Here is a 115,343-nt window from a genome sequence, read left to right on the forward strand (position 1 = left end):
CGTAAAGCTGGAATACGCTTCCGCATCCAATATTTTTTTGCACGAATGCAGGGGTAACAAGGTGAACAGAGAGAAACCCGCGATAAGCAAATTTCTGGAAGATTTTATGTTAAGGTTCATATCAAATATGATTTTAAATATGCAGTTTATAAAGACAGATTAACTCCCACAACAAAGGACTTAGCCTTCGGATAAGCACTGAAATCCACAGCTGGGGTGATCGCATTGTTGATCACACTCACTTCCGGATCGTAACCTGAGTATTTGGTAAATACATGCAGATTGTAGGCTGTAACATAGATCCGTGCGTTAGCAATCTTTGCTTTATTCAGTAGCTTTTTAGGCAATGTATAACCGAGACTAATAGTATTGATCCGTAAAAATGAGCCGTTTTCAATCACCCGATCAAACAGTCTGCCCGTAGAATATCCGGTGTATGAAGCGACTGTTTTTCCCTGGTTCAACGCAGCAAGCTGCTCCGGATTGTTCATGATATTGTTGCCCGCAGCGTCGATTGTCGTAAATCTATCGGCCATAAACCCAAAAGTATTGTAGTAGTCGTTATTGACCATATTGGCGAGGGTATTCGCGTTGTATACATCATTTCCCACTACAAAGTTCAAAAACACACTGAGGTCTATTCCTTTATAACTGAATGTGTTCGCGATTCCACCCGTATAACGTGGGTTGGCATTTCCGATGTAGGTACGGTCATAATCGTTGATAATGCCATCAGGGGCGCCATTCGGCCCGCTAATATCTTTAAATTTTTGAAATCCGGGCTGCACCGTCACATTATCTTTTACAACTCCTGTTTTAAGTGAATAGGTATTATTTGAAGCATTGAAATCAAAATCATCAACAGTATATAAGCCATCAGCAAGATAACCATACATAATTCCGACAGGTCTCCCCACTTCAAGAATATAGTCATTGGACGTCGTATAACTGTTGGTCACCATGGTTTTTTCATCATTGCTCAATCCAAGTACTTTTGTCTTCGGAAATGCAATATTGACATTGGTACTCCAATTGAAATTATTGTTTTTAACATTAACTGTATTTAAGGTAAATTCTAAGCCTTTACTGGATGTGGTACCGATATTTTGAAATTGTGTTGTGTAGCCGGAGCTCGCTGGTATACGCGTATTGAACAATAGGTCTTTCGATCGGTTGTTGTACCATTCGGTCGTCAAGGTTAGCCTTTGATTGAACAAGCCGAAATCAAGCCCTATATTTGTTGCCTGGTTCGCCTCCCATTTGAGCTTTGGATTGGGCAAATTGCTTTGATAAGCTGTCGGTGTCATCTGACGGTTTAGCGGATAGAAACCTGAATTAAAAATTCCTAAGAAAGCGTAGTTTGCAATTCGGTTGTTACCTGATTTCCCGTAGCTGACGCGCAATTTGAGATCCGATACTGCAGGGACAGCTTTCATAAAACGCTCGTTCACAATACGCCATGCTCCCGCTACCGAAGGAAAATATCCCCATCTGCTTTCGGGAGCAAATTTGGACGAACCATCAGCGCGTAAGGTTGCCGTCAGTAGATATTTGTCTTTAAATCCATAATTTAATCGACCGAAAAAAGACAGCAACATATCTTCTTCTGCATGCGAGGTCGGAAAATTAGCGACCGTCCCCATCGATAGGTCGTTCCATCCATGATTGACTTGCGGGAAATTGATCGCACCGCTACCAAAGCTCTCCATATAATTACGGATATATTCTTGGCCTAAGGTGAAGTCTACCTTATGATGATCAAGATAGGTGTCGCTATAGCTCAATGTATTGCTATAGTTGAAGCGATTGGTCTGTATATCATTAATGCTCCCAAAAGGACCTCCTGCCCGAATTGCAGTAACGGAGCGAGAATCCGTAAATTGTTTACTCTTGTTGCCGTTCTCCGTATAACTGACCAACCCCCGGTAGATCAGTTTTTTCGTAATGTTATACTGCAAGGTAGCACTCGCATTCAGGGTCTTGATCAGTTGTTCCCGTCGTTGTGACTCCAAGGCTATTATTGGACTTTGAAAAGTCGGTGCTTCAGGTGCTGGATCATAGGGATCCCGTTCAGCATCGATGAGGTCAGCATCCGAATCATTGCGTCCATTAACAGGCCGATATCTAAGTACAGTCTGCAGAAAACTTAATCTTGTATTTCCACCTTCATTGGTTCCCAATCCTGTAATTTTCTGATTTGAATAGTTTACAATGGCATTTAAGGTAACCTTATCACCTAATTTATGATTCAAGGTGAGTTTAGCAATATTTTTCAAAGCTCCGCTGTTGATCATAATTCCTTTATCATCGTTGCGGGAATAGAACACATTAAACTTCGTATCTTTGCTACCACCGTTCATACTCAATTTGTGATACTGGCTGACGGGCGATCCGCCAAAGATTTCATCCTGCCAATTTATACCCGGTTTATTTCCATAGTAGTATTGCAGCGAATCATAAGTCCCGTAACGGTTGAGAAATAAGTCTTTCTTGACCTGGTCGGTTCCGGTACGTTCCCATTGCAGCTTCAGGTACTCATAGGAATTCAATAAAGGAAGATTAGCGTTAAATTTTTTCACGCCCACGTAGCCATCATAATTAATTCTCATCTTACCGGCTTTGGTAACTTTGGTCGTTACCAACACGACGCCATTTGCTCCACGAGCACCATAAATTGCTGTTGCAGAAGCATCTTTTAAAACATCAATAGACTCAATATCCATCGGATCCAAAAATGCCAGACCGTCTGTTTGTGGGACACCATCGACTACATACAAAGGTTCATTGCTTTGCGTGATTGAAGTACCACCACGAATTTTTATCGAAGGATTCTGCCCCGGAGTACCGTCATTGGTACTTACCTGAACTCCCGAAAGGCGTCCTTGCAACGCTTGCGCTACGTTTTGAACAGGCACCTTTGCGAGCTCCTCCCCTTTTACAGAAGAAACCGCACCGGTCAAATCTTTCCTTTTTTGCGTACCGTAGCCGATCACCACGACCTCATCCAGACTATTATCCTCCGTTTGAAGGGAAATGTTTAGCGTTGTCCGGTTATCGATTTGTCTTTCCTGGGTTTTATATCCAACATAGGTAAAGACCAATACACCATTGGCTGGAGCAGCAATTGAAAACCTGCCATCTTCTTTCGATGCCGTATTTCGCTTCGAGCCTTTTTCCAAAATAGTAACACCGACCAATGCCTTGCCACTTTCATCCTGGACCCGTCCTTTAATGGTTATCGTTTGCTGTGCATAAGTGCCCAGACAGCCAAACAATAATACCCAAATCAACCAAAATTGCTTCATTGTATAAATTAGGTTTTTAATTAATTTAATTGTGTTTATAAGTAGTTTGTCGTTTGCCAGCGTAATCATCATAATCAGTAGGTGGATATATCTTTGGCAATACCGCTAGGACAAACTTAGCATTCCACGGTCTGAATCGATTTCAATAATGATAAAAAAGCTTACAGTTTTGATAAATAGAAACCTAACCAGCTTAGTATCAACTTAAATAAATCTCAAAAAAATCATTCAGCGCAAGTTATCCTGCAAGGCATCCCAGGGGCTTGTTTATCATTTTTGAAAGTATCCGCAACAAATGAGAAAGTCTAAAATCCCGTCGGTAGCTACTTTTATGATTGACTTACATTTATAAAAAAATCATGATGAAAGGATTTTGCACCTTTATTATTACACTAGCGCTTAGCAGCAGTACGACCGTTTATGCGCAACAGACGAAAGCTCCAAGTTGGTTTCAACATTCCGTGGAAGTTATTGGTCAACAGCTGAACAAAGCAACTCAACGATATACTCCCGGTCAAAATCCTCGTTCGGTCAATCCGGATGGATCTGTCCGTTTGGCGAATTACAAAGATTGGACGACAGGTTTCTTTCCAGGATCACTGTGGTATGCTTATGAACTCACCCAGGATTCGAAATTGGCAAACCAAGCCAAACGGTTTACATTAGCGCTCGATTCTATCCGTTACATCACCAATACCCATGACCTTGGATTTATGCTGTTTTGTTCCTATGGAAATGCCTATCGCATTACAAAAGACAAAACATACCTCCCCGTATTGGAAGATGGAGCCAAAAATTTGGCTGCGCGATTCAATCCCAAAGTGGGAGCCATCCGTTCGTGGGACTTTGCATGGCTTCATTATCCCGTTATCATCGACAACATGATGAATCTGGAATATCTTTATTGGGGAGCTGGACAATTTCATAAACCCACATACGCCAGCATCGCCGATACCCATGCCCTGACCACCTTAAAAAATCATTACAGACCTAACCACAGTAGTTACCATGTGGTGGATTACGATGCCACAACGGGTCATGTTATTAGCAAAAAGACCCATCAGGGGCTAACAGATGAGTCATCATGGGCCCGTGGGCAAGCTTGGGGTTTATACGGTTATGCCATGTGTTACCGCTTTAGCAATAAAACAGAATTTTTAAAACAGGCCGAAGATATCGCAGCATTTATCATGAATCACCCCACATTACAAGTCGATAAAATACCGGCTTGGGATCTCGATGTACATAACGCTTACGACCTGGACGAAGACGGCAGAGCTCCGCGCGATGCCTCTGCAGCCGCTGTCATCGCATGTGGTCTTCTCGAATTGAGTACTGAAGTCAAAAATGGAGCGAAATATTTCGACTATGCCGAAGACCTCCTAAAAACACTCTCCTCCGAAAAATACCTCGCAAAACCTGGCGACAACCAATTTTTCCTCCTTAAACATAGCGTGGGAGCATTTCTCTACAATTCAGAAATTGATACCCCTTTAGATTATGCCGACTACTATTATTTAGAAGCAATGAAACGTTATGCTGAACTTAAAAAACTAAAATAACCCCTAAAATAAACGCTAAATTATGTAACACATGAAAAATCAATTCCTACATTTAAAAAGATTGGGCAGTATGGCGCTCATCTTGCTCATTGGCAGCTCTTGTTCTAAGTCGGTGGTCACACTGGAAGAACCTCCAGCGAGATTAAAGCTTAGCACAAATCTTGCTCCGGCTTCCGACTCTACGACACTTCTGGTGGATGTCAATTATGAATCAGGAACCAAAAACTCTGGCATCCCCGACCTAACCACGACACATGCCAGCGCTGACAGTGCCGAATATGTAGTTAGCTCAGGCCGAACTGGGGATTATGCCATAGCCCATAAAGTCGTTGTTGGTGATAGCAGCTACTTTTCGGACAATCATTGGCGCAGTGAGGCTGCGACCTCCCAGTTATTTGATGATGGAAAATATTACAATGGCGACGAACGCCGATTTGAAACCAGTTTTCTGTTAAAAGATTGGGTACCTTACACCACAGCTTGGGCTGCAAATGGTGCCATTATCTTTCAGGGCAAGCAAAACGGTGGTGGAAATCCCGCCTGGTATCTCAATGTAAAGCGGAATACAATCACTTTCCGCCTTCCATATGCCAATATTGAACCAAAGATTATAAACGATTTTCGCCCATATATCAACCAATGGATCGATATCCGTATTGATGCAAAGATGACCACCGACACAACAGGTTACTATAAAGTCTATTGTAGACTGCAGGGTGAGTCGGCTTATACACTAAAATGGGAGATTAATAATATCGCCACGTTTAATCAAGCTGTAACTGGTCCTACCCCATCGGGATACCTCAAATGGGGACTTTACTTACCGGCATCACAGCCCAACAGTACACCTCCCGAAGTTCCCACCCGCATTATTTATCACGATGATATAAAGATATATCGTTTGCATTAGCACGCGTAAAATAAAAAAAGCCGCTTTGGACCATTCGACACAAAGCGGCTTTTTCTTTAGGAATCCGACCTATCTTCCCCTTGCCTTTCCAAATACTCCGAAGGCATACAACCATAAAATTGCTTAAATGTTGTAGAAAAATAAGATGGTGTATTGAATCCACATTTATACGCAATTTCCGATAAAGTATACTTCCTTTCCTGCAGCAGTTCCACAGCCTTCTTTAAGCGTATTCGTTTTATCATTGCGGTCACGGTATCACCAGTGATGGCTTTGATCTTCAAATATAGATTTGTGCGGCTCATTCCCAATTGTTGACTGAGTATTTCGACAGAAAAATTATACTCATCCAGATTAGATTCGACGATCGCTATTGCTTTTTCCAAAAACTCCTGATCCAAGTGATTGAACGTCAGTTTCTCTGGTTCTATTTCCCCTGTGTTTTTATAATATTCCCTTAAACGGTCGCGTGTACGCAACATTGATCTCACTTTTGCGTCCAACAAGGCGATAGAAAAAGGCTTTAAAATATAATCATCGGCCCCCATTTCAAAGCCCTTAAGCTGCTGCGAAATCTCCGATTTTGCCGTAAGTAGTATGATCGGTATATGACTTGTCTGAATATTCTGTTTAATTTTTTTACAAAAATGCAATCCATCCATTTCGGGCATCATGACATCACTGATAATTGCATCGGGATGTCGGTCGGCCAATAGCGCCAATGCCTCCTTACCATCAAATGCCGTTATGACGGTATAATTTTGTCCAAAATATTCCGCTAAGTAAGTCACAATTTCACGGTTGTCGTCGACAATCATCAATACTTCTTTGTCCTTTGTTTCTGTTGCTATGGCAGGAACATCCAGCTCCGATCTGTCCTCCTCTTCTGTTGAGCTATGGTGAGTTTGATCCCGATTTGTTTCCTGCGTATCGACATCCTGTATATCCTGTGCGTAGCATTCGTCGGCCAAGGGTAAGCTGATGATAAACACACTGCCCTTTCCCAATTCGCTACTGACTTTGATCTCCCCGTGATGCAAATCGACCAGACTTTTGGTGAAAGCCAAACCAACACCTGAGCCCAAATTCATTTCCTTCTGATCGATCTGATAGAAACTTTCAAATATTTTGTGCAGATGTTCATTCGCCATTCCTCTCCCCGTATCTTTCACCCGGATAATAACCTGTACGTCATCTGCTTCCAGCTCGACGCGAACGGAATCTCCAGCAGCCGAATATTTGAACGCATTAGACAATAGGTTATAGAGCATACTCTCTACCGCAATACGATCGATATAACAGACCAAAGAATCAAGAGCTGTGTCAAATGTAAAGTCAATATGTTGTTTAGCCGATAGCGGAGTAAAAGAATGGCAAACCTGTGCCGTCAAAGCAACGACATCCAATTTGGCCACCTGTAGTTTTCGCGTTCCCAGTTCTGTTTTCCGAAAATCGAGCAATTGATTCACCATATCAAAAAGCCTTTTTGTATTGCGCATAATCAGCTCATGACTTTGTCTCATCTTCCTATCCAGCGTCGGTCGTGCAAGTATTTCTTCCAAGGGTGCCATAATCAAGGAAAGTGGTGTCCTAAGTTCGTGAGAAACATTGGTAAAGAAATCCATTTTCACCTTGTTCAGGTAATTGTTTTTTTCCCGTTGTATCCGTTCCAATTTAAGCTGATGCTTAGCCTGTACCCGTTCAATAAGGATACGATAGATAATATAACCCGCTGCTGCCACCGCAATTGTGACGAATAAGTAAAACCAACTTGTTTTGTACCAGATTGGTTTTATTATAATTTCTAAGGAGCGCTCCGGGCTCTGCTCCCCCTGCGAGCCGGTGGCTTTCACGTGAAAGACATATTTACCAGCCGGTAGATTGGCGTAGCTGGCCTTCGGAATATTTTCAGCTTGCTGCCATTCCAGATCATACCCCTCTAGCTTATAGTTATATTTAGTACTATTCGGAGCTATAAAATTGAATGTATTGAAGAAAATTGTAAATTGTTTCTGTTCATGACTAAATTCCAACGTATGAACAGCATCGAGCTGCTGAACCAAAATATTGCTCCCATCTCCGACTGAAATTGTTTTATTAAACAACTCCAGGCCTGTAAACGCTATTCTTAACTTTAAAGGTGCATGACTGATGGATTTAGGATAGAAATAGGTAATACCATTAATTCCTCCAAACAACATCATCCCCGTTTTGGCCCTACAGGCCGCATTCAAATTGAGCTGTGTATTTTGTAGAGTATGCAGGCCATCGAAGTAAACACGCTGTCTTGCATCAGTATTATATTTGATCAAGCCACTACTAAGTCCCAGCCAAAGGTCTCCCCCTTCATCAGGGAGTATACTATTAATGGTCCCTTTTGCAAAGTCCGGTCTGGCTTTATAGTTGATGAAGGAATGTTTTACTTCATCAAAAAGATTTAGACCATCCCGGGTACCGATCCAAATCCGTCCTTTTTTATCTTCAGCGATACAGTTAACCACGTCATTGCTCAGTGTGCTATTAGCGAGCTGTTCGAACCTATTGCTCACCAGATTATAGCGATTCACTCCGTTATTGGTACCAATCCAAAGCCTCTTTTTACTGTCTTCCATCAGAAAGTTAATTTCTGTCGAACTCAATTGAACCCCAGATTTATCCGCCTTAAATTCATTAAATTCAGCACTGTTCTCGTCAAATAGATCAAGGCCGGTCTTCGTTCCAACCCAAATTTTACCGCTATGATCCTTCAGCAGTGCATAGACCATATCACCCGAGATACTTTGAGAATTATTCGGACTGTGTTTAAACACACGGCAGTAGCCGGTTTTTGGATCCAGTATATTGAGACCACTATTATGCGTACCCAATAGAATTTTACCATCGGTACCAAATTCTATCGCTTTGATATTATTGGAACTAATGGATCCCCCGGTTTCTTGATATGCAAAATGGCGAATGACATTTTCTTTCGGTTGCCAGTAATCGACACCTTTGTCATTTGTTCCAATCCAAAAGTTTCCAGTTTTATCCTCTTTAATGACATTCACTACCTTATCGTTCAATACCGCATTACCGGTATTCTGAGAAAGTAGATTAAAGCTAATGTGATCGTTATGAAAATAATTCAAGCCTCCATAATACGTACCCAGCCACATGCCTCCCTGTCTGTCGCGGAAGATACAACGTACAGAGTTTTGGCTTAATGTTAGGGGTGAATTGGCATGATGATAATAATTTTCAAAATTGCCGATTCCATCAAAAATGGACAGTCCCCCAAAAGTTCCGATCCACAGTTTTCCACTTACATCTTTCGTTATACCACGGATATTATTATCTGCAATACTATGGCCGTTCATAGGAATTCGGAGAAAATTCAGGAATTGAAGATTTCGGGTATCTAATCGCAAGAGTCCTTTGCCCTCGGTTCCGATCCATAGGAAAGGGCCATCGCTATAAAAATAATTCACCCAAAGATTTCCGAATGGAGTTGCCAGAGGTCTTGTCTTTCCCGATTGCACGTCATAAAAGAAGAGACCATTTTCAGTACCGAGCAGCAATTCTTTACCCACCATCGCAATGCTGTATATTCCTTTGGCTCCATAGGCATGCACATTGGGTTTTAACGCTTTGAACAGGTCATTTTTAGGATCATATCGATAAATTTCGCCTGTGTTGGTGGAGGCCCAGATATCTCCCGACTTATCCTGGATGATGTTGGTAACATACCATTCGCCAGGCTCGGGATTTAGGGTATAATTCTTAAAACTATTTGTATTCGAATTGTACACACTAACACCTCCATTGCCTCCTACCCAGAGCTTTCCGCTGCGATCTACAAATAAAGAAAATATATAATATGAGCCTATACTTGACTTATCGTCTTTTGATGGTTTATAGATGGTGAAAGTTTTGCCGTCGTAACGATTGAGCCCATCCTGCGTACCGACCCAAATAAACCCAAGTGTATCTTGTGTAATAGCAAATACTGTACTCTGTGACAAGCCCTTATCGACAGAAATATTAATAAATGATTTTGAGGTAGATTGAGCATGAACTCCAATACTCAACAAAAACAAGCCTAATAAGTACAATAATTGTCTTATATATTTCTTTGTGAACATAAATCGTAGCTTGGAAAATATCATTATTTAAATCAACCCTATATCATCCGATACCCCTATATGGTTCATTGATACTATGAAAGTTTTTGGTTTATTCGAAAACAAATATCGACAAAATATTATCAGAAAGGAATGAAAACAGGATAAGTTTATCCGAATTACTTATCTTAAGGCTTGGCACTTTATTTCCCTGAATTGTAACTTCAGCCAATATCGGCGTACCCAGTTTATTTTTTGTCGAAGGCTTGCCTTTGTTTTACACCAAATGCAAAATAAGTTGGAATAGGTGCCCTATCAGACAAAGGTCGATGGTGGTGTGTCAATAACCATGGACCCTATCAGCTGTTTATAAAGAACAGACAATTTGAAGGGAGCCATGATGATGACTCCCGCAACGGAAAGTAGTGTTGTATTCCCTATTTATTCAGCGCCTTTTCTATCCAGGATTTGGCAGCCTCAGTCTTGTTCTCGGGGAAGACAGCACGATCGGATAAGTTTCCTGCTTTATCAAAAACCAGATAGCTCGGAATAGCATAGTCAAACTGTTTGATAATTGCTGCAAATTGTTTTTTATAGAGGTAATAATGATCGCCTTCCAGCAGATTTGTAAACTCCTGGAATTTTTTGCGATCGGAGCTTTCATCCGTCACATACACAAATACCACATCATCGCGATCGCTATACTGTTTCTTTACCTTTTCCATTTCAGGAAAAGATGCAATGCAGGGACCACACCAGGTCGCCCACAAATCGACCAGCACCACTTTCCCCCGATAGGGTTTGATCAACTCTTCAATAACCTCCTCTTTGTCGACTGCGAAAGGAAACATCGAGACCTTTGAATTAGATTGCTGTTTTAGGAGCACATTTTGTTCATCCTGATAAAGAAGATATTCGCCCAGGTCTTTAATTGTAAAACTATTTGTTATATCGTATTTATCTTGTGGACTTAACAGATAACCCTTGTTCATCTTTTGAACAAAGGCACTTGCTGTTGTCATCTCATAAAACAGGTTGCCCTGCCCTTTAAATATAGGATCAAAGCGCTGCTGCAACTGTGTTCTGAAGGCTCTAGGCCCAACCGCTGTAATATCTGGAAGATGTAATAGCGTATCTTGTAGGATAGCAGCCTGAACATTCGAATACACAGAATAATAGAGACTCATCGTATCCTGATACCTGGGGTTAAGGATATCGCTGTAAAACGAAATATCCCGTGTTGGTACCATCGGAAACTTGGTAGAATCCAGTCCAGCATTTTTATTGTGCTCATACACAGTAGCTGCATAATTTAAAAGAAAGCTTGGTACCTGAAAACCTTCAACGAGTCGGGTATAGTATTCCCTGAGGAATCCCGAAGTTGTATCTGCGATCAGTTTCTTTGTCATCTCTTCCGTCTGGCCCAAAAGATATCTTTTAAAATCATTGGCTGATTTAAATGGTGTTTTTATATTTTTTTTATCGCTTGGATAAGTAAACAAGCCCATCAGCAATTTTTCCTGCTTTGCCGAATTGTCAAAAATCTCCTTAAACGGCCCCTGATAATGTAAACCGCTGTTTTCACCATTCTGAATATCAACGGTTAACGTGCCTACCTGTTTTGGTACTAGCATAAAAGCAAGGTATTGTCCATTTAGCCGCATATAGACCGCAGAAGGTCCAAAGGAATAGGCTGATGCCATTAATGTAGAATCATTTACTTGTTTAAATGGCAATGGTTTATCCTGTTGGAAGGGATTGCTCATAAACGGAATAGGCAGATCGAGATCTTTCACATTCTTATCGCCCCTAACCTTAACGACCAAGGTTACAAAACCACTTGAAAGCGAAGGGCTTTGTGCAAAAGTACAGCTCAGTGACAGGATGCACAAGAAAAAGACACAGCTCATCTTTTTTAGCATAGCTCAGGATTTATATAGTTTACCGGGTTATTTACCCTCTAATTTAAATAATATTTTAAATTAAAAGCAATCCATCCAAGCTAACGGCGTCGTGAAATCGGTAATGCAAGCCCGAGAGTTACTCGAGTACCTCTGGCTGATCGATCTTATCCACCAGCTCACGCATCCAATTATTGAAATCCACCTCCGAAGGGATATCGAATTTCTTACGCAGCCTATTTTTACGGACCTGCACCGCCCGTATTGTCACAAAGGTATATTCCGAAATATTTTTTGTCGAAAAGTTGAGAAAGGCCATTGCGCAAAACTCCAATTCGGTACTTCTAAGATTTGCGTCAAGTGTTTTTAAAGCTTGAATAAACTCGGGGTACAAATCGGTAAACAAGATCAAAAATTCGGGATTATTACTTTTGGCCAGATCGACCAGGTTATTGAATTTATTTTCTCCAATCTGTTCGGTCAGCGCTCTATTTGTATTCTCCGTTTCCTGTAAGGCCCCTTCTTTCTCGGCCAGGACCTTTCGGTTGTGTCTAGAGCGTCTTATAAAAAATGTAATTGCGATAACGAGCAACACGAAGGCCATGATTGAAAAGGCTACTGATTTTGAAACCTTTGTAGCAGACTCTACATCTTTTGATTTCAAGATCTGGTTGAGCACAATATCCAATACTTGTTTATTTTCGTTCTCTAGCGAATCATTGAGCTGATTATAATGAATATTATATTCACTGGCTTTATTGGCGCCCAACTTGTAGTATTGATAATACTCCGCTAGAAACTTGTATTGGTTTCGCATGGCATTTCGATCGCCAACTGCCTGCATGTTGGCCAGGCTTTTATAAAAATAAGGCAATGCTTCTTTAATATTCCCTTTCTCTTGCTCTAAGTTGCCCAGGTAAGTATATGTATTAAAGTATATGGGAATTTTATTCTGCTCAATCAATTCCAGCGACTTTTCAAGATAAAATTTTGCTTTTGCAAAATCCCCTTTCTTGGTATACAATGTCCCAAGATCATCATAAACGCCTAAACCGATCATCGCTGAATCTTTTCCATGCAACTTGGGTAATATATCCAACTGAAATTGGCTATATTTCAATACAGAATCCGCCTGTCCCAGCCAATCATATGCTGTACTTAAATTTCCGTATGCATGTAAATAGGATTTTATTTGTATTTCACCCTTCAAGCTACCGGTAGATGCTATTTGGAGATGAAATTCTCGAATCGCTTGGCGCAATAACCTTAGTCCCAAATACACCCGTCCTTTTAAGCGATGCGTTTCGGATTGCAAGGAGTTCTCTTTCTTGTAATAATCTGTCGTTTGAATCTGTTGGAGGTGGCTAAATGCCTCCTTAAACAATCCAATATTCGAAAGTGCGTCTGCTGCCCAAAAATGAGCTTTTGCTTTTCCTTCATCATAACCATATTCAATGGACAAATCAAGAGCTTTCATAGCTGATTCCAGTTGGGGAGCCATTTTTGCTGCCACATGGAGCTCTTTCGTTTGGTTTAAGATGGAATCAATCTCTTTTTCTTTGCTACCATTGGCTATTGTTTTCAGTGCAAATAACAATAAAATCAAAGAGAGGATTCGTTTTTTCATAGGGTAGATTGTCTATTAAGATTTTTTTTTATAAGTATCATCTGAGCCCTACTAAAGCCAGCATGACAGGTTATTCAAACATAAGAATTTTCACAGAAAGGTCTTTCTGCAAGCGACAAAAAAAGACTAGTCTCACGACTAGTCTTTGATTTTACGAAACAACAAATTTTAAGTTTGATCTAAAATTAAGTTTTATTTAGAATAATTCCAAATAAATTTCAATAAATATGATATCCATTTTATCTTTATCCCCGATTACAATCGGTAGGAAACCGTCGCCACAAAATTTCTGCGCTGCTGTGGATTGACAGACCAGTAGCCAATGTAATACTGCTTGTTGTTTATATTATTGAGGTTAAAATTGACCCTGAATTTGTTAAACGAGTAGTATACGCTGCCATTTAAAAGCGCATAGCTCGGGAGCTCAAACACTCCGGTTACGCTATTGTCGATGACTTTGTATTTGCCAGCATAGTTACCGCCTAGGCCAAAGCCCAGATTTTTGAGTTTACCGTTCTGAATCTGGTACGATCCCCAGAGATTACCCAGTGTACTCGGTCCCTGTCCACCCGGAGCACGTCCCTTTTCGTTGTAGAAATCATTTCCGTTTCCGGAGATGATGGCAATATGGTTGTAACTGAATCCTGCTTTGACCGAAAAACCAGCGTACGGTATTGCTTCGACGTCAAAATCAAATCCCTTACTCTCGACCTTTCCACCCTGTATGGAACCTGTGGGAGTGCTATACACCCGATTGGCAACCCTAATATCATACAGGGCCAGTGTTGTCCACAGTCTATCCTTGATCAGACTCGCCTTGGTGCCGAGTTCCCATTGGTTGGCCCGCTCCGGCTTGAAGGACTGTACTCCGGTCTTGACATTATTGGCATCGTATACGATACTGGGCGCAACATTGTAGAATGCATTCATATAATTGGCAAAGAGCGAGACGCGGTCTTTTACCACCTGATAGACCAAGCCCAATTTTGGCGAAAGTGCCCATTGGCTATAATTATCGTCTGCATTGGAAACCTCCCCTTTTGAATCAAAGTAATCGGCACGCAAACTCGCCATCAGCGAAAGGCGGTCGGTCAGATCCAATAAGTCCGAGGCATATACACTGAACGAACTGCTTTTGATATGCGAAGGGTCGCCCGCGTCGGTCCCCGCCAGTAGCTGGTCTATCGCCTGCCTGTTCATCGGAACCGTCGTCAGCTCCTTGCCATTGCCATCCAGTGGCCCCTTGATCAGTCCCTGCGGATTTACCCGACGTCCCAGTGCCCAGCCCGAACCATGATCCTTTACATCGCGGGAAAAATAGTCGACCCCGACCAAAAGCCTGTTTCTCAGACCGGCCAGCTTAAAGTCGCCGTTAAAATTCTGCTGTATATCAAAGGTTCGGGTCTTCTGGTTTTCATTGTGGAAGTACTGGTCAAAAAAGCTATCACCGGGCTGATTTCCCCAGATATAGCTGTAAATCCCATCAGACTTCACATTGCTCATGGAGACTACAGTCTGTGAATTCCATTGCTCATTGATCTTGTACAGCACCTCGCCCTGCACATTGGACCGTGGATTTTTAATGGACAGATCGTTGCTTGTAAAGGAAAGTTTTGGATTGAGGTTGAGTTCGGCAATATTTTTAAAGGTCAACGGAGCAACACGGTCCGAGTGGAAGAAAACCGGCGCAACAGCCCGTTTCATATCGAGTAGCTCGGCCATCAGGTTGACCGTCAGCCTGTCATTGACCTTATAGGTCAGTGAGGGCGCAAAGTAGAACGAGTTTTTAAAACCCGCATCCTGAAAACTATGCTCGCGGTGGAAAGCCGAATTGATCCGGAGTACGATCGTCTTATTTTTATTTAGCGGTGAGTTGAGATCTAAGGTTGCGCGATGCAGGTCGTTGCTGCCATAGTTGTAGGCCACTTCACCACCAAAATCAAAATAAGGTTTTTTGGTGATGGTATTGATCACACCACCGTAACCGTAAAAACTAGCGCCAAAAAGCGTTCCCGAAGGCCCTTTGAGCACCTGTATTTCCTCTACACCGGCCGGGTCCAGGATACCGCTCGACAAGCCCGGAAGCCCATTGACCAAATTGCTCTGGGCCTCAAAACCCCGTAGCGAAAAATAAGCGCCACCATCGCCACCCCGTCCTGTCGATTCCCAGGTACGGCTTATACCCGATACATTGCGCAGCAAAGCGTCATCAAAATTGGTAATGGCCTGCTGCTTCATTACTTCATGAGAGACTGTACTGTACACCTGTGGGTTTTCGAGATTGCTCAGCGGCATTTTGGCGACAGAGCTTACCGTACGGTTGGATTTGAATGCAGATACGAGTACCTCCTGCAACTGCGCGTAGTTTTCATTGAGGACAAAATCAAGCACGGTCGGCTTATTGCCTTCAACGGTTACTGTTTTTTCAATTGAGTTTAAACCCGTAAAACTCGTGACAAGCTGATAGCTCCCCGGTTTTAGGCGTTCAAATTTGTAGTGACCATTTTTATCTGTCTGTGTCTGTCTGTTCGTTCCCTTAATGGTTAGGTTGACCGATTCCGCTGGATTGCCATCCAAAGTCGTAATCTTTCCAAAGATACTGGCTGTCTGTGCATTGGCGACACCGGTAAGCGATAACATCGCTACAGCAATATGTATAGATTTCATTCCATAAAAAATTTATGGAGCCGAATATACTACTATTTGATGTTTAATTAAAACTAATTAGACTAATTATAAATAATAATTTAGTTAACTGCTAGCCTGAAGGTTAAATAATACAGTGCGCAACTCGCTTTATTGGCCTATCGATTGGCGACCGCAAAATTTCATGCTTAATTCACGACCCCAAAACCTGATAAGAAAAAGCATTTTTGTCAAAAATAACTCACCACATAGGTACAAATTATTTTAGCATACCGTAACGGCACCTCATAGGGTTCGGTTCTCCACATTTGTGCAGATCGGCCGAGGTTCAAAAAAGGCAACCGATAAAATCAGCCACCTTAGTATTAGAATTGAATAATAATTGTCCTTAAAATTCGGTCATATCAATAAAAACTGACTGTATTCTTATGAAAGTTTATTGTAAACATTATTTGCTTGTCGCTTTAAAGAATAGCATCTCCTCATCCTGCTCTACATGATCAAATTTTTGCACTCGTAGCGAAAATAATCCCTTTCAATCGCTTGATCTAACCAGATACCCCGCGATCCCCTTATAGTGCCCATTAATATCATTTCAGGGTAATAATAAAATGTAAAAACTGTGCTTTCGTTCGTTAAAACTTACTTTTGGATTCAAAAAGTCAATAAAAGAATTCAAATGAAAAAGCGCTATAAATTCATCACACTAGCTTCTCTCTCTTTTCTTACCAACAGTTGCAACATGTTTGACATCCACCCTTATTCAGGAAAAATCGATGGAAGAAAACATATTAATGCAGATAATATCGCCAAAATCGAACATGATTATGCTAATCAGGATACCATCCGCTACGCTTTTATCAGTGATTCGCAGCGCTGGCACGATGAACTTGACGATTTTGTAAAAATAGTCAATAAAAGAAATGACATTGATTTTATTGTACACGGCGGCGATATTAGCGATTTTGGACTTACCAAGGAATTTTTGTGGCAGCGTGATATTTTGGAAAAGCTGAAACAGCCTTATGTCGCCCTTTTGGGGAATCACGATTGTCTCGCCAATGGCGAAGAGATCTTCGAACAAGTGTTTGGCACAGTCAATTATAGTTTTATTGCTGGTAAAACAAAATTCTTATGTTTAAATACCAATGCGCTGGAATCAGATTACTCCAATCCCGTTCCCGACTTTTCATTTATCGAGCAAGAGCGTCAAAAAGATACCACACGTTTTGAACAAACAGTTGTCGTCATGCATGCCAGACCCACATCCGATCAGTTCAACAACAATGTAGCTTCGGTCTTCCAATACAGTATAAAACAATTCCCCAATCTCCTTTATTGTACCAATGGCCACGATCATATCTATCAAGAAGAAGATATTTTTAAGGATGGTATCATCTATTACGGTACTCCCAATATCGGTAAACGTCAATTTCTAATTTTTACAATCACTAAGGACCACTATACCCATGAACTTGTTTCTTACTAAATCAAAAATACGTTCTTTCGCGCTTGTTACCCTTTTCTTTTCAGTTCACGATATGGCTCAGGCCGCCAAAAACCAATATCTCCCACGAACAAGCTTGGCTGGCAACAAAACGGAGACCCTCCAGGAGAATAGCATCACAACGGACAGCATCAAAACGGGAAACATGAGCACTAAAGAACTAAAAAAAGCTGCCTTTAGCCTTGTTCCATCAAGTTATATGCTTCAATACGCAGGGTCCATAGGACTGCTTTCTACCGGAACAGGCTGGGATTATGGCCGACACAAGCAGTGGTCGACAGATTTCCTGCTTGGCTATGTACCAAAATATGATACAGACCGGGCAAAACTTACCTTAACGCTGCGTCAATCGTATACCCCTTGGGAAATTAAACTCAGTGAACAGTTTACTTATCATCCCTTGCGTACCGGCGCTTATCTCAATACGACCTTGGGTAAACAATTTTGGTATAAAGAACCCGACAAATACCCGAATAGCTATTATCGGTTTTCGACCAGGCTACGCATCAATATCTTTGTAGGACAGGACTTCAGTTATAAAATCAAATCCAACAGTTCTTATTTTGAAGGCATAAAATTCTATTATGATCTTCATACCAGCGATCTTTACCTCGTTAGCGGCGTACAGAACAAGTATCTTAAATTTGATGATTACATTGGACTGGCCCTAGGTGTCAAGCTACAGATTAGGCGAAAATAATGCACAAAAAAGGCTAGATCGATATCGATCTAGCCTTTCTGTTAAAATACAATCAACGCACTAACTTACTTAAGGTATCATTTAAACAAAAGCTACGGTCAAAACGTTTTAGAATTTACAGTCTGTACGGTTAATACCCCCTCTTTTAAACCTTTGCATTTCGCCTTTATCTGAATCTTTCCCGATTTTTCGCCTGCCTGCACAATCAAGGTAAGCTGTCCATTGAATAAATGCATCTGCGGTTTATGAAAAGCCTCCAGATTGGTTGGATCACCGTTAGCCAAGGCTTTAAATGTACCATCGCCAACTACGTCAAATTGGATCAGCTCTGCAGCCCTTGGACAGAGGTTCCCCGCTTTGTCCACTGCTTTGACACGGATGTAGGCTAATGCACGGCCATCAGCAGAAATGGAATCATGAACTGCATCCATTTCAATCCTGGAGGGTTTTCCAGCCGTCCGTATTATTTTTTCGGCCGCTGGTTTTCCAGATTCATCGTAAGCCACTACTTTGACTTCTCCGGGTTCGTATACTGTATTCATCCACATTAGGCGGTAACGCTCCTGTAAAGAAGCCTTACTCTTGCGCTGTATTCCCTGACTTTTCCCATTGATAAAAAGTTCGGCACTTGGATAATCTGTATACACGAAGACAGGGGTTTCTTGTCCCACACGCTCAGGCCATGTCCAATGTGGAAGTATATGCAGGGTATGCTCATTTCTATTCCATAAACTTCGGTACAGATAATAACGGTCTTTGGGAATGCTCGCCAGATCAATAATACCGAACATGGAACTATGGTTGGGCCAGGCATCTGTATCGTAAGGGGAAGGTTCGCCAAGATAATCAAAGCCGGTCCAGACAAATTGTCCCATGGTCCAATGATGATCTTCCGCCAGGGCAAAATCCTCATCCGGCAGGTTGGACCAAGAGCAATGTTCCATATCGTAAGAAGACGACTGATGATCGGAATACAACATATCACCTTTTTTTAGCACCGGAAATTTATAAACGCCCCTTGAGCTCACTGTTGATGCCGTTTCCGAACCCAACACTAGATTTTGGGGTAATTTGGCATACGCCTCTTCGTAACGGTGCGCACGATAGTTTAGCCCCGGAACATCCAACAGACTAGCAAAACCATTTTCCAGCACACAGCTTACCTGATCCATACCGCAGGTCACTGGTCGGGACGGATCCTCACGATGGCATATTTCCTGTAAAAACGAAGCTACTTTATAGCCTTCAGCACTGCATTGTGTGGGCACTTCATTTCCAATGCTCCACATCACGACAGATGGGTTATTTCTAAAATGACGGATCATGTTTACCATATCCCGTTCGGCCCAATCCGCAAAAAATCGATGATATCCATTTTTACATTTAGCAATATCCCATTCGTCAAAAGGTTCAATCATCAGCATAAAGCCCAATTCGTCACATAGGGCAACCAATTCCGGAGCTGGCATATTATGTGCCGTACGAATGGCATCGCAGCCCATATCTTTGAGTAATTCCAATTGATAACGAAGAGCCGAAACATTAATTGCAGCCCCCAATGGTCCAAGATCGTGATGATTACATACCCCCTGAAACTTTCGGACCTTTCCATTTAACATAAATCCCCGGTCGGCAATAATACGTACCTCCCGAATCCCAAAACGGGTTTCAAAACTGTCTGTCAATTTGCCTTCTACAAATACTTGTGTGGAGGCCCGATATAGATTTGGATGTTCGGGGCTCCAGAGGGCAGGGTTTATCACTTCAAGATTTTGTACGAAAGGCTTGCCATAATTTAGTTTTTGTTGGTTTTCTTTCTGCGCAACCACCTGTCCAGTTGCATCCAAAATCGCAGTTACCATACGTACCAACTTGCCATCAGCATTCTTCAAACTGGTTTCAAGCTTAACTGAGGCTAAACTGTCCGACACAAAAGGCGTCGTGATATACGTGCCCCAAACAGGTACATGGATCTTCTCCGTCACGATTACATGCACATTGCGATAAAGTCCTGCACCGGGATACCAGCGTGATGACTGCGCTTTATTTTCCAACCGTACAGCAACCGTATTATTCATCCCGTCCTGATGTAGAAATTCGGTCACATCACAATGAAAAGCATTGTAACCGTAGGGCCAAAAGCAGGCTTCCTTTCCATTGACATAGACCCGGGCTTCGCTCATTGCACCATCAAATTTCAGTACCACGCGTTTATTGACGGGATTGAATTGTGGAATATCAAATTTGGTACGATACCACCCCACCCCCACATAAGGCAAACCGCCAGTCCGGCCCGTTTTTACCGTTGCCTTTTTCTCTCCATTTTGTGTCACTGCAACATCCTGCAGATCGTGTGACCGGTCAAAAGGCCCGAAAATAGCCCAATCATGCGGTACAGTGACATTTTTCCAGGTATTATCATCCAATGCTACTGATTCCCCGTGAACAACCTCACCCTGAAAAAAACGCCAGTTTTTCTCCAACAAGAAGGATTGGCGGGTAGACTGTCCGTGCGAATTGCCCGGAACAAGTAAGAATAAAAGAAACAAAAAGTAAGTCGTACGCAGTAATCTCATCATCAAATCATGTGTTTATAGTCTACAGTTCAATTTTTTCATTGTCATTCAGCGGCTTAAATATACCTTATTTAAAAGCATTCAATGCTTTTGTTGGGCGCCCATTATTGTCAAATGCACCCAGGGTATAACCATTCCAGCCACCATACGCCAAAGGCTCCCAATAGAATATACCCAGTACTTTCTGATCGGGCACGCTATTAACCAAGTTGAAAAGATCCTTTAACCATATTTCAGCACTATCTGCTTCATCCCAGCTCATCCCCACCTCACAGATCATCACTTCTGAATTGTATCGGGCAACCATATCTTTGATGTTGCTGATGCAGGCCGCATTGCGCTCTTCCCAGTTTTCTGGGGTCGGATAAAGTGACATGCCAATTACATCCCATTTCCCACCGTTATTTTTCAGACCGTCGAACATCCAACGAAACAAGACATTGTCAAATCCATTATGCAGGTGTACGATCACTTTTGCTGCCGGAAACACCGCTTTTACCGCATCATAGCCGGCATTATTCAATGTGGCATAATTAGCCATACTGACAGAGGCTTTTCCATCTTCCCAAAGCATTCCATTGCCCGTTTCATTACCGACCTGCACCCATTCAGGTGAGATACCGCTATCTTTTAGCAATTGAAGGACCTCCGTTGTATGATCACTAACAGCCTTCTTTAAACCATCAAACGATAAGCTCTTCCATGCGGCAGGCTTTGTTTGCTGTCCCGGATCCGCCCAGGTGTCACTGTAATGAAAATCCACCATAATGCGCATGCCCAGATGATGCGCCCGACGAGCTTTGACCAGTACATCATTCTTGTTGCACCAGCCTTGCTGAGGATCTACCCAAACACGCAATCGTACCGCATCCATCCCCAGTCCACGCAAGATTTTCAGCCCATCCACTGCGCTGCCTCCTGCATTAAAAAATTGCATACCTGAGGCTTCCATTTCAGTAATCCAGCTCACGTCCGCACCTTTTGCCAAATGTGTTGTGGGTACATCCACCTTAAGATTATCTTTGTCGTTGCAGCTAGACAAGCCCAAACACAAGCCTACCAAGGCCAAGATTATTTTTATTTTTTTCATCCGATTATTTCGTTTAAGAACCCGTCTCGATCTATTTTATTCCACATGATATTTGAATTGTTTTGGATCGCTTAGATCAAGAATCAATGTATGTGTACCGATCTTATCATAAGCGAAGCCAGTTCCATCGGCCGTATACAAGGCACAGTTTCCATCGCCCTCTGCTGCGCCAAAAAACCAAGTCCAGCTGCCATTGATCAATACCTTAATTCCCCATTGTTCAGCTGCTGTTGTCGTGATGGTTGCTTTCCAAACCTTCGCCGTCTGGTCATATACCATTGGCGTTGCTGTTGCACTCCAACCATTAAAATCGCCCGTTACCGTCATGGATTCTACGGAAGTCTCTTTCCAGGCCAATTTATTGAGATCGGCTGTCAAGTATAGGTACCCACCTCTACTCGTCCAGCAATTCCAGCGATCAGCTCCGCTATACAAGATGTATTGGCTACCATCCAGGGGATAAGAACCATAGATGAGCGGTGCACTCGCGCTTTCCGCATTGGTCAAATAGAAGTTGTACCATTGGTCGAGACGCACAAAACCATCGTAAAAACCATCTTCCTTTCTCGAACACAGTTTCCATGGAAACTGCGTAAACTCTTTATTCGATAGATAGAGATAGGCAGCATCCTCGACGGGCTGGTAAGCTGTAACAGTCAGGGCGATCACATTGCTGTAGAGCCAATCTGTATTGGTTCCCAATCGTGAAGCAATACGGACATAAAACACGTTCTTTTCATCGGGCAAAAATCCCATTCCCGTGACAAGGTTATTCAATTGTTCATGCGTATAGCTGAGCGAGCTTGCTACCTGCTCGATACTTTTGGTGACAGCAGAAAAAGATGGATCAGCAGCAATTTCTATTTTATTTTTTAAAGCCGACTGCGCCATTGGTTCATCGCTAGCCAAAATCGCCTCATCCCAGACAAGCTGCAGGGCCACGGCCTTGCGGTCAGTAGATTTTAGGACCAGTTCTGTTGTACTGCTGTACAACACTGCAGGTTTTATCCCACTGACAGCCGGTGTTCCCCCCTCCTTTTTACAGGCAACGAAAAGCAACACCAGGATATAGAGTGTCAATTGTTTCATAGGTATCATTATCTTTAAAAGTCCATATGGGAATACCTGGATACTCTCCGCAGCATGTGTGCTCAAATAGCAGTATATCCCCATAGATTTAGTTATTAATGCCAGCCACCGCTAGTAGCCAGGATTTTGGATCAAATTCGGGTTAGCACTCATATCGGTAGTTGGAATCGGATACAGATTGAATTTCGCATCCACAGAGCGGCCGTTCATGTCACCGCCTTTCCATTGCCAGAGGTAATTGCTACCGGTAAATTTCCCAAATCGAATCAGGTCAGTACGACGCGTACACTCCCAAAACAGTTCACGACCGCGTTCTGCAAGGATAAAATCCAGCGTCAGCTGCGCCTGGTCTATGGCTCCGGCCGAACTACCATACCCCCGCTGACGGATACTGTTGACCAACCTGATCGCTTCCTGTACACTTCCTCCGCCACCGCGCAGTACAGCCTCAGCATACATTAGATACACGTCGGCCAAGCGGATCATCGGGAAATCAGTACTTACCAAACCTTCATCTGTGGTATAGGTACCATTATCTTTCAAATTTGTAAACTTAACAAGCCCATATCCCTGGCTCGAGGCAGCGGGATCTTCGACATCCAGGGACTGGCCATTTTTCCAAAAATCACCTCTTTTGTCTTCCACCTGAAAGAGTGCTACAAATTCGCGAAGTGTACGAAAACTATTCCAGCCGGAAAGCACACCGTAATCCGATGATTTCATGCTTCCAACAATAGGGCCGTTGACAAGATACGTTGTCGCACCCCATGTCGTTGTATGCGCTACATCGGCCTCTATCGGAAAAATAATTTCATTGGTCCGTTTATCATTATCAGCATTAAATACCTGCTTATAGTTCGCATTTAAGGAATATCCAGCATCAATCACTTTTTTAGCATAGTTCAGGCATTCGGCATTACGTGCTGTGCCCGTATAAACTTGAGCATTCAGATAATTCTTGGCCAATAGGGACCAGGCAGCAGCACGGCTTACCCGGCCATACTCATTTTGACGTGCTTCCGGTAAGATCGTTTCGACCTCTGTCAATTCTTTTTCAATAAATGCAAAGAGATCAGCTCGTGTCATCCGTGGTGGAAAAAATGCAGCTACCGGGTCCTTTTCAGTCACAAAAGGAACGTTCCCATAAAGGTCCATTGCATGACTATAGGCCAATGCACGCAGAAAACGCGCTTCGGCTGCAAACTCTAAAATTTGTGCCTGCTCGGCCGAATTAAAAGTCGCCAGCTTCTCTGTTGTTGCATTCCGTAGAAATTCATTACAGATAGCTACCGTATAATAGATCCGATAATACATGGCATTCACCCAGGTATCGGAAGCTCCCCAGGTCATATACTGGATATCGGTCATATTGTCGCCTCCGGCCCATGTATAGATCACCTCATCAGTCGGTACCTCCTGCAAGTTAAAATACACCCGAAGGTACCCCCAAGAAGCCGTGCTGCCCGCCATATCCGGATCGGCATCACCACGTCCATTGCCCGCAACGGCAAATGAGGCATACAATTTAGCAAGCACAGCCCGGTAACCATCCACAGAGGTGTATACCGACTCCGAAGTCGTTTCTACAGTAGGATACTGGTTTAAGTCTTTTGTACAGGATTGCAGTAATGCGATTATACCCAACAATCCAAAACAATATCTTTTTATATTTTTCATCGCTATATAAGTTTTCTTTTTTGAGGCAGCCATTAAAAATCCATATTGAGACTCAAGGAGAAAGTTCTTGAGCGTGGGTAGAACGAACTGTCGAAGCCACTCGGAACCTCAGGGTCCATACCGCTATATTTGCTCACAATAAAAACATTCTGAGCTACCGCACCCACACGTAGATTGGAGATCTTACCCACCTGACCAAAATTATAGTTCACTGACAGGTTTTCCATCCGAAGGAAAGATGCATTTTCGACGTAATAATCCGAATAATACTGTCTGGTCTGGAATTGGGTATTCAAGTAATCCCGATGTAAGTTATTGATCGACGCATCGACATATTGAACTGTCTCCCAAGCACTAAGGTTCATTTTGGTATTATTGAATACGTAGTTACCCAAATTTGCACGTAGCGTCGTTGCTGCTGTCCATTTTTTGTAGGTTAACTGCGTATTGAAACCGAAGAGCCATTTTGCTGCCGGCGATTGATAGCGGTATAAGTCTTTTTCGTTGATCGCTCCATCACCATTCAGATCCGCATATACACCTTCCAGCGGCTTGCCAGCCTCATTGTACAACTGTTTGTAGACATAAAACATGTAAGGCTGATACCCCGTTGTCAGAATCTGGATACCACGACCACTGACATTCGGTCCCACATAAGTTCCCACGGCATTGGCATCCTGCACCAAAGCTATATTGGTTACTTTTGTATGCTGATTAGTCGCATTGAAATTGACTTCCCAGCGCAAATTATCCTTTTGTATGGGTACGGTATTCAGTTGAAATTCGAAGCCACTGCTTTCGACATTACCTACGTTAATGGTCGCATTCTGGTCAAAATTGGTTCCCGCGGCTACAGGCACATTAGCCAATAGATCATGCGTTTTTCTTGTGTAATATTCTATTGCACCAGACACCCTGTTTTTCCACAAAGCGAAATCGAGGCCGTAGTTAAATGCTTTGGTCGTTTCCCAGCGTAAGTCCCTATTGTAAACCGATGGTCTATACACCAGATGGTACTGATCGCCGAAACGATACTGTGCATAGGCTGTTCCCAAATTGTATACCGGCAAATATTCGTAATTTCCGATTCCCTCCTGCTGTCCTGTAACACCGTAACTCGCACGGAGCTTTAGATCGTCCAGGAAAGATATTCCTTTCATGAAAGACTCCTGCGAAAGACGCCAGGCCAAGGCGACTGACGGAAATGTTCCCCAGCGGTTTTCGGGACTGAATCGGGAAGTTCCATCCTTACGGACCGTAGCGGTCAATAAATAACGGCTATCGTAATTGTAGTTGATCCGTCCGTACCAGGAAACCAGGGTATGTCGTTCGTCAGATGCAATAGCAGTCGAACGTATATCACCAGCTTCGTTATAGTATACTATAGGTGGCCGTCGGGCACTCCAATATTGATAATCGTGGCCTGCTGTCACGTCAATTGTACTTTTAATTTCCGGGAAGAACTTGTTATAGTTTAGATAGCCTGTAAACAATTTATTTTTAAGCGTCTGTTCATAACGGTCAAAAGCACCTCCAATCGTAAAATTATTGGCCGCACTTGCCGGAATAAGATTCGATCCATTTCCTTTGGCATAGTCATATCCGAGTGTTACGTGCGCTTTCAATTCAGGCAACAGATGGAATTTATAATCGAGGTCAAGATTACCCACGGCTCTATTGACTGTACTACGGTGTTTTTCCTGCTTGAGCAATCCAAGTGGATTGAGGTTTGCACCTGTTGCCGGAAGACCGGCATTATCCAAACTCTCGTAATAGCCACCATACGCATCTGCCCCAGAATAAATCGGTTGCGTTGGATTAAAAGCTACAGCAGACCATATCGCATCGGTATTGGCAAAACCGTTGTTGTTATGGGCACCTTTAACATTTAAATTTACGGTCAGGTGTTTATTAAAAAAAGTGGGATTTAACACCAAAGCCCCCGTCACGCGCTCCGTTTTGTCGGTACGCAAAGTCCCCTGCTGATTATAATAGCCCACCGATGTACGAAAAGGCAAGGTCTTACCGATCTTTCCCTGTAGACTTAAGTTATTATCCGTCCCGATGGCATCCTGAAAAACCTCAGACAGCCAATCTGTTGAGGCATTGCCCAATAATGCCTTTTGGGCAGTGCTCCCTTTGGTATTGATGAGCGAGGCAAACTCGTCGCGCGACATCATATCGGCAACCCCCATAGCCTGCTGCATGGACACGATTGAAGAGAAAGAAAGCCGTAAAGCATCTCCTTTACCCTTCTTTGTTGTTATCAATAATACCCCGTTTGACGCTCGGGATCCATATATTGCTGTCGATGATGCATCTTTGAGCACTGTCATGCTTTCGATATCATTCGGGTTGATCAGACTGAGAAAATTGCCACTATTGCCGCTAATACCACCAGTCTCTAGCGGTACCCCGTCCAATACGATCAATGGATCGTTGCTGGCACTTAAGGAGGCTCCCCCACGGATACGTATCGTACTCCCAGAAGAAGGTGAACCGCTGTTGGACATCACCTGTACACCAGCTGTTTTTCCATTGATCAGCTGTTCGGGAGAGCCGACAAGTCCACTGTTAAAATCCTTGCTTCCGACCGTATTAACGGCACCGGTTAGATCCTTTTTTGTCGTACTACCATAACCTACGATGACGAGCTCTTCCAGCACATTTCCCGCAGGCACCATACTGACATCCACGGATGTTCTCCCTACAACCGTCAAGGTTTGGCTACTGTAGCCTACAACAGAGAATAGAAGCTGGGATTTACCCTTGGGCAATGAGATACGGTACGAGCCATCACTCGCTGTTGAAGTGCCCACCGTAGTTCCGGCCACCAGTACTGTTACACCTGCCATCACCTGTCCATGCTCGTTGCGGACCACCCCACGGACATCCTGTTGTTGCATCGACCTGATCCACTTGCTTTCCCCTTTCGTTGCAGCATAAAGCTGCGTTTCCCCAAGACAGGATAGCAAGGACAAGCCCAATAAACTTGTTTTAAATGCAAAACCCTTCATTGTTTAAAATTTAGATGTGTTTATAATTGTTTTCTTTCCCTTTATTATATTCTTTGTACTCCTTATCGCTTTGTTAAGCCTTCCCCTAAAAAAACGCAGCCGTTTTTTTCAGGTCGTCGTCCTGCTACAAACCTTGATCCTTACAGCCTGACGGATTATTATCCATGCCCTAATAATCGGTGGTATTAAGCAGCTTTATCGTTATTCGAGCCATATCGCAGCTATAGATAGTGCCACCCCTTCCATCTTTTCGCCTGAAACGATTAGTTTTTCGATATCCCTTTTGTCAAATTGAACCGGAACCGTGGGCTTAAAAAACCGTTCGAGAAATACAGGATAAGGAGCAGGTAGCAAAGCCGTAGGCACGAGCTTTAAGTCGGCTAGATCCATACGGACCACTGTTTCGCCGGATGCCCCAATAGCTATGTTTTCCACATAGGTATACCCTTTTTTTGTCACAAAACCAGCATTCAGTAGCGGATTCCCGCCCTCATGTTTCAAGAGTATACAGAGCTTTGTGGCAGCAGCAATACCCGCAGGACGTTCAGCAATTGTCGATTTGATATCTTTTACCCAAAAATACTGTACCCCCGAATCCTTGGCATGAAAAGTATAGGTCCAAAAAGGAACTTTACTGAGATCATGATGCTCCCGTTGCGCAGTCATGTAAGCCGTTTCTGGAATAGCGAAAGTTTCCAAAGAAGAGACTTTGGACAAGGACTCAAAAAGCCCTATAGATGCGCGCTGTTCATATAAGCCAACCGTCCAATAACTATTGACGCGATAATTCCATTCCAGTGGGGCTCCAGTCTGATTGTCTGGGTAAGTAATTTTTTCACCACCCACAAACACAGTAGCTGTATATTTCAATTCATGGCCCACTAATAAGGATGCCGGGATGTCCGCTTCATAGGTACGGTTATCTTTGGAGAACAACTTGATGTAGGGATTATGATCTTTCCAAAACGAAACCTGATCCGTTTGTAGAATAATTGAATCGGGCTTTTTTTCAAAAACATAACGGAACTGCAATTTAGTAGACCGGCCTTTTTCCAATATTTCGGGCTGCTGGTGTATCAATAAAGGCTGCTTCAGCGCTTCAGTTTTTGGCGCGTAATATTCGCCCAAATGGCCATTTTTCCAGGGCGAGGAAGCTAGCCAGCTATTTTTCAGCTGGAGATTCTTACGTTTTAACAGATATACTCCAGGCTCAACGCTGAAACTTGTTTTAGCGACTGAAATATCTTCATCGCTGTTGTTTTTCCCTAACAGTGACCGGACGGTAAAAAGGTCGCCTAGATCAGGGATCCGAATATCGATCATCTGTGACCGGTACAGGATATGTACCACCTCACGATCGAGCGATGGCTTTGCAAAAGGATCAGCGATTTTTTCTGCATCCGGCATAACCTCCAAACGCCATAGACCATCTTCCAGACGATCTAAAAAATAAGCACCAGATCCGCCATACTCCACCACAGGTGATGAACCATGACCGGCAATATGTTGCAATTTCGTTGGATTTAAAGGGCTTACTGTCGTATTATTGGTGTAAAAATACTTATCCTGCGCATTCATCACGGAGAGATCCTGCTCATAACTGACGCTAAAATCGCCAAATAGGGTGTCTTGAGGATACTGTTCAAACTTTTTATTTCTCGGTATCGTATAAGCTACCTCCGCAGCGATCATGGTACTCAGTGCTTTTGCTGGGGTATAAGCCAAATTGAGATAATGTGTCTGATATTCGGTATTGTAGGCTGCAATATCCATCGGATCGTAAGCAAACTGAGTGACCCACTGAAATCCCGCCGAACGAAATGTGCGGCTCATCGCGGGATGCATATAGCTGTAGAGATTATCAGCAGGATCATATTCGTAAACCGCTTTCGCTTTGTTGGCGAAGCCTTTCAAGTTTGAAAAAGGGATATCGTACTGATCAATGTAAGGAAGAAAATTCCCCTGACGCTCCCGTCCAGCAACCAGTCCCACAGGATACCATTGATAAGTTGTCCCTTGGATATCAGCATCAAAATAAGCCTTAACATGTTCCATATTATGACTTACATTGTAGAAAATTGGTTTTTTATTACCACTTTTCTTCATGGCCTTCACCATTCGACCGATATAGTCCGACGTTGTCTGAATGGCACCTGTATGACAAGGTTCATTATTTATTTCAAAGCCAATGATATAAGGGTCCGTCTGATAAGTATTTCCGGTATACGGGTTGACATGATGAAGTAATTGGGTAATGTATTTTTCCTGTGCAGCTATCGCCTGTGGATTAGCATGAACCGCACACTTATCATAATGATACGTAAATGCATCTGTATTTATATTTCTCTCTGGATAACCATTACCAAAATTGGTCATTCCCGTAATCAGGATCCTAATTCCTCTTTCCTGAAGTTTAAAAAACAGATAGTCCAATAGATCAAGGTGTTCATTGTTGATCAGGTTACCATTTTTATCGGAGATTTCTACATCCCAGATATGGATACGATAAGCATTATATCCCAAACGGGCGAAGTGGTAAACGTCGCGATCAATAGCCTGCTTTCGATCGAAGCCTTTATTGTGCAAAGCCCGAAAGGCATGGGCAAAAGGAACGGTATAATTGACGCCATAAAATGAAGCTTCAGCTTTGGAGTCGGACCAGCGCATGACACCTTCACGGTCGACAAAAACTGTAGGGACCTTTTTAATAGCCTTAGATTGAGCGTAAGAATTGACATAGCCCAAAAGAGCAAAGCAGCATAAAATAATTACACGCATGGATTGTATCGATTTATAATTTTTTGGTTATTACTCTTACAAACCTATTAAACGTGATTATTTTTTAAGGCCACATATCGGACAAAGAACAACACAAATTGGACAACCTCAACCACCCAAAACAACAAACAACACTAACAATCAACTGCTTACAAATAACCCTCCATATATACCTTTGGTGACATCCCAAATTCCGATTGAAAGCATTTTGAGAAATAAGAAGCATTGGAGAATCCGACCATATACATCACCTCGGAAACGGTAAACTTTTTTTGCTGTAATAACAGCGCTGCTTTTTTGATACGAATGCTGCGTATATACTCCACCGGTGTATAACCTGTTAGTTGCTTAATTTTACGATGGAGTTGTCTGGCGGCGACCTCAGTGAGCTCACTGAGCCGCTGTACCGAAAATTCCGAATCGTCCAAATTTTCTTCGATCAGCTGCGTCACATTGGTCAGAAATTTTTCATCTGGTGAATGTACAGCTATTGATTCTGTGGGTTTACTTATTTCGTCGATACGCAATTGAGCGACAATCTTATCTTTCCTATCCAAGAGCTGCAATAGCTGTATCTGGAGCAATTCCAGATCAAAAGGTTTCGCCATATAAGCATCTATTCCGACTGCAACCCACTCGCGTCTGATCAGCTCATCGTTTTGTGCTGTCAGCAAAATGATCGGAATAGTTGCCGTCACGATATTTTGTCGTAGTTTTTTCACCATTTCAATCCCTCCCATATTGGGCATCATGGCATCAGTGAGAATAATGTCGGGCACAAAAGCATGTCCGTCGATCAAGCGTAAGCCCTCGCTACCATCACTCACAATGCGGCAATCGTAATGTGGCTGCATGGCATTTCGTAAAAAATCAGCGAGTTCGGCATTATCTTCTACGATGAGTAGTTTTCGTTTACCTACTACAGGTATGCTATCGGTCGCCTCCTTATCGTTTACATAGTCATGTTTCCAACTAAGCGTTACGGCTGTGCCCTTTTGATCGCTCGCTATATCAACGCTCCAGCCCAACTGCTCACAATAACTTTTGACCAGGTACAGACCAACGCCCGTCCCCTGTACAGCACTCACTTCTTTCAGGGAAGAACGATAGAATTTGCTGAAGACATAAGGTAGGTCTTCGGGTGCTATACCAATTCCCGTATCCCGAACGATAAGCTTGACATCTGGACCAATTACTTTCAGCTGCAGTTCCACGCTACCCTCCGGACGATTATACTTACAGGCATTAGCTATGAGGTTGTTGAGAATCGACCCCAGTTTGGCTACGTCGGTCTGTATAAAAAAGCTCTCTACATCAGCAACAAAGTCAATATGGACGGTACTGTACTCCGGAACCTGCTGCCAGTCAGCTATAATTTGTCTGCTATAGGCGACCAGATCCACCTGAGAGGTAAGCAAGCCCTGCAAGGGCGTCTGTTGCTGCTCGACCTGATCAAAAGTCATCAATTCCTGGATGAGATGGCTGATTTTTAAGGCATTTCGATGAACACCATCCAACTGCTTCTTTTTGTCACTGTTCTTTGTCTGCCGCATCATTTGGCTGACAGGAGCCAAAATCAGGCTTAAAGGGGTTTTCAGCTCATGCGACACAGCTGTCAGGAAGTCCATTTTCATCTTTGTGAGCTCAAGTACCTTTCTCCGTTCGCGCCTTTCCCATTTTAGCGTACTGCGAACCCTGAAAAAATTGACAACCCAAAATAGCAGGAAAATAACAATGAGGGCGTAAGCAGTTTTGGCCCAATAGCTTGCATACCATGGATAACGGATCTGAATATGGTAGGTATAAATCTTTGAGACTACATGACCGGCGATATCCACTTTAGCCAACTGAAGATCGTAGTTACCCGAACTTAAGTTGGACAGGAGCACTTTGTTATCACCCCGTTCCATCGGAATCCAGGTTTCATTTTTTCCTTTAAAAGCATAAGCTAGGCGATAGCCCAAATGATTCCCATAATCCAAATCGGAAAATTCAAGCCGGAGGTTATTCTGATCATGCGCCAAAGCGATCTCGTTCTTATACCGCAAGCCATAGTCGTAATTACCGAAACGTTCATTATTGACATACATTGCGGTGAGCACAATCTTTTTGGAACCATCCAGATCCGCTAGCTCATTTTGCGCGGGCAACAGGACCACCTCATCAATTCCTCCCAGCACCACTTGTTCCCGCTCGGCATCGTAGTACATCGAGGATATCCTTTGTCCGTATCTTAATAATTCAGTTTTTAAACTCTGCTTATTAACCTGCCATACTCCAGTACTCGTTGCCAGCCAGATGCTTTCTTTGACCTCGGCCATGGCAGTTACTTCTCCTTTACCAACAGGATCAAAACGAAGCAATGTATTTTTCCCGTCCGGAGCAATTCGCCTCAATTCGCCATGTTCCCCTACCCACACCGTATGCTGCCCATCCTTCAGCATAAAGGTCGCCTGATCCAATGCATGCCCAGCGCTGTCTTTAAGCTCCGTTATTTTCCCTGTGGCCACATCAATGCTACTGATCCCCTTATTATAGAACAGCGCCAAGATCTTCCCCCTTCCATTGTCAACGATCTGATTGGCAAAATCTTCCAGAAGACCGTCAGCTTTACTGAAATTACGGTTTGCTATGACCGGGCCCGTCGCCTCCAATAAACGGCTTCGGTTGACAACAAATATCCCCCCCATATAGGAGGCCACCCAGAGATTATCCTGTCCATCTTGCAAGATGTCGTACGACCATTTCGCATTTCGTCTTCCACTGGCATCGACGATTGTAAAGGTTTTAAACTGTTTCGTATGCGCATCAAACACATTGACGCCACCGTCGGAGGCTATCCACACCAATCCCGTATGATCCTCAAATATATCCCGGATACGGTTGTGTGCCAGACGATAGGTCTTGGCATCCATACGGTACCAGTTGCTTTCCGTATTTTTGTCGTCCAGCCCACGTACACGGATCAAACCATTATCGCCTCCCAGCCAATACCAGCCATTGCGATCCCTGTTAATTTTATAAAAACGGTTGCCGTCGCTGCTCGCTGTAAATTGATAGATCGGCAGTATTTTTTCCACCTTGCGGTTGGACCATAAGGAAAATCCCAGGTCGGTACCCAGCCAGATATTTTCCGACCGATCCTTAAAGATACTCCACACGATGTTATTGGCCAGCGAGTTTCTATTCCGGGAATCATGTTTGATCCGTTTAACCAACTGCTGATCCAGCTGATACGTAAAAAGACCATCATCCGTACCGACAAGCAAGGTGTTGGAATCTTTGGAAGCCATTGCTTTGATGGGATGATTTTGTAATACCGGAGTTTTCTGAAGCGTATGGTTCTTCGTATTATAGCGATACAGGCCGTATTCTGTTCCAACATAGGTACTTGCCGATTCCGGAATAGAAAATATAGAATTCACAAATTGATTACTCCCCGGCCTATAATCTGGGAGCGGTAGAGGCACAATATCTTTTCTCGCTGGATTTAACTCAAAAAGTCCATTATAGGTACCGATTAAGATTCTATCGCCCACCTTTTCCAGTGCATACACGGCGGTTTTTGATTTATTTTTTGGAAATAAATTATGATAATCAATAAGTTTACGTGTCTTGGTATTATAGCAATACAAACCACTTATTGAACCTATCCACAAGGTGTCGTCAACAAGTAGCAAAGACCTGACATCTCCAGGTCCCCCTGCCGGAAAAGATTCAAATCGGTCGAACTGATAGTTATAGAGCAGCACTCCCTGCCCCGTCCCCAATGCGTAATGTTTATTATCGATCAGCGCAATGCAGTAAACGAAAGTCTGAAAAGGAGATTTGGTCCCAGTGAGCGGCTGCAGCGCATAGCCATCATAATTAAATAACCCATTGTTACTTCCCAGCCAAAGCATCCCCAAGCTATCCTGTGCAAAAGAATGGACTGTATTTGCATTCGTTCCCAAGGAAATATTCCGAAAAGAGGGATAATCCAGCGATTGCCCGAAAACAGCCGTACCCACAAAGGAAAAGACAAGTGACCAATAGAAATAAAGAGATTGCATTTTTTATAAGCGCTATACCACAAACTTAATTATTTCAAATGGAATACCACTTATCCAATCAATCGTCCGAAGCGGAAATAGCATCCTGTACGTCGATGATCCGTTTCTGACTTTTGGACCGTTTTCCAGCTGATATTCTTTACCCGGCAATCCTGCCCAACTCAAAATTTTTCAAACGAAGCCAAGTAGCGGTTGTTCTTTTTAAAAAAGTATATATGGCACATTTAGAAGTAAAACCGAGAAACGGAGCCCCCTGGTGGCTATGGCTGCTGCTTTCACTTATCGCGCTGGGCTTGGTCCTGTATTTTATAAACCGTTACAACAGTGACGCTAGGTTAGATAAATCCACTCCCGATACAAGCATTAACACAACAGCGCCGCAAAGAGATACCCTTTAGACCTCCGTTGCATATAAGAATTGATCACCAAAAAAATTGAACACATGGCATTAGAAGAAAAAAAATATAATCATTTAATTGAACTCGGTGGAAGCGATTACGAAATTGTCGACGGCGAACCTGATATCCGGGGCTGGAAAGTAAAGAATGAGGCCGGTCAACTGCTCGGCAAGGTAGATGATCTGCTCTTTGACCCTGAAAGCCAACAGGTCCGTTACATTATAATCGATCTCCATGACGCCGAATTTGTTATTGACGAAGATAAAAAGGTATTGGCCCCCATTGGACTAGCTTCGCTTTACGATGGCACACAGATTCAGGCCAGCAATGAGGAAGCTTACGCCACTCCGCCTGTCGAACCGATCGATCATAGCGTAATCCTAACGGTAGACGAAATCCCAACAGAGGAACCCGCAACGGATTATCTGTATAATCCCGCCGATGATGGCGAAGTTGTGGTCATAGCTGTCAGTGAAGATCAGTTAATCCGCTTACCTGCTTACCGACCAGATGAAGTTGATCCGCAAACTGAGCTATCCGTCCGTCATGTGTTTGAAGGTACCGGCGACGTCGGTTTTGTCGTGAGCGACATCAACTATCACCCGACTGAGTTCTATGATCATTATCACTTTAGTGAAGATACGTTCTACAGCGGCGGGAAAAAGACGGAAAGTCTTCCTACAGATCAGAGGCAGCGCACCCGTAGAGTGGCTGCCCGATATGAGCAAGGTACCGGACATGAGCCGGGTACGCTTGACAATAACAGTGAACTATAGGACAATCAGGTATAACTATTACATCAGGTATAGATAACAGCACTTATCTATACCTGATGTCTATTTATAGCTGTTTTATCGGGCCGTATTTCCTGAATTGACTCGTTAAAATACCCAAACCGCCAGTATTTTATAACCTATCTCACAAAATAACTACTGAAATCCCTTTAACGTCATATAAACTGCATTAAAATTGCAGGATTTGTAGAAAATCAATACAAATCGGTTATGAAAGCAACATATAAAATCGTCAACGAAAAGAACAGGCAAACCATCAGGAGGTATTATGAAAAATATAGCTGGTATAAACTTGACCGCGAGGAGCTTACTCAGGAATTACTGATCCGGGGTGGTTTTCTAGCGATTCTTACCTGGTTGCTATGGTAAACTCCGATTTCGTTGAATTTACGCTTATCGAGTTTTGCCAGGATATAATAAAACAGCATAAAAAAGGCGGATAACATTGCTGCTATCCGCCTTTAACCTAAAAACACTATTCTACAAACCGTTCAACCAGCTATTCACCTCATCTTGTGTTTTTCCTGTTTTCTTTTGAAGTTTACCGACCAACTCATCTTCTTTTCCCTCTGCATATAGTAAATCATCATCTGTAAGATCTGCATATTGTTGTTTTACCTTACCTTTAATTTCGTTCCAACGACCTTTCCATGTTAATTCGCTCATAATATTTCCTTTCGTTTTTTTATAAATAGAACATCCTGCAGCTGAAATCGTTTAAAAAAAAATGTTATCAAATGTTAAAATATTCTTTCGAATCTTCTATTTCAGCTATTCATTTTATAAACCACAATAATTACTATAAAAGAAATAAAGACAAACTAATGATTAATCTACCTTGTTCCTTTTAAAAACAGCATAAAGATTAAAAATAGTATCACGAAAAAATGAAAAGTAATCGGAACAACCCTAATATTTTAAATGAGCTTATAAAAATCAATAATGACCGCATCGAAGGATACAAGCTGGCGGTCGATCTGGCCAATGAGCAAGGCGAAGGTGCCCGGGAAGCTGTCTTCAAAAAGCTCGCTGCGCAGTCCGAAAAATTCATTGCCGAACTCAGTCCGCTGGTTGAGTTTGCCGGTCAAGACGCCACCGACCGGACGAAACTGAGCGGCGAACTTTTCCGGCTGTGGATGGTGATCAAATCAAAATTATCGGGTGGCAATATGCAGCATTTATTGGAGCAATGTGAGCGGGGAGAAGCGGTTTTCAGTGAAGTTTATGAGAAAGCGCTAGCAGAGGAAAACAAGCTATCCATTGGGGCCAAAAACCTCATCCAGATTCAACTCAGCCAGCAGCGCGAAGCCCATGAAAATATTAAAATTCTTTGCGGTATCTAAATTTTTGCATTGATGAGTAAATCACAAAAATATCGAATAAAAAATAGGCTAGGAAACCATACCTAGCCTATATAAATACAATCATCTAACTTATTTAAGGTATCCAAAAAACCACTGTCAGCGCAAGAATGTTTTAAAAAAATTTCGAAATTTCCAGGTAATAGCAACTGCTACCAAAACAAATCCGATGAGCCAAAGCTTAGGGACCGCCCATGCGCTACGTTTATCTGTGCTGAGTACATATTTCGTTTGCATGTAGCTATCGCTGCTGCTTGTGGAAAGCTCATTTTTCGCGCGTGTATTTACTTTAGATTCCAGCATCGCCAGTTGACCGTTTTGTCCAATCAGACCACTATCTGGGTGAAAGCGGAAACTGCTATTCGTCCAAAAATGCCAATACCGCGATTGACTGTCTTTTAGTTCCTTGTACACAACATCCACTTGCCGCTTGTAATGTGATTGAATTCGCTCTTCTCGCTGATCTTCCTTTCCCCTGTTTCGATAAAGCTTACAGGAACAGAAAAACAAGAAGACAATAAAAAAAAGCAACCGCTTGTAAATATACCTTACCATATCCCCTCCCCGCAGTCCAACCAATTCGAAAAGGCATAAATAGTTATCAAAGGGCGTCGCTTGGAAAGCACTTGGTCCGCACTATTCCCCTCCACGGTCAGTATCCAGCTTCCCTCCTTTTTTCGCACAATCCCTACATGGTTGATACGCTGGAGATTGGGGCTATATATAGCGAAGAGATCTGCCTGGCGCACAGTTCCCTGCCTGATCTGCTGGGCCGTATAACGCCGGGCCATTGGAAAAAGTGCCGGACTCCAGGCATTGCGCGGAACAGCAAGGCCCGTCTGGCCATAACACCAGGAGACAAAAGCGGCACACCAGGCATCCCCCTTTCCAAGTCCGGTATACGCTAGGTATTCCTCTACCCGCTTGCCATCGTTATTGCCTGTGGCTTCCTGCACACCAATTTCGTGTACCGCAATATCGACAATGCGTTCGCGTACACCCGAACTGGCGTAGCGTTTCACTGATGGGTCATCCACCTGCTCCAGCCCAGGGCTGGTACTTGGGAGCTCAGCATAACTGCCTGACTGCTCCTTATCGGCTATAGCAGCATTGCCAGCACCGCCAAGAAAGAGAACAGCGACAGAAAGAAAACCGAAAAATAAATAACGCATTTTTGCCATGATGTCAATTGATTAAAGTGAACACTAAATTGCTGACGAAAGAGCTTAAAAGGCTGCCAGAGGATCTCCTGTAGCCAAAAGCAGCAGTAGATAATCAATAGTGCCGCCAAAACGGCAAAGAACAATACCGAAAGAATACCAATATCCAATACCCCTGCCGTGGGATCTATCGCTTGCAGCAGAAAGCCTGCAGCAATAAAAAATACCATAAGACAGACCAGACTAATGCCCAGTACCCATCTCCCTGTCAAAGGCCAATAGATATACTCGATATCCGCGACCAATTGTTGTTGTTGTTGTTGTACTATTTTCATTTGTTTGATTTTAAATTTTACCTTATCGAATCAATTCGTTTCAAAAAAAGAGCTGCTCCCGAAAGAGCAGTCTCCATAAATCCACACAGCTAGGTGAGCACAAATTCACCTAAATACTGGCTGCTTGATGTCATCACTCCGTCCCGATGGATGTTAAATGTCCAGCCGACTATTGTCTTACCGGTATAGCTGTCTGGCAGCGTAATATCCATTGCGGCATCAAGTCGTGTTGCACCTTCAAATGCAAAAAAGAGGTTTTCTATTACGTCGTACAAAATCACAAGGACCTGATCATCGTCAAACGCATTGAAGCGGTTTCCGATCGGATCCCAGGTCAAAGACAATACCTTCGGAAAAGATTCAACTGTCTGCAACCCTACCAGAGCGGCCAAACCACCGCTTGCGATTTTCACGACACTATAGTCGACCGTAAAATTGGGATAAGCCCCTTGAAACGCATTATTGATAAATTGTTGGAAAGCTACATTGTAGCCCGTTTTGTTTCTTTGTTTGCTGTCCGAAAAACCCAGCATCAGGATATCTTTAATGGATTTGAGAAAACTGGTTGTCATCCCAAATTTCATGCGCTGTGCCAGCTGGTCTTCCGATGCTGCCTTTGAACTTTTCTTTGGCAGTGACCGTACATAGTCTATACCCCGCCACGACGAACCTACGATGTTGCCGACCTTACCCTGGTAGGCCCCGTGAATTCCTTTTATAAATCTTGCCATACTATTATTTTTTTAAAATATTTAACCATCATGTGGCGCTGCAGGCAGCCACGATATCGATATCATGACACTAAGGTAAAGTGGTTTAGAAGCGCATTTGGTCTAACGACGCCATCTGACGCCATTTGTCTGAAATTGCCATTTATGGCGACATAAAACCGAGCTATATGTTGGGAAATACTGTATTTTTCGAGGGGTTTCGGTCCAGGCTCGCCCGCTTCTGGATTAGTCATTCTTTGTTAGTTTGTGGCTATTTTTAGGCCATTCAAAGGCCGCTGCATTGTTAATATGACAAGGTATAAGCAGATAAACAGCAAAGAATCACCAAAGAATAGGCAGAGAAATGGCAAAGAAATACCAGAGAATAGGCAAATGAATAGCAAAGGATATGCAGAGAAAGACCAAAGGATAAGCAATGAAGTAGCCTAGTTTAGGTAAGCTATCAGTAAGAAAATAGCAGGTCGGTATACTAGCAATACCAAACCAATGCGCCACAACAAGTAAAGAATTGGCCATAAATCAGCTATGAAAAAAGAGAATAAAAAAAGGCCAACCTTTTCATAAAAGATCAGCCTACTAAACACTAGGACTCAAATTAGTCCCTTAGCGATACTCCGCTTGATTGCATCCTGTAGATCCTTTTCGCGGTAGTAATGTTTGTTACCCAGGTAAATGGGCTTAAGGACTCCCGATTTTACCCAGCGGTTGTAGGTTCGTTCGGAGATACCTAATCTTGACACCACGGCCATGCGGGTCATCAATTCATCAATGTTCCACTTTGTCATTTGTCCAGACTCCAAAGAGAGGTGGTGTGCTGATAGTTTTGCATTGATTTCTCGCAACAATTGTACGATTTCATCCAATTGTGACATAAAATATTTCATTGGTCGATACCATGAAATGAGGGCAGCCTACCCTTTACTTATTATTTTGTTTATACACTTCATATTGGTGTTTAAAATTCTCTTTATAAGATCTCGTCATTAAAATAGGAAAAGTATTTCTTGGTTTCATCAAGTATAATTCATCTGTGCGTACTAGATCAACCTTCGCTAAATTAACCAAGGTATTACGTCGTGGACGCGCAAACTTAGCGACCGGAAGCTCGGATTGTAATGCTCTAAGGCTTCCTCTATAGCGATGGCTCTCCTCCTTCATAAAAATATCAACCAGAAGATTGTTAACCGTGGCATAAAAAATTTCTTCCACCTCAATATCAATCATTTTGCTATCCAAGGTTTTCACCCTCAGCGTTTTTACATCACGCGTTTTCATATCCAATCTTTTGTCGACCATCTCGACTACATCTTCCATTTTCGCCTTTAAGGCGTTAAAACTAATCTTTTTACTGAAATAAGTATAGATACCGGCCTCATTGGCTTTAAAGACATAATCTGTATGCGCAGAACAAGCCACCATCAATGGCGGATTAGGGATCAATTTAGCCAGTTTGATTCCATCGATATCGGCATCGCCAAGGTCCATATCAAGTATCAAAATATCCACTTCACTTTCTTTCAAATATTCAATGGCTTGCACGGGATTATTCACAATCTCGATATCCTCATTGATAAAAGGAAGCTCTTTTAAGGACATCAGCACATATACCAACGAACTGGGTTCATCGTCCACGATCAATACCCTATAATTTAGCTTATTCATTTGTTTTCAAAAAATTTTAGTTTAATATGTATAGAAAAGATCCCATTTTGTTGCTGTGTCTCCAGTGTGGTCTGATAATCTACTTGTTCCAGTTTCGCGCGCAGTAATCCAAAGCCAGTTTCAGTGCTGATTTTATCACTTTTGGGCGCCCAATGGTTTGTGCAACACAAAGACATTTCAACCCCGTTGCCAAGGAGCGTAAATACGATTGGATAATCTGCCGATATAAGGGCATGTTTTAGACAGTTTTCCAACGGGAAGAATAATATGCCTGTTGGTATTGCCGGGTAAGTAGGCTTTCCTATTGTAGGCTCATAGCGAACCGCTCTTTCTCCATAGTAATCCTGTAGTAGTCGAACGAAACAATTGAGCTCGTCAAGCTCTTCCTCAAAAGGTTTGAGTTCACCATTTTTCTCGATTTCCAGCAAATAAGCCAAAAACTGGATGATATCCCGTTTGGTACGTTTATCGGATGGTTCCTCATCGATCAACATCTTACCAAAGCTCGTCAGGAATATCGTTGTCAGGAAATGCGAGGTGTATTGAATACCCAAAGCCCTTTCCCTAAATTGTTCCAAGTCCTTATTCAGCACATTTCTCTCCTTTTTTAACAGCGATGCTTTATAACGAAAGAAAACTCCTGCCGCCAATAAATTAGCGACCAGATATCCACTGATAATCCTAAAATAAAACTTTGGCAGATTAGCGGATTGCACATGACGGGAGAAATGTATATTAACCTTCGGAAGTATCGTATAAATTAAGCTATGGATGCAGGGGATAACAGTCAGGGAAATAAGGACATACAGCACAACGCTGACTATTCTTCGTTTATACGCTTCTTTCCAGATATATAAGTACAGTACAGTTATCACATAACTGTATACCGTATACAAAGATGCAGCGATTACAATCTGGATGAAGGGAATAGCTTCTTCACTCCATAACAAATTTGCCAACCCTACTAAAGTCAACATAAAAGCAAAAACAAGCATATTCTGATACGCCAAATGAAGTATGTTTCGCATGGTAACCCGTCAGTTTACTTAACAAGTTTAAGTTAAAAAAATATTTTTATTCAAATTGGTAACAAAAATATTTTCTGTTAAATATTCCTTTCCTTTCTTCGAGTTGAATATGAATATTTTCTGCTAGTTTCAAACTAAAGTTAGGCGTTATATATGATTTGATTTTATAACAATTGAGAACATGTAGATATGCCCAGCATTCCCAACGCCAGGGTTCATCCTTGATTTGATTGGCTAAGAATTGAAACAGCAATTGCATACTGCGCAATAGATAATCTTCTCTACTTTCGTGGCTCAATCGAAAAATCTCTTCCCCCATAAAAAGGTAATAGCGGCCGTCTTTGACGGAATGGGCTAGTGGGACAATCGGCATTTGAAGTAAAAAACTCAGTAAAGCAATACCTTTGCGTACATAGATAGAGCTTTCCAAAAAACTAACTTTCAGTTTTCTCTCCAGCGTATCTTTAGTTCCACTATTTCCATCGGCAAATATCAGCAAGTGTCTCCCCGCACGCATCGTCGTCCTGGCCTTCAATAGTACACTTGGATCGTCGCTCATCAAAAAGCTGTGTAATGTTCCCTTTTCATGACATAGATCACGAAGTGCTGACATTTCTTCCTGATGCTTTGCAAATACTTTTCTATCCATTAAGATATCGAACTGGATGTTATTTTCAGCTAGTATTTGGGGGATATAGGCATGCATCCCCAAGTGATATAGTACCAAAATGCTCGGTTCGGCTTCCGGGAGCGATTCTATAGCGTCAGTATTCCAAATCAGATTAGAATGCAAGGGTTTGGGCAAATGATAATTGCACCATTGTTGGTAAATAAATTGGTGTTGCTCCCATTTCAATCGGGGCATGTAGCGGTGCAGATGTGCCGAAAATAGCGCATAGCTCCAGCTGTGGTTGTCTTCTGAATATATCATTTAAGGCGATTTATTGAAGGGAGGAAGAAAACATCCCTGTTTTCGTTCCTCCCTCAAGGGTATTTGGCTGCGCGAATTAGAAAGTTAAGATGGGACAACTTTCCTCATCTTTGACCTCACCGGAAATAAAAGATTGCAGCTCATCCCATTGTAAAATAGGCTGCGCTTCCATTGCCTGATCTATGCCATTGAATACCTGATCTTTCAAGATTTTCATTTCATACTATCTTTGATTTACAATTGGCCCTTCAAAGGATTGTACCTTCCCTTTGTCGAACACTTGACTACTCCATATCGGATCCGACGGTGGCAAATATGTTAGAACAAATAAATCCTTTCAAAAAAAATTGTACATATACCGGTTAATGTCACTTACAATTCAAATACAGCTTAGATCTGTCATCCACGATCAAAATATGTCATCTGAAATTTAATTCCGTCAACTGCATTAAAAAACAAGTCATGTACAATTATATTTGGCTCCCTCCAATTAAACTTCATAAAATCATCTTTTAACTATTTATATAACCGAGATGAAAAGAACTTACAAATTTTCTTTAAATGAGGGTTTTAGCGCAGTCAAACAACCTCAGCAAACAATTAGTTACCCCATCCGCAATGCAGAGCAAATGCATTGGCAATCTACCGACAACCAGATTAGCGAGCAGATCTTCGATGGGCGGTATGCTTACCTCTATTATTACGAGTATTGGATCAACGAGGCAATGGACCTCCAGGTGGAGATGACGATGAACGACCTGCATCTCATCTATCCCCAGTTAAGCACAGGGCATATTTACGGCAAACGTATGGATCAATCTTTTACCTTCGAACTATCAGAAGCAAAAGGTGCATATTTTTACCTCGCTAAAGGCATTTACAACCTACACCTGCCAGTAGGCCACCACATTTTGATTGGCTTTATTGTCGATGCGGGCATGTTCAGACCACCTGTCCTACAGCAATTCGCTTTTATCAGACATCTTATACAAGCCAAGAAGGAACAGTCTGCGGCAACACTTAAAAGTGCAGACTTTAGGGTAGGTCCGCTAACCATCAAATATCTGCGCATTCTATTTAGCAAGCTTAACCCCAATACGCTAAACAACGAGCATATCCTGCTCAGATACTTAATTTTCCTGGTTCATCTCAGCCGCTTTAAGCTCATCGAGGTAGAGGATCCGATCCTGCCTCTCCCACAGAAAGCGAAAGAACTGCTCGAAGTGATCGTCTTTCATGAAGGCGCGAAGACGCGCATCCATGAAATTGCTCAGATTCTGGCTGTCGATCCAGCGAGCCTAAGCCGCCGATACCATCAATTTTACGGTATCAGCATGCAGGACGAGCGCAATATGCACTTGCTGGCCTTCGTACAATTAACCATCGTGGAACATGATAAACTGGGGGCTACCGCAGATGAGACCGGATTTAGCGGTCCGAGTGAACTGAACCGATTTATCAAAAAGTTGACCGGCAAAACTGCATTACAGTTTAAGGCCGAAATTGAAAAAAATCTCAAACGCTAAAAACAACTGATAAACTTAAACATGAAATTTAACAACAACAAAAAACTAGGTACTAAAATCACCCAAGCGATTCTTCAGGATGCTTATGAGGCCGTACCACAACTGATGACCTTGTTGGCTCCGGGAGGTTGGCGAGAAAGTTCTTTCCATCAGGAGCTTATGGCCTGCCGTCAGGTATTATATCATGAATTTCTCCATGTGGATGATTATCCGTCCACAGAGATCGACTGTAGGAGATCGGAAACGGATCAGGAAATCAGCTCCGAATCAGCGCTCAGTTTTGATGAATACCTCTACCTCACCTTTCCACCATTGGGTAATGATCATCTAGAGCTCTTCTATATCCTATCCAGCATATTGATTGAAATCACCTTTACCTCTGCTCTCTACCGAGACCATGAGTTTGATGCTTACTATTTTGACGAATTGCAATGTGAAGGTATCATGATCCAGTTAGCGTATGTCAATAATCAGGTCGACAAAGAATGGGCTAATATCGCTTTCACTGCCATGCCGCCACCCTATCTCGATGAGATGGACGTACATCACTGTCTGGAACTTTTGTTCACAATTCTAAAAAAACATGGCTTTAAGCTGGATTATTGGCACGGTGAATTACTCTACATTGTAGAGTTGCAAGATATGTATTGGGCGATTTTGTATGGGGATCTAGACTACGAAGAAAAAGATAGTCGGTGCCAGCAGATCAAATCCGATATCAGCGAAATCCTCGAGCGTTATGACAGCTCCTACATTGATCCGCTTAACCTATCGTCAATTGTCGACCTACTCAACCGGCGCTGGGTATGCCCTTTTGTATTGGCCTACCTCCATGTTTATGATGATTTTCCAAAAGGCTACCCCTATTTACTGTCAGACTATGAAGGCTACTAAGGAGCCCGATCAAACTTGGCATATCGATCGATCAAATTTGGCCTAACACTAGGGTGAGATCAGGTAGTAATTTAGCTTTATAAAACTTGGTAAGCGATTAACAAAAACGGCAATGAAAGAAAACGGAAAATATAGAAAGTATGATGGGGTTGCAGCAGCGAATACAGTTCAAGGCCTGAGGTCACGTAGCTTGTTAGGGCGCAAATTCACCGGGGCGGTTTCTTATAGCAGAAAGCACCCCCAGGAATTTGTCTTGCATGTATTGACTTTCGCTCTGCTCTGTCTGTGGATTTATGTGGGATCGAAAAAGGTATTCACCTACGCCGAATTCAGGGCATCCATGATCAGGCAGCCTTTTGCCGATCAGTATGGGATTATACTGTCCTATATCCTGCCAGCCGTGGAATTAGCCACCGGTATCCTCTTTATTTTTGAAGGCACAAAAAGATTGGGATTCTGGTTAACCCTTATACTGATGCTTGTTTTTTCAGGCTATGTGATTCTTGCCCTACGCGATACCTGGGGCAGTATTCCCTGCGATTGTATACTCGAGTTTCCGATCAGCTGGAAAGCACATCTTTGCGTCAATGGTCTGATCACAATTGCATGTGCTGTAGGCTTGTTAATTGATAGAAAGATAAGGATTTCGCATCGAAAAAAATTGATGACGAAGTTAGGTTCATAAAAATTAGCACTATCTGCCACAGCGGAAGCTGAACCCTAGGCTGGTTCGGCGGAAGGGTACGTCTGCCAAAAGACATCGGGCTTCTCGCCCCTGACTAGCTTCATTTGCCGATCAAAAAGAGAAAAACTAATTCAATTTTTAAATACTAAACATCGATATGCTATGCATATGAGAAAATTCAAAATTAATGTAATGGCCTTAGTAGCTTTGGCCGTTGCAGGAGTAACTGGGGCGACATTGACCTCAGCAGGATTGAGCAAGAAAAGCTCAACTCCATGGATCGAAGTAACAACTAACTCTTCATCAGATCCCAATCAAGATCAATTGGGCGATGAGATTTCAGATCCAACAACAGGTAGTGGTCCTTGTGTTTTGACAGTTAAACCCCAACGTTGTGCTGTGCAATTCAATAATCCAAACGATCATGATCTTACCGACATGACCGTCGAGGAAGCATTGCAGCAGTCTGGTGTATCTATAGCAAAGAAAGCCTATAGGCCCTAATGAAAAACAAAAAAGGCCTTGCAATATGCAGGGCCTTTTAAGTTTAACGAGGTATCTGTATCACATCTGAATTTAACATCACACTCTGCGGAATTGGGAAAATATATCGTACATCATTAGGATTAAGGATATATTCCTTTCCTTCATAGTTTCTTTGTAATACAATTGCGGTTTCTTTCGATCGATTTAATCTCCGAAGATCCATCCACCTAACTCCTCTAAAAAGCAGCTCTTTTTTGCGTTCATTAAGCACAAATTTTAATGCCCCCTCCTGGTTCAATACTGGAATGGACACAGCACTCTCTCGCTTAAACCTACTTGTCAGTAGCCTTTTGAGGTATGACATGCCTTGATTTATCTCCCCTTTCCTGACTAAACATTCGGCCAGCGTAAGGTAAGACTCATCTAGGGATAATCCCGAAAAATCCACGTAATTTCCACCATATGTACCTCTGAACGTTATTTTCTCCGGATCCTCCGATCTAAAAAACAGGGCTTTTCTCAGATCATTTTGATCAAAGGAATTATAAAAGACATCCGGAATTTTTGCATACGTTTCGCTTATCAGTTCGGCATAGTCTGGCATATCATAAAATAATATTTCCGTATTTCCTGATCCATAGGATGGAAATGGAAAATTCAAATTCGGATCAAGGCTATTGTAATTTAGTAATGTATGATCAGCCTGAATCGTCTTCATGGAATAGACAGAAGCACTATTGTAATCTTCAAGAACGAGATAAACTCTGGCAAGCAAGGCCTGTACGGCAACTTTATCAGCTCTATAAATCGAAAGTCCTTCCTGTGGCAAAAGCGATTCTGCCTCCAACAGGTCTGCTATTATCCTATCATAAGTTTCCTGAACAGTATTTCTAGCATTTTTTTGCTCAGGGTCACTCCCTGTACGCAGCGGAATTCCATAAATAGATCGTTGCTTATCTGTGGGCAATCCAGCAAATTGCATCGCCAAATTAAAAAACATTAAAGATCGTTGAAACAAGCATTCACCTTTAATACGATCATAACGTACTTTATTTATTTCATTTCTTGTGATCTTTTGCAGTCCTTCCAAAATAATATTACAATACAATATCCTACGATATGCACCGTTCCAGTCTTCGCTTTCTGCGTTTCCAAATATATCCTGTTGCCATAAAAAAGCAGCCCTTTCGAAATCTCTTGAGACGAGGCCTACGGAGGCATCACGAACTTCGTACTCATCGCCACTTATCATTCCTAATGTATGACTTGAAGACTGGTTCATTGTCATTGAATTGCCTAGCAAACCATCGAAGTCATCCAGCGTTGTAGGAACGGTTTGACTTTTGTCCCGTTTTAGATCCAGATAATCCGGATTACATGCCAGCAGAAACATGCTGCACAAAAATAATAGTAATGTTTTCATTTTATTAGCTCTTAAAAATCAAGTTGAACCCCTATTGTGTAAGTTCTTGGTTTAGGATAATTAGCCTGATAAAAATCGGGATCCAATCCTGATTTATTCGCTCTATACAGCATGCCTAAATTATTAACGACAGCAAATACCCGGGTTTGAACAAATTTTACATTCCTCCATTTGAAGGTATAAGCCATTTGTATATTCGAAAGCCGTACAAAATCACCTTTCTCAATCAATACCATCGAGTTTGCATAAAGCGCATCCCTTCTATTATCCACGTTTGTGGGCGTAGCAGGCACCGTCGTAAACTGCTCATCCCCTATTTTCTGCCAACGTCGTTCATAGTCACGATTGCCAATACCATTCGCAAAAAGTTTGCTATAATCAATCGATCCTCTTCTGAGGTAAAATCCCATTTTAAACTCGATGTTTGCATTAAGTTCGAAGCCCTTATAATTAAAGCTCTGCATCAGACTGCCTTGCCATGGCGGGAATTTCAGCCCTACATATTCGAGGTCTTCGATCTTCGCATTGTTCATATATTTCAGGTAATCCTGATCACCGTTCGGCGTCAAAATCATTCCGTTTTCGGCACTTAGCCCACCAAATTTCCATGCATAAAGCTGATCCAGAGACTTCCCTATTGTCGGCACAGGACTAGTTACATAGCTCGAGGTCGAGACACGAGAAGCAGCCATGTAATCCGTCACCTTGTTACTTGTATAGCTCAATAGTGTGTTGACTGACCATTTAAAATTACCCTGCAATAGCAAAGCACTTAAATTGAAATCAAGACCTTTGGTAATCATATTTGCGTAATTCACTGAGTTATCGATGTAATAAGTACCGTCTACGGGACTAATTCCTGTGGTCGGGTCATACAATTTCTGTCCGATGAGATCTGTTCCTTTTTTATGGAAGTACTCTACCGAACCAGTTAGTCGCTGTTTCAAAAAGCCAAAGTCCAGTCCAAGATTTAAGATTTTTATTTTTTCCCAACGAAGATTCGGGTTGCCTGCACTGCGGAGCTGACTATAAGGCAAACCAGTCATCAGATCATAATTATTAAAGAAGGCCGAGGGCAAGGCACTCAATGCAGTATTGATATTTCCATTAACTCCATAGGTCGTTCTAACATCCAGTTGCGAAAGCCAATTATTTTTAAGGAAGTCAAAGGCAATTAGCTTTTCTTTGGCACCCAAGGACCATAGCGGCACACCTTTTTGATTGGTCTTTACACCAAAGATATTCGAGGCATCCCAACGTACGCTGCCGCTGAAACTATGTCGGTCTTGTATGGTTAATGAAGCATTTGCAAAATAGGACAAGAATCGCTCGGTGATATCCTGCATATTATTGGGCGGGACAGGAACACGGGCCGAACCGTTTGGTCGCAATTTGTACAGATTAGTATAATCGAAAGCAATCTGATTCGTCAATATATCCCTGTTGTAATCAAATAAACGAAATCCAGGCAGATCTTTCGTCAGGTTGGCACTGATCTCCGCTCCAACCAATGCGCTGAGTTCATAATTAGTAGCAAACTTTTTCTGATAATTTCCTTGCAAACGAAAATTATGATTAACAATATTACGGTTAGTGCCACCTTCCAATATACCACCGTATGGGATGATCCGCGTCATATCGGTCTGCGTGTATTGGTTGACAAGGTTACGTACATAATAACTGTCCTTATCGTACCAATTCTGCGAGCTGTTGCTTATATTCTGGTATTGATATTTGAGATCCAGAGACAATCCGTCAAGCAACCTATAATTTAATCCGGCCGCGAGCAACAGATTCTTGCTTTGGGTCGTTTTATTTAAGAGCTCACGGTCTTCCAATGGCTTAAAATCCCAATTGAGCAAGCTTGTGCTTTCAGCCTGTTCTACATATTCCCGTAGATATTTATAGTTGGTTGAAGCTGCAGTGCCATCCACATTACGCAGAAAAGTATATGGAGATAAGGTTCTTGTTCCGTTCAGATTCGTCAGGTTATAACCATTATTGGCATTGTCTAACCTTGCAACCTGCACTTCTGTATTCAGTGTTAGCTGGGATGTTAACTTAAGCTCATTGGCTCCACGCAGTGTGTACCGCTGTGCTTTATTACCGATTACATTCAGTAGATCCTTATTGAAGCTACCCGAAAGCACAAAACGGTTTTTGGCAGAACCACCGGAAAGCATCAAGTTGTAACGCTGCGTTACTGCCTGACGATACAGTTCCTCTCTGGCTTCCTGCCGAATATCCTGCATTTCCATACGGTTTTTAATCTGGTCAAATTCGGTCTGATCGATCTTATTTTCCTTCAATTTGAACAAGAGCGAGACATAATCGGGCAGCATTGTCTGATTGGCTTTCTTATAATAACCACGGTCGAACAATGTTTTTTCGACCTCCATCATGCTTTTGGAATCCAGAAAATTGGGATTGTAAAAAAGGTCGGGCCGATCGGACAGGACAAGCTGAGTACCGAAGCTTACTTTTATGGCATCGCCTGCCCGTCCTTTTTTTGTTGTAAACACAATCACTCCGTTACCAGCACGTGCCCCCCATATACTGGCGGCAGCGGCATCTTTTAATATCGTGATACTTTCAATGTCATCAGGATTGATCGTATTGATACTTCCTTTGTATGGAAAATTATCGAGGATAATCAATGGCTCAGTGCTGGACTGAATGGAACTCAGCCCCCGAAGCCGTAATGCAGGTTCGCCTACATTTTCATTGACATTAAACTTCCGATCGAACTGGAGGCTTGGGGTAATCCCTTCAAGTCGTTCAATGATGCTACCATTGGGATTAAACTGCAGCTGTTTATTGTCAATGGTATTGAACGAACCCGCTACACGACTTTTGTCCACCTTGTAATAACCCGTATTAACCAATACCTCGTCCAATTTTTGTTGACTAGCGGATAGTACAACGTTAATATGCTGGTCCCGCCCCTGTTCCAGTTCTATTACCTTGCGTTCATAACCAATCATACTGAATTGGATACGGGAGTTACTGCCCAGGAGGAAAGCAAAGGAACCATCCTTTGCGCTCGATTGCTGTAACCCCTGGGGCAATAACACAATTGACGCCTTTTCTAAGGGATTTCCGATACTATCGGACACTATCCCGGTGACCCGATTTTGCGCCCATAATAGTGCTGGGAAGAGATAGATATAGAATAAAATGATACGTTTCATTTTCTAGCAAAGATTAAGGGTTAACGATTGATTTTTTTGACTTGCGAAACGCGTAGCATAGGTACTTTTCGATCCATGATAACGATTTTCATACCGTAGCGTTTCAGTTCCTGTTGTACAGATTGTAGCTCCGTTGCTTTTCGCATGGATTTAGGGAATGCAAAAGATGCCATGAAATCGTTTGGTATATCCGTTTCGTTAATGACAGCATTTTCATCTAGCTTGAGCTGTTTCATATTTCTGAGCGGTGCAGAAACAAATAGCTGAAAATGTGGCTGATCAAAAAAGGCAACCTCTGCCTGTACAGTATCGGCAGATTGCTTTGCAGATAAGGGCTGCTGCAATAGCTTTTTTACGACCGATAATGGCCGAATTCTTTGCAGTGCAGCATACCGCTTTCGGGGGCCTCGAATAAGCTCTACTTTTAACCCAAAATGAGCAAGTATTGCCTTTTGCAGCCTTTGCTGTAAGAGATGCCTGACGTCAGCATCAGTATACGATGCAGGTAGTTTTAGAGCATAGCTATAATAATTGTGCAACATCCAATCCCTTACTTTCAGGTCGTGCGCATAATCGCCTTGATAGCTTGGTACAGGCTCATGAAAAGATTGTTTTTGCAGGATAGATGGCGATACATTCCACTGAAAAGCCGATGTAATATCAAATAGCTGGAAGACATCCTGACGAAAAGCCTGATAAATAAGCTGGTCCAATGGATTATTGATTGAATAGATCAACATACTATCCCTGCCACGATGGATAGTCAGGGGAACCGTAAAATATTGATCCACAAACCCAGCCATCTTAAAGCCCTTTTGATCGACCAAAAGATCTGCTTTACCATTGTTCACTGTAAACAAGGACTTGTTTGGATCTATAGCTTTAATAGCATTGTTCTGCACCATCTTGGGCATATCTTCATGTAGGATCAATGCGATATTCTCCTTGGAGACATAGTCTGACTTGGGCTTAGCGACCACCTTACCTTTGTAGATCCAGATCATATGCGGTAGGTTTTGGTGCGGAAACATTTTGGCCAATACCGTATCCTCGGTAATGGACCGATAGTTCCAAGCAAAACGCTCGGCTATTTTGATCAGATCTTTACTAGACTGATAAGTAACTGGGATAATCTTTACTTTGGACGGATCCAATTCTTTGGAGATGGAATCCATTTTCATCAGGTAGTACAGACAAGGCTTACACCAGTTGGCCCAAAAGTCCAATACGATTAACTTGTCATAATCGGCACTCAGATCACTGATTGATTCAGCTTTAGATTTAAGGTCAAATAGCTTATACTTTGTTGTATAGAAGTTTTCCGGCACTTTATCGCCTACATATAAAGAACTCGAATCGGGCGTATAAAATTGTGCCTTTAGCATGGTAGGAAAGCACAATGAACATAAAGCGATTAAAAGATTCAGTTTTTTAATTGCTGATCTTGAAAGTAGCCCATCGGCCCCGCTGTTCTTGCGGGACGTCTGAGCTGATAAACTAAACATAGAAACTAAGAAGTATAAGATCACAATTACCGTGATCTTTAGTATTTGGATATATAGCAGTGCGCTGCTATTGAATTGTAGTTTTAATTTTTTCATCATTTTAGGAATTGGTATTGGATGGGGATACCCGCTGAAAGAAATCGGAGATCGCTTTAGAAGTATCTATTGCTTCTTTGTTTACTCCTATTGAAATAGATACCTTACCAAGATCCAATCGGGTCATGTGGATCATAAAATAAGCTATCAGGACGCGGAGAAGTTCGACGGAAAATTCAGACAATTGGGGGTTGACCTTCAAATTCTCCTTATCGCTCGTGTCGGGATGTAAAACAACGATATAGTCTTGGATTGTACTTAAAGGATACTTATCCCAAAAGTCTTGAACATTTTTCACAGGATCATATCCTGATCTATGAGTTTCATAAATTACCAAATCCAGTAGAATTAGGTGAGCATAATCAGATCTCATTCATTAGATTTTTAATGGCGAGTTTAAGGCATAGCTATTCCTGTCCGACTGAATCGGTTACTTTTTGGCCATAAACCGCCCGTAATAAAATTGGTTAATTGGGATAGCTAGAATTCTAGTGAATGGATATGACTCGGTATATAATTGGGCATCTCGAATTCCATAGCTGATGTGGCCAGATCATTGCTGGCTTAAACATGCCGAGCTACTCGGGAGATTTAAAGATGTTTTTTGTGGTTTGTTTTTTTTGTTTCATAGCTCTAATTTGATAGAGCCTCAATGTCTAATTATTAATTAGGCCGAGGCTACTGAAAGTTCGAGCTCCCGGTGGTAATCGGGGGTAGTTGCCTACCAGACACAATCAGTAAGACCTCGGCCCAACAATATATATCATTGCACCGAGGTGTCTACTTACCACTCGTGTCCTAATCAATTACCACATTGCTCGAACGAGATCTTACAAGTAAACACCTTCTAACTTCCTCAACGGAATAGAAAAGTGAAAATACAGCTTATTTACGTCTTAATCATATATAGTTTTATTTCTATAGTTGCAACTATAGACAAATATAGTAATAACTATAGACATTGCAAAAAATATTTTGCCATGACCAAGAAATCGCAATATGAGCTTGAAATTGTAAAAAACAGCATACAGATCCGAAATAGTTACAATAAATCACAATCATATTTTGCGATGTTATTAGATGTGACAGATGGATATATTGGAAACATTGAGAATCCAAATCGGCCGGAAATGTACACCCATGATCAAATTAATGCAATTGCTATTGATCTTGGAATCTCACCACGATTATTTTATCCTGATATAGCCATCGATCAGCCATTACCAAAAAGAGATGCTCAAGCGAAATTAGAAAGAACCAACCTAATCAAATTAGGCGTAGACAATTTGATTAACTCTCATTTCTTCGATTCAAAAAAATCAATTAAAGAAATCATAGTAGAACTTAATCAACAGGATTCATATTTAAAACTAGATCTCACTAATAAGGATTTAACTGATATACTTCGACCTATTGCCAAGTTAAACGCTTTGAAAAGTGTAAAGGTTGGAACAAAAAATTATTACTCGAAGTCTTAGTAACCAATACTAATCTATTTTTTGTAAAAAGGACGACAGTGCAAAATGATATCAAATTTAACGATATTTATTTGGGAGTCACTATTCTTCCTTTTTGTTTAGAGGAGCACAGGTTCTTGAGGTTGGAGGGAGCTAAAACAAGTTTTATTTGTTTGGAAACCTTTCTCCATTTCTTAAAATTGTTTTAATAGCATAATGAAAAACTTTGATAATAAAGCACTTCTGATCATTGGCCTGATTATCGGCTTCTTTTCGGGAATTGCTTTCGTAAATAATTGGCTCATTCTAAATAAAGGATTCCCAGCTGTAGGACTTTTTAAAGTTCCTTTCGAAGCTTCAATATGGGGTACTGTAAGCGACTGGGCGATACTTTTTATTACTGCATTTACGGCAATATATCTGGTTAAAACTTTTAGAGAGCAAAGGGTAATTACACAATTGGAACAGAGGAGATTTCTAGACAGTTATCTCCCTATATTGGAAGTAAACGATATTATTTATACTAATTCAAAATCACATAGTGAAACAAAGTTCGATGTAATCATTAAATCCAATGCCCTACAAAATTTAGAGATTAGTCATAATTTTCCAGATTATATTGACATTGAAATTCCTTACATCGTAAAAAATGTAATGCTCGCAAAGGAAAAAAAACTATCATTCTGTATTGTTATGGAGCTAAGCTCAGTATTTATGGAAATAACAGAGTATTCTGGGAACACTGTAATTTTTCAATATGAGGATTATCTAGGCCACAAGTATAAACAATACTTATTTTTTCTTGGCTCAGACAATGTATACATGCAACCTGCCTTCAGAATTGATAATTAACATTTGAATTTAGTTTATTTTCATATTTCAAGGTACGATTACCAATTTTGTTAACTATCCCTATTTCATCTTCTATTGAACTATCCAATAGAACCAAAAAATCGTAATCAACTATATAAAGAACCAGCCTCCCTCTCATGGACATATTCATCCTCTACCCACTTGCCAGTAGCACGGCTGCCAAACAAAATTACCTTAGCTGGATTGGTTATCTCCGGAGGATTCCGACAATTTCAACTAATTCGTCTTGTTTGTGCTGTGGTAATTGAGATAATTGATTTATAGGATAAGAATATGGAAAATAGATCTAGCTCAAATAAATCTATAATCTAAAAAAGCAACAATATTTTTATAGTATCGATATACATAACTATAAAAATTAATTTATATTTAGATAAAAATGTTCTATACAATAGAAATAAAGAAGTAAATATGGAAGGGTATTTCATATCACATTCCATATTTAAATCGAAAGAGAATCTTATGAAAACAATTATCGAAAGACCCGAAAATATTGATAAAATTTTATTGGACCAACTTATTGACTTGATTGAACAAGGAGGTCAAGTTCAACGCAGTTATATTGAAAAAGGAATTGAAAACGCCGATTTAATAGCCTTACTTGTTGAAAACAACGTCATTATTAGCTCTGCGACACTAAAAAATCCATTAAAATCCTATAAAGAACGAGTGTTTCAGCAGGCTGGAGTGGGTAAGTTCAACAAAGAAGGTCTAAAAGAGTTAGGGTATATTGTCACAAATTCAAAATATGAAGGGCAAAGGCTATGTCAAAAATTATTAAATGAATTTTTGAAAAAGATTCATACAAATCAAATATTTGCAACAACTAGAAAAGAGTCAATGATCCATATTCTGGAAAAGTTCGAATTTAAAAAAATGGGACAATCTTATAAGGTAGATTTACATTTACTTTCTTATAATTTGGGTGATATTAAACAATACTAATCAAAAGGAACATTTAAAAGAGACTTAAGTATTTAAAACCAAATCTTAATAATAGTAGAACGTAAAGCCTAAAATTATTTCCATATAAAAATAGATATTTACTTAGATTTAATGTATCTTCATTTTCGTTGTTTCTGACAACGTCATATTTATAATTCCTAGAAAGGATTAGCTAGAAATATTAACAAACATACATATTTATGTCAAAAATTTTGACCTCTCCCCGAATTTAAGAGTATTCTAAAGTAGAAAATTCTGCTGTTTTGACCTGTTTTTCGATAAACATTTCAGGTGTCATGTCCCCTAAACAGCTGTGGGGTCTGAAGGTATTGTACTCTTCCCTCCAGGTTTCAATTTTTTCCTTCGCATCTTCCAATGACAGGAACCAATGCGCGTTCAGGCACTCGTCCCGAAAACTTCCATTGAATGATTCAATATACGGATTATCTGTTGGTTTTCCTGGCCTGGAGAAAACTAATTCCACCTGATGTTCATAAGCCCATCTATCGACCTCCTTGGAAATAAATTCCGATCCGTTATCCACTTGGATTTTTCTGGGTATTGCCTGTTGGAATAGTCGGAGCCCTTCCAAAACAGAAACAACATCACTTCCTTTAAGCCCCTGTCCAACCGCAATAGCCATGCATTTACGGCTATAGTTATCCACTATAGTTAAGCAGCGGATTTTCCTGCCATCGAACAGCGCATCAGCGACAAAGTCCATACTCCAGCAGTCATGTAAATTGGAAAAAACCGGTCTCTCGGATCGATGAGCGGCGGCGCGGCAGCGTCTGGGCCTTTTCACCCGTAGATTTAAGCCTTCTTCTTTATAAATTCGATAAATCCGTTTTGGATTATCCCGCCAGCCTTCACGTTTCAAAAGAACGACGATCCGCTCTATGCCGTAACGGACACGTGTTTCAGCAATGCTTTTTATGCGAAGACGTAATGGACTGTCATCTGGTCTATGGTGTTTATAATACCAAACTGAGGTGCTCAGCAGAGATACCTCGCACGCTCTGCGTAGGGAAATTCGATAATCAGAAATGAGTCCGGTAACCATGGTTCTACGCTGCGAAGGCTTTAAAACTTTTTTTTTAATACATCCTGGAGCATCTGTTTGTCCAGACTAAGATCGGCCACGAGCTTTTTCAGCTGTGCATTTTCTTCTTCCAATTGCCGGAGCTTACGCAGCTCCGATACCCCCAAGCCACCGTATTTCTTCTTCCAGTTGTAGAACGTAGCTTCGCTGATACCCATTTTTCTGCAGACTTCTTCCACACGGGTACCTGTCTCGGACTGTTTGATCGCAAAGGCGATCTGTGCTTCGGTAAACTTTGATTTTTTCATCGTTTTTCCTCCCTTTTAAAATTAGTAATTCAAGTCCGAATTCTCTACTTTTAAATGCTCCAGTTTTTTGGGGAGAGGTCATCTCAGATAAGAAAAATTTTGTAAAATCTTAGATTTCGGATTTTGTATAATTTATATTTAAGAATAGTAATAGGGAATTAAGCATTGGTTTATAGTGAAAAACTGATTATTTTGCGACATAAAATTAGTAGTCTATGAAACGTACTATTCCTGTATGGCAATTAAAAGACAATATATCTGGCGTACGCATTGATATGATCAATAACGCTTTTATTTCGTCATTTATAGAAAGTATAAGTAAGCTACACCGTAATGACCATTTTGTATGTCTTTTTTTGACGAGGGGCCGAGCGAAACTTTTGATTGATTTTAAAAAAATAGAAGTCACGCAAACAAAATTGGCTTTTCTCTTTCCCGGGCAGATCCAACGTGCAATAAGCTTTGACAGCGATAGCCAGGGCTGGATACTTTTTGTGGACAATAAGATCATTGATGAACATGTACGCCTTACAATTGAAGACGCCTCTTTTTCGGAACCTGTACTCTCCCTCTCATCCACTGATTTTGACTGGTATCAGCGTTATTTCCAGCTCCTTTTTACAACTTACAATGACTGTACATTAAGGAGCTTTCACAAGGCTGCAGTCGATTCTTTAGTACGACCTGGAATATATAAGATTGCAGCTTCCTTTCAGGCTACTGCGGAATATTTTTCAAAACAGCACTCACGAGGAAAATCGGAATTAACAAAAAAGTATAAAAGACTGGTAAGGAAACATTACCATGATCTAAAAAAGCCCAGCGAATATGCCGAATTAATGAATTATTCAACTACCTACCTAAGTGATACGATAAAAGCGGTGACAGGTTTCAAAGCGACTTACTTTATCCAGCAGGAAGTACTGAGGGAAAGCCAGCGCCTACTTTGTTATACAGATCTCACAATAAAAGAAATATCCATTGAGATGGGCTATGATGATCCTAAATATTTCAACAGAATTTTTAGCAAGTTGGCCAAGATCTCACCCGGCCAATTTCGAAAGGACTTTAAAGCTTTCGGTAAGGAACCAGAATAAAATTGAAGGCTATGGCATAACCTGTCTCCCCCCCCCCCCACTGAAATCGATCTAACAAAGCATTCCTTAAAATAGCCTTGACAGAATAGACCTTGCTCAAAAATTCCAAGTTGCTACAACACTATAAAATCTAGCACTGATAATATCAGTACTTAAAAATAGTGATATATTGATTTTACTCAAACTCCAATTTTCAACTCCCATAAACATAAAAGTGTTTTGTCCACCAAATAAGGGGAAATATATACTTTTTTAATATTAACTGCAGGTAAATTTGTCAAGATTTTTTTAGCAATGATTTTGGGATAACTCCCTAGCTGGCATACGGAAATAGAAACTAAAAATGATACACAAAGTAAAACAATCAAAATTCACGATACTACTCTTATTTTTGATATGTATCCCAAGAGTTCTTAAATCACAGGTTTTAGACAGTACAATGATCAGATTATCATTTGTTGAAGCTGTGAACAGGTCGAAGGATTTTAACAAACTATTAGGGGTGTCCAGAAATGAAATAACCGCTAGTCTAGCTGACTTAAAAGATGCAAAAATAGCAATATTGCCTCATGTCGCTACAAATGCATCCTACCAGCGGTATAGCGATATCACGGTTTTTGATGGAGTGCTAGGCGAATCAAACTCAATTCCAAAACCTCCAAATGCCAATGCTGGCACCCTAGGCATCGAAGCTTCATTTAACCTATATACCGGCGGGCGGCAAACATTCACCATTAATGACGCACAGCATAAAAATGAGCTAGCCGCTATAAACCACAATGAACAGAAGGCATCAATTGGTTTACAAACAGCTCTACAGTATTTGGATTTAGTACGTAATTATTATCAAGAAAAATTATTAAAGGAACAAACAATAAGAGCCCAGACCCGATTTAAGAATATTAATGCCTTCTTTACTAATGGAAAAGTAACAAGAAGTGATTTACTACGTGCAGATGTGGCATTATCGAATTTACATTTGAGCCAAAAGACAAATAAAAATGATTATCAAATCGGGATAAAACGGCTAAAACTTTTACTCAATTTGGAAGACACTGCAAATGTCTTAATTACAGATACAGCCTCACTCGAGCTTCCTGATTTGATTGATGTAAAAAAAATGACCGGCAATTATGCAGAAGCATTCTCTATTTTGAAGATACAGAAAAACATTCAATTGCAGGGGAACCGCACCAAAATTGCAAAATCATTCAACCTTCCGAACGTTAGTCTATTCGGTGGTTACGGATTAAATTATCCCAATACCTTTGTGTTTCCACCTAAACCACAGACTGTAGGAGTAGGACTTGTTGGCATAAAAGCATCCTATAATATATCTTCATTATACCAGAACAAAAATAAAGTGTACGCATCGATGACGAGAGAAAGCGGGCTTAAACAACAGAAAGAATGGATTGAAGAGAATGTAAAACAGGAGGCAGCAACTTTATTTATTAAATATACTGAATCCATTGACAGAATATCAGTTATCGAAAAATCTATTATACAGGCCGAAGCTAATTATAAAATACAAAATGCAAAATATTCCAATCAGCTAAGTTTGCTGACGGATCTACTTGAAGCCGACAACCTCTTATATGAGGCTAAATTTAATCATATACAGGCAAATATTGCCGCGCTTTCGATATACTACAGATTACTTTTTTTAACAGGAAAAATTTAAAACAGAAAAAATCGTGAAACCAAAAAATAAAAATTCAAGAACTGCTACCATAATGGGTATCATGACGACTTGCACTGTATTAATTTTATCAGTCGTTGCTGTGGTCTATTTCATAAAATACATCACGTACTCGAATCACTACGAAGATACAAATGATGCGCAGATAGAATCATTTATTAATCCTGTATCTGCGAGGGCGGGAGGATTTATAAAAAATGTACTCTTCGAAGAACATCAGAAGGTTGAAAAGGGAGATACACTTGTAATACTGGATGACAGAGAATACGCACAAAAAGTTAAAGAGGCAGAGGCAATGTTGGAAGATACCAAGGCACAACAGGAAATCTTAGCCGCTAGCATTAATTCAGCCCAAGCATCGACTTTAATCAATCAGGACCAGATCAAAGTAGCAAAAGCTACCCTGTGGCAGCAAGAACAGGACGTCAAACGTTTTAGAAATTTATTGAATGAAGATGCTGTAACGGTGGCGGATTATGAGCAAGTTAAAACGCGATATGATGTAGCCGAGAATAGTTATAATGCCACAGTAAACGGGCTAAAAACAGGTCATATGAAAGTAAACGAATTGCAAGCAAAATACAGTTCTCTTTTCGCTGCAAAGAAGCGTGCCGAGGCATTGTTAGATCTGGCCAAACTCAATATGAGCTATACGGTCATTACATCTCCATACAGCGGATACACCGGAAGAAAAAATATTTTAGAAGGACAACAGGTACAAGCTGGACAACCGCTGGTATCTATCGTAAATACGCACGATAAATGGATAATCGCTAATTTTAAGGAAACTCAAGTTAACGGAATGTATGTGGGGCAGACTGTCGAAATTGAAGTAGATGCGATAGGCAACAAGATATTCAAAGGAAAAATCGAAGCCATATCGGCATCCACAGGTTCAAAGTTTTCTTTATTACCTGCAGACAATTCAACGGGAAATTTTGTAAAGATTATCCAACGAATTCCTGTAAAAATAAAATTTGCACCTGATCAGGATACAGATGTACTTAAAGCAGGTATGAATGTCAAGGTAAGGGTGAAGGCAAAAAATTAGAACTTTATAACTCATGAGGTCAAATATTTATTTTAAAACATGGATTAACAAATACCCTGGATTGACAAGAATTTGTTTGATTTTGATTTTATTTGCTGGAATGGCACAATTTGCCTCTTTCGGACTCATACAGGCTCATGTCATATCTTTCTATGGAGCACAGTCCGAGGATATTTCGTTCGCCTTTCAGATATCTTACGCAGGTATCATTTCGTTTTTACCAATACAATTCAGGACGCAACGATACTTTAATACAAGAAACTACCTTATCATTGCATTTTTAATAGGAATATTTTTGAACCTTGGATGCATGGTAACGCAGAATCTCGTATTATTTTCCGTCCTACGTTTTTTTATGGGGGCAGTTACCTGTACAATAGCTGCCTGTATATTGATTATTCTATTCTCTACACTGCCAATCGAAAAAGCCACCTTGATCGGGGTATCTATCTTTTTCTCATTGGTGTTAACCTGTGGCATTATTGTCGGAATAGGCGCTTCGTGGATCGTGGTAAGATGGGATTGGACCGTTTTTTATTATGCGCTGATTGGGCTGCAAATAGTCGCAATGGTTATTTGTATTCTTCTCTTTAAACTCAAAATAGACCGCAAACCATTACCTCTGTATCAAATAGACTGGATCGGCGGCCTATTATTTGCGTTTGGGGTAGTGGCGGCGGTATATATTTTTATTTATGGACCTAAAAGATATTGGTTGTCAGACCAAACAGTACGGTATGCTTCCTTTTTTTCTATTTCAGCTTTATCTTTATATTTTTATCGAAAGACAACAATCAGGCATCCACTGATTGATATGAATGTTTTTAGATATCCGAAGTTTATTTTTGCCATTGGTCTGATGCTTGTATTCTGGTGTGTGAAAGATAGTATAAATCTGATCTATGGATATGCAGCTTCCGTACTTGGCTGGGACGCTGTTGATGTTGTCCAATCTGGACTATTTAATATACTGGGGGTCATCGTAGCAACACTTATCGCCATAGGGTTAATATTAAGAAAAAAAGAAAATCTACCGAAACTACTACTCGTAGGTTTTTCGTTATTGTGCCTTTATCACCTCTGGCTTTATTTTCACCTGACGCCGGACCTCTCCTTTAATGAGCTATGCTTGCCTATTTTCGTCCAGGGGCTTGCCTGTGGTTTCCTATTTGTTCCTATCACTATATTCTGCTCTGCAAGTGTACCAAAAAGCACGGGAATGACGGCGATAATTATCTGCGCTTATACAAGGTTCTGTTCGACATTAATTTCGATGAGTGGTTTATATACCTTACAGCTCTATTTTACTCAAAATTATAAATACCAATTTCTTGACAAACTAACCACAGATAATGAAATATTAGTACAGCGCCAAAGTCTATATCAAAACTTGCTTTCTACAAAGGGTTTTTGGAAAAGTGATACAATAGGGATTTCAAATATGATGCTTTCAAAATCCTCCGCAATGCAAAGTCAGTTACTTGCCATACGCTCAATATTTATGATAGGTGCAATAGTAGCCGCAATAGTAATAATTCTATTATGCTGTTTTGCAGTTATCATAAAATTTAAAACAGCCAGAGAAAAATAAACTTGAATCTCGTGCATCCTAACTTTTTGCTCCGTAATGTATATACTTTCAAATTTATTATAAAACAATTGATAAAAAAATACACGATATCATCCTTAAATGTTACATTATCAATTAAGTTTAGTTTTTTTAACCATAACCTAGATAAAAAATAGACAATTAATAGTGATTAATTAAAAAAAAACGAAGCAGCTATATTATGAACTTGTTTTTAAAAAAATGCATTGCGGATGTAAGACTGAGGATTACGGAGGCGATACCAAGCATTACCTCGATATTGATTGGCTCTTACATTATTATAATACCTACTGAGATCTACGGAGAATTTTGCTCTTTAATAGCTATTTCATTTTTAGTATGCGGTATTTTTGAAATTTGTTTTTCAATTAAGAATAAAATTCAGGAAAAAGATCTGATTTACATGATTATAAGTGGTCTTCTCAACACTCTTATCGGCTCAATTCTTTTATCTCGGGCAGAAATAGTTGTTCCTACATTACCGTTTATAATTGGCTTCATTCTTTCGATACAAGCTCTACGAGCGGTCAATTTTTCATCTTTTTTCCCATCTAGTAATAGCTTAAAAAGACAATGTTTACTCATTGCCAATGTTATCGGATTAATTTTTGCCCTCATTTTAATCTGTACTCCCATTTTAAAATGGCTACCATTAACAACGATCACGGGATTGGCCTTTATCTTTGCGGGAGTTGGTAGAGCTGCCGCCTTTATTACGCCAGGCAGATAATATCGGCCTGGCGTGGCTAATAATAACTCTTTAAAGTCCCTATTTTGCTAAGTCATTCATCGTTAAGATAGCTTGATTAATAACATTATCTGACTGTAATTTTTCTATAAATCTGAGATTGTAATCGTCTTTTTCCTCAAACATCGAACGTATCCTTAATTTATCATTATTGACTTTAGTTGGTGATAGACGAGAAAGCTTAGCGAGTCGCTTGGCCATAATATTGTAAGAGTCGTATTGTAAGCTCACCTTTGATTTTTTAAGAAAAGAGATTTCTTTTGATCGGTCATATATGTCCTTTAAGGAGCTATCTGCAGAAATACGGTATTGTGCATTTGCAATGAGTTTTTTAAGCGAAAGATCTTTCTCCAAAATCTCATGCGAAGGTGAAATCATATCCCACGGCAATGGATCATGAAGATCTCTCTCGCGGATGCCGGCGTATTCGTTCAGATCAGCTATTACGATATCAGGACTAACACCTTTGAGCTGCGTGGATGAGCCATTAACTCTATAAAACTGTGCATAGGTCAATTGGAGAGAACCTTCCATTGGAGGTGCTAGCCTTATAAGTTTCTGTACACTTCCTTTTCCATAACTAGTACTACTTCCAATGATCAAACCACGTCCATAGTCTTGAATTGCAGCCGAAAAAATTTCAGAGGCCGACGCACTTAACTCGTCTACTAAAACAATTAAAGGACCTTGGTAAATTTGTTGAAAAAAAGGTTTACCTGTAGGCATCATCATATCCAAATCATTGGCTGTCCTCGCAATCGGATAACCTTTGTTGTCTTTAATATGTACAATAGGGCTTTGGCCTAAAAAAAGTGTGGCCATCCTGACGGCTTCTCTTAAAGAACCACCGCCATTACCCCTTAGATCAACAATAATCCCCTGTACCTGTTCTTTTTGAAGATCAAAGATAGCTTGTTCAACATCTAATGAGCAGTGTCTGCTACTTAGATTATTGAGAGATTCATAAAAAAACGGAAAAGTAATATAGCCCGTTTGAACTCCTCCATATTCGATAATTGCAGTTCTGGTCTGAGAGCCATTCCCCTGGCTAGCCTCTCGAGTTAGCGTTTCGGTATGTCGATTTTCTTCGGCTCCTCGTAGCAATATCAGCTGCAAAGAAGTGCCAAGCTGGCCACGGATCAAAGCAGCGACTTCTCCACTTGTCATGCCTGCTACCTCTCTGAAATCTCCTTTTGCTCCTTCACCAATCGCTACAATAATATCGCCAATCATTACTTTACCACTCCTATAAGCACTACCATTTATATCTAAACCACTAATTCTGACACCAAGAGGAGAAGTTTCGCCATCAAGCGTAAGACCTAATCCACCATAGTTATTGTCCATCAATTCTGAAAATTCACGTTCTGCCCGAGCAGATAGATAGCTACTATGCGGATCCATTATCTTGAGTATACGATCTACATAAGCTTCAAACTGTTGTGTCGGATTTGATAAGAGTCTCATACGTTCGATTGATCTTTGTATACGCAACTTTACTGTAGACCTCGCACGTATTTCTAGACCGGCAAGATCTCGGTTTGTAGGGTTGTTTTGCCTAAGTGCATAATACTGTTGTATGATGAGATATTTAATACGTTTTCTTCTAGACTCTTTTATCTGTAGTAGATTTTTGGCTATGCCTATCGCCGTCCGTCCCATTGGTCCAGTATCTTCATTGATCATAAAATCCATAGGCTGCGCAAGGATTTCAGCATAGTCCTTTTCTAGATCATTTAATCTGTTCATATAGATAGCTAAAACCTGGGGTAAGAATGCAAAAGCTTTGAACTCATTAATCTCCTCATCAAGCATATATTTATACCTATCTAGTTTTTTAAGGTCTGATTTTAAAAATAATTGACCCAGAGGATCTAAGTTTTCAATAGTTGCCTGATACAGCTTCAAAGAAAAATTATCATCAATAGATTTCGGAGCGTAGTGTTCGGATTTAACGATATCAATAATGTTTTTTAGTAGCTTTCTATTTTCCTCAAAGGGAATTGAAGTGGTCTGTTGTGCTCTTAAAGCACTAACAGTAACCACAAACAACAATAAAAGTGTAATATTAGTTTTAAACTTCATAAATTACTTTCCGGAAAAAATTTCAGTAAGCTTCTGTTGTAATGCATCGGCCCGCAAATTGGTGGCGACAATATTACCGTCAGGGTCAATAAGATAATTTTGCGGAATAGCTTCAATACCGTAAAGCTTAACTACAGGGGAATCAAACGTATTTAAATCAGACAGTTGTATCCACTTTAATTTATCTTCTTTAATCGCTTCAATCCATTTTTGTCGATCGTCGGGCCGTTCCAAGGCAACGCCAAGTATCTCAAATCCTTTTTTCTTAAATTTTCGATAGGCCTCAACTAAATTAGGATTCTCCCTCCTACATGGAACACACCAACTAGCCCAAAAATCTACCAAAACATACTTTCCACGGAAATCACTAAGTTTTGTCATTTTGGATTCTGTATTTGGAATACTAAAATCAGGAGCCTTATCACCTATTTTGAATTTGGTGCTTGGTGCTTCTTTGCTTTTTGAAAGCGCTTTCCGGATTTCGGCTCCTATATCGACCTTAGGTGTAGGATTTCTCTTCTCCGCTTCAATGCGTGCAGCAAATGCAATTCCACTTGGAGTCTCACGTAACCGTTGTGAAACTTTTAAAAATAATGGTTCGACCTCTTCCACGTTCATGTATACACCAGCAATCTCCTTCAGTGCAACTAAACAAAAATAAGAGTCTGGAAAATTTTCTATGTATTTCATCTGCAACATCTTCCTTACCTCAAGCCGATTATTTCTGTCTTCGTTGGCAATACGCTCCATACGTAAGCGTTCGGCCAAAAGGCTATCTGCTTTAGTCATAGTAGTCACGTTTTTTTGTTGCTGTTCAGGAGGATTGATAGATCCTGATCTTAAAGCACCAAAAGTAATAATTCCATTTACAGGTAATATCCCTAATGGCTCACCCGGCACTTTGATATAATCTACATATTGGGACATTTGTTTATATATACTTGAACCCGTCATTGTAGCTTTATTAAAATCGTCGCCAATTTCCATCTGCAACTCTTCTCCATCCAAAAAAAGAAATATTATCGAATTCCCAACACTTCGTACTCCTTTGCTATATTTTGAATAGGCCAAACTAACCATTGAAGGCAATTCTAGAATCTCTTTACTATGAATCTGAAACTGACCATTCATGACGTCTACAGAATCTATAACCGTCTGCCCTGCATAATAGGTGGCATAGACCCTTCCCTGGGCTTTATTATCTTTAAACCGTCCCTTGATATGAAAACTCCCCTGGGCGAGATTTACTAATGGTATTAAAGAGAGTAGTACTAATAATAATTTGTTCATATTGTATTTTTTTATGTGATCGTTAATTGTATCCAGGATTTTGTGCATTGGTATAAACAGGTGAATAATCAATCTGTATTTTAGGTATAGGAAAAAGCTCATCAGTAGATTTCCAATTGCTTCCCTTTATTGCAGCCAAAATGCTATCGGCCCTTCCAGTTCTTTTGAGATCAAACCAACGATGTCCCCATTCGCTGAAAAGCTCTATCTGACGTTCGTGCCAGATGGTTTCTAAAAGTTTCTGCTTATTGACCATAGGGTCTATATCTGCAATTAGCGCCAGACCTGCTCGATTTCTAATTTTATCTAGATCCGAAATACTAGCATTTAATTTTGCTTGCATCGCCCTGGCTTCTGCCCGTATAAGTACAACTTCTGCTAATCGAATGACCATTGAATACTCTGATGTTGGCTGAGAAAGAGCCCCAACCTTGTATTTAAAGGGATAATGAAATGATAGATATGTTCCGACCCAATGATTTCTACGTTTGTCTCCAATTTCAAAGGCATTTAATAAATAATCGTTGAGAGCGATTGTAAATCTGCCCAAAGCACCGGGTGGAGCAAGTAGAATATAAGTGTATCCTTCAAATCCATTGGTATTGACAGCATCGCTGGGCATCATTTGCCAAATAGCCTCCCTGCTGTTCTTCTTAAAAACGTCATTAAGATCATTAGATAATCCGTAATCCTGACTTTTTGAAAGAACTGCACTTGCAAATTCTTCTGACCTCTCCCACTCTCCCTTGTAAAGATAGACCCGGGCCAACATAGCTTCTGCAGCTGTCCGATTTGGCCTGACGCGTTCTGTTGAAGGCTTATTTGCCGCATCAGGAAATATATCATTCAATAGCACCTTTGCTTCTTGAAGATCTGCAATGATCTTATTGTAAACCGACTCGACGGACTCCCTGGGAGCAAGGTTATTTTCTTTATAATTAGTTGTTGCGACATAGGGTATATCGCCAAAAATATTGACTAAATAGAAATGGAGAAAAGCTCTTGTGAAAAGTGCTTCTCCTCGAAGTTGTTCGCTGACTTTTGAACTTATTGTGGAGGATTTTGACACCCCTTCCAAAACTGCATTACATCGATATATACTCCCGTAATAGGCCGTCCAAAAATCGTTGTTATCTATTGCATTTAAGTTATTTGTATAATAGTTAGAATACGGTGCTACGGCGTAGCTTCTGAATTCATCGGCAGACTGTCCGAGAAATATTGAAGCACCCATACTTAAATTTGCTGTTTTCATAAATTCACCGTAGACGCCGAGCATAGCAGCTGTTGCACTATTATCATTGGCAAAAATTTCTTTTGAGGATGTTTCCGTAACTGGGCTACCTACATCTAAAAATTTTTTACAGCTCACAATGAGTGTAATAATGATCAATGATAAATAGAATCGTATAAAAAATAGACCTTTCATTTTTTTGATTTTTATAGGGTAATTTGTGTGCCTATTACAATAGTACGCAATGGAGGGAGCATAGATCCCTGACTTTCTGGATCAAATCCTTTATAATTTGTAATTGTTAGAAGATTCTGTGCTTGAGCAAAGATCCGAAGCTGCTTCATCTTTATTTTTTGCAGAAATTGATCCTCAAATTTGTACGAAAATGAAACATTTTTCAATCTTACATAAGAAGCATCTGAATATGCTCCATCACTCCGCTTCGCAGCATTATATGCTGTGGTAACTGCTGCTGCTCCGGGTGCTAGGCCTCCGGCACTGAGTCGCTGTAGACTGACATTATCCCCAGGGTGAAGCCAAATATTATCCAAAAAATATTCAGGTAAATTTGTGGCTGTAGAAAAAGGTAGGTTCCCTAATGTGTTAAACAACATATTTCTACCCTGTTGCTTTACAAACTGAATCTGAAAATCCAATTCTAAATTACGATACCGAAAATTATTGCCCAGCCCTCCATAATATAATGGCCTCAATTCTTTGCGTTGAGTTACATCTTTTACATTATCTGGAGATGAGGTAATCTGACCATCGGCAGCAATGAATTCGTAAAGCCCAGTCTGAGGATTGACACCATGTAATTTAAAAAGGGGCTCACTGATGTTTATAGCTTTTCCCACTACATATTGTGTACGGTAAGGTGAAAGGGCTAAATCCGGAAAATCCAAAAGTTTATTGCGATCAATTGTCAGGTTTAATGATGTTCGCCAAGCAAAATGATTCATCTTGAAATTAGTGCTAGAAATCTCAAATTCGAATCCTGTATTTTGGATCAATGCCGCCAAATTTGCCTGTACGTTCGTATTTCCGGTAGTGGGTGCTAAAGGAAGATTTACCAATTGATTGGAAGAGCGATTTCTGTACCAGGCGGTATTCAACATAAGTCGATCATCAAAAAAGCCAAGCTCTATAGCCGCTTCAAGCTTATGATTGCTCTCCCAATGGTATTCATCATTAAACACTCTACTTGGAAACAAACCGGTCATGCCCAAATAAGTTATACCATTATTGGCCAAGTAGGAATCTAGGTATCGATAATCTCCGATCTGGTCATTGCCTGTAACACCATAAGACATTCTTAACTTTCCGAAACTAATAACGGGTAACTTTTGCGTAATCCAAGGTTCCTTTCCAAACACCCAAGCTAAACCCAATGCCCCAAAATTCCCAAATTGTCTTCCAGGTGCAAAACGGCTACTTCCATCTCGACGTCCAGTTAAATTAATCACATAACGATCTAAAATAACGTAATTAAAGCGTCCGAATAAAGCATTATATCTATACTTACTATAACGATTACGCGTACTAAATCTGGCTGCCGCACTTAGATCTCCAAGCATAGCATCACTTGCAAATCCAAGGGCATTAATTGTAGTGCCGCCAGACTCTAACTGTTGAAAAGTGGTACCTGCCAAAAACGTAAACTTCCCCTCACCAATTTCTTTATTATATTCAATCTGTGGTTCAATTATCCAAGAATTATTTTTGTTGTTACCAGTTAGGGAACTTGCGGAAAGCCCTGCAATCCCAGGATTGAAGCTGGAAAGCGGATTAAGACGTTGTTCATTGAAACCGATATCGGAGTATCCAACACTAGTTCTTAGAAACAAGCTTTTAAAAAGCTCATATGAAAGACTCGTATTAAATAATATATTTCTTGTGAGCGCATTGTACCGTTGCATAAGAGATGCGTACGGATTTGTTGCCGTTGCATTCCACCAATTGAGCCTACCATCCTCTGTTAAAAGTTCGGGAGCATTTGGAGGCAAATTTAAAAAGCTTGAAACATCCAATCCCGGAAGAGTATTTGCATCGTAACCATAATTTCCACTAAAAACTAATCGAAAGCGATTATCTGCAGAAGATGAGCTAATATTAAAGCCAAGAGTAGTTCTTTTATCAGCAAAGTCCCCATCATATGGTGGACTCACCTCATTGTGTGCTAGATTTATACTGTAACTCAGCTGGCTGCTCCCCCCCGAAAGTGAAATGGAGCTATTTGTATTGACAGTTTTTCGGCCGATGAGTTCTTTACCCCATTGTGTATATCTTGAGGTATCCCAAGTTCCGTTAAGATCGTAATCAGTTGGTCCGGGTTCTTTTGCGTCGTTCTTAAATACAGCTCTGCGATATCGTAGATACTCCCTCGTATTAAGAAATTTTGGCATTCTCGAAGGATTACTAAATCCTAAACTAAAACGCCCATTGATTTGCATCGGACCTGCTTTTCCTCTTTTAGTCGTAATGAGAATCACTCCATTTGCACCCAGTGATCCGTAAATTGCAGTAGCATCTGCATCCTTTAAAATATCAATACGCTCGATATCGCCAGGATTGATACTATTAAGTGGACTAAGTCCTCCTGCGCCGGCAGCCGAAGACTCTCCTGTTGTCCCTACCCCCCCCAAAAAGCTGTTGACATTGCCCGCAATCTGTCCCATAGCAGCTGTACTGAATGGAATACCGTCTATAATAAATAAAGGATTGCTTTGGTTTAGACTATTCCTGCCGCGAAGTTCAATCGTAAAATTGCTACCCGGATTACCACTCTGCTGAACAATGGTAAGTCCTGGAACCCTACTCTGAAGCGCTTCCAACAGATTAGAAACAGGTTGTTTTTCAATATCTTGCGAAGTAATGGATACCACATTACCGGTATTGAGCGTTCGCGTAGTTGAATAATATCCTTTGTTGACCGGTACTTCAGAGAGCTTTTGTTCTTGCCTAATTAAACGTATACTGGGATCTTGTATTAATTCAGTTGTTATCGCCAGCTCACGCGGAACAAATGAAACGTGACTAATCCGTAATAAGGAACCTTTATCTGCAGCTATAGAAAACTTACCATACGTATCACTGAAACTGATTATTTTGTTATTTTGAATCAATGAAATATTTACACCGCTAATTGGCTTCCCCTCCTCATCTGTTATTTTTCCCTTAAAAATCAATGTACCAATGGGAGCAGATTGAATTTGTACAGCTGTTGCCTTCTCATTTTTTGGCGCTTTCACTCTATGAGAAATTATTATATTTCGATCAACTATGGTGCAAACAAATGGTTGATTATTTGAAATTGTCATTAGAAACTCGGATAGTGGCATGTCCTTTACATTAACTTTTACTGGTGTAGATAAATCGAAAAGGTCTAGCTTGCCCGAAGTCCGAAAACCTGTCTGTTTTTGTACAGCGAAAAACACCTCAGAAACTGAAAGACTTTCAGTATTTAAGGTAATACGTTGCGAAAAGGCTGTACCGCTTATCAGCATTATCAATATTAATAGTTTAAGCTTAAGCATGTGCTGGGTAATTTAATTGATAATTCATAGTTAGTTTGGTTTTTATGTTTTGATAGCAAGGTATTTTTATCGAAATATCCGAGTATCCGTTTACTTGTTTTTCTTTTCATAGTATAAATATGCTATTGGCTTGTATCTACCTCCTTTCTATTATTGATAATAAGTCGCTTCCCATTGATGGTGAAGTCAACTCCAATGGAACGTAATAAAACTTCTATGACCGCCGGGTTTGCACCAATATGAATGCTTCCTGATAGATTATGATTTGGAATTGGCCCATGATATTGTAATTCAAAACCATAGGCTCTAGCAATCTCGTCCATACTCTGAGCGAAGGTTTTTCTATTAAAGCTGATAACACCATATCTCCAAGCAATCTCAGAATCAACATCGACTGACCTTTTATAGGTAGTTCCATCGTCTGTCATTATACTCTGTTCTCCAGGATGAAGAAATAAAGATTTTTTTTTCTTGTTGTTCTCAATACTCACCCTCCCCCTAACCAGTGTTGTACGAATTTCTTCTCCCGGAAATGCCCGAAGATTGAACTCTGTACCTAATACGACGATACGTTGCGATCGGCTTTTTACTTCAAATGATCTATTATTTTCGTGTTTTATTTTGAAATATCCTTCACCTTTCAGCTCAACTTTTCGATCCTTCTCAGCAAAGTCGAGTGGAAATTTTAAGGCTGATAATGAATTCAGCCAGACATGTGACCCATCGGAAAGGATAATCTCCTGCTGACGACCTGCTGGAACTTCTAAATACACCAGATTAGGAGTCTCTCCTATATTGGCGAACAGCTGTCTTCCATGTTGGTCTACAATATTATTTTTCTGAACATTAAGTGTTCCATTAACACTGTCCAACACGATGGTAGACCCATCAGAAAGTACAAACCTTAATTGATCCGATCCCCTGCGGTTAACTTCACTGGATGTGTGATGGTATACAAGGAAAACAATACCTAGGAATGCGACAAAAATGGCCGCTGCCGCAGTTATATTCAACTTTAACAAATTTTTGCTATTTCTATTCTTACAACGTGCTTCAGCCGTTATTCTTTGGGATAGTCTTCTATAGCTTGAGGCAGAAGTACATTTGGCATACTCCAACAAATGACTATTGATATTTTTTCTATCAGAAAGTGTCTCAAAAAGCTTCTCGTTTCTTTCGTTCTCACTTCGCCAAGTAAGAAGTTCTTGAATTTCAGCTTCACTAGCCTCTTTCCGTAAATATGCTGCAAGCAGAAAAGCCATACGGCGCGCTTGCTTTTCACTTTCATAAGTATTTTGGTCCATCATTATTCGTAATACACCCAAGGATTGAAAGGGTACCTATTCCATATTGTGTTTTTTTATTTATTCTGAAAGAATAAGCTCTATTAAAACAAGTATCAAGAGCCAATTTTCTTTACTTAATTGAATACGTAATCGGGCCATAGCCCTAGATTTGCAGTTTTTAACTGTTTGAAGGGAGAGATGCAATTCATCCGCTATGTCCTGAAGTTTTTTCCCTTCCTCTAAGCTCATTAACATTACTTTGCGCTGTTGTTTAGGAAGCATTGCTATCTCACTATAAATTTCGCTGATAAGCTCAGTATGAATAATATATTCTAAATGGCTCTGTTCACTTTTTTCTTGAAGCATTCCAGCCATGTAATGCTTTTGTTCAAAGCGTAATTTCGCTTTTACAACATTCAAAGCAGCATTTCGAACTGCCCGATAAAGAAAAAATCTAGCGTGTTCGGTATCTTCAAATATCTGTGAGCGTTGCCAGCACTGTAAAAACACATCTTCTACAAGATCTTCTGCCTCCGCAACAGATCCTACAATTTTTTGTGCATAAAAACTTAACGGAACAAATAGAAGATCAAAGACCTGTTTGAACATATTTTCTCTGTTCATCCTGATTGGTTCCTTTTCATAGGTGTAGTGAGCATTCATCTTTCGGAAAGACAACTACCAAAATGAAACGTACCTATCATATTCTCATTTTATAAAAAATATTTTTAAGAAGCTGGAAGCAAAACAAAACGTAAATAGTTTTCACCTGATAATAACCTCGAAGCTGCCTCCTGAAGCGTACTAGTTTTTAGCGATTCCATTTCTGCGACAAGTTTTTCAAAAACATCTAAATTCTCTCTATCCTGATAAACTAGGGTAAGATAACCTAGATAGAATCCATTATCCTCTAACGCTAACTCATTTTGACGCCGTTGTTCTGCTTTGAACCGATCTAAATCATCTTGGGATATTGATTTAGCCATTGAACGGATTTCTGCTTGGGTAAGTTTTATAAGTTCGTCAACTCGCGAAGGGTCACATCCAAAATTAACTGTAAAACTATACCTGGGACTGGGATATTTGCGCTGACTAGATACCACTTGTGGTGTATAAACACCTCCCTGCTCCTCTCTTAATCTGCGTAGCAAACGGTACTGAAGAATTTCTTGTAGGGCAGTAACATTCATTCGTTCATTTAACGTATATTGATAATCTCCACCAAAAATAAGTCTGACCGTAGCTTTTGGAGTAATTCCGGCACGTACGAGACGACTTATTTGTCCATTAGGTGTACGTATACCTAGATCAATTACATTTTCACGTATACCTTGATCAGGTAATGAGGCTAAATATTTTTCGCAGAGATTTCGTAGCTTGAGCGTGTCAATTCTACCCACAAAAATAAATGTAAAATCACCCGCATTTGCAAATCGCTCATGATAGATATCCATAACCCGATCGAGATCTATTTCACCAACTTTTCGGAGATCCGGAGCTGTTCTTCTACTATTTCCTCCACTTATGTATGCCGAAATAGTATCTAAAAAAACGATATCGGGATTGCTATGCCGAAAAGAGATCCCTTGCCGCGTATCCTCAATAATCTTATTGAAAATTGCCTGATCCTTTTCAGGTGAGGAAAATCGCTGATGAATAAGCTCAAGAAAATCCGAAATCTGAGATATTGGAGCACTCCCTTGCATTCCTTCATAATGCTCGGAAATAAAAGATTGAAGGTTAAGCTGTCGCTCGTCCATAAATTGCTTCAATAAGGGCGCTGACAGATTTTTAGTACCAAAGCTGGATACGATGCTTGCGCTATTCGCCGCAGATTGAAAATCTTTATCACTATATTGAGACGTTCCGCCCGGACTGATCGCCATAAAATGCATTTTGTCACTTGGATCAGATGTTTGCTTAATAACCACTTTTGCTCCATTACTGAGATACCATTCTGATACGCCTAGATAACCTATGTTTTTAATAGAATCGATCTGGCCAGCATTAGAAAATGGAGATTGAATATGCTGTGGAACTAAAACAGTTTGCGGACTTTTAACTTCCATCTTTTGCGCCTGGGCAATCCAGTCTTCCACCTCGCTTTGTAGAGGAAGTTTATTACTAAATTTAGAAGGTACAACAATATAAACATCGCGGTTGTAATCACTCAGCGTCTCTACAGCTATTTTATTTACATCAGCAAGAACTGTAGTGGAAAGAGCAGAGTTATAGATACTGTCTTCTACGCTCACGCCGGGAAAAAGCTCACCTGTCAGGAATTGCTGTTTATACCGGTCGGCGAGGTAACTTGAAGTTCTGGAAAACCCTTCTCGCTGTGAACTTAAAAGTTGTGCTCGGAGCTTTTTCTTTGCGTTTGCTAACTCATCTGCACTAAAACCTTTCTTCTTGATCTGCCAAATCAAGTGCCAGGCATATTTAAAGCCCGATTCAATCTGATGCTCGTGGGTGGAAAACTGGACAGAAAATGCCTCTATACCACCCATCAATGGAGAGAATCCTCCAACAATATGATTCAACGGACGACCAGTATTTTGCCTGTCGTTTTCTAATCTCGTCGATAACATTGTCGAAAACAACATCCGCTGAATTTTTCTTCCGAGATCTTGCTCACTTCGAACATTGGTCAAATAATGTTTTCTTGTTATATCAATAGTTACTTGAGACTGTTCTGGATCAGCTAGAGTTTGAAACCGATTTTTTCCGTCTAGAACGACATGATAAGATGGGCGCTTTTCTATATAAGGAGGATTGCGCAATGAACTAAATAACGAGACGATCATTTTACGGGTTTTATCTACATCTATATCTCCCACCACGATAATTGCCTCCAAATTTGGTCTGTACCATTTATTGTAAAATCCTCTGATGTCAGACTGTGAAAAGCTATCTATTACTTTTTTAGTGCCTATAGGCAGTCGGGAGGCGTATTTTGATCCATTTAATAAAATAGGGAAGCGCTGTTCCTGAATCCGTTGTGATGCATTCAATCGCTGTCGCATTTCCTCAATTACAACACCCCGCTCAGACTTTATTTCTTTGGGTAATAAGGTTGCCTCTCCAGCCCAATCTCTTGTGATTTTTAGACCTAACTCTAAAAAAGCCTCGTCATCTGTTGGAATAGGTAATTGATAAACCGTTTCCTCAAAACCCGTATAAGCATTTAGATCAGAGCCAAAACGTACACCGCATTTCTTTATATAGTCAAGCAAGTTATCTTTTGTAAAATTTTTTGTTCCTTTAAAACTCATATGCTCAATAAAGTGAGCGAGTCCTCGTTCTTTTTCGCTTTCTAAGATCGACCCTGCTTTAACAACTAAATAAATTGTCGCGCGGGCTTGAGGCCGAGTATTTTTATGGATATAGTACTTGAAATCATTGGGAAGCTTACCGTGAATAAGGTCCGGACTCGATTTGAGTGCTTGAGCATTAATATGTAAAAAAGAGCTAATTATTAACAATAATGATAATAATAGATAAATGATATGTTTTAATTTCATGTATTTGGTTTTGATCTGTCAACTTATGGATACCTCCATATGCTAATAATGTAATTACAGGGTTAAAGTGTCCATCTATTAGATAACTACAATACAACTATCATCTGATCATGGTACCTATCATGCCGAACATTTTTGTTCAATCTCAGATTGTACAAATATTCTAGTCTATCAGAACGTGAAATCTGATTGTTGTTTAATCGTATTACGACCTGGGAAAATACTATTGGCAGAAACTAAATAATAACCAACAATGTGAAAAATGCCCAATATAAAACAGATGTAAAAGTTAGAAGTATGAAGGATAATCTGCTATTGTGGTAGAACGCTATCATTTTGATAATCATAATAGCAATAGCAAATATTTCGAAGCTCGCCGTAAACTTCACAAAGTTGCATTGCTTGAAGCCCATTGGGATGTGAGCCTTTCGAGAAATTATAATTATCAAATAGTTTATCTGTAATCAATAAATAGCAATCGCTATTAATGGAATTTTTAAGCAATCGATGAGCTTCGATCACCGTTTCACCATAAAGCTTGGTAAAGCCATTGATATTATATTCCGAAAAAGAGCCATAGTGCACAATCATTTTTAACGATAGACTTAGCTCCTTACCCATCCTTAACGAAATTTCTTCGATTTTTTTATTAAAACTACTAAGCATACGTTCAAATTGATTAACCAATTCTTTGAGATTGGGCTGACACCCATATCTGTAAAAAAGAACGGCATCGCCTTCAATTTCAGAGACGTTTAGTGACATTTCATTATTCGAAATAATTGCGGACAACAATTCATAAGTAATTATCCTCCCTGTTGTCTGATCAACATTGTGGACGAAACGGGTATAACCACTAATATCGGGAATAATAATAATTCCATTTTCAATCTCCTTATCTTTCGTAGAATAAATCATTTTAATGACAATAGCTAAAACTCAACCATCCTAATATTTTAAAATATTTTTACTAAACGTAAAAATTAAACTCTAGGAAAAATACTCGCTTTTATTAATTTGTAATTTCTTAATTTTCGAGTGCAATGTGTTGCCAGGAATTTTGAGAATTTCGGATGCACTGCCCGGACCAGAGATCTTTCCAGCACAACGTTTTAATACTTGAATAATATAATTGCGCTCCAATTCGTCAAGTGAGTAATTTAGAAAATTTAAGTCCTCCTGTCCAGACTCAGCATGTGGCTTTGGAAGATAGATATGGTCAATTATCTCTGTTGTGGTCAAAAGTATAGATCGTTCGATCAGGTGTTCCAGCTCACGCACGTTTCCCGGCCAGCTATAGCCACGCAATTGATGGATTACTTTTGGCATTATTTTCTTAATCTTGCGCCCGGTATTACGACTATATTTTTGTATGAAAAAATCAGTCAGTTGGGCGATGTCTTCGAGGCGTTCACGCAGTGGCGGTATATGTATCGGAAACACATTAAGTCTAAAATATAGATCGGCCCGAAAACGTCCCGCTTTTACCTCTTCTTCCAAGTTACGATTGGTAGCAGCAATTAGCCGTACATCAATTCTGATGATCTGCTGACCACCGATTCTTTCCAACTCACGTTCTTGAATGATTCGCAATAATTTAGATTGGGCTTCTAACGGCAGTTCGCCAATCTCATCCAAAAAAAGTGTGCTTCGGTGTGCCAATTCAAATTTACCGATACGGCGTTCTACGGCTCCTGTAAATGCACCTTTTTCATGGCCAAATAATTCACTTTCGATCAGGTGAGTGGGCAAAGCGGCACAATTCACCTTGACCATGACTTTATCTTTTCGATCCGATGACGTATGTATACCTCTGGCGACGAGCTCCTTTCCAGTACCAGTTTCACCTGTAATCAATACGCTAGTGCCAGTACTTGCCACGAGCGACATTAGACGATACACTTGCTGCATCGGCTCTCCGCTGCCAATTATTTCAGAAAAATTGTAAATGGTCTTGATCTGCTCTTTTAAATAATCATTCTCTATTTCTAGATTCTTTTTATAAGCTAACAATTGTTCATTCGCACGGATGTTATCGATAGCAATTGAAATCTGGGAACAAATGCCCTTAATAAGCATCTTATTGAGTTGGTCTGCTAGCAACCATATCGTACCAATATTCTTATCACCGATCCGCAAAGGCAGCCCGTACATGTTACGTCGCCCCGTGGTCTTCCATAATCGAGCATAATCGTTTCCTTTTTTAATTTCCTCGTCAACATTAAATACAAGTCCCTCCTTGCTGGACAACACTTGAGCGGTATATAACTCATCGATTGTAATAAGATTGCTTGCCATTTTATCAAAATCATTTTTTGCCTTAGTAAACAGTGCTGCGTCATACATAAAAGGAGATAAGTGCATTCCATCTGCTTCGATCACACGGATCATGGATAATCTCGTGGATAGGGTTTTGTCCAAAACCCTGCTGATAGCCGACTGAAGGTCCTGCTTTGTCCTGAGCTGGGTAATATCATTGCTGAAGTCCAATAAAAAAGATTGCTCTTGTTGCTTTTTAACAAGCTGTTCATTAGCCAGCGTATTTGAAATTGCCGTTGAGATCTGTGCACAAATGCTCTGAAGTAATGGGATATTGATTTCGGCGGTTTCTAACAACAACAGTCCTAAATTGTTCTCACCATTCCGTAACCTTATCCCCGTGAATGTCGCTATTTCCAATGATTTCCAATACTGGAGATAACCTGAAGTAATACCACGTTGCACCTCCCGGTCGACATCAAATAGCAGCGGAATAGCACTCGTTAAAATACGGTTCTGTAAACCATCGTTGAGGGGCAATTGTTGGAACCACTCCCCTGTGGCTTTCGGTATGGGATGGCTTCCGAAATCATAAATGTAGGGCTCTGTAAGAGATTTGGTATCGCCACAGATTCGCCGAATGACAAAACTTCCAGTCGGACTAAGTTGCTTCAATACATCCCGAACTGTCTCCGTTAATTCTTCCTTTGTCCTTACAGCAGCCATTCGGCTACTGAATTCAAGCAGAAAAGTCTTCTCCTTTTCTCTTTTAAGTAGCTCTTCGTTTTTTACTATATTGGAGACTGCACTGGATATTTGAGGAATAATGCCGACGATGACATCTCTGAAATTTTGGCTAAAGCCATTTATTTGATCAGTGTAAATGTGAAGGAAGCCAATAGCACGTCCCTCTCGCATTAATTTAGCCATTAAAATTTCCCGAACGCCTTTTTCATAATTGACGCGTAGGAAATTTGGACTTCTGGGGTCTTCAATAATATCCGATAACACAAATGAAATTGGCTCGGAGGCATCCAAAACAGCCTGAATAAATGGTTCATTAAGAGGAAAACGTGCCTTAATCATTTCGGCATAACGCGGATGATCCCGGATTGGGGAACCATCATTGTCCAGAAGAAAAGGACTATACGTATCATCTTTATAATCGATGGTAGTTACAATGGTATGCGTAATGAAATATAGGCCTTTTATACCTCTCTTAAAAAGCCGAATAAGATCATTTTTATCACGAACTTTAGTCAAATCATTACCTAATGCCAATAGAATTTCGCGCTCTTTTTGGTAATATGCTATCCCCTGCTGAGACACATCAATTTTAGGATTGGTTGTTTTATTTGCTTTCATGTTATAGATAAGTGTAGTACAGCAATATGGTTACAATTATTACTGAGTGTTGACAATTAGGCTATACTTCGAATATACACAATCTGTCTATTAATTTATCCACTTAAAATAAATAGACAACGGCATTAAAAATAATACAAACGGTACAATTACTGAAAAGCTCGTCCCCATACATTTTATAAAACCATTATAGCGTCGATGTGATATACCTAGCGATGTAAAAGCACTATTAAAACCATGCAAAAGATGCCAAAACAGCGAGACACAACCAAATAAATAAATTAATACCTCCAGCGGATTGCTAAACTTCTCCAACATCAGATTATAAAGTGGCAGCTCCTCATCATAACGAAACTGGTGAATACGATTGGGTATCCAAAAGTTGGATGTGTGTATCACTAAAAAAAGAAGCAAAAGTGTCCCTAAAAGAGTCATGCTCTTACTATACCATTTAATTTTGGGTGTTGCCAGCGGATAGGCATATTTAATGGGGCGCGCGGCTCTGTTCTTTTTCCACAACAGAAGGCCTTGTATAATATGAAGCACAAATCCAACGATAAGAACGATTTCCAACGTCCTGATTACGGGATTTGTAGCCATAAAATGTGCTCCGATTGTAAATGTTACTCCACCATCGTTATAAAATATAAGTGCATTGACTGACATATGCACCAGCAAAAAACTGATGAGGAACAGTCCGCTCAATGCCATCGTAAATTTTCGGCCCAAAGAGCTTGTAAAAGTTTTATAGAAACTGTTCATAGTATAATATTTTAAAAAATATCATTCAAAATCCAAGAGCGCAGCTTGCCCTTGGATCAGATTTAGTTTATTTTTGAACACTTAGGCCAAACCATTCTTCAAAGGTCATCTTACCCAATTTTGCATCGATCGAAGGCACTAAAGTTAATTCTTCCAAAGGTGCACCAAAATACAAGGCATCCTTACTTCCAACAACTCTTTTTGGGTTTTCTGTCTTGAGCAAATATTGTTGCACTAGGGCCGCCAGTTCAAATTGTTCGGGGCCGCCAATTTCTACGATTCCTTGAATAGGCTGGCCTAGTGCGAAATCGACGACAAACGAAGATACATCCTCGGCGGCAATTGGCTGTATTTTAGCGGTAGACAGATTGATAACATTGCCGTCTTGCGCAGAGGCAACTATACCGCCTAGAAACTCTAAAAATTGTGTGGAATGAATAATCGTGAACGGAATACCTGATTTGACAATAAGCTCTTCCTGTACTTGCTTTGCCCTAAAATATCCACTTGCCTGTAGTCGGCTCGTTCCGACAACAGACAATGCAATATGATGCTTTACTCCCGCATTAATTTCTGCTGCTAGTAGATTTTTTCCAGAAGTCTCAAAAAATTCCATTACATCATTATCTGCAAATGACGGTGAATTGGCCAAATCAATCACAACTTCGGCCCCATTTACGGCTTCTGCCAAACCTTCACCCGTAATGGTATTTATACCCGTGTTGGGTGATGCTGCAATAACTTCATGCCCCAGCGCCCGTAATTTCGTGACAGTTTTTGTCCCGATCAATCCTGTACCTCCAATGACTAAAATCTTCATGTTTTTAAATTTTAAATTTAATGAATATCTATATATCTTAATATAAACAACATCGAGGCCAATAAACACAAAATACTAAAAACCAATAACTTAAACTTAAATTCAAATCGATAAAACACGATATACCGTATTATCACCTCGATATTCACTATATAAAGTGAAGTAAATTTTAGTTGATTATATCATGAATAATTACAGTCGGGTATCTTTCTTTATTAAAAGAGCCAAAAGCACCCCCTTTATATAGGTTAAGTGAGTATCGTATAGTTAAAAGCTGGGTATAAAAAAAAATCGTAGAATTAAATTCTACGATTTTTTTTATACCTCAATTCATTTACGCGAAAGCGCCGCCGACTTGAAGGTGACTGCTAAGCGCAATTCTGTTCCACGCATTTATTGTCACTACAGCGATAACTATCTGTGCGATCTGGTTCTCCGTAAAATACGTAAGTGCGTTGCTGTATGCGCTTTCAGAAAGACCTTGTTGATGAATAAGGGTAACTTCTTCTGCAATTGACAACACAACTTTCTCTTCATCAGAAAATATTGATCCAGCTTCGCGCCATGCATTTAGCAGAAAAATACGCTGGTCAGTTTCGCCATTTTTTAAAGCATCTTTAGTATGCATGTCTATACAATACGCACAGCCGTTAATCTGTGAAGCCCTAATTTTAATGAGTTCTTTTAAAGTTTTAGAAATATCTACTTTAGAAAGGTAGGTTTCAAGACCCATCATTGCTTTTAAAGCTTCGGGTTCTGCTGCGTTAATATTAATTCTTTTTTGCATTGTTTTGTTATTTATTTTAAAAAAATCTTATTTGCAGGGACAGTATCAACAGAAGGGCCAGAATATGTATTCCACTACAAAACAGGTAATTAAAAATTAAACCTATTCAAATATTCACGATATAAAGTAATATCACCTTCGATATCACTGTATTTAATGAAAAAACATGGTCAGTTTAAGAAATCGAAATACCTCCATCTACAGGTAGAATAACTCCAGTAGTCCATCTAGACGCTAAAATAGATACCGCAACCGAAACAATATCTTCGACATTTCCCCGCCGTTGCAAAGGAATCTGCCTTTTTTCGCTTTCCTGAATGCTCAAAATAGTCTCATCATCGTAACCAGCTGATTTCAATATGTCGGTATTGGTTGGCCCAGGAGCAATCGCATTTACTTTGACACCAAGTGGCGCCAACTCAAGTGCCCAGATTTTCGTCAACATATTTAATCCAGCTTTTGCGGAACCATATGCGCTTAAATCAGCATATATTTTGATGCCATGACTACTGGTTATGTTCAAAATATGTCCCTTTGTAGCTGTCAAGAATTTTAAACATTTTGAAGTGAGTAAAGAGGGGCCGATTAAATGAGCCAGATACATAGCTTCCAACGAAGATTTTGAAATATCCTTTAAACTTCCCAGCTCAACATGGCCAGCACTGTTGACCAAGATATCTAACCTTCCGTTCCAGTGGTCCTCTATAAACTCGACTAGATGCGCTAAATGATTGTCATCCGTACTGTCATATACTATAGTTTGAATACCCGGCATTACATCTTTTGCAGAATTTAGCTTATCTTTGTTTCTGCCGGTAATCAAGACATCCCATCCTTTTTCATAAAAGTGTTTGGCTATACCGTAACCAATACCGGACGAACCTCCGGCAATTAGAATTTTATTATTCATACATTAAATATTAATTTCAATAGCCAAAGGTAAAATACAAAAAACTGAAATACAATAACTTACCACAAGGTAAGTAACTAAAAACAAAGTTTGCATTATTGATTTAAAGACTGTTACTACAAAAAATAAAATAAAAAAATGAGCTACAGCAGAAGATCCACCATCAACTGTGAAAACAATCCCAATGCTGATTGTACTATCGAAGCTTCTTTGTCTATCCTTGGCGGTAAATGGAAACTAAAAATCTATAAAATATTGAGATCGGGTAAGCCTCTAAGATTTAAAACAATTAAAGAGCAATTGGACCCCATATCTGATAAAACGTTAACTGCGCAACTGCGAGAGATGGAGGAAGATAATCTTATCATTAGGGAAGTATTTCCTGTTGTACCTCCTAAAGTGGAATACCAACTAACAGACTTAGGTAAATCGTTGGAAGAAATTTTTCTAGCATTAGAAAAATGGGGCAAAACTTATATCAATCAACGATAACGGACAATTTGCGTCAATGACACCTAATTGTCCATATATCATACATCTTTTCATTTTAGTTTTTATATACTAAAGATTCGAATCTAGCCTCAAATATATAGTCTTCCTTTATCACCGCATGAATGCAAAAACTAATAAATTTTGAACTCTCTAGCAAAATCTGACTTGCTATAGTTATTTCCCCTTTAAAAAAATATAATCACATCTTTAATAGCCAATTTTTAAGTCTCGCCTTATTAAAATAATCAAAAATAACGAAGGGATTGTCCTTTTGATCTTGAGCAGTATTTAAATTGCTAAAGCTCCAAAAGTTGGTAGTAATCGGAAAAGCTTACAATGTGAATTATACGTCTGGATGGAGACGGACAGATTCAGGAAAGATCATTGCTAATTTGCAAAAAAGAAAAAGCTTATGATCAACTTAAAGACTTTCTATATCATAGTACTACTTGCCGCAAGTTATTTTACCGCAGCAAGACAGGTCACTTCCAAGGAAAAATCAAACACTATAGCTCAACTTCATAAACAGCTCGATACCATTATACAAAAGGAAAATATCCCGGGTCTGATGGTCGCGATTGTTAAAAATGATAGCATGCTATATGTTGGCGGAATGGGCTATGCTGACCTTCAGAAACGTCGTCCTGTAGATCAGCTCACCCAATTTCACTTTGCCTCCGTAACAAAATTTTTCGTAGCGATGGGAATCCAGCAACTAGTCGCCAAGGGAAAGCTTAAACTCAGCGACCGCATTCGCGCTATAGCACCTGAAATTCCTTTTAACAATCGTTGGGAAGATACAGATCCGGTAAGGCTGGTTCATCTTTTGGAACACACCGCTGGATTTGATGATGTACAACTCAACAGTATGGTAAATATCAGTGAAAAGCCCTTACTTGGTATCGAAGCGATCAAGGCTGTAAGCAATTCGCTGACCGTCCGCTGGAAGCCAGGAACGATGATGTCCTACTCCAATCCCGGTTATAATGTACTGGGTTATATCATCGAAAAAGTGACGGGAATGCCGTGGGACAAGTATTTGCAGCAGCAGATTTTTTCACCACTAAATATGAGCAATAGCTTATTCGATCTTCACGGAACACGTATGCCTAACTTCGCCACAGGTTACGATTTTAAAGATGGGGAATTCAGGCCTGTGCCTTTCTATAAACCAGGTAGCAACGGAGCTAGCAGCGCATTGGTATCAAACGCCGAAGATATGGCCAAATTTATGCTTTACCTACTCAACGGCAGTGCCAACAGCACACTACCAAATAATGTCTATTTAAAGGAAATGGAGATTATCCACAGTACCATTGCCAGCCAGGCTGGATTACAAACCGGCTATACCTTGGGCAATGATCTGTTCCCGAATAATAAAAAGGTTAGCCTGCGAGGCCATAACGGCAAAGGAGAAGGTTTTGTATCCTGGCTATTTTTTAATCGCGAAGCTGGTATAGCTTATGCCATAGCAGCGAACAGTGTAGTCAATATGTGGCCGATCTCGCAAGCAATCGAAGACTTTCTAACTAAAAACATATCCCCGCCGAAATTGACCAGCTTACCGATAGATGAACAAAAAATAAAACCGCTATTAGGATACTACCAATTTATGAATCCCAAAAATGATCGTTGGGAATTCTATAGGCGGATCTTTGGCGGTATTGAATTAAGGGGGATCAGCAGGGATCGGCTTCTCGTCAAAAAAGAAAACGGACAGGTGGATTCACTGATCCACATCGGCAATGGCTTATTCCGCGCAAAAGAGGATATTATTCCTTCCTTTGTATTAGCGCAAGATTCCATGGGCCAACCTTTCTTTCAGGGTTATGGCAATAGTTTCTATCGAAAAGTGCCTTGGGCTTCCATACTCATACAGAAAATCCCCATCTATCTAGGAATTAGTGCCATTTCGATTTATATGATTTTTAGTCTGGTGGGAATAGTGCTTACGCTCTTTCGAAAAATAAAATTGATGGACCTCGGAATTCCTTTATTGCCAACAGTAGGAACCTGTTGTTTTATTGCAGCATATCGGCTCATGGGATTGACAGACGCCAGTCACAAGGAATTGTTTACGTCTTGTAATGCAACAAGTTTTTCTATTTTCCTGGGCATGCTCTTATTTGCAATATTTGTTATCGTCAGTAGTTTGCTCCTCTATAAGCGTTGGTTTCAATTGACTCCGAGATGGTTGCGTCTGCTCTTAGCATTCTGTAATTTCTTTTTATGTTACTTGGTTGCGCTGCTGTCTATAAATGGCTGGATCGGTGTGCCCATCTGGATGATGTAACTCATTTGGCCGATTATGTTTAAATTCACAGTACAAAGATAGGTTAATATAAACCATGGTCAACATACTCTATACTTTTCACGCTTTTTCAGCTGGTGCACTTTGGTTGCTCGGGACTTTGATCTTTATGGGGGTCAACAAAACAGGTCTCCAGGCCGACCGCTGGCTGGGCACATACTATTTTCTGTTGGCATGCTTATTTACCCAGCTCTTTCTCGAAGGTTTTCAAATCGAAAGTGAAGCCTTGATCCATGTTCTTGAACTACCCCGCTGGGCCACCCTCCCCTGCTTTTATCTTGCTGTTCATCACATGGTCAAACCAACGACTCCGATTCGGTATTGGGGATTACATTTTGTGCCTCTCCTGGCTTTTCTGCTTTTTTCTGCTATTTACTTGATACCGGGACTTTTTAATAGTTACATCCATCCGCCTAAATTACCGCAGTGGATCATATTTGCCATTAAATATTTATTCTTTGCACAATGTATCTTTTATTGGATTGCCTGTTACAGACTCTTTAAAATACATCAAAAAAACATTCGCCAGCTATCTTCCTATATAGAGAAGATCAACATGATCTGGTTGAAATATCTGTTGATCGCACTATTATTTATGATCCTTGTCCGTTTGCTGGCATTGGCTCATTTTGTATTTAACTCCTTTGCACCAATCCTATATTTCATGGGCTCATTGGCCCTTGGGTACGCAACTTTAACACAGCGGTCAATATATGCTGTTGAATCTACCGATAATCTGATTGATGAAAGTGACCAACCAAAGAAAATTAAAACCGAGGAGCGGTTGACAGAACAACAGGTAGGCACGTTAAAAGAAAAAATCGTACAGAAAACAAGAGCTGAAAAGTTATATCTAGACCCTGGCCTAACCCTCTCATCCCTCGCAGACCATATCGGCATCAATTCGCATGATCTTTCCTATATCATAAACAATGGCTTGGAGAGAAATTTTTACCAGTTTATCAACGAATTGCGCACGGAGGAAGCGAAAAGACTATTATTATCCGAAGAGGCCAAGCGACTTGATATGTTTGGGGTAGCGATAAGTGCAGGTTTCAATTCAAGAACAACTTTTTACAGCAGCTTCAAAAAAGCAACTGGTATTACGCCGACAGAATATATGAAAGTCTATGGTAAACAATCACCTTAACGAAGTGAAGTTTGTTCGATTGCATCCATTCGGACGGTTAACCTATCAAAAAGACCTAATCTTGTATCATATCAACACAAAAAATTATGATACAACAAATTAAACCAAGTATTCGCTCGAAAGCGATAAGCCAAATTTCTAAAGCAACCTTCGGTCTACTAGTGGGAGCATGTTGCCTTTTAGCCTCGTATGATACACTTGCGCAGACCGCCTCCACAAGTGCCTCCCTCCAGCAAAATCAGACTCTGCTCAAATCATTTCAGGGCTACTACCAACTCCCCAACAAAGTAGCTTTCATTGCTTTCGACGAGCAAGAAAATAGCTTGTATGCAACACAGCTATGGGATCAGAAAAAAAGATATCAGCTCGTCCGTAAAGATGATACGCATTTTGAATCCAAAAACGAAGGCTATGCGATAGAGTTCTTAAAAAATAGCGCTGGGGATTTTAGCCAAGCTAAGATCCTGGGCAGAATTGTATGTGAGCGTGTACCGTTTGACCCGAATAAAATTGTGAGCCTGACCGCATCTCAACTGAAACAGCTTGCCGGAACTTACCTCATGGCCAACGACAACAATTTTAAAATTACCATAGAACCTTCGGCACAAGGCATAATCCTTAAACAATTATGGGATAACAAAACAATTTCATTTACCCCTCGCTCTGAACTTTTTTTCCTCAACGAAGATGGTACCTTTCCTTTGACATTTTCTGTTGCCAATGGAAAAGTGGAGCAGATGACCTGTTTTGAAAAAGACCTTTGGCTGAAGACTGATTAATCATCCTATTTAAAAAAGATATGAAAAGAATGATTGTCTGCTTATACTTTACACTGCTGAGTATAGTGCAACTAAAGGCCCAGCAGGTAGCTGACGAACAGTTTCATTATCCCATTACCGATCCGCACCATCGGATCGGTGATGGACCACTGCTCCTATTTGACGAGGCACACAACAATCCAGTTACTTTGAGAGGAACTTATGCCGCATTTTCAACTCTTCTGCAAGCGGACGGATATAGGCTTCGCAGTGCCAAAGAAAAAATTAATTTGGATAGTTTAAAAGAAGCAAAAATATATATCAGTGTAAATGCGCTATATGATCCAGAAAACTGGAGCCTTCCTGCCCGTTCGGCTTTTACTGATAAGGAAATAGAAATTCTCCGTCAATGGGTATTTGACGGCGGAAACTTATTTTTGGTCACAGACCATATGCCCTGTGGCGGATCGGTACAGGCTCTTGCCGCAGTATTCGATATTCATGTTATTAATGGCTTTGCTTTACGAAAAGATGGACAGCCCGAAATTTTTTCAAGAGATAGAAAAACGCTTTTACCCAATGAAATCACAGCTGGATCAAATACAGAAATAGACAGTATCATGTGCTGGGGCGGCACCGGATTTACAGTCCCAGCAACCGCACAGATTATTTCTTTGTTGGACGATGAATATGAAATTTATTTACCTACTGATGCTAATCTGATAAAAAGGCCTATACCGGACGATATTCCCCAATTGCCGGGCAAAGGATTTGCAAATGGTGCATACCTTCGATTTGGGAAGGGAAGAATTGTGATATTCGGAGATGGCGCTCCTTTTTCTGCCCAACTCCATGGCATTAAAAGTGAAAAAAGAGGAATGAATCATCCTTCTGCTTACCAAAATGCACAGTTTCTGCTTAATATCGTTCATTGGCTTGACCAATGAACGATTAGCAAATGCCAGTAACGCAATTTTCTAAGATCATTCATAAATAGAAGTTTTATCAACCTCGGAATAGGATTGCCATCCTTCATAATCAAACACTTTTTTAACTGCGCCTATTTTTGAGCAGGCATTTTCAAAACACGCATTATTCAATGCCTCTTGAATAGCTTTACGGATCGTTAAATGGGATAAATTTGGCACGATAACCATATCGGAAGCCCAGAAATAGGAAGCCTCATCACGTCGCATCAACATGTTAATGTTTTTTAACATAAACAAAGTAGCAACATATACTTCATCATTATTCACTATAATATGAATATCTACATTGTCATTAAAAATATCCTCTACCCGGTGAGTAAAAGATAATTTAAACTGCATTTTTCTCATAATGGTCATCGTCAATTAGCTATCAAAAATCTATGCGACTACGATAATGAAAAAAAGAAAAATTGCTGCTTTCATATTTAATGATTTATCAATGAGATCATAAATAAAAACCTGATAAATGAATTTACTATTAATACGCCAAAATGCGCTATTTTAAATTAATTACGAAAAGCCGTTAACAACTATCAAAAAAAGCGTATATTAAAATATCTACCCAAAAAACTAACATTTATGGATCTCAAAACAATTCTTATATTCGATGATGATATTAATATCCTTGAAGTCTGCTCCATTGTACTGGAACAAGAAGGATATCATGTAGAAACATCTGAAACAACCGAAGATGTGCTTGAACGCGTGGAAGATGTTCATCCCGACCTGATCTTAATGGATAATTGGATACCGACATTAGGAGGGGTTCACGCGACGAAACTTTTGAAAGCACATCAGCTATACAATGAAATACCTGTGGTACTCCTATCTGCCAATTATAATTTAGAAAAATTAGCGCTAGAAGCCGGAGCGGATAACTTTTTAGCCAAACCATTTGACTTGGAAGATTTAGAGCATATTGTCAGAGAAATGCTCTTCAATTAATCTAAGTCATCTAATGCGCCTTGCACTAAACTAGCCCGTACAATTGTTCATGTACTAATTTAGAACATTCATAGTAACGATTGTTCTTCCTGAAATACTTTTGTTAAATAATCGAAATACGGTAATCTAAACTGTATTCAAAAACTTTTTTAAATCGAGCAATGCCGGTGGCATTCTATTGTTCATTTGTGTTATTATATCGCTTATCATTGCCAATACACCAGCCGGTTCAGCGTTACAGGATGTATTAGATACCAAGATAGGATTTGAATCCGAAACATTACACCTCAACTATAGTATTTTGCTCTGGATAAACGATGGCCTAATGGCAATTTTTTTCCTGTTGGTTGGTCTGGAAATAAAGCGCGAAATAGTCGAAGGTGAACTTTCTTCACCTAAAAAGGCATCACTGCCAATACTGTGCGCAATAGGTGGAGCAATTGTCCCAGCTATCATTTATTTAAGTTTCAATGCAGGCAAAGAGACTTCCGCTGGATGGGGAATTCCAATGGCCACCGATATCGCATTTGCACTTGCGGTAATAGGCATGCTGGGAAATAGAATACCCGCCAGTTTAAAAGTTTTTTTAGTTGCCCTTGCTATCGTGGATGACCTTATCGCTATTTTAGTGATTGCCTTTTTCTATTCCTCCGGTATCGAAACCGCTTATCTGCTATATGCAGGAATCGGTATGATCGTATTGATCATAATGAATAGGATGAATATACAGAACCCCTATTTATATCTAATTCCTGGCGTGTTTATCTGGTATTTTATCCATCACTCCGGAATTCATGCTACTATAGCAGCTGTACTCGTAGCGATGACCATTCCGACCAATGCCACTGATCAGGAGTCTCCTCTGGAGCGGCTTGAGCACGCCTTGGTAAAACCGGTCAATTTTCTTATCATTCCACTTTTCGCTTTTGCAAATACCAATATTACCCTAGAGAGCGAAGAACTTATTTGTAAATTGCCGCAAAAAATTTTCCACATTTATTCCATATATGGTTGAAAGTGTACTTTTTTTTATCGCCCCTATAGATAAATTTATCGTTCACCCGATAAATTTTATTTACACACGAGAAGAAAAATCACTTTTGACTATTAGATAGTTCTCCTCCATTCAGTCGGAGTGAATAAGAATAATAATTGGGTATACAATCAATATTTCTCATATAAATCTAGGTTGTTTTTAATTTCAAAGATACTACTGCGATAACATAATACGGTTTTAATCCCTTCCATATGTAGTTCGGAGAACTTCCTTATCGATTCGTTTCTTGATATATATTAGCGAAAGGTTCTCCGATGCCCCTACGTTTTTAAGGTATCCATCGCTAGGTTTACAATCGTCATTAACTCTGTTGTATTTGTAGCGGCTCGCAGTTTTATTAGATAATCTTGAAATAAATTTCTATTATTTTCATTTTTTGTCTTCTTTATCAGATATAACAAAGCTTTCTCTATGTATCCCTGAACTGCACAAAACTGCTTGTCCAAAGAACCAAGATGCTTCGAGTATGTTTCCCCATGCTCCATAAACATAACATTCTGCATGTTGCAAAGATGAGCTCCATTTTTATTCCGATCGCAATTAAAAACCTTCATTATAAAGCGCTCATATTTGGACGCTATAACATATGTATTATCCATTTTTTTAATTTAATGGTCGAGATATTTCGAAAATTATCCAGGCCGTTTTTGTATTAATAGAGGTTGGAACTATTATTTAAAAACTAAATAATAGTATAAAAACCGAATACAGATCAAATGGCAGTATAAATATATATAATGACCTCTCCCTAACCATTTACGATTTCTCCACCATTGGGATGTAAAACTTGACCGCTCATAAAATGTGAATCTTCGCTAGCTAGAAATAAAAAGCTTGGTGCAATTTCATTTGGCATTCCTGCCCTTTCCATGGGAGAGTCGCTTCCAAATTCAGCGTTCTTTTTAGGATCAAATGAAGATGCTATCAATGGTGTCCATACCGGACCTGGGGCAACAGCATTGACCCTAATTCCTTTAGCGATAAGATTTGCTGACAAACTTCGTGTAAAAGAAATTATGGCACCTTTTGTTGCAGAATAATCTATCAACTTTGGACTACCCCGATAAGCAGTCACCGAGGATGTATTAATGATGCTTGCTCCCTTCTTAAGATAGGGTAGGGCATATTTCGTAATCCAGAAATAGGAAAAGAAATTATTCTGAAAAGTCTTGATTAACTGCTCAGTGGTAATTTCTTCAATTGATCCTGTTTCCCAATGAAGCCCCGCATTATTAACAATAATATCAACTTTCTTATGCGTTTTTATCGCAATTTCAATTACTTTTTTACAGTGATTTTCTTTTCCCAAATCACCTTTAATCAGCGTACATTTTCTAGAAAAGGATTCAACCTCCTTCTGGGTTTGTTTTGCATCTTTTGTTTCACTAAGATAGGCTACAACAATATCAGCTCCCTCCTTCGCAAATAACAAAGCTACGGCTTTCCCGATGCCGCTATCTCCTCCGGTAATTAACGCTACCTTATTTTTTAATTTTCCTTCTATAGGATACCTTAATGGAGAAGTGTCAGGAACTGGTGTCATATTTATTTCCAATCCCGGTCGCTTTTGCTTTTGCAATGGTCTAATTTTTTTACTTGCTACTTTTTTCATGCTACTTCCTTTAAATAACAACAAACAATATGCGATTTCCAGAATATGTAAGAAACAAATAGTCCTTCTACCGAAGAACTATTTGTTGTATATCAAGAAGGTACCTTTCTGGATTTTTCTCTCTCCCAAACACGGTGGCCTTTCATTACCGCTATAAAATCTTCTGTTAAATTGTCCTTGCTTTCGAAAATAACGCCTTTATCTTTTTTAATAAATGATCTTTCAGCTAACTCTTCAGCACCTTGTGCAAATGCCAGGGCCTTACAGTGTCGGTAACCTTCATTGATAAAATGAAGGTAATCGGCATTTTCCGCAAGAGTTTTGACCGATTCGCCTGCTGCTGTGTAGAATGCATCGTAACAAACTGATGACTCCGTAAGATAGGAATGTTGGATATCTTCTTCTGTCCCTTCCTTGAACCGGATCTTTCCTACATGAGATGCGATTAGCACTGCTTGCGCCCCTTCCCTTTCGAGTGCTGTTTTCATTTTATCTATGGAGGATTTGCTAGCTCCATGATCAACAAGAAAAGCAACCTTTCTGCTCTTGATTGTACCCTCGCCGTCTTTTACTTTCATACTCAAAGCAGCAGACTTTTCAACGTCGGGTTTGACTGGTTTAAGCGGATATTCGGGATGGTTCTGACGTGCAAATTTGAGGGTTAAAGGATCAAGTTCTTTTGGCGGTGTAAGCCCGAGGTTTGAACCAACATTTTTTGCTAATCCTTGGTCTATCTGGTTCAAAATAGCCAGTTCTCGCTTTCGTATATTGACATCGTTCACTTTCGAAAGCTCAAAACTCAAGGCATTGACCATGTGGTCCTGTTCTTCTGGACTCTGTGAATTAAAAAATAGTCTTGCTTGCGTAAAGTGATCTGCAAAGGAATCTGAGCGAGCCCTAACTTTTGCACCCTCGATAGGCTGCTTGTGGGATTCAAATCCTACCCCATCATTAAGCATTGCATGATAAGGGCAACCCACAGCCTTGCTGTTAGGGAAATAACTCACAGCACCTTTAGGAATATCAGATCGCGCAAAACCATCTTTTTGGTTATTGTGTTTACCCGTCACTGGACGATTGATAGGAAGCTCATGGAAATTTGGCCCACCTAATCGGTAATTCTGGGTATCCATGTATGAAAATATCCGTCCTTGCAAAAGTGGATCATCCGAAACATCTATACCCGGCACTAACCTTCCGGGGTCAAAAGCGGCTTGTTCAGTCTCTGCAAAAAAATTCTCGGGGTTACGATTTAGTGTCATCGTTCCGATAATCTGAACGGGCACCAGTTCCTCGGGAATAATCTTTGTCGCATCAAGAATGTCAAACGAATATTTAAATTCATCCGCTTCAGGAATCAATTGAACACCGAGATCCCATTGCGGAAAATCGCCCCTGTCAATAGCTTCATAGAGATCCCTTCGATGAAAATCAGCATCAAATCCTGAAATCTTTTGGGCTTCGTTCCATGCCACTGAATGTACTCCTAATCTCGGTTTCCAATGAAATTTAACGAATGTGCCTTTTCCTTCGGCATTCACAAATTTAAAAGTATGGACACCAAAACCTTCCATCATCCTTAAACTCCGGGGTATCGCACGGTCCGACATAGTCCACATGATCATGTGTGCAGATTCGGGCATCAGCGATATAAAATCCCAAAAGGTGTCATGCGCAGATGCCGCCTGCGGCATTTCGTTGTTCGGCTCTGGCTTTACGGCATGGACGAGATCTGGAAAGTTCATCGCATCCTGAATAAAAAAAACAGGAATATTATTCCCCACGAGATCGTAATTACCTTCTTCGGTATAGAATTTAACAGAGAAACCGCGTACATCTCGGGCAAGGTCGGTAGAACCTTTGAAGCCCGCTACGGTAGAAAATCTTGTAAAAAGAGGCGTTACTGTTCCTTTTTTTAAAAATGCTGCGCTTGTATATTGGGATAGGTCAGCTGTTGCTTCGAAAATACCATGCGCTCCCGATCCACGCGCATGAACGACACGTTCTGGTATACGCTCACGGTCAAAATGCATCAGCTTATCAAAATAGATATGATCCTGCTGTAATGATGGTCCCCGCTCACCCGCCTTTAATGTATTGTTGTTGTCGGAAATAGGCACACCATCATTGGTGGTCATAATCTGTTCGGAATTGTCCACTAAATGCTGCTCAATCTCAGCAGTTTTTAAGTTCTTTTCTTTTTTCATATCCAATTCTGTTTTGGTTTATACTAGTAAGGAGAAAAATATATTATCGATTCGTGCAAAAATTATATAGGAGCCTATCCTCTTCCCTATTGGTAGGCATTAATTCTTATAAGCTGTAATATCCATGATGTGAACAAAGCCAAAGTCTGAAAGGTTTGGTCGGTATTTACATTTGCCGTTGAGGACTGGATTTGAGAAAACACCTCTGCCTTTTAAATAAGTCAAGCACTTGATTTCTTTTATTGAACTAAAAGCGTCTAGGATCGGTTATTAAATAAGGTAACAACTATAATTTTTTATTATGGCTACGACAAAAGCTGTACAGGCAAAAAATGCCACAAAAAAAACTTCCGGCCAAACCGGAAAAATGAAAGACAGTGAATTTCACGGATTTTTCGTCAACGAATTAAAAGATATTTATTGGTCGGAGAAGCATCTGGTCAAAGCGCTGCCCAAAATGCAAAAAGCGGCTACCAGCGAAGAACTTGTAACTGCATTTGCAAAACATACACAAGAAACTCGGGCACATATCGAAACGCTGGAACAGGTATTTGAACTATTGGAAGAAAAAGCAGTCGCAAAAAAATGTGATGCTATGCAGGGTTTACTAGACGAAGCTAATGCGATTATAACTGATACAGAAAAAGGAACATCAATAAGGGATGCCGGCCTAATCCTTGCCGAGCATTATGAGATTGCGACGTACGGTACGCTCCGCACATTTGCTGAAACGATGAACCATCAGGATGTGGCAAAATTACTCCAACAAACATTGGATAATGAAAAAGCCACTGACGAAGCGCTGACCGCCCTCCCTGAGGGCTTTGTAAACGACCAAGCTGCTGAGGAATAGTTAATAAAATATAAACTGTGACCTGATCATCGGAATTCTCGAAGACATAGGTTCGGAAATAACTTTAAAAAAGGGAGGTCATATATATTGGTCCCCCCTTCCTATAGCCTGTGGAAAGTGCTTGTATTTCTGAGAAAGAGAATTATTCATTAATCATTCAATTTAGTTCTTCAGTTTTCTAAAAATCGGACTTGCTGTGCCCATATCCAATGCTTCCATATCCACAAGTTTCAATGATTTGACCATGTGTAGCGTGCCAGTCTTATACTTTTGGAAATGTTCGGTTTTTAAAGCTATTTCAATTTTAATATGAGTGTATCCGTTCTAGATTTCATCTGCACGGTATTAATCAACCTTAGCTCCAAAGATGTATCGGACAACAAATAAGATACTAGTGAATCGTACCTTCCGTAGTTTTGAAGGACATCCTCTTTGTTGTTTTTAAATTTCCTAACTTGAATATAATCAAGAAGTGTAGCATTTGATGGCACATGATATATCCTCAATTTATAATTCTGTTCAGGAACATCAAACTCTGCCAGACGATTTACCTCAATGTCAAATAATGAGAACGTTGACATTTTATAAATGACAAAAACAATTGCAACAAATACAATGGTCAAGAAAATCAAACCGAACCTATTTTTTCTTTTCATAATAGCTGAATCTTGTTATAATATCATTCAGTTATATATAAGTTTTATCAACATGGGTATAGGATTGCAATCCTTCAGAGCCAAACACCGTTTTAACTGTGCCTATTTTTGAGCAGGCATTTTCAAAACACCCGTCATCCAATGCCTCTTGAATAGCTTTACGGATCGTCAAATGGGATAAATCCGGCACGATAATCATATCGGAAGCCCAGAAATAGGAAGCCTCATCACGTTGCATCAACATCGCTATGTTTTTTAACGTAAACAAAGTAGCAACATATACGTCGTCATTACTCAGGATAATATGAATATCGATATTGTCATTAAAAATATCCACTACTCGATGAGTAAAAAATAATTTGAACTGCACTTCTCGCATAATGATCATCGTCAATTTGGCTATAAAAAATGAGATTTATTCTTTGTCTAATTTCAATAAATTATCCATTCAAGCCAAATTAAAAATAGAAAGGATGACAACCACTAATAGTATTTAGACATTACGGGATACCATACCGACATATGAACCGGCGGTTGATCCGGCCATATTACTCTTAAAATACCGAGCCATCACCCGGTAATGAATATTTTTTTGTGCTAAATACAATCTTTGGATCAGTGAACCATAAATGAATTCCTTTACCGAATTTGACTACAAAAGTACAAGTAATCAGTGACGAGTGATCAGTAATGCATTTTAAAAAGGAACCATGTTCAATTGAAAATCTGTAGTTTTCCAATCATTAAACGCAACCAACAAATCGCTATTTACTTGCAATGGAATACTTTGAGTATTTGTTGATTTTATGTTGTCCTTTTCTCTAGCTACACTTGCTATGACTGAAACGTGGTTTACAGCTTGATGATTTCCTATTCTACATACACTTAAATCCGGCGAGATGGTAATATCCATATCTAAATTTGCTACTAAAGATAAACCCTTAATCGTTAATGCTCTAATCTCTTCGTCTACTATCCTACTGATAGTTAAAGAAATATCCTTATTTTGCTGTGTCGTTAATCGCACTTGTGAGTTATCCGCAGTTACCAGTATGGTATCCACGTCTCCTATGTTAGTTTTTATATTTTCCAATTTTATCATAGCGCCGTTAGGCATCATACTATTGAAAGTATACGTGCCGCTTGCTGTTCCTCTAATCTTTCGTGTTAAATTCTTTCCTGTCGGAAGTAAATATGCCCCTGGCACTAAGTAACATGGATGACTACCAGGAATTTCACTATAAATCTTTCCATTGATATGCCCTGCTTTTAAACCTAACTCATCGGTGATCTCAATATCTGCAGGGCTCAGCATAAAGTCCATTGCAAAGCCCAATACACCAAACGGTCCATTAAATGGCATATCATGATCAGCAAGTGTAAAGGCTCCGTTGGACATAATGCCAATCGTAATCTGCTTGTCTAGCCTAAATCCTGGCTTTTTATTATAGGTATAGGTTAATTTACCATCTACGGTACTAAACTCTAAGAAGCAGTCTGGATTGGTTTCGTTGTTACAATCATAGCAGTATAATTTAACGCCATCCAAGCTGTTTACGGTACTCAATGCATCTGCTGAAAGCTTAGGACCAGTATGACCTTTTGGGTATACAAATCTATAAGGATATAAACAATGAGAATCGCTAAGTTTATCAAAATATCCACTGTCCCATACTTCACCTGCTGGTATAAAAAACAATAAAGGCGTATTATTCCGATCACAGCCTCTAAGGAAAGTTGTCTCAATTGAACGAATCGCATAATCTACATTATCGGCGAAAGTACGACCCCAATCATGAAAATGAATCAAAGATTCTTTGCTTAACAACTTTCCATGTATAGCGGTTAATTCTTCTATGATGTCTGCTTCCTGAATACCTGTAATATCCACATTATTTGTCCAAAGGTTATCAGCAACTTTAGCGGACATGGCTGTACAGAAACCCGTCGCCAATCCTCCATCTCCTTTACCTTTTAAAAAGTAGGTATAAAATACAAAGAAAGCGGCTGTTAACATCGGATGACCAAATATTGGGTCGAAAGATTCATGCCATACCTCACTTGAACCAAATGTCTTTTTAAACGTATCAAAGCTTGGCTTTCCTATATTCGGATTATGGAATGATAGGTTGTTTTTGCCAAAACGATAGGGTATTTCTAAAACTCCAGCTTGAGAAACACTACGTTCATTACTAAGCATACCATCTGGATTTCTGACCTGTACTGAAACTAAAGATGAATTCCCTTGATTAAGAAAACCTATCATAGTAAATGTTAACTCTTTGCCAGAGGCTGCCACTTCTGCTGCAATACTTTGATTATTAATCAGTACCGATGCTCCCGGCACAAATGCTCTACCTCTCAATATTGTTGAAACTCCAGGCATCATCTGATCGGCAAATACGTCTAATTGCGGTTTTATTCGAATATTTACCCGATTGCTTTCAAAATTATCGGCTACTCGAAGTATAAATAATGCTTTAGAACCTCCCGAAGTATCCAACGGTAAAACGACATTCATACTTCCATCAGCGTTTATATGATGCTGTAGTTCTATAGAACCATCAAAAATAACTTTATCTGAATTCGCAAAAGTAGTTCCTTTTATCACAATTGTATCTCCTGGAAAAGCCTCATATGTACTAACAGATGTAATAAATGGTCTTGTTAACTGTTCATTCCAAGCATCTAAAGAAAACTGAAAAAACTCATTAACACCATCTAAGCCATGATTATAGCCCGCGTGTCCGTCATACCCCCGTTGTCCGTTTGCACCAACATCGCCATTGCGCGCATTATGACAATAATCTTTATCATTTCCACTTCGACCACCCAATCCTCCATCGCCCCCTAATGCGCCTGCACCTCCTTGGCCCGGCTGTCCTCCTTGATTCTTCCAACGAAAGCTGTTGTTGGTAACCGTTCCTTCCAACGTACCCTGCAATACACCAATGCTGATATTACCACCATTTCCGCCATCACCGCCGCGACCACCATCGCCGCCATTTCCACCATTTCCACCGCGACCACCATTTCCCGCATTTTTTTTACATTCATTAATTATTGGCCAATATGTACCCACACTTCCTCCTTGCCCATTACCTCCTCGTCCTCCTCGTTGACCAACACCTCCTGTAATGCCATCTTCTCCATTTAAATCTATATTTGGTAAATTGGTCATGTTCTTAATCCACATTTCTAAGGATGGCGCCTTTCTGCCATTTGCTCCAACTATTCCAGCGGCTCCTTTCCCTCCATAACCTCCAGCATACCCACTTCGTTGATCTTGATTGAATTCACGTTGTGCTGTATTATGATTTGGGATCCCATCTAAATATGGATCATCAGCATGCCCTTGGGTATAACCTCCGGGTCGTCTCCATGAAATCTCTGCATTAGGACCACATATCACTTCCTCTGCCAAAATTATAAGCTTATCTACATCTGCAGACACTTCTAATCTACAATTTGTCAAATCCAATTTCTTAGCAATAATTATAGCTTCATTTTGTGATATGATATTTAAGGTGTTAAAATGATAATCCAAGGTTCCCAATTGTTGCCAGTTTTGAGGTTTATTTCCTTTTAGATTTTCTGTAAATAGCTTTTTATCATAAACAAATAACTGACCATCTTTTTTAGTGAACATATTCAAGTTTTCATGAGCTCCCTTTACTTCGCCATTCGCTAGCTTTTTGTTCAATTTCTTCACCTTACCAAAACCTGCCTTTTTTTCTTCTAGCGGTCCTTCTTTCAAGATTTTTATATAGTTTATGCTATTTTTATTGGTCAGCTCTGTTGCCATTAAGCGACGTTTAGTTGCCATATCAGCTTTGATCAGGTCAACACCCAATGTTGCCCAATGTTCAATAGGCTTAAATACAAAACCAGGTTGAATCCATATATTGCCCTTTTGTATCGTTCTATTTGAAGTGAATTTCATTGTTCCTAGTGAACTTAAACTTTCTACGCCCGCCGCATTCATAAACTGTTTAACACGTTGTAGTTTTTTCCTAGCCTCATAAGATTCATAATTTACATGAACGACAACACCCTTTAATGCTTCGGATAAGGTCTTCTCCAATTCTCTGGAATACTTGAAATCTTGTTGTATGGAAGCTAATGTGGATACACCAGCACTCACATTAATCTGACCGATTGTCCCCTTAAATGTCGAGTCTTCACTTTTCAATGAAGCCCCCACTCGAAATACACTAGATGAAGCATCTTTAAATTCACCTGCAATTTTTTTTCTTGCTACGACCTGATTATCTATCTCTAAATACGTTTCGCCACTTTCATCCCGATATAACCGAACCATCTGAGGGCTTCCCTCAACGAGTTTCTGCGTGCTTTTTAATTGACTCTTTTCTGCCGTTGTTTCTATATCTGCCATCAAAAATCCAGCTTCATCAATGTAAATTGAAACCAGTAAATTATCAGACTCTATAAGCATTTGCTTATTCCCATTTATCGAATTAGGGTTGACCATCGCTTCTATGGTAAATGATTGCAATTCTCTTGAATTAACAAACATATCCATATCTAAATATCCACCGTTAACGCTAAAATCTCCATTTGTGGAGGTGAGCTGAATGTCTCCTTTCAATTTTAACGAAGATGAGGTGCCAACATCATTAAATACCGCATTTCCTGTGGTTTTTAATACAATTAATTTTTCCATAACTTTTATTGTTTAAAGAATGAATTGGTTCCTCTCTCTTCTAGTGGACGGAAAAGAATCAAAATATTGTAACGATCAGATTAAAGTTAAGTTTAAAAAAAACCTTTACAGACTATCAATGAGTAAGTGACGGCAAACTCAGTGTGAATAAGGAGAATCAATTAGGGAACAGCTGTTCAACCGGTCAACCGTAACTCGCCACCAAGATCTCGGCACTCGTCAGCAGTATCAAAAGGAGATAATTGCCTATAAAGGAAGCGTGATAGTAATCCTGACAGTAAAATCTTCCTCATCAGGTTTTTTGTCAATTGTGAGCGAAGCGGATTCTGCTGACTCATCACTACTGAGCATACGTAATCGTTCTTGTACTCCTTTTAAACCAAAGGAAGTACTTTTGAAATTGTTATTTCCAGTTTTAGGAAACTGATCAAAACCAACACCATTATCCAGAATTTCAATCCTAATTTCTTTTCCTTTTAAAGCTGTCCGGATCAATATCTTGCCTTTTTTGTCATGGAGATGCCTCATACCATGATGTACGGCATTTTCGACAATTGGCTGAATCAGCATCGATGGAATCTTTTTATTGCTTTTGATTAAGCGCTCATCCGATTGAATGCTATAGGTAAATATATGATCGAAACGTTCTTGCTCGAGATCCAGATACAGCTTGACCAATTGAAGTTCGGAAGCGATGGTTACCTTGGAGAATTGAGAATTCTCAAGTACGATACGGCTCAAAGTGGCGAATTTCTGAATCAGCTTGCTGGCCTGTACGGCATCATTTTCGACTACATAGGCCTCAATAGAATTCAAAATATTGAAAATAAAATGTGGATTCATCTGCGAACGAATAGCTTTCAGTTCACTCTCATATAATTGTTGCCGGAACTCTGAGGCCAATTTTTTTTCCTTTTCCATTTCCAGTATCTCGCTCTGCTCCCTGATCTTGCATTCATTTTGTTTCAACTCATGCTGTAAGGTTAGGCTAAATTCCTGTTGCATCCGATTAATTTTCCACTGGTGTGCAAGTCGATAGATCAAAATCAGTACTACTGCAAGAAAAACAAAAGACACCAGACCGATTTTAAACCATAAACCTTGATACCACAACAGTTTTACAGACACAGGTATATCCAGTTGTGCTTTCGACCAATTTCCATCCTGGTCCCCCACTCGAAGGACAAAACGGTAATCCCCGCCTGCAATATTGCTGTAAACAGCCTGTTGAATTGCGTCTGAATCAATCCATTCCCGATCAACCCCTTCTAGTTTATAGCTAAAACGTAAGGTCTTGTCCGCAAGCTGGCCGGGTACAGCAAACTGAAAAGAAAAGGTATTTTCATCAGGCTGGAGCGCAATCTTTCCATTTACAAGCCGATAGGTATTATCGCGGTTCAATATCCTGAACGCGCTTATAACGGGGGGCATATTTTCAGTTTTATTTCCAATCTCGGCCATCGGCCCTTTGATCAGACCTTTATCCGTCATCCAAACCAATACATCCGAATCAAAATAAAAACTATGGGTCGAAAATCGTTCGGGCGGGAATATGCCTTGACCTGCTCCCAATTGTAAAAACGTTTTGGACGTTGGATCAAAAATCATTACTCCATCTCGAGTGTTCATCCAGATTCGTCCTTTTATATCATTTTTTAGGGTATGGGCATAAAACAAAGGGAAACGATTACGGTCATTAGCCTGTAGGAAACGTGTTTTCCCTGGCTGTTCAACAATCATCCCTATACCCTGTTGGCTACTGCTGTACCAAAAGTGGCGATCGATATCCAAAAGAAAGGAAAACACGGTATTGGCAGCAAGACTTTCTCCAGACTGCCGCTGATGCTTGAAATTAATAAACTTCATATTCACCTTATCCACTACTTTAACTGCACCGAAGCCATCCATTCCTAGCCAAAGAGAGCCAGAACTATCCTTTCCTAAGGTGATTACTTTATGATCAATAAGACCATTCTCTTTATTGTACAATACAACCCTATTCGTAGAAAGATCATATTGATATAATCCTGAGTTCCAGGAGCCGATCCATAGGATATCTCTTCCCTTTACTGAATCCCAAATCACACTATTGCAGTCGGCTCGTTCAAGACCAAAAGAGTTTCCTACAATCTTTAACGCCCTAAGCTCTTTACGCACCGTATCAAAAACATAAATCCCGCTGTCTACGGTCGAGATATAAATATAAATCCCTATAGCCACAAGTTGGCTGATCTTAAGGTTATTTAGGGAGAAAGCTGATAAACGTAGCTGAAAATCTGGCGATAATTCACCAATCTGAGCCTTGGAGACATACCACTTCTTGTCACCTACTTTTAAGATATGCTGAATAGGGTCAGTTTTAGCGGGTATGAGGTCTTTAATTAAATTAAACTTTTTCGAATAATAAAATAGCCCATGATCTGAACAGATAAAATATCCTCCCTGTATGGATACAATACGGTTAATTTTAACAGCCGATCCCTCTGGAACAGCCCTGTTCCACGGTATCTCAACAACCTCCTTATGATATAGGTCATAACTGTACAGTTTGCCCCCACTATGGGCTGCCAATATTTTATTCTCTTCTGAGAAAAAGGAGACATCAGCGATATTGTTATCATAGTGTGCAACATTAGGACCAATACCAAGAATATTTCGCTGTTCAATCCGCTTTTTTTGAGGCAATAACCGTATCAGATCATGATTATAATAGGCGGCAAAAACCTGCTCCCCTGCTCTACAGATTCCCGTGACCGCATTTTCACCCTTGTTTGACAGATCATAATGAACTGTCTTCCCAGAATTGGGTTCGTAAGAAAATAAGCCATGATAGCGCGTACCTATCCACAGAATCCCATGCTGATCTTCTTGGATGCAGAAAATAGTTACATAGGCTGCCGGTGCTAGTTTTACCACTGATATGCGTCCGGATACCGGATCCAGAATCTGCAAGTCTGTTTCTTGCCCACCAAAAAACACCTTACCTCCTGACTCATGAACAGCATAAAGCTCATGTTTCTCAACATCTCCGCCAGCCACTTTGGCACTGTAGCTAGTCCAGGCCTCATGCTGGGGTTTGGACCGATTATAGCATACTAGGCCCCGGTTATAGCTCGCGACCCAGATCTTGTTATTACTGCCTATGCTGAGATTTCCCAGATCATACGAAAAATCTGAATGTTGCGTAAAACTAACAGGGAAAAAGGTATTCCCATCGAAATAGCACAGGCCCTTTCCCGTTGTAATCCATACCAATCCTTTTTCATCGACAGCGGCATCTCTGATTTTGTCACTGGGAAGTCCCTCGCGACTCGTAAAATGGAGAAAGTTATAAATCCTTTCCTGTGCCAGCCCCCGCGATAAGGTAACCATCACAACGACAAATAGCCGAATCAATAACTTTACGTTAGCCATAACTGCAGGTTAAGTACGGGATAACAATTCCATGAGCAGGCTTTTTTTGGTTGGGGAAACTTCTAGCTCTGATCCGTCCACAAGCTGTAAAGTGCCCCCTTCCCCTTTCTTATAGCGAATTACACAACTAAGATTGACGATCGTGCTCCGGTTGATCCGCAAAAAACAATCAGCATCCATCAATCCTTCAAACTCTTTCAATGTCCTGGAGACAATGATCTTGTTACCTGCAGAGAAATAGAACACCGAGTAGTTACTCATCGCTTCGATTTTGACGATCTCATCTTTTCTTACAAAATAAATACCTTCTGCAGTAGACAGGGCCAACCGTGATGCAGAACTACTCCCCACATGAATACCCTGTTTCTGGCGCTGTTTTTTCCGTTCAATCCGTTTGGATAATTTTTCAATTGCAGCCGTTAGTTCATCAGGATCCACTGGTTTGAGTAGATAATCCAACGCATCCGCGCGCAGGGCTTCAATGGCATATACATTATAGGCGGTGACAAAAATAACCTCGAAATCGATATGGCCGAGATTCTCCAAAAACTTAAATCCATCCATCAGCGGCATTTCGACATCAAGAAAAACAATATCAGCTCCAATAGATGAAAGTTCCTCCAAGGCAACAAAGGGATCGTTAAATATCCGTTCGACAGAAAGCCTATCAGAAAAAGCGCTGAGCTTATGCTGGAGAAGGGTAGCACCTTTCAACTCATCGTCAATAATGACTGCCTTGATCATAATTTATTTCGTTTACATTGACACCTTCGAAAACAATCAAATAGTTATCTTAAATATACGATATATTCAGCATGCTATTGCACTTTCGCTCCATTCCCGACATCTATGTTAAAAAGATAGCGAGTAGTTTACCCCTTCCGATCAGCACTTTTTCAGTTTAGCATTTCTATTCCGATTTTAATGCCGCCTCAACCTGATTTGCATCGTTTAGGTCCACGCCCTTACGTTTCAGGCTCGCCATGGTTCCTCCTGGAATAATTACATAACGGTACACAATTTGACCAGCTAATGCCACGAGACTACCACCATCGTAAACAAACCGATAGACAATAATCCGATTCTCTTTCGGATGGTGGGAAATTGTACTCATTCTCCCTCCGGCTCTTGACGTATACGGCAGCGGGTAAATTCCGCCTCCATAATCCAGATAAACAATCACGGTTCCACTGCTCAGTATTGTTGTGGATAGCCCTTTGGCAGCAAGATGGGCAATTCTGACCGTCGTACCATCTATAGTAGAATCTTTAGTACCTGTAGCACTTTGCCAACCACTGTAGAGCACATTAGCAGTACCAGTAGCTCCTCTCAGATTAACCCCTGTGCCCCATCCTGATGCAGTCTTGGGTCCAAAAAATTGATAGCTATCCACCTTAAAATAGAAGTCGCCTACGGCACCCACCGACACCGCTGGAATTTGGGTGCCGCTCAGGATTTTGGATCCCGCCGTTCCATTGGCACCTGTCGCCCCCTTAAATGAAGTTGCCTGTCCCCATCCGGCATCTGTTTTGGGACCATACATTTCGGAAGTCGCTTTCCGGATATAATAATCTCCAGCTTTCCCCAGCGTAGCGCCAGGAACCGCATCACCAGAGAAAATTGTCGCCCCGTCACCACCTTTTAACCCCTGAATTCCTTTGGGCCCCTGCTCACCTTTTTCACCTTTTTCGCCAACGGCACCCTGCGGCCCAGTGTCTCCCTTTTTGCAGGAGAAAAAGATAATCAATCCTAGACTGACCATCAACATGCTTTTTAAAACTTTCATTTGAATAATTAGTTTTTAAACTTTATCCAAATATATTGTTGGCTCTGTTGCAAAAAATCAGTAATGAGCGAAACAGGAGTTTCATTGAGTGAATAAACCTAAATATCTAGTAGAGAAATTAATGAAAATTAATAGTCGATCCATTATTTTTATTACCGGATCCATGCTTTTTATCTATTGGATGTATTTACTCGCCGTAAGAGATAGTAAATATATAACGAATAATACAGTCCCAATACCGAAGTAATTTCAACAACAGCCGTGTATAAAAGGCCAAAATAGACAATCATATCATCCACACGCTTCATAGCGGAGTGAAACTAACTATAAGAAATGCTAATCAAGATTTTTATCGGATCATTTTCGCAGAAGAATATAATAATTTAAAGGGTAGCTATATTCCTAAAAAAGCATTAAAGATTTTCAATGATCCTGAACTCTAAATTTAATTTCATTTGGTAAATCTCAATAGTACTGCCACTGTTTAACCATATTCGTTTTATAGAACGGATGCTGGTGTATTGTAATCTCCACTAATAATAGCTACGATTACTAATGTAATTTTATAAATTAGAAACAATGAAACTTGGGTGCAATCTGATTTCTTTTTTAAATTTTACATAATTTAATTGAATAAGTAATATTTGATCTGGGCTATTAAAATTTCACTCTTTTTTTGATCTTTTGTTTCTCATCCTGCGCTATCATCAGACCCAAAACAGAAAACAATAAAGTATTGGGCGGGTACGAAGCTTCAAGCTATGTTGATGAGAACGATTCGCAAGACTCGGTAACAATTTCAGGCATTGTCACTGAAGCTAAGACAAAAAGAAAGGTGCCCAATGCCGAGATACGATTTTTAGATTCTGAAGGAAATACACTTAAAAAAAATTCTTCTGATCATAATGGGTCTTTTCATAAAAAACTGGCAAAACTCACAAAATTTGGAATTATCGAAATTGATGGAAATAGTGCTGGTTTTCTTACGATAGACCGTTCTATATTATTACCTAATTATTAAGTATTGTCTCTATTTTACCACCAATTATTTTAAGCATTCTTTCAAATCCGACATCTGTGGGATGAGTGCCGTCCACGGTTCCTTCCGAATCATCGCCTATTAAATGATCGGTTGGCAAGTAGTACAAGTCTTTATATCCGGCTTGCAGCAGTTTTTCATATTGTAACCTAAAATTCTTATTCTGCTCATTCAATCTTGATTTCCACTTCAAATTGTAATTGCTTATCTGCCGTGTAATACTTTCTATTAACAATATAGGTACACCCGGATGAGATTTACGAAGCCGCGCTACAAAATTAAAGGTTCTTTCTTTCACCTCCTCGGGGCTACTATTTGGTACACAATCCAAAATGAACAAATCAACAGTACCGATATCACCGAGCATATCTGCGACAGCCGGCTCCATACGGGCATTTCCGCTCACTCCCATGTTAATCACATTAGCATTTAATCTGCGTCCTAATTGAGCCGGATAAGCTAAGCCTGGACGGCTTGCTGAGGCTCCATGGACAATACTTGACCCATAAACCACCACCGTTTTATTAAAAGATTGTCTAGTGGCTAAAAAGGAAGCTTTCTCATCAATAATCACCTCGAAATCCAATAATTCTTTGTACAAAGGAAAATAAAGAAGAAATTCTTTCTCGGTGTTAGCCATATCTTCGACCACTATAGCATTACTTTCTGCTTTCTTGAGATCGGGACGGGCCACCCCGGCAAAGCGCCAGCCGTTAGCTTCCTTCACATATGCATCAAATCCCCGTGACATAATTGGGGTCGAATTATTACCCAATTCCGCATCGACTGTTTTCCATCTCAAGGATAGTTTACCGGTATTGCTCTTAAAAGTGACATACATTCCAGTAGCGTGTGTATACAATTTTTTTACGGCAGCAGGAAGTCTTTTATACTTTAATGTGTCTACACGGTGATATCTAGGGGTATTTTCAAAAGGCCTACCTTGAATCTCAAATTTAGATGCAGGAATAACTTGTTGCGCGTAGCTAGAAAATGAACTACAAATAAGGATGATAAAGAGAAGCGTACTGATCTTTTTTTTCATTGCACTTTAAATTAATGATGAACAAAAATCGTAATAAAATTCGCCCCCTATGGGGACGAATTTTATTATTTACTGAGCTTAAGCTCTATAAATGTTGGGTAATGATCAGAAATATAATGTGTATATTCATTTTTGACAATACCGCTTTTGGTAACCCGTGAGGCTGCTACTGAATTGGCCCAAATAAAATCAATACGTTTAGGATGACCGGTATTCTTTTGTTTGATATTGCCATTACCATCCTTAAAAGTCGGAACAGAACTTTCAAACTCCTTATGTAACAAACGATAGGTATCTTTAAATCCTGCTTCATGCAGTTTCCCCAATACAGAATAATCGATCGCTCCATTGTGCAAGTTACGGATGTGATCATGTTTTTGCTCACTTTGCTTCATAGCGTCCAAAACTTCCTTTCCATATTTGTCCTTATCCGATATATCCAGAGAATTAAAGTCCCCCATAATGAGTATAGGTTCGTTACTCGGGATCTCATTGGCTTGCGCCAAGATATCGGTCACTTCCTTCAATCGCTTCTCATAACTGAATGGCGAAAAATGAATGACAAAAAAGTGTATGCCTTTTATTTTTGCATAGATGTAACTATGCCACATATTTTCAGTGACCTTCTTAAAATTGACCAAAGGATACTTGGAGGTAATGGCCACAGGAAATCCATCTTCCTTAGATTGTAAAACATAGTCGTGACCGATACGCTGTCCCAATTGTTCCAGCGTCTTTTGGGTATATCCATTCATTTCTTCCAGGGCAATCACATCCGGCTTCCAGTCCTCTGCAAAGTTTACAAACCGATCTATATTGACCGAATCTTTCTTTAATCCATAAAGGACATTATACGAGACAATCTTTAATGTTTCCTGCGCATTTGCAATACACGCATTCGCAGCCACAATGATGGCAATAACAAATAAGTTTTTATAATTTTTCATTTTCTTTTTCTTTAAGTACCTGATTTATCCCAACCTTTATTCTGTTCGAGCTTGGTATTTAACTGAAGCTCTTGTGTCGGAATTGGATAGTAGTAATCTTTTTCCTCTGTCCATTTTTTTAGAATGTCCGGCAAATTGACAATACGGCCACCATTTTTTCCATTTTGCAAAACCAGTTCACCCAGTTTCTGATATTGGACACCAGGTTTTTTGGTAGGCGCAGTGCCTTCGTAAATCACCAGGTCCAATTTTCCATCTTGATCCAAATCGTATTCGCCTGCTCCAGGAAAATACATTCCATAAAATGGTTTGGCAACTTTTGCTCCTTCTTTCCAGCGTAACAGGTCATTATAGCGTAGCCCTTCTTTTACAAGCTCGATACGGCGCTCTCGGCGAATTTCCAAGATTGCCCCTGTTTGGCCACTCTTACTAACATTGGGATAAGCAGCCAAAAGATAGGGATCAGCTTTGGAATTGGCATCGGCCAACACCAAATTGGGCATATTGACACGATCCCGAAGTAATTTAATGGATCTGTCAATATCATTCTGATTGATTGTACCCAATTCGGCCTTTGCTTCGGCATAGTTAAGTAATACTTCTGCATAACGGATAATGGGCATATCATTGGTGCTTTGCCCAGCATCAAAGCCCGGTGCAAGAATATACTTAATATATTGATAACCTGTTACTGATGTTGCGAAATCAGGAACTGATGTTGTATTCGCACCAATACGCTTGTAGCCAGGTGTGCGAACTGTCTGCGATAGCCGCGGATCGCGATTCTGCGTTTCTTCGTAAAACGATAGTTTATCAAAGTTAGGCTTGTCGGTAAATCGACTTCCATCTTTCATCAAGTAATTATTCACAAGCTCTTTAACCATACCCGGACGGCCGTAAGAAGCGGACAAAATATAGAAATTCGCAGAATGGACAAAAGGAACAGATGCGCTATACTGCCGCGCCAAGATCATTTCTGCAGGATTGGCATCTTCTGCAATGAACAGCTCCTGATAGGCTTTATTTGGGTCACTTTTGTAGATACTGTAGGTATTGGACTTCATTAACTCGTCGGCGGCAGACACACTTTGCTGAAGCATGTCTTCCCAATCGCCCAAGCCATGGTATTTGCGAAATGTACCCTCAAATAAACACATGCGGGATTTAAAAGCCAAAGCGGTCCATTTGCTGATCAATTGAGCGCTTTTGGCTGTACTGCAATTGGCGATAGCAAAATCAAGATCTTCAAGTAATTTAGCAAAAACAACTTTACGTGAATCTCTAGGTTTGAACATCGCAGGATCATCCAGCTGATTTACTTTGTCATACCATGGTACGTCACCAAAGCGAACGATCTTGTCGTAATAAAAATATGCACGAAAAAATCGAGCAATACCATCATACTGCAACCGTGCTGCCTCATCTGCACATTTGTGCGAATTTTCAAGATAGAAATTTATACGGCGAAGGGATGTCCATGTCCACCCTCCTCCACTTGCTGGAGTAGTACGGGTGCCCTGAAACTCAGAAGCGAGCGTATTACGTGCTTCGTCATCGCCCTGACCCGGTGTATTGTAATGTATGGCCAGCGCATCAGGAAGATCTGCATAAAAAGCATTGGTAAAGGTCTGCAACTCGGAAGCGGTCCGAAAATAGTTTTCAGGGGCCAGCTCTGCTATGGGATATCGTTCCAGATAGTCGTTGTTGCATGAGCCAACCACAAGTCCAACAATAAGTGTAAAAATATTAAGATTTCTTTTCATGATGTTTTCATTTTAAATAATCGTCATGTATAAATTAAAACGATAACTGAGCTCCAAAAGAATAGACGCGGCCTACAGGATAACTCCGCCCCGTATTATCGCTCATTACTTGTTCGGGATCGATGTAATCGGTCTTCAACTTCGTCCAGGTATGTAGGTTTTCTCCACTGAAGAACACACGTAGCTTATTGATCTTTGCCTTTTGAGTAAGTGTGACTGGAAATGTATAACCTACAGTCAGATTACGCAGCTTTAGGTAGGCTATATCTTGCATATACATATCGTTGGCGACAGAGAGTTCAGAGTTTTGCGCTGTATAGCCGCGTAAAAAAGGGAAATAAGCATCAGGATTTTCTGGCGACCATATCTTATCCTGAAAATTAGACGGAATAAATGAATCGTATGGTCTGGCATAAACGGACCAAAAAGCTTGTGCTTCAAGATTAGGATACCAGTTTTGCTTCCCTACTCCCTGAAAAAAGACGGAAAGATCAATGCCATTCCAATTCGCTCCTAGGTTTAACCCATAGGAATAACGCGGTTGATCATTTCCGATAATGGTACGATCACCAGGATTGGAAAGCGTATTATCGCCAGCATCAATGATACCATCGCCATTGAGATCCAAGATTTTGATATCACCTGCCTGAAGCATACGCAAGTCTGCTGTGGGAGCCTGAACACGACGCCTATTGATCTGATCTTGATTGACGATTTTCGCATACTCCTGTGCTTCTTCGGTTGTCTTGAAAAATCCGTCGTAATGATACCCCCATATTTCGCCCAATTTTTGTCCTGTATAATAATTGCTCAATAGCCCAGCATCGTTGGCAAACTTGGTAATTTCAGCCTGATAATCTGACAGCATTGCCCTAACGGAATAATTAAAAGGTTTTCCGCTTACATCAAAATGGTCCTTCCATAAAAGGGAAAGCTCAAAACCTTTGGTCTTGAGGTCGGCTGCATTCTCCTTGGGTTCAGATGCACCAAATACAGCCGGCTGGGTTTTGCCTTTACTAAGCATACCCTTTGTCTGCCGGACATAAAAATCAGATTGAAAATCGAGCTTGTTATTAAGTAAACTAAAATCAAGGCCAATGTTGCTGGTGGTAATTTTTTCCCAAGTCAATGTGGGCGCTACCGGAGCGGGACTATTGGCAACATTTAACTTTTGACCATTGACTAAATAGGAGATCTGACCTGTACCCATGGATGAAATATAAGCATAGGTATCCACCTCCTGGTTACCAAGTGAGCCGTACGAATACCTAATCTTCAGGTTATTGATCTTGTTTTTCAGTGGAGCGAAGAACTTCTCCTCGCTGATGCGCCAGCCTGTAGAAAAGGATGGAAAGAATCCAAAACGACTGTGCTTTGGAAAACGTGAGGTACCATCGTATCGACCACTTACCTCTAGCAAGTATTTGCCTTTGTAATCGTAATTGGCACGATAGAACCCTCCACGTACTGCCCATTCATCGCCACCTGCCTCAAACTGCTTCTCCCCGATCACCAAATCAAGATCATTTAAATTCTCAGACAATAGATCCTGACCAATTCCTCCAATACGCTTATAAAAACGGTCTTCTTGATTAAAACCGCCCATCACAGTAAGGTGGTGATCGCCAAAATCTTTTTGGTAAGTAGCAAAAACATTGATAAAATGCCAAGCATATTTACCCATATTTTCCCGAAGCTTATCCTGATTTAAAGCTCCGAGTGAAGACAATTCGAGCTGTCCCGGATATTTCGAATAGTACTGTTTGGTCTGTCGGTAGGAATAGTCAGAACGATATTCACGATAGGAATAGTTTCCAGTTAGGGATAGGCCTTTTCCCAATTTCAAAACCGCTTCTGTCATATTGGTAAATTCTGTACCCCGCGTATAGCCACGCATTGTGCCGCTTTCGAGCGCATTGTGCAGGCCGTACCCAATAGGATAACTATTAATACCCGAATACCCCGTAAGTGTGCCATCCGGATTTCGCGGCACGTACATCGCATGATAATGGTAGGTCGGACTATTGCTCACGTTGTTGGCAACGGTACTGAAATTATTTTCCAGTCCGGCCCAATCATAGCTGGATTTGAAAAAATGTGTGCTATTGCTGATGGTCAGCCAGCTTCGGATATCTGACGCGATATTTGCACGTAGATTATAACGTCCAAATTTATCGGGATCAATATTGAATATCCCTTGTTCAATCGCCTTGGAACCAGATATCGCATAACGTGTATTGCCAGAAGATCCAGAAAAAGAAAGATTATGCTCGTTTTTTGGTCTTGTTTTTTTGTACAAATAATTGAACCAATCGAAGTTGGCATAGTAACGATATATGTCATTGCCACTAGCATCTTTCTTAACCACAACCCAGGGTCTATCCGGATTTTCAGTCTTATCGTTAACACGTGCAAGTAATTCTTCATAATCTTCATCGGTATAACGCGTGGTCCGATACCCTAATGCGTTGTACATAGCGTCATCGTTGATCTTCGCATTCCAATAACCACTCGTGATGAAATCAGTATTTGTGGCATGGGTAGTGAAACCAATATTATTATTATATTCAATGGAGGTCTTTCCATTTTTACCCCCTTTTTTTGTTGTGACCAAAACAACACCGAAGGCACCACGCGCTCCATAAACAGCCGCTGCGGAAGCATCTTTAAGCACCGTTACGGACTCTACATCATTGGGATTAATACGATCCAAGGTACCTAGAATACCATCAATCAAAATCAATGGACCACCACCGTTAATGGATGTGTTTCCTCTCACATTGACTGAACCACTTGTACCGGGTTTTCCTGATCCAAAGACAATGTTGAGATTGGGGATATTGCCCTGAAGTGCTTGGGTAAGCTGTGTGACAGGACGATCTTCAAACTCCTTACCCGATATTTGGCTCACCGCCCCGGTTAGGTTAACTTTTTTCTGTTCACCGTAACCGACTACAACGACCTCATCCATTGCAGTAATAGCGACATCTAGGCTAACTTGAATTTCATTTTGTCCATCTACATTTACCTCCTTGGACTGATAGCCTAACATTGAACATACAAGCTGATCATTATTTGTTTTAAGGCGGATCTCAAACCTACCATTGTCGTCGGTAGTTGTTCTATTATCCGTTCCTTTCTCCGTTATAATAACATTGCTAATTGGATTGCCCTTTGAATCGACCACTTTTCCCCCTACGCGACGCTGTTGAAGGACAAGAGTATTATTGAGACCTGGAACATATCGATTCCACGGGATTCCCGCTGCTGTAGAAGCTGGCTTGCTTAATACGACATTATTGTCCATAATCTTATAGACGATCTGATAGTTTGCAAGCACATCCTTCAATGCATATTCGAAAGGTACATTTTTGTAATCGACATCGATACGCTTGGCATTGCTTAGCAAAGTAGCTTTATACAGAATATTGTAACCGCTCTGTTCTTCTAAAACCTTTAATATGGTTTCGAGTTTGGCATTTTTCTTTTGGAAATTGACTCCTTGCCCAAATGTAATTGCACTCAACTGGAGGTTAGAGGCCAGCAACAAGGGAATCGCTAATGACATTTTCATAGCAAATTCTTTTTTGGCAGAGATCCTACTTTTAGGCAAAGGATCTCCATACCGTTTTTTTTTGTACTTTTGCATACGGTTGTAATGGTTTTTAAGTCTATTAAATCTTTTTCAGCCTGGTCTTTTCGAAGACAAATTCAGGGGCGGTCGTAACGCTCCTGAACTCTTCTTTATGGGTTATCTTTTCACATAAATTTTCCTCCCTTTCAATTCAAAATGAATATCTCCGACTAGTTCGATCGTACGGAGTAGTTTGTCGATATTATCATATCTTGACACTGTGCCCGAGAAAGCAAAGCTTTCGGGATGATAATCAAAGTGGACTTCCACGTCATACCATCTACTAATGATTTCCATGACTTCGTCAATAGGTGTATTGTAAAAAGCAAATTTTCCTTCTTTCCAGGCAATGAAATAGCGCGGGTCAACAGCCGTCTTTAGAAACTTTTTGCTTGTAAATTGAAACACAGCTTGTTCAGCAGGACTTAAGTAGAGGTTGTCCTGTGGGCTATCTTGAACATTTAATTTCACCTTGCCTTCCACCAAAGTTGTCACAATCGATTTGCCATAATTTTGAAGGTTAAATGCTGTCCCTAAAACTTCCAATTTCTGATTACCTGCATGAACAATA

The 115,343-nt window shown here is 40.3% G+C and carries 85 protein-coding genes and 1 pseudogene (2 of these 86 running past the window's edge); 28 read left to right on the forward strand and 58 right to left on the reverse strand.

The annotated features are described in order from the left end of the window. Positions 1 to 120, reverse strand: the 5' end (the start) of a protein-coding gene (locus GVK91_RS08720; RefSeq protein WP_159727943.1) for a RagB/SusD family nutrient uptake outer membrane protein. Its footprint begins 1,761 nt before the window's first position; the window shows 120 of its 1,881 coding nt (coding positions 1-120); the start codon lies at positions 118 to 120; its stop codon lies beyond the left edge, outside the window. 26 nt (positions 121 to 146) lie between these two features. Continuing rightward, the gene (locus GVK91_RS08725) at positions 147 to 3,305 is read right to left on the reverse strand and encodes a TonB-dependent receptor (protein ID WP_159727945.1); all 3,159 of its coding nucleotides are present in this window, start codon (positions 3,303 to 3,305) and stop codon (positions 147 to 149) included. Positions 3,306 to 3,664: 359 nt separating this feature from the next. Between GVK91_RS08725 and GVK91_RS08730 the strand changes: the two genes are divergently transcribed. Together GVK91_RS08730 and GVK91_RS08735 are read left to right on the forward strand one after the other, a co-directional pair. Then, positions 3,665 to 4,867, forward strand: a complete 1,203-nt coding sequence (locus GVK91_RS08730) for a glycoside hydrolase family 88 protein (protein WP_235032830.1) — start codon at positions 3,665 to 3,667, stop codon at positions 4,865 to 4,867. A gap of 31 nt (positions 4,868 to 4,898) precedes the next feature. Continuing rightward, complete coding sequence (locus GVK91_RS08735) at positions 4,899 to 5,777, forward strand: heparin lyase I family protein (protein WP_159727947.1); 879 nt, start codon at positions 4,899 to 4,901, stop codon at positions 5,775 to 5,777. 56 nt (positions 5,778 to 5,833) lie between these two features. Here GVK91_RS08735 and GVK91_RS08740 read toward each other — a convergent pair whose 3' ends face one another. The 4 genes from GVK91_RS08740 to GVK91_RS08755 all read right to left on the reverse strand — a co-directional run bounded on the left by GVK91_RS08740 (position 5,834) and on the right by GVK91_RS08755 (position 16,072). Beyond that, positions 5,834 to 9,898, reverse strand: coding sequence for a two-component regulator propeller domain-containing protein (locus GVK91_RS08740; protein WP_235032832.1), 4,065 nt, complete (start codon positions 9,896 to 9,898; stop codon positions 5,834 to 5,836). A 416-nt stretch (positions 9,899 to 10,314) separates the two neighbouring features. Next, positions 10,315 to 11,799 (reverse strand): TlpA disulfide reductase family protein, encoded by a 1,485-nt coding sequence (locus tag GVK91_RS08745; RefSeq protein WP_159727949.1) that lies wholly within the window; start codon positions 11,797 to 11,799, stop codon positions 10,315 to 10,317. Between the two features lie 118 nt (positions 11,800 to 11,917). Then, complete coding sequence (locus GVK91_RS08750) at positions 11,918 to 13,405, reverse strand: tetratricopeptide repeat protein (RefSeq protein ID WP_159727951.1); 1,488 nt, start codon at positions 13,403 to 13,405, stop codon at positions 11,918 to 11,920. Positions 13,406 to 13,660: 255 nt separating this feature from the next. Next, positions 13,661 to 16,072, reverse strand: a complete 2,412-nt coding sequence (locus GVK91_RS08755) for a TonB-dependent receptor (RefSeq protein ID WP_153847840.1) — start codon at positions 16,070 to 16,072, stop codon at positions 13,661 to 13,663. A gap of 658 nt (positions 16,073 to 16,730) precedes the next feature. Here GVK91_RS08755 and GVK91_RS08760 point away from each other — a divergent pair. Together GVK91_RS08760 and GVK91_RS08765 are read left to right on the forward strand one after the other, a co-directional pair. Beyond that, on the forward strand, positions 16,731 to 17,540 hold the full coding sequence (locus GVK91_RS08760; RefSeq protein ID WP_153847839.1) for a metallophosphoesterase: 810 nt from the start codon (positions 16,731 to 16,733) through the stop codon (positions 17,538 to 17,540). Continuing rightward, positions 17,521 to 18,258: a hypothetical protein gene (locus GVK91_RS08765; protein WP_159727953.1), complete on the forward strand. Its 738-nt coding sequence runs from the start codon at positions 17,521 to 17,523 to the stop codon at positions 18,256 to 18,258. The genes GVK91_RS08760 and GVK91_RS08765 overlap by 20 nt, the downstream gene beginning before the upstream one ends. Before the next feature lie 98 nt (positions 18,259 to 18,356). Here the strand turns inward: GVK91_RS08765 and GVK91_RS08770 are convergent, their stop codons facing one another. From GVK91_RS08770 to GVK91_RS08800, 7 genes are all read right to left on the reverse strand, one after another. Then, on the reverse strand, positions 18,357 to 20,837 hold the full coding sequence (locus tag GVK91_RS08770; protein ID WP_159727955.1) for a glycoside hydrolase family 2 TIM barrel-domain containing protein: 2,481 nt from the start codon (positions 20,835 to 20,837) through the stop codon (positions 18,357 to 18,359). 64 nt (positions 20,838 to 20,901) lie between these two features. After that, positions 20,902 to 21,924, reverse strand: a complete 1,023-nt coding sequence (locus GVK91_RS08775; RefSeq protein WP_159727957.1) for a glycosyl hydrolase 53 family protein — start codon at positions 21,922 to 21,924, stop codon at positions 20,902 to 20,904. A 36-nt stretch (positions 21,925 to 21,960) separates the two neighbouring features. After that, complete coding sequence (locus GVK91_RS08780) at positions 21,961 to 23,013, reverse strand: DUF5111 domain-containing protein (protein WP_159727959.1); 1,053 nt, start codon at positions 23,011 to 23,013, stop codon at positions 21,961 to 21,963. Between the two features lie 111 nt (positions 23,014 to 23,124). Next, on the reverse strand, positions 23,125 to 24,690 hold the full coding sequence (locus tag GVK91_RS08785) for a RagB/SusD family nutrient uptake outer membrane protein (protein ID WP_159727961.1): 1,566 nt from the start codon (positions 24,688 to 24,690) through the stop codon (positions 23,125 to 23,127). A 32-nt stretch (positions 24,691 to 24,722) separates the two neighbouring features. Continuing rightward, positions 24,723 to 27,707, reverse strand: a complete 2,985-nt coding sequence (locus GVK91_RS08790) for a SusC/RagA family TonB-linked outer membrane protein (RefSeq protein ID WP_200845574.1) — start codon at positions 27,705 to 27,707, stop codon at positions 24,723 to 24,725. A gap of 201 nt (positions 27,708 to 27,908) precedes the next feature. Continuing rightward, a complete protein-coding gene (locus tag GVK91_RS08795) occupies positions 27,909 to 30,485 on the reverse strand; it encodes a hypothetical protein (protein ID WP_200845575.1) in 2,577 nt (858 codons plus the stop codon). Positions 30,486 to 30,634: 149 nt separating this feature from the next. Beyond that, positions 30,635 to 34,537: an ATP-binding protein gene (locus tag GVK91_RS08800; protein WP_159727963.1), complete on the reverse strand. Its 3,903-nt coding sequence runs from the start codon at positions 34,535 to 34,537 to the stop codon at positions 30,635 to 30,637. Positions 34,538 to 34,979: 442 nt separating this feature from the next. Here GVK91_RS08800 and GVK91_RS08805 point away from each other — a divergent pair, with 442 nt between their 5' ends. Together GVK91_RS08805 and GVK91_RS08810 are read left to right on the forward strand one after the other, a co-directional pair. Beyond that, entirely contained in the window at positions 34,980 to 35,711 is a 732-nt protein-coding gene (locus GVK91_RS08805) for a PRC-barrel domain-containing protein (RefSeq protein ID WP_159727965.1), read from the forward strand. 228 nt (positions 35,712 to 35,939) lie between these two features. Further along, positions 35,940 to 36,098: a hypothetical protein gene (locus GVK91_RS08810; protein ID WP_153847830.1), complete on the forward strand. Its 159-nt coding sequence runs from the start codon at positions 35,940 to 35,942 to the stop codon at positions 36,096 to 36,098. Positions 36,099 to 36,209: 111 nt separating this feature from the next. On the opposite strand, the gene GVK91_RS08815 is transcribed toward GVK91_RS08810, so the two are convergent. After that, positions 36,210 to 36,395, reverse strand: a complete 186-nt coding sequence (locus GVK91_RS08815; RefSeq protein ID WP_046675215.1) for a CsbD family protein — start codon at positions 36,393 to 36,395, stop codon at positions 36,210 to 36,212. 221 nt (positions 36,396 to 36,616) lie between these two features. Between GVK91_RS08815 and GVK91_RS08820 the strand changes: the two genes are divergently transcribed. Next, the gene (locus GVK91_RS08820; protein ID WP_153847829.1) at positions 36,617 to 37,072 is read left to right on the forward strand and encodes a PA2169 family four-helix-bundle protein; all 456 of its coding nucleotides are present in this window, start codon (positions 36,617 to 36,619) and stop codon (positions 37,070 to 37,072) included. 117 nt (positions 37,073 to 37,189) lie between these two features. Here the strand turns inward: GVK91_RS08820 and GVK91_RS08825 are convergent, their stop codons facing one another. The 11 genes from GVK91_RS08825 to GVK91_RS08875 all read right to left on the reverse strand — a co-directional run bounded on the left by GVK91_RS08825 (position 37,190) and on the right by GVK91_RS08875 (position 43,154). Next, entirely contained in the window at positions 37,190 to 37,645 is a 456-nt protein-coding gene (locus tag GVK91_RS08825) for a hypothetical protein (protein ID WP_159727967.1), read from the reverse strand. Beyond that, positions 37,639 to 38,271, reverse strand: coding sequence for a CHAP domain-containing protein (locus GVK91_RS08830; RefSeq protein ID WP_159727969.1), 633 nt, complete (start codon positions 38,269 to 38,271; stop codon positions 37,639 to 37,641). Before GVK91_RS08830 ends, GVK91_RS08825 begins: the two co-directional genes overlap by 7 nt. Next, positions 38,190 to 38,585, reverse strand: coding sequence for a hypothetical protein (locus GVK91_RS08835; RefSeq protein WP_159727971.1), 396 nt, complete (start codon positions 38,583 to 38,585; stop codon positions 38,190 to 38,192). The genes GVK91_RS08830 and GVK91_RS08835 overlap by 82 nt, the downstream gene beginning before the upstream one ends. Positions 38,586 to 38,674: 89 nt before the next feature. Further along, the gene (locus tag GVK91_RS08840; RefSeq protein WP_159727973.1) at positions 38,675 to 39,316 is read right to left on the reverse strand and encodes a DUF6266 family protein; all 642 of its coding nucleotides are present in this window, start codon (positions 39,314 to 39,316) and stop codon (positions 38,675 to 38,677) included. Positions 39,317 to 39,378: 62 nt separating this feature from the next. Continuing rightward, the gene (locus GVK91_RS08845) at positions 39,379 to 39,549 is read right to left on the reverse strand and encodes a hypothetical protein (RefSeq protein WP_159727975.1); all 171 of its coding nucleotides are present in this window, start codon (positions 39,547 to 39,549) and stop codon (positions 39,379 to 39,381) included. An 88-nt stretch (positions 39,550 to 39,637) separates the two neighbouring features. Further along, positions 39,638 to 39,832, reverse strand: coding sequence for a hypothetical protein (locus tag GVK91_RS08850; RefSeq protein WP_159727977.1), 195 nt, complete (start codon positions 39,830 to 39,832; stop codon positions 39,638 to 39,640). A 74-nt stretch (positions 39,833 to 39,906) separates the two neighbouring features. Further along, positions 39,907 to 40,200 (reverse strand): helix-turn-helix domain-containing protein, encoded by a 294-nt coding sequence (locus GVK91_RS08855; RefSeq protein WP_159727980.1) that lies wholly within the window; start codon positions 40,198 to 40,200, stop codon positions 39,907 to 39,909. A 34-nt stretch (positions 40,201 to 40,234) separates the two neighbouring features. Then, entirely contained in the window at positions 40,235 to 40,978 is a 744-nt protein-coding gene (locus tag GVK91_RS08860) for a LytTR family DNA-binding domain-containing protein (RefSeq protein WP_159727982.1), read from the reverse strand. Then, positions 40,975 to 42,006 carry a hypothetical protein gene (locus GVK91_RS08865; RefSeq protein WP_159727984.1) on the reverse strand — a complete coding sequence of 344 codons (1,032 nt, stop codon included), beginning with the start codon at positions 42,004 to 42,006 and terminating at the stop codon, positions 40,975 to 40,977. Before GVK91_RS08865 ends, GVK91_RS08860 begins: the two co-directional genes overlap by 4 nt. Positions 42,007 to 42,052: 46 nt before the next feature. Next, positions 42,053 to 42,937, reverse strand: a complete 885-nt coding sequence (locus tag GVK91_RS08870; protein ID WP_159727986.1) for a hypothetical protein — start codon at positions 42,935 to 42,937, stop codon at positions 42,053 to 42,055. Positions 42,938 to 43,013: 76 nt separating this feature from the next. Continuing rightward, positions 43,014 to 43,154, reverse strand: a complete 141-nt coding sequence (locus GVK91_RS08875; RefSeq protein WP_153847820.1) for a hypothetical protein — start codon at positions 43,152 to 43,154, stop codon at positions 43,014 to 43,016. Positions 43,155 to 43,470: 316 nt separating this feature from the next. On the opposite strand from GVK91_RS08875, the gene GVK91_RS08880 reads away from it, so the two are divergent. The 4 genes from GVK91_RS08880 to GVK91_RS08895 all read left to right on the forward strand — a co-directional run bounded on the left by GVK91_RS08880 (position 43,471) and on the right by GVK91_RS08895 (position 46,546). Continuing rightward, entirely contained in the window at positions 43,471 to 44,463 is a 993-nt protein-coding gene (locus GVK91_RS08880) for an AraC family transcriptional regulator (RefSeq protein ID WP_159727988.1), read from the forward strand. A 21-nt stretch (positions 44,464 to 44,484) separates the two neighbouring features. Next, on the forward strand, positions 44,485 to 45,357 hold the full coding sequence (locus GVK91_RS08885; protein ID WP_159727990.1) for a hypothetical protein: 873 nt from the start codon (positions 44,485 to 44,487) through the stop codon (positions 45,355 to 45,357). 112 nt (positions 45,358 to 45,469) lie between these two features. Next, the gene (locus tag GVK91_RS08890) at positions 45,470 to 46,042 is read left to right on the forward strand and encodes a MauE/DoxX family redox-associated membrane protein (protein ID WP_159727992.1); all 573 of its coding nucleotides are present in this window, start codon (positions 45,470 to 45,472) and stop codon (positions 46,040 to 46,042) included. Positions 46,043 to 46,210: 168 nt separating this feature from the next. Continuing rightward, complete coding sequence (locus GVK91_RS08895; RefSeq protein WP_159727994.1) at positions 46,211 to 46,546, forward strand: hypothetical protein; 336 nt, start codon at positions 46,211 to 46,213, stop codon at positions 46,544 to 46,546. Positions 46,547 to 46,589: 43 nt separating this feature from the next. Here GVK91_RS08895 and GVK91_RS08900 read toward each other — a convergent pair whose 3' ends face one another. From GVK91_RS08900 to GVK91_RS08915, 4 genes are read right to left on the reverse strand one after another with little or no spacing between them, the layout of a single operon-like run. After that, the gene (locus GVK91_RS08900; RefSeq protein ID WP_159727996.1) at positions 46,590 to 47,951 is read right to left on the reverse strand and encodes a RagB/SusD family nutrient uptake outer membrane protein; all 1,362 of its coding nucleotides are present in this window, start codon (positions 47,949 to 47,951) and stop codon (positions 46,590 to 46,592) included. An 11-nt stretch (positions 47,952 to 47,962) separates the two neighbouring features. After that, positions 47,963 to 51,142: a SusC/RagA family TonB-linked outer membrane protein gene (locus GVK91_RS08905; RefSeq protein ID WP_159727998.1), complete on the reverse strand. Its 3,180-nt coding sequence runs from the start codon at positions 51,140 to 51,142 to the stop codon at positions 47,963 to 47,965. Between the two features lie 20 nt (positions 51,143 to 51,162). Next, positions 51,163 to 52,746, reverse strand: a complete 1,584-nt coding sequence (locus GVK91_RS08910; protein WP_159728000.1) for a redoxin domain-containing protein — start codon at positions 52,744 to 52,746, stop codon at positions 51,163 to 51,165. A 1-nt stretch (position 52,747) separates the two neighbouring features. Continuing rightward, entirely contained in the window at positions 52,748 to 53,116 is a 369-nt protein-coding gene (locus GVK91_RS08915; protein WP_159728002.1) for a hypothetical protein, read from the reverse strand. Positions 53,117 to 53,723: 607 nt separating this feature from the next. Here GVK91_RS08915 and GVK91_RS08920 point away from each other — a divergent pair. From GVK91_RS08920 to GVK91_RS08930, 3 genes are all read left to right on the forward strand, one after another. Further along, the gene (locus tag GVK91_RS08920; protein ID WP_159728004.1) at positions 53,724 to 54,221 is read left to right on the forward strand and encodes a hypothetical protein; all 498 of its coding nucleotides are present in this window, start codon (positions 53,724 to 53,726) and stop codon (positions 54,219 to 54,221) included. A gap of 195 nt (positions 54,222 to 54,416) precedes the next feature. Further along, positions 54,417 to 55,052, forward strand: a complete 636-nt coding sequence (locus tag GVK91_RS08925; RefSeq protein WP_159728007.1) for a hypothetical protein — start codon at positions 54,417 to 54,419, stop codon at positions 55,050 to 55,052. 483 nt (positions 55,053 to 55,535) lie between these two features. Then, positions 55,536 to 56,018, forward strand: a complete 483-nt coding sequence (locus GVK91_RS08930) for a hypothetical protein (RefSeq protein ID WP_159728009.1) — start codon at positions 55,536 to 55,538, stop codon at positions 56,016 to 56,018. Positions 56,019 to 56,247: 229 nt separating this feature from the next. On the opposite strand, the gene GVK91_RS08935 is transcribed toward GVK91_RS08930, so the two are convergent. Further along, positions 56,248 to 57,368, reverse strand: a protein-coding gene (locus GVK91_RS08935) for an IS3 family transposase (RefSeq protein ID WP_159728011.1) whose coding sequence is annotated in 2 segments (ribosomal slippage) — positions 56,248 to 57,116 and positions 57,116 to 57,368 — 1,122 coding nt in all. Because the reading frame shifts where the segments join, the coding sequence is not laid out codon by codon here. Between the two features lie 215 nt (positions 57,369 to 57,583). Between GVK91_RS08935 and GVK91_RS08940 the strand changes: the two genes are divergently transcribed. The 5 genes from GVK91_RS08940 (at position 57,584) to GVK91_RS08960 (ending at position 63,557) form a co-directional block, all read left to right on the forward strand. Next, a complete protein-coding gene (locus GVK91_RS08940) occupies positions 57,584 to 58,465 on the forward strand; it encodes an AraC family transcriptional regulator (RefSeq protein ID WP_159728013.1) in 882 nt (293 codons plus the stop codon). Between the two features lie 439 nt (positions 58,466 to 58,904). Continuing rightward, a complete protein-coding gene (locus tag GVK91_RS08945; RefSeq protein ID WP_159728015.1) occupies positions 58,905 to 60,149 on the forward strand; it encodes a TolC family protein in 1,245 nt (414 codons plus the stop codon). Positions 60,150 to 60,162: 13 nt separating this feature from the next. Then, positions 60,163 to 61,218 (forward strand): HlyD family secretion protein, encoded by a 1,056-nt coding sequence (locus GVK91_RS08950; protein WP_235032834.1) that lies wholly within the window; start codon positions 60,163 to 60,165, stop codon positions 61,216 to 61,218. Positions 61,219 to 61,231: 13 nt separating this feature from the next. Further along, positions 61,232 to 62,809: an MFS transporter gene (locus GVK91_RS08955; RefSeq protein WP_159728017.1), complete on the forward strand. Its 1,578-nt coding sequence runs from the start codon at positions 61,232 to 61,234 to the stop codon at positions 62,807 to 62,809. Positions 62,810 to 63,008: 199 nt separating this feature from the next. Next, a complete protein-coding gene (locus GVK91_RS08960) occupies positions 63,009 to 63,557 on the forward strand; it encodes a DUF308 domain-containing protein (RefSeq protein ID WP_159728019.1) in 549 nt (182 codons plus the stop codon). Positions 63,558 to 63,596: 39 nt separating this feature from the next. Here the strand turns inward: GVK91_RS08960 and GVK91_RS08965 are convergent, their stop codons facing one another. The 13 genes from GVK91_RS08965 to GVK91_RS09025 form a co-directional block, all read right to left on the reverse strand. Beyond that, the gene (locus GVK91_RS08965; protein ID WP_159728022.1) at positions 63,597 to 65,621 is read right to left on the reverse strand and encodes a carboxy terminal-processing peptidase; all 2,025 of its coding nucleotides are present in this window, start codon (positions 65,619 to 65,621) and stop codon (positions 63,597 to 63,599) included. Positions 65,622 to 65,663: 42 nt separating this feature from the next. Then, a complete protein-coding gene (locus GVK91_RS08970; RefSeq protein ID WP_235032835.1) occupies positions 65,664 to 66,950 on the reverse strand; it encodes a TlpA disulfide reductase family protein in 1,287 nt (428 codons plus the stop codon). A gap of 22 nt (positions 66,951 to 66,972) precedes the next feature. After that, positions 66,973 to 68,379: a RagB/SusD family nutrient uptake outer membrane protein gene (locus GVK91_RS08975; RefSeq protein ID WP_159728024.1), complete on the reverse strand. Its 1,407-nt coding sequence runs from the start codon at positions 68,377 to 68,379 to the stop codon at positions 66,973 to 66,975. 11 nt (positions 68,380 to 68,390) lie between these two features. Next, complete coding sequence (locus tag GVK91_RS08980) at positions 68,391 to 71,720, reverse strand: SusC/RagA family TonB-linked outer membrane protein (protein ID WP_159728026.1); 3,330 nt, start codon at positions 71,718 to 71,720, stop codon at positions 68,391 to 68,393. 122 nt (positions 71,721 to 71,842) lie between these two features. Beyond that, on the reverse strand, positions 71,843 to 73,027 hold the full coding sequence (locus GVK91_RS08985) for a FecR family protein (RefSeq protein WP_159728028.1): 1,185 nt from the start codon (positions 73,025 to 73,027) through the stop codon (positions 71,843 to 71,845). A 57-nt stretch (positions 73,028 to 73,084) separates the two neighbouring features. After that, complete coding sequence (locus GVK91_RS08990; protein WP_159728030.1) at positions 73,085 to 73,630, reverse strand: sigma-70 family RNA polymerase sigma factor; 546 nt, start codon at positions 73,628 to 73,630, stop codon at positions 73,085 to 73,087. A gap of 104 nt (positions 73,631 to 73,734) precedes the next feature. Further along, positions 73,735 to 76,527 (reverse strand): pitrilysin family protein, encoded by a 2,793-nt coding sequence (locus GVK91_RS08995; protein ID WP_159728032.1) that lies wholly within the window; start codon positions 76,525 to 76,527, stop codon positions 73,735 to 73,737. A 312-nt stretch (positions 76,528 to 76,839) separates the two neighbouring features. Continuing rightward, a complete protein-coding gene (locus tag GVK91_RS09000) occupies positions 76,840 to 77,445 on the reverse strand; it encodes a DUF2652 domain-containing protein (protein ID WP_159728034.1) in 606 nt (201 codons plus the stop codon). Between the two features lie 72 nt (positions 77,446 to 77,517). Then, a complete protein-coding gene (locus GVK91_RS09005; RefSeq protein WP_159728036.1) occupies positions 77,518 to 80,151 on the reverse strand; it encodes a sigma 54-interacting transcriptional regulator in 2,634 nt (877 codons plus the stop codon). A 90-nt stretch (positions 80,152 to 80,241) separates the two neighbouring features. Further along, on the reverse strand, positions 80,242 to 80,913 hold the full coding sequence (locus GVK91_RS09010; RefSeq protein WP_159728038.1) for a succinate dehydrogenase cytochrome b subunit: 672 nt from the start codon (positions 80,911 to 80,913) through the stop codon (positions 80,242 to 80,244). Positions 80,914 to 80,980: 67 nt separating this feature from the next. After that, entirely contained in the window at positions 80,981 to 81,733 is a 753-nt protein-coding gene (locus tag GVK91_RS09015; RefSeq protein WP_159728040.1) for an SDR family oxidoreductase, read from the reverse strand. Positions 81,734 to 82,067: 334 nt separating this feature from the next. Further along, positions 82,068 to 82,520 (reverse strand): carboxymuconolactone decarboxylase family protein, encoded by a 453-nt coding sequence (locus GVK91_RS09020; RefSeq protein ID WP_159728042.1) that lies wholly within the window; start codon positions 82,518 to 82,520, stop codon positions 82,068 to 82,070. A gap of 175 nt (positions 82,521 to 82,695) precedes the next feature. Beyond that, positions 82,696 to 83,430: an SDR family NAD(P)-dependent oxidoreductase gene (locus tag GVK91_RS09025; RefSeq protein WP_159728044.1), complete on the reverse strand. Its 735-nt coding sequence runs from the start codon at positions 83,428 to 83,430 to the stop codon at positions 82,696 to 82,698. A 138-nt stretch (positions 83,431 to 83,568) separates the two neighbouring features. On the opposite strand from GVK91_RS09025, the gene GVK91_RS09030 reads away from it, so the two are divergent. From GVK91_RS09030 to GVK91_RS09050, 5 genes are all read left to right on the forward strand, one after another. Beyond that, a complete protein-coding gene (locus tag GVK91_RS09030; protein WP_159728046.1) occupies positions 83,569 to 83,922 on the forward strand; it encodes a helix-turn-helix domain-containing protein in 354 nt (117 codons plus the stop codon). Positions 83,923 to 84,334: 412 nt separating this feature from the next. Next, positions 84,335 to 86,215 carry a serine hydrolase gene (locus GVK91_RS09035; RefSeq protein WP_159728048.1) on the forward strand — a complete coding sequence of 627 codons (1,881 nt, stop codon included), beginning with the start codon at positions 84,335 to 84,337 and terminating at the stop codon, positions 86,213 to 86,215. A gap of 55 nt (positions 86,216 to 86,270) precedes the next feature. After that, positions 86,271 to 87,383 carry a helix-turn-helix domain-containing protein gene (locus GVK91_RS09040; RefSeq protein ID WP_159728050.1) on the forward strand — a complete coding sequence of 371 codons (1,113 nt, stop codon included), beginning with the start codon at positions 86,271 to 86,273 and terminating at the stop codon, positions 87,381 to 87,383. Between the two features lie 86 nt (positions 87,384 to 87,469). Beyond that, positions 87,470 to 88,162, forward strand: a complete 693-nt coding sequence (locus GVK91_RS09045; RefSeq protein ID WP_159728052.1) for a hypothetical protein — start codon at positions 87,470 to 87,472, stop codon at positions 88,160 to 88,162. A 20-nt stretch (positions 88,163 to 88,182) separates the two neighbouring features. Continuing rightward, a complete protein-coding gene (locus GVK91_RS09050) occupies positions 88,183 to 89,088 on the forward strand; it encodes a hypothetical protein (RefSeq protein WP_159728054.1) in 906 nt (301 codons plus the stop codon). A gap of 36 nt (positions 89,089 to 89,124) precedes the next feature. On the opposite strand, the gene GVK91_RS09055 is transcribed toward GVK91_RS09050, so the two are convergent. Beyond that, on the reverse strand, positions 89,125 to 89,478 hold the full coding sequence (locus GVK91_RS09055; protein ID WP_159728056.1) for a hypothetical protein: 354 nt from the start codon (positions 89,476 to 89,478) through the stop codon (positions 89,125 to 89,127). A gap of 231 nt (positions 89,479 to 89,709) precedes the next feature. Between GVK91_RS09055 and GVK91_RS09060 the strand changes: the two genes are divergently transcribed. Together GVK91_RS09060 and nhaA are read left to right on the forward strand one after the other, a co-directional pair. After that, on the forward strand, positions 89,710 to 90,075 hold the full coding sequence (locus GVK91_RS09060) for a response regulator (RefSeq protein WP_159728058.1): 366 nt from the start codon (positions 89,710 to 89,712) through the stop codon (positions 90,073 to 90,075). A 133-nt stretch (positions 90,076 to 90,208) separates the two neighbouring features. Then, positions 90,209 to 91,039 (forward strand): annotated as a pseudogene (nhaA, locus tag GVK91_RS09065) (Na+/H+ antiporter NhaA); the annotation flags it as partial. A gap of 353 nt (positions 91,040 to 91,392) precedes the next feature. Here the strand turns inward: nhaA and GVK91_RS09070 are convergent. The 3 genes from GVK91_RS09070 to GVK91_RS09080 all read right to left on the reverse strand — a co-directional run bounded on the left by GVK91_RS09070 (position 91,393) and on the right by GVK91_RS09080 (position 94,951). Further along, positions 91,393 to 91,731 (reverse strand): hypothetical protein, encoded by a 339-nt coding sequence (locus GVK91_RS09070; protein WP_159728060.1) that lies wholly within the window; start codon positions 91,729 to 91,731, stop codon positions 91,393 to 91,395. A gap of 149 nt (positions 91,732 to 91,880) precedes the next feature. Further along, positions 91,881 to 92,744 (reverse strand): SDR family oxidoreductase, encoded by an 864-nt coding sequence (locus GVK91_RS09075; protein ID WP_159728062.1) that lies wholly within the window; start codon positions 92,742 to 92,744, stop codon positions 91,881 to 91,883. Between the two features lie 92 nt (positions 92,745 to 92,836). Beyond that, positions 92,837 to 94,951 carry a catalase gene (locus GVK91_RS09080; RefSeq protein ID WP_159728064.1) on the reverse strand — a complete coding sequence of 705 codons (2,115 nt, stop codon included), beginning with the start codon at positions 94,949 to 94,951 and terminating at the stop codon, positions 92,837 to 92,839. A 301-nt stretch (positions 94,952 to 95,252) separates the two neighbouring features. On the opposite strand from GVK91_RS09080, the gene GVK91_RS09085 reads away from it, so the two are divergent. Beyond that, positions 95,253 to 95,804: a ferritin-like domain-containing protein gene (locus tag GVK91_RS09085; RefSeq protein WP_159728066.1), complete on the forward strand. Its 552-nt coding sequence runs from the start codon at positions 95,253 to 95,255 to the stop codon at positions 95,802 to 95,804. A gap of 293 nt (positions 95,805 to 96,097) precedes the next feature. Here GVK91_RS09085 and GVK91_RS09090 read toward each other — a convergent pair whose 3' ends face one another. The 6 genes from GVK91_RS09090 to GVK91_RS09115 form a co-directional block, all read right to left on the reverse strand. Further along, positions 96,098 to 96,460, reverse strand: coding sequence for a hypothetical protein (locus tag GVK91_RS09090; protein ID WP_159728068.1), 363 nt, complete (start codon positions 96,458 to 96,460; stop codon positions 96,098 to 96,100). A 31-nt stretch (positions 96,461 to 96,491) separates the two neighbouring features. Next, positions 96,492 to 96,848: a hypothetical protein gene (locus tag GVK91_RS09095; RefSeq protein WP_159728070.1), complete on the reverse strand. Its 357-nt coding sequence runs from the start codon at positions 96,846 to 96,848 to the stop codon at positions 96,492 to 96,494. Between the two features lie 309 nt (positions 96,849 to 97,157). Then, positions 97,158 to 101,144: a LamG-like jellyroll fold domain-containing protein gene (locus tag GVK91_RS27610; protein WP_159728072.1), complete on the reverse strand. Its 3,987-nt coding sequence runs from the start codon at positions 101,142 to 101,144 to the stop codon at positions 97,158 to 97,160. A 246-nt stretch (positions 101,145 to 101,390) separates the two neighbouring features. After that, positions 101,391 to 104,558 (reverse strand): sensor histidine kinase, encoded by a 3,168-nt coding sequence (locus GVK91_RS09105; RefSeq protein ID WP_159728074.1) that lies wholly within the window; start codon positions 104,556 to 104,558, stop codon positions 101,391 to 101,393. A gap of 9 nt (positions 104,559 to 104,567) precedes the next feature. Next, positions 104,568 to 105,302: a LytTR family DNA-binding domain-containing protein gene (locus GVK91_RS09110; protein ID WP_159728076.1), complete on the reverse strand. Its 735-nt coding sequence runs from the start codon at positions 105,300 to 105,302 to the stop codon at positions 104,568 to 104,570. Positions 105,303 to 105,468: 166 nt separating this feature from the next. After that, positions 105,469 to 106,344 (reverse strand): collagen-like protein, encoded by an 876-nt coding sequence (locus tag GVK91_RS09115; protein WP_159728078.1) that lies wholly within the window; start codon positions 106,342 to 106,344, stop codon positions 105,469 to 105,471. Between the two features lie 676 nt (positions 106,345 to 107,020). Here GVK91_RS09115 and GVK91_RS09120 point away from each other — a divergent pair. Next, a complete protein-coding gene (locus tag GVK91_RS09120) occupies positions 107,021 to 107,365 on the forward strand; it encodes a hypothetical protein (RefSeq protein WP_159728080.1) in 345 nt (114 codons plus the stop codon). On the opposite strand, the gene GVK91_RS09125 is transcribed toward GVK91_RS09120, so the two are convergent. From GVK91_RS09125 to GVK91_RS09145, 5 genes are all read right to left on the reverse strand, one after another. After that, positions 107,355 to 108,428 (reverse strand): SGNH/GDSL hydrolase family protein, encoded by a 1,074-nt coding sequence (locus GVK91_RS09125; RefSeq protein WP_159728082.1) that lies wholly within the window; start codon positions 108,426 to 108,428, stop codon positions 107,355 to 107,357. The genes GVK91_RS09120 and GVK91_RS09125 overlap by 11 nt on opposite strands. A gap of 65 nt (positions 108,429 to 108,493) precedes the next feature. Next, positions 108,494 to 109,375 carry an endonuclease/exonuclease/phosphatase family protein gene (locus GVK91_RS09130; protein ID WP_159728084.1) on the reverse strand — a complete coding sequence of 294 codons (882 nt, stop codon included), beginning with the start codon at positions 109,373 to 109,375 and terminating at the stop codon, positions 108,494 to 108,496. Positions 109,376 to 109,386: 11 nt separating this feature from the next. Next, the gene (locus GVK91_RS09135) at positions 109,387 to 111,138 is read right to left on the reverse strand and encodes a RagB/SusD family nutrient uptake outer membrane protein (RefSeq protein WP_159728086.1); all 1,752 of its coding nucleotides are present in this window, start codon (positions 111,136 to 111,138) and stop codon (positions 109,387 to 109,389) included. A gap of 34 nt (positions 111,139 to 111,172) precedes the next feature. Then, entirely contained in the window at positions 111,173 to 114,712 is a 3,540-nt protein-coding gene (locus tag GVK91_RS09140) for a TonB-dependent receptor (protein WP_159728088.1), read from the reverse strand. A gap of 177 nt (positions 114,713 to 114,889) precedes the next feature. Continuing rightward, positions 114,890 to 115,343: the end of a FecR family protein gene (locus tag GVK91_RS09145; RefSeq protein WP_159728090.1), read on the reverse strand. It continues 755 nt past the right edge of the window; 454 of the gene's 1,209 nt are visible here — the last part of the coding sequence; the start codon falls outside the window, past its right edge — the gene reads right to left on this strand; it ends in the stop codon at positions 114,890 to 114,892.

The organism is Sphingobacterium sp. 18053 (assembly GCF_902706145.1).
Taxonomy (GTDB): Bacteria; Bacteroidota; Bacteroidia; order Sphingobacteriales; family Sphingobacteriaceae; genus Sphingobacterium; species Sphingobacterium paramultivorum.

Bases quoted from the DNA above. Each gene is read 5' to 3' on its own strand.
- GVK91_RS08835 (WP_159727971.1), bottom strand. From the start codon at position 38,585: ATGAAAATAGTACAACAACAACAACAACAATTGGTCGCGGATATCGAG.
- GVK91_RS08840 (WP_159727973.1), bottom strand. From the start codon at position 39,316: ATGGCAAGATTTATAAAAGGAATTCACGGGGCCTACCAGGGTAAGGTC.
- GVK91_RS08985 (WP_159728028.1), bottom strand. From the start codon at position 73,027: ATGATGGACCAAAATACTTATGAAAGTGAAAAGCAAGCGCGCCGTATG.
- GVK91_RS08940 (WP_159728013.1), top strand. From the start codon at position 57,584: ATGAAACGTACTATTCCTGTATGGCAATTAAAAGACAATATATCTGGC.
- GVK91_RS08970 (WP_235032835.1), bottom strand. From the start codon at position 66,950: ATGAACAAATTATTATTAGTACTACTCTCTTTAATACCATTAGTAAAT.
- GVK91_RS08995 (WP_159728032.1), bottom strand. From the start codon at position 76,527: ATGAAATTAAAACATATCATTTATCTATTATTATCATTATTGTTAATA.
- GVK91_RS09135 (WP_159728086.1), bottom strand. From the start codon at position 111,138: ATGAAAAGAAATCTTAATATTTTTACACTTATTGTTGGACTTGTGGTT.
- GVK91_RS08765 (WP_159727953.1), top strand. From the start codon at position 17,521: ATGAACTTGTTTCTTACTAAATCAAAAATACGTTCTTTCGCGCTTGTT.
- GVK91_RS08730 (WP_235032830.1), top strand. From the start codon at position 3,665: ATGATGAAAGGATTTTGCACCTTTATTATTACACTAGCGCTTAGCAGC.
- GVK91_RS09010 (WP_159728038.1), bottom strand. From the start codon at position 80,913: ATGAACAGTTTCTATAAAACTTTTACAAGCTCTTTGGGCCGAAAATTT.
- GVK91_RS08920 (WP_159728004.1), top strand. From the start codon at position 53,724: ATGACCAAGAAATCGCAATATGAGCTTGAAATTGTAAAAAACAGCATA.
- GVK91_RS09020 (WP_159728042.1), bottom strand. From the start codon at position 82,520: ATGCAAAAAAGAATTAATATTAACGCAGCAGAACCCGAAGCTTTAAAA.
- GVK91_RS08925 (WP_159728007.1), top strand. From the start codon at position 54,417: ATGAAAAACTTTGATAATAAAGCACTTCTGATCATTGGCCTGATTATC.
- GVK91_RS08790 (WP_200845574.1), bottom strand. From the start codon at position 27,707: ATGAAGGGTTTTGCATTTAAAACAAGTTTATTGGGCTTGTCCTTGCTA.
- GVK91_RS08915 (WP_159728002.1), bottom strand. From the start codon at position 53,116: ATGAGATCTGATTATGCTCACCTAATTCTACTGGATTTGGTAATTTAT.
- GVK91_RS09075 (WP_159728062.1), bottom strand. From the start codon at position 92,744: ATGAAAAAAGTAGCAAGTAAAAAAATTAGACCATTGCAAAAGCAAAAG.
- GVK91_RS09085 (WP_159728066.1), top strand. From the start codon at position 95,253: ATGGCTACGACAAAAGCTGTACAGGCAAAAAATGCCACAAAAAAAACT.
- GVK91_RS08745 (WP_159727949.1), bottom strand. From the start codon at position 11,799: ATGCTAAAAAAGATGAGCTGTGTCTTTTTCTTGTGCATCCTGTCACTG.
- GVK91_RS08855 (WP_159727980.1), bottom strand. From the start codon at position 40,200: ATGAAATATTTTATGTCACAATTGGATGAAATCGTACAATTGTTGCGA.
- GVK91_RS08945 (WP_159728015.1), top strand. From the start codon at position 58,905: ATGATCAGATTATCATTTGTTGAAGCTGTGAACAGGTCGAAGGATTTT.
- GVK91_RS08885 (WP_159727990.1), top strand. From the start codon at position 44,485: ATGAAATTTAACAACAACAAAAAACTAGGTACTAAAATCACCCAAGCG.
- GVK91_RS08785 (WP_159727961.1), bottom strand. From the start codon at position 24,690: ATGAAAAATATAAAAAGATATTGTTTTGGATTGTTGGGTATAATCGCA.
- GVK91_RS08895 (WP_159727994.1), top strand. From the start codon at position 46,211: ATGAGAAAATTCAAAATTAATGTAATGGCCTTAGTAGCTTTGGCCGTT.
- GVK91_RS08870 (WP_159727986.1), bottom strand. From the start codon at position 42,937: ATGATATATTCAGAAGACAACCACAGCTGGAGCTATGCGCTATTTTCG.
- GVK91_RS08795 (WP_200845575.1), bottom strand. From the start codon at position 30,485: ATGCGTGTAATTATTTTATGCTGCTTTGCTCTTTTGGGCTATGTCAAT.
- GVK91_RS09050 (WP_159728054.1), top strand. From the start codon at position 88,183: ATGAAAAGAATGATTGTCTGCTTATACTTTACACTGCTGAGTATAGTG.
- GVK91_RS09090 (WP_159728068.1), bottom strand. From the start codon at position 96,460: ATGAAAAGAAAAAATAGGTTCGGTTTGATTTTCTTGACCATTGTATTT.
- GVK91_RS08980 (WP_159728026.1), bottom strand. From the start codon at position 71,720: ATGCTTAAGCTTAAACTATTAATATTGATAATGCTGATAAGCGGTACA.
- GVK91_RS09000 (WP_159728034.1), bottom strand. From the start codon at position 77,445: ATGATTTATTCTACGAAAGATAAGGAGATTGAAAATGGAATTATTATT.
- GVK91_RS08930 (WP_159728009.1), top strand. From the start codon at position 55,536: ATGAAAACAATTATCGAAAGACCCGAAAATATTGATAAAATTTTATTG.
- GVK91_RS08900 (WP_159727996.1), bottom strand. From the start codon at position 47,951: ATGAAAACATTACTATTATTTTTGTGCAGCATGTTTCTGCTGGCATGT.
- GVK91_RS09125 (WP_159728082.1), bottom strand. From the start codon at position 108,428: ATGAAAAAAAAGATCAGTACGCTTCTCTTTATCATCCTTATTTGTAGT.
- GVK91_RS08815 (WP_046675215.1), bottom strand. From the start codon at position 36,395: ATGAGCGAATTAACATGGAAAGGTCGTTGGAACGAAATTAAAGGTAAG.
- GVK91_RS08770 (WP_159727955.1), bottom strand. From the start codon at position 20,837: ATGATGAGATTACTGCGTACGACTTACTTTTTGTTTCTTTTATTCTTA.
- GVK91_RS08905 (WP_159727998.1), bottom strand. From the start codon at position 51,142: ATGAAACGTATCATTTTATTCTATATCTATCTCTTCCCAGCACTATTA.
- GVK91_RS08820 (WP_153847829.1), top strand. From the start codon at position 36,617: ATGAAAAGTAATCGGAACAACCCTAATATTTTAAATGAGCTTATAAAA.
- GVK91_RS09095 (WP_159728070.1), bottom strand. From the start codon at position 96,848: ATGATCATTATGCGAGAAGTGCAGTTCAAATTATTTTTTACTCATCGA.
- GVK91_RS09060 (WP_159728058.1), top strand. From the start codon at position 89,710: ATGGATCTCAAAACAATTCTTATATTCGATGATGATATTAATATCCTT.
- GVK91_RS09040 (WP_159728050.1), top strand. From the start codon at position 86,271: ATGGTCAACATACTCTATACTTTTCACGCTTTTTCAGCTGGTGCACTT.
- GVK91_RS08775 (WP_159727957.1), bottom strand. From the start codon at position 21,924: ATGAAAAAAATAAAAATAATCTTGGCCTTGGTAGGCTTGTGTTTGGGC.
- GVK91_RS08735 (WP_159727947.1), top strand. From the start codon at position 4,899: ATGAAAAATCAATTCCTACATTTAAAAAGATTGGGCAGTATGGCGCTC.
- GVK91_RS09070 (WP_159728060.1), bottom strand. From the start codon at position 91,731: ATGGATAATACATATGTTATAGCGTCCAAATATGAGCGCTTTATAATG.
- GVK91_RS09025 (WP_159728044.1), bottom strand. From the start codon at position 83,430: ATGAATAATAAAATTCTAATTGCCGGAGGTTCGTCCGGTATTGGTTAC.
- GVK91_RS08890 (WP_159727992.1), top strand. From the start codon at position 45,470: ATGAAAGAAAACGGAAAATATAGAAAGTATGATGGGGTTGCAGCAGCG.
- GVK91_RS08960 (WP_159728019.1), top strand. From the start codon at position 63,009: ATGAACTTGTTTTTAAAAAAATGCATTGCGGATGTAAGACTGAGGATT.
- GVK91_RS27610 (WP_159728072.1), bottom strand. From the start codon at position 101,144: ATGGAAAAATTAATTGTATTAAAAACCACAGGAAATGCGGTATTTAAT.
- GVK91_RS08955 (WP_159728017.1), top strand. From the start codon at position 61,232: ATGAGGTCAAATATTTATTTTAAAACATGGATTAACAAATACCCTGGA.
- GVK91_RS08755 (WP_153847840.1), bottom strand. From the start codon at position 16,072: ATGAAATCTATACATATTGCTGTAGCGATGTTATCGCTTACCGGTGTC.
- GVK91_RS08740 (WP_235032832.1), bottom strand. From the start codon at position 9,898: ATGTTCACAAAGAAATATATAAGACAATTATTGTACTTATTAGGCTTG.
- GVK91_RS08975 (WP_159728024.1), bottom strand. From the start codon at position 68,379: ATGAAAGGTCTATTTTTTATACGATTCTATTTATCATTGATCATTATT.
- GVK91_RS09080 (WP_159728064.1), bottom strand. From the start codon at position 94,951: ATGAAAAAAGAAAAGAACTTAAAAACTGCTGAGATTGAGCAGCATTTA.
- GVK91_RS08810 (WP_153847830.1), top strand. From the start codon at position 35,940: ATGAAAGCAACATATAAAATCGTCAACGAAAAGAACAGGCAAACCATC.
- GVK91_RS09015 (WP_159728040.1), bottom strand. From the start codon at position 81,733: ATGAAGATTTTAGTCATTGGAGGTACAGGATTGATCGGGACAAAAACT.
- GVK91_RS09110 (WP_159728076.1), bottom strand. From the start codon at position 105,302: ATGATCAAGGCAGTCATTATTGACGATGAGTTGAAAGGTGCTACCCTT.
- GVK91_RS08760 (WP_153847839.1), top strand. From the start codon at position 16,731: ATGAAAAAGCGCTATAAATTCATCACACTAGCTTCTCTCTCTTTTCTT.
- GVK91_RS09115 (WP_159728078.1), bottom strand. From the start codon at position 106,344: ATGAAAGTTTTAAAAAGCATGTTGATGGTCAGTCTAGGATTGATTATC.
- GVK91_RS08805 (WP_159727965.1), top strand. From the start codon at position 34,980: ATGGCATTAGAAGAAAAAAAATATAATCATTTAATTGAACTCGGTGGA.
- GVK91_RS08750 (WP_159727951.1), bottom strand. From the start codon at position 13,405: ATGAAAAAACGAATCCTCTCTTTGATTTTATTGTTATTTGCACTGAAA.
- GVK91_RS08910 (WP_159728000.1), bottom strand. From the start codon at position 52,746: ATGATGAAAAAATTAAAACTACAATTCAATAGCAGCGCACTGCTATAT.
- GVK91_RS08880 (WP_159727988.1), top strand. From the start codon at position 43,471: ATGAAAAGAACTTACAAATTTTCTTTAAATGAGGGTTTTAGCGCAGTC.
- GVK91_RS08875 (WP_153847820.1), bottom strand. From the start codon at position 43,154: ATGAAAATCTTGAAAGATCAGGTATTCAATGGCATAGATCAGGCAATG.
- GVK91_RS08990 (WP_159728030.1), bottom strand. From the start codon at position 73,630: ATGAACAGAGAAAATATGTTCAAACAGGTCTTTGATCTTCTATTTGTT.
- GVK91_RS09035 (WP_159728048.1), top strand. From the start codon at position 84,335: ATGATCAACTTAAAGACTTTCTATATCATAGTACTACTTGCCGCAAGT.
- GVK91_RS09030 (WP_159728046.1), top strand. From the start codon at position 83,569: ATGAGCTACAGCAGAAGATCCACCATCAACTGTGAAAACAATCCCAAT.
- GVK91_RS08800 (WP_159727963.1), bottom strand. From the start codon at position 34,537: ATGCAATCTCTTTATTTCTATTGGTCACTTGTCTTTTCCTTTGTGGGT.
- GVK91_RS08850 (WP_159727977.1), bottom strand. From the start codon at position 39,832: ATGGCCAATTCTTTACTTGTTGTGGCGCATTGGTTTGGTATTGCTAGT.
- GVK91_RS08830 (WP_159727969.1), bottom strand. From the start codon at position 38,271: ATGGCAAAAATGCGTTATTTATTTTTCGGTTTTCTTTCTGTCGCTGTT.
- GVK91_RS08845 (WP_159727975.1), bottom strand. From the start codon at position 39,549: ATGACTAATCCAGAAGCGGGCGAGCCTGGACCGAAACCCCTCGAAAAA.
- GVK91_RS08780 (WP_159727959.1), bottom strand. From the start codon at position 23,013: ATGAAACAATTGACACTCTATATCCTGGTGTTGCTTTTCGTTGCCTGT.
- GVK91_RS09140 (WP_159728088.1), bottom strand. From the start codon at position 114,712: ATGAAAATGTCATTAGCGATTCCCTTGTTGCTGGCCTCTAACCTCCAG.
- GVK91_RS08865 (WP_159727984.1), bottom strand. From the start codon at position 42,006: ATGCGAAACATACTTCATTTGGCGTATCAGAATATGCTTGTTTTTGCT.
- GVK91_RS08860 (WP_159727982.1), bottom strand. From the start codon at position 40,978: ATGAATAAGCTAAATTATAGGGTATTGATCGTGGACGATGAACCCAGT.
- GVK91_RS09045 (WP_159728052.1), top strand. From the start codon at position 87,470: ATGATACAACAAATTAAACCAAGTATTCGCTCGAAAGCGATAAGCCAA.
- GVK91_RS09105 (WP_159728074.1), bottom strand. From the start codon at position 104,558: ATGGCTAACGTAAAGTTATTGATTCGGCTATTTGTCGTTGTGATGGTT.
- GVK91_RS09130 (WP_159728084.1), bottom strand. From the start codon at position 109,375: ATGAAAAATTATAAAAACTTATTTGTTATTGCCATCATTGTGGCTGCG.
- GVK91_RS08825 (WP_159727967.1), bottom strand. From the start codon at position 37,645: ATGGTAAGGTATATTTACAAGCGGTTGCTTTTTTTTATTGTCTTCTTG.
- GVK91_RS09005 (WP_159728036.1), bottom strand. From the start codon at position 80,151: ATGAAAGCAAATAAAACAACCAATCCTAAAATTGATGTGTCTCAGCAG.
- GVK91_RS08725 (WP_159727945.1), bottom strand. From the start codon at position 3,305: ATGAAGCAATTTTGGTTGATTTGGGTATTATTGTTTGGCTGTCTGGGC.
- GVK91_RS09055 (WP_159728056.1), bottom strand. From the start codon at position 89,478: ATGAGAAAAATGCAGTTTAAATTATCTTTTACTCACCGGGTAGAGGAT.